This window comes from Aggregatibacter kilianii (assembly GCF_003130255.1).
Classification (GTDB): Bacteria; Pseudomonadota; Gammaproteobacteria; order Enterobacterales; family Pasteurellaceae; genus Aggregatibacter; species Aggregatibacter kilianii.
Genome location: NZ_NRCN01000001.1, coordinates 403,699 through 519,041, shown reverse-complemented (window position 1 = coordinate 519,041; position 115,343 = coordinate 403,699). Strand labels below are relative to the sequence as shown.

The window sequence follows — 115,343 nt, the reverse complement described above, 5'->3', positions numbered from 1 at the left end:
TGGTCGTATTATCGGTGACTATCGCCGTTTAGCGGTTTATGGTATTGACTACTTAATGGCCGATAAGAAAAAACAATTCGATTCACTACAAGCAAGATTAGAACGTGGTGAAGACATCCAAGCCACCATTCAATTACGTGAAGAAATTGCCGAACAGCATCGTGCATTAGGCAAAATGAAAGAAATGGCAGCCTCTTACGGTTACGATATTTCTAACCCGGCGACTAACGCACAGGAAGCCGTTCAATGGACTTACTTTGCTTACTTAGCGGCTGTGAAATCACAAAACGGTGCAGCAATGTCCTTCGGTCGTATTTCTTCCTTCTTAGATATTTATATCGAACGTGATTTGAAAAACGGCAAAATTACCGAACAAGAAGCACAAGAATTAATTGACCACTTAGTCATGAAACTTCGTATGGTGCGTTTCTTACGTACGCCTGAATACGATCAATTATTCTCCGGCGACCCAATGTGGGCAACTGAGACCCTTGGTGGTATGGGCTTAGACGGTCGTACATTAGTGACCAAAAATAGCTTCCGTATTTTACACACCCTTTACACCATGGGCCCATCTCCGGAACCAAACTTAACTATCCTTTGGTCTGAAAAATTACCTGATGCATTCAAACGTTACTGTGCCAAAGTGTCTATTGATACTTCCTCCGTACAGTATGAAAACGATGACTTAATGCGTCCTGATTTCAACAGCGATGACTACGCGATTGCTTGTTGTGTATCCCCAATGGTTGTAGGTAAACAAATGCAATTCTTCGGTGCCCGTGCGAACTTGGCAAAAACCTTGTTATACGCAATCAACGGCGGTATCGATGAGAAAAACGGTATGCAAGTCGGTCCGAAAACCGAGCCAATCAAAGATGAAGTGCTTGATTTCGATACCGTAATGACCCGCATGGACAGCTTCATGGATTGGTTGGCAACACAATATGTAACTGCCTTAAACATCATCCACTTCATGCATGACAAATATGCTTATGAAGCGGCGTTAATGGCATTCCACGATCGTGATGTTTTCCGTACCATGGCTTGTGGTATCGCCGGACTTTCCGTTGCCGCCGACTCTTTGGCTGCAATCAAATACGCGAAAGTGAAACCGATTCGTGGCGACATTAAAGATAAAAACGGTAACGTTGTAGCGTCTAACGTAGCAACAGATTTTGAAATCGAAGGCGAATATCCGCAATTCGGTAACAACGATGCTCGTGTAGATGATATCGCATGCGACTTAGTTGAACGTTTCATGAAGAAAATTCAAACGCACAAAACTTATCGCAATGCGACTCCGACACAGTCTGTACTTACTATCACTTCTAACGTGGTATATGGTAAGAAAACAGGTAATACACCGGACGGTCGTCGCTCTGGCGCGCCATTCGGACCGGGTGCGAACCCAATGCACGGTCGTGACCAAAAAGGTGCGGTAGCGTCTTTAACTTCTGTGGCTAAATTACCATTTGCTTACGCGAAAGACGGTATTTCTTATACCTTCTCCATCGTACCAAATGCGTTAGGTAAAGAATACGAAGCGCAAAAACGTAATCTTGCCGGCTTAATGGATGGTTACTTCCACCACGAAGCGGAAGTGGAAGGCGGTCAGCACTTGAACGTTAACGTGATGAACCGTGAGATGTTGTTAGATGCGATGGAAAATCCGGAAAAATATCCGCAATTAACCATTCGTGTTTCCGGTTATGCCGTGCGTTTCAACTCGTTAACCAAAGAGCAACAACAGGACGTTATCACCCGTACATTTACACAATCAATGTAATTTCGTGATAAAACTGTGTTAATATTTCAGCCGCTTACCGTAAGGTAAGCGGTCTGATTTTTTAGGGACATATCCATTTTACGAACGTTAAAGAAGTCACTCAAAAAACACTTACGAAAACGACCGCACTTTTAACGATACCATGGCAAATTATTGAGGAATACATGTCAGTTGTAGGAAGAATCCACTCTTATGAATCTTGCGGCACCGTTGATGGGCCGGGCATTCGTTTTATTCTGTTTTTGCAAGGCTGTTTAATGCGTTGCAAGTATTGCCATAACCGCGATACTTGGGATCTACACGGCGGCAAAGAAGTCACCGTGGAAGAATTAATGAAAGAAGTGGTGAGTTATCGTCATTTTATGAATGCCTCCGGCGGTGGCGTGACGGCCTCCGGTGGTGAGGCAATTTTACAGGCGGAATTTGTGCGAGATTGGTTCCGTGCCTGTAAAAAAGAAGGCATCAGCACCTGCTTGGATACCAATGGTTTTGTTCGCCATTATGATCATGTCATTGATGAACTCATGGATGTCACCGACTTAGTGTTGTTAGATTTGAAAGAACTTAACGACGAAGTACATCAAATTCTTATCGGTGTACCTAATAAACGCACCCTTGAATTTGCCAAATACCTGCAAAAACGTAACCAACGGGTATGGGTTCGCTATGTGGTAGTGCCGGGTTATACGGATTCCGATAATGACATACATTTATTGGGAAAATTCATTGAAGGCATGACCAATATTGAAAAAGTGGAGTTGTTGCCATATCACCGCTTAGGCGCGCATAAATGGGCAGCTATGGGCGAAAAATACGAATTGGAAGACGTAAAACCACCGACAAAAGAATCCTTAGAGCACATTAAGACTATTCTTGAAAGTTACGGTCATGTTGTTAAATATTAATCGGAATAACTATTGTCTGAGCTAAAAAAACTGATGGCGCGTGTTTCCTAACGCGTGCCTTTTTATTTTTATATCAATGTATTACAAGCACAGTCTAGAAAGTGTGTGTGACCAAGCGAAATCTAATAAGTGCGGTCAAAAAATACTTAAAAAAATGACCGCACTTTTCTCAAAAAATAAACCCTTTTCCCTCGTTTACGCTACCTTAAAAGCGCACTACAATAGTTATTTAACCCCCTCTGTTTTATAAGGAATCCCATGCGCTACATTCTCATCGCATTATTTTTATGGAGCAGTTCTTTCGTTGCCGGTAAATACACCTACACCATGTTGGATCCGGTGTTGATGGTGCAATTACGCTTATTAATTGCCACCGTGATTGTGTTGCCGATGTTTATGCGCGTTTGGAAACGTGTGCCAAAAGAAGTACGTCCGCAAGTGTGGTGGCTCGGGTTTTTGAATTACCCTGCGATTTTTTTGTTGCAATTTATTGGTTTAAGTCACACTTCCGCATCCAGCGCGTCAACCATGCTAGGGTTGGAGCCTTTCTTGGTGGTGCTTATTGGGCATTTTTTCTTTGGCGACAAAGCCCAAACCCATCACTGGATTTTTGGTTTGATCGCATTCCTCGGCGTGGTCATGTTGATTTATGGTGGCGAAGAAACGGGCAATATCAGCCTGTTCGGGTGTAGTTTGGTGTTGCTTGCCGGCGTGGTATTTGCTTCGTGCTTGCGTTGGACGCAAAAAGTTATCATACAATTAACCGCGCAAGTTTATACCACCAGCAGCATTGTGTTTGGCACGATAACCTGTATTCCTTTCACCCTTTGGCTTACCGAAAGCTGGCAAATTCATTGGAATTGGCAAGGTGTTGCAGGTTTGCTTTATATTGGTATCGGTTGCAGTTGGTTGGCGTATTATTTGTGGAACAAGGGGATTAATAGTGTGGATTCCAACCTAGCGGGGATTTTGGTTTCTCTAGAACCGGTATTCGCTATTATTTTGGCGGTATTATTATTGGGCGAAAACATTAGCCCATTGTCTTGGTTGGGAATTTTAGCGGTAATCGCCACCACATTAATTTCGAGTGTTTATCCGCGTTTGATTCGACGCGCAAGCTAACAAAAAAGACAAGAAAAACCGACCGCACTTAATGCTTGAATATCAAAGTGCGGTCGGTTTTTTTGTTATTTTTATTGCACCAACATCAATCCTATGCAACCTTTATCGGCTAACATTAAGTCGGAAGCGCCGAAAGTGAACGGGTAATTGTTGGATGAGGTGTTTTCAAATTTTACTAAAATGGACACTTTGCCGTTGATTAATACGCTGTCCTTCCAACCGATTTCACTTGCTTCTAAGGCCTTGCCATTGACAGATTCAACAATAAATTTGGCACCCCGAATGGCAAAGCCTACAGGTGAGGATGCGCTTAAGGTCCAGCGTTCCACACTGCCTAATTTGGCGGAAACATCCAAACGGCGAGGATCTAAGCGGTTTTTGTTGATGGTGGCGTTGCCGACATCAATATGAAAAGCGCGTTCTTGTTGAACTTTAGCCGATAATAGGCTCGGTGCGTCTGTGTTAAATTTCCACGTTTGTTCTTTTTTCTCAAAAGCACCGGCGAGACCTTCCGGGCGTAATTCCAAAATGGTGTTATCAATTAATTCACCATCAGAACCAAAGAAGTGACTGATTTTATCTAAAATGCCCCGTTTTTTGCCGGTGATTAGGCTGACGTTTTCACCGTCATTTAAGTCCACCAAAATTTCTACACGCTCACTTGGTGCAAGCATGACCACATTACGTTTTTGGCCTTGCGGCAGGAAACCGAGATCTTGTGCGATAAGGGTGAATTCCCGCTCATCATCAAAACGTAATTCATAAGTACGGGAAAGAGAAGCATTGAGTACGCGCAATCGTACTAACCCGCGAGGCACGGTGAGATAAGGTGCTTCTTGGCCATTCACGAACAAGCGTTCACCAATAAAACGGCCTTGATGTTGTTGGAACAGTTGTGCGCCTTCGGTGTTCAACTGCATGTCTTGGAGAATCAAGGGAATGTCGTCTACGCCGTATTTTTGCGGTAGACCGAGTTTAGTACTTTCTTTATCTTCAATCATCCATAATCCGACCAACCCGCGATAGGTTTGATAGGCAGAATTGGCAAGGGTACAAGCGTGATACCAACAGGTGGATGGCGCTTGGGTGATGGGAATGATTGGTGCCCAAGTTTCGTCTTTTTGCAAATTTTTGGCGATGCCACCTATGAGTTCGCCGGAGGCCTGTAACCCTTGAATGTTCATGGCAACAAATTGTGGCAAGTTATTTTTCCAGTTAAGTTTGGCAAAATCATCTTTTTTAATTTTAATGGTCGGGCCTAAATATGCCCCATTAAACCCCCAAACCTCTGTACGTTTTCCGGGCAATAACGGCGCTTGCGTATTTTGTAAATTGAGGAAAATCGGTTTCCCCCGTCGCGTTTCAAACAACGGCGGAATCGTCAACGAGGGGCGTGTTGCTGCTAACAAGGGGGCCGGCACACTGAAAAGTGCGGTAGAAAATAAAGTTGTTTTTAACAGCTGACGACGGGAACAGTTTTTCATTTAAGCCTGCTTATTCTCTGAGCATTGCGTTTGAGCGATTTCTTGATCTAACTCGTTAATGCGTTTTTGCATCAGATCGTGGCAATATTCCGCCAGTTCGCGCACATTGTCACGGGTATAGCCTGATACATCAATCGGTTCCAACATTTCACAAATAACTTTACCGTTATCCCAACGATTTAAATCGATTTTATTGTGTGTTGTGGAGCAAACCACAGGTACAATCGGCACGCCGGCGGCAATAGCAGCATGAAAGGCGCCGGTTTTAAACGGTAACAAACCACGTCCGCGACTACGGGTACCTTCAGGGAACATCCAAATGGACAGATTATCTTCGTTAATGCGACGGGCGAGTTCGGTCATGGTGTTATGCGCTTTAGAACGATTATCGCGATCTAAGAAAATGTTACCGGTTGCCCAATATAAAATGCCGAAAAATGGCACCCAAATCAGGCTTTTTTTGCCTACGCTGACGGTGCGTGGCATAACCATGTAGGAAATGGTGACCATATCGTAGTTATTTTGATGGTTACCGATATAAATACAACGTCCGATTTGATTCACGTTAGCGGGGTAGCGGTGTTCGACTTTTAAACCGAATAATGGATGCAGGCGTCCGAACCAACGGGCAAAAATGCCTACGTTACTTGGGTTACGGAAACGGATGAAAGAGTAGATTGTGCCTAAAACACAAATCAGAATACAGCAAATAATAATAATGAAAATTCTGGCGATTTTTAACATGATAAAGCCCCTTAAAAATTTGCCTAAGTATAGCTAAATTAACGGAATATGTGTATTAATAACTGCTAAATATGCTAATCTAGCTAAAAATTTTTGAATGATATTCTTATGCAAAAAACGTATTTTATTGCGGATTTACATCTCACCGAAAATCGACCGCACTTAACGCAGCTTTTCCGTCAATTTATGTTGGAACAAGCACCGCAAGCGGAAAAACTCTATATTTTGGGCGATTTATTTGATTTTTGGATTGGTGATGATGAGAAATCCGAGCTCATCAGTGAAGTACAAGAACTGATAAAAAATCTGACAGAACAAGGCGTACAATGTTATTTCCAACATGGAAACCGTGATTTCTTAATTGGTCAGGCATTCGCCCAGGCTTGCGGTTTAACAATTTTACCGACATATCAAGTGATTGATTTATACGGCGTGCCGACGTTGTTGTGTCATGGTGATACATTGTGTGTGGATGATGTGAAATATCAACAGTATCGCAAAAAAGTCCATCAAAAATGGCGGCAGTGGTTATTTTTACATTTGCCGTTAAAAGTGCGGTTAAAAATCGCCGAGAAAATTCGGGCGAAAAGTCGGCAGGATAAACAATATAAACCAACAGAAATTATGGATGTCAATGCAGATTTTGTGTTGCAAATCTTTCATAAATTTAATGTTACACAAATGATTCACGGGCATACTCATCGACAAAAACGCCACGAAATTCCACCGCACTTTACCCGCATTGTGTTAGGCGATTGGGGCGAGACATCTTCTATTTTGGAAGTGACTCCGAATGCGATTCAATTTATTAATGATAATTTAAGGAGAGAAAATGGCTGATCCACATATTAAATCCCCTATGGATGTTTGGGATTATATAACGGTAATTCTATATCGCTCGGGTTTCTGTTTGGCGGCACCGATGTTGTTTATATTGCCGTGGTATCCGGAAACGGCGCAAATTGGGCTATTAATTGCGGCGACATTGTGCGCTTCCTGCGTGCATCTATATATGAAAAATTTTCGTTTCATTTTTCAATTTGCCATGTGGCTTGGTCTGCTGTGTCAAATTTTGGGCTTTCCACTGTTGGCGTTGGGCGCGGCATTTTTAGTGTTGGGCGGATTGAGTTATAAGGAATATTTTTGTTTCCGCGTATTTGCGTTGAATCTACAACCGATTTTTTTCGCATTATTGTGGTTTAGTTGGGTTTTTCACGTCATTTGGCTTAGCACGTTACTGTCTTTTATCACAGGTATTCTTATTTTAGTTTTAAGCATCCAAAAATGGCGTATGCCATTCCACTTTGATATTGGCGATAAAACAAAATATCAGGTTTGATGAGAGGCCGATACTTTATTTATTATTTGCGATTAAATGGGATGGGTATAGAATAAATTATTGGCGATTATTGGGGTGTAAGTTATGAATAATGTTCAAAAGAAATATTTTATTGGTTTGACACATTTTTTAGGTAATGTGTTGGGGCCTAAATACGAAGTTGTTTTTCATTCCTTTGAAAAGAATAAAGCCTCAATGGAGGCTATTGCCAATAGTCATGTGAGCGGCCGAACATTATCTTCTCCGCTCAGTTCTTTCGCTTCGAATATGTTGCAGGAAAAAGTGTATTTGGATAAGGATTTTATCTTTAACTATAAGGCGGTGGCCGATTCCGATAAGATGATTCGCGGTTCTACATTTTTTATTAAAAACGGCGATAAACTAGAGGGGATATTGTGTATTAACCACGATACTTCCGAGCTGGTAGAAACAATGTCGAAATTAATCTCACTGGAAAATTTAGGCAGTTTTGTGAATGCGCTAGGTATCGATCCTGCATTAAATAATAGTGAAGAGTCAGAAATCACCAGTAAAGAAAAATTAGAACATTCCATTGAGGAAATTTTATCGGAATATATCGATTTAATGTCACTGGATACTGACAAAAACTTAACCTTAAGACAAAAGGAACATTCAATTAAGGTGTTATTTGACAAAGGTATTTTTAATATAAAGGGTGCTATTCCTATTGTAGCGACATTTTTAAAAATGTCGGTGCCAAGTGTTTATCGGCATTTGAAATTAATTAAAAATAAAGAATAGAAAAATTGACATCCTAAAGTGCGGTTAGAATGTCAATTTTTTTTAACCTACCACAACCGGTAAATAACCCAGCTTAATTAAAAATGGGATGCTGACGATAATAACACCGAGAATAGAGACCAAAAGAAGAATGCCTGAACCACCAGGAACCCGATATGGTAAATTTGGATGTTGTTGTCGTGCTTTCCATACTAATGCCGCCGGTAAAACCACCGCATAGAATGCAAACATTTGCCCTGCGTAACCCAATGCTAGAATGAATCCCTCCGGGTAGAAAAAGGCGAAAAGCAATGGTGGAAGGAAGGTTAGGAAACCCAAAAATAGTCTGTTGGTATTGATGTTGAAGGCGCGTTTTAATAAGTCTTCAATACATTCAAGCAAACCTAGCGCTACGCCTAAGAACGAGGTGATTAAGGCCAGAGCCGAAAACACTTTTACAACCGTGGCAATCATGCTACTACCGGTGATGACCCGTACCGCCTCAACCAATCCATTTAACGTTGGGTCATTATTTAAAATTTCTAGGAAACGGGTTTGGCTGAGTACACCATGGGTGGAGAATTGCCAAAGAAGATAGCCGATCAAGGTGATTGCCGAACCTGCAATAATGGATATTCTTAATGCTTTTACGTTGCCTTCCAAATAGTTGTTTAAGCAAGGAATGGAACCGTGGAAACCAAATGCGGTGAAAAATACCGGGCTGGCGGAAATGAGTAGAGCATTGTCAATTGGCATCGCCATTAAGTTATCTACTTTAATTTCCGGAATCATTAGTCCCAATACGATGAACAACGCGGCAATCATGGTGAAGAATAAAATACGGTTAAAACCATCAACAATTTTTGTTCCGATAACCACAAACATGCCGAAGAAAACAGTAAACACCAAAATAGAACCTTTCATTTTGAGTTCCGGTGTGGTGAAATCCGGTAAGGTTGAGGCAAGTATGCCACCACCTCCGGTAACATAAGCGGCAAGTAAGGCAAATAGGAAAACCATTAACACGGTTGTCGCCACAATACGCCCCGCTTTGCCGAAGTACTGGGCTGCGAGGGTTCCGATTCCAGCATCATATTCTGCCGTTTGATATACCTCGACGAAAAGTAGTGCACTGTAAGTTAGTAATACCCACAGGGCACAAAGTAGAACCACTGTAAACGTGAAACCGATGCCTGCCGAAGTCAGTGGCATGGCAAGCATCCCTGCGCCGATCATCGTGCCTGAAGTGATCAGCGTACTGCCTAATGTTTTGTTCATAAGCTTTCTCCTTTCTTATTCAAGTAGAAAGGCTAATCACTTCCTTATTTGACAATACATCGAACAACAATGTCTCATTAGAATGTTTTCGCATTTTCTTCGTTAAATATTATCCGGAATATAAAAAGCCCTCACTCCGCTGTCGAAGTGAGGGCTTTTATGGTTATTTCTGTTCAAAGCGTGCAGTGAAGAAACGGAGTTGTTTCGGTTCATACACGAAACGAAGACCTTTAATGTCTTGTTTATGGTTGAATAGATGGATAATACCGTCAGCCACTAAGTCCATGTGGGCGTAAGTATAAACACGACGAGGAATCGTGATGCGCACAGTTTCCAATTTCGGACGATGGTTTTCACCGGTTTTTATATCACGACCGGCAGAAATAATACCGCGTTCCATTGTACGTACACCGCATTCAATATAAATTGCGGCAGCCAATGCTTGAGCCGGGAAGTCTTCTTCTTGTTTCAAATGTGGGCAGAAACGACGGGCATCTAAGAACACAGCATGACCACCGATAGGTTCTACAATCGGTACACCGGCGGCTTTTAATTTTTCACCAAGGTAACGGACTTGTTTAACACGGTGTTCAATGTACTCTTCCTGAGTTGCTTCTTTCAAGCCAATAGCCATCGCTTCCATATCACGACCAGCCATACCACCATAAGATGGCATACCTTCAAATACCACGACTAACTCTTTGGCTTTCATGAATAATTCTTCATCATTCATACACAAGAAACCACCGATATTGGTTAAGCAGTCTTTTTTACCACTCATGGTACAGCCATCAGCATAGCTGAACATTTCGTGTACGATAGATTTAATAGAACGATCTTTGTAGCCTTCTTCTTGCTCTTTAATGAAGTAAGCATTTTCTATACAACGGGTGGCATCGTAGAATACTTTAATGCCATGTTTGGCAGTGAGTTCGCGCACGGCTTTCATGTTGGCGATGGAAACAGGTTGACCTCCGGCGAGGTTTACTGTGACAGCCAAGCACACATAAGCAATGTTTTCAGCCCCTTTTTCATTAATAAGATTTTCTAATTTTTTAACATCGATATCACCTTTAAATGGAATATCTAATGACGCATCGTGCGCTTCATCACGGATAATATCATAGAAAATACCGCCATTGGCTTCTTGGTGATAACGGGTGGTGGTGAAATACATATTACCCGGTACATATTGTCCCGGTTTAATCGCAATACGTGAAAGAATGTTTTCTGCACCGCGACCTTGGTGGGTTGGTACAATGTATTTGAATCCGAATAATTCTTGAACGGTTTCTTGTAGATGATAGAAGTTTCGACTACCGGCATAAGCTTCGTCACCCAACATCATACCGGCCCATTGACGGTCACTCATCGCGTTGGTACCACTGTCGGTTAAAAGATCGATATACACGTCTTTTGAGTCAAGTAAGAAGGTATTATAACCCGCTTCTTTCATGGCTTTTTCACGTTCTGCTTTCGGTAAAATGGAAACCGGTTCAACGCTTTTGATTCGGAACGGTTCTGCTGGATAGTATGCCATAATTTGTCTCCTATACTATGATGAGTTTTTAAGGTCCATGTTTTTCATAACTCGTTTCTCAAACATCTATCATCGAGTTGTGGCTATACTAATAGAAATTTTTCTCAATAACTGTGAACATTATCACAAATAATAAAAAATTATTAAAATTTATTTATTTTGTTCTAAATAATAATTTTTTATACGATTGTGTGTGATTTGTGAACAAAATGGCCATTTAATCAAGAGAAAAGTAATGAAAAACGGCAAAAAAATAGACCCGCTCAAATGGCGGGTCTAATGTGATGTGTTGTGAAATATGAACGCGATTTTATTTCACGCGGGAAACGTATTCGCCGGAGCGGGTATCTACGCGAATCACTTCACCGATTTGTACGAATAATGGTACTTTCACCACAGCACCGGTGCTTAAGGTTGCCGGTTTGCCGCCGGTACCAGCAGTATCACCTTTAAGACCCGGGTCGGTGTCAACGATTTCTAATTCAACGAAATTTGGCGGAGTTACTGTGATTGGTGCGCCATTCCATAAGGTAACGATACAATCCGCTTGGTCTAATAACCATTTTTCCGCATCGCCTACGGCTTTAGCGTCAGCAGAGTATTGTTCAAATGTTTCCGGATGCATGAAATACCAGAATGCATCGTCTTTGTATGAATAAGTTAAGTTAAGATCCATAACATCAGCGGCTTCAACAGAAGTACCGGATTTGAAGTTCACATCCAATACTTTGCCGGAAATTAATTTACGAATACGGGTGCGTGTAAATGCTTGGCCTTTCCCCGGTTTAACAAATTCGTTTTCAACGATAACGCAAGGCTCGCCGTCTTGCATAAATTTTAGACCTGGTTTGAAATCACTGGTAGTATATGTAGCCATATTATCCTCAAGAAAAAGATTGTTTTTTTAAAAGTGGCTATTCTACATCAAAACATCCCGATTAGAGAAGAACAAAGTTGGTTAGAACATCTCGCAAACGGAATTTCAGACCCGAAAATTTTATTGCAACACCTCGAACTCCCTTTCGAACCATTCAAACAAGACATTGAAGCGCGAAAATTATTTGCTATGCGTGTGCCGATGCCTTTCGTAGAAAAAATGGAAAAAGGTAACCCGCGCGATCCCTTATTTTTACAAGTCATGTCTTCCGCCGATGAATTTTTGCAGGCTGAAGGGTTCTCAAAAGATCCTTTGGAAGAGCAAGATGACAAAAATGTGGTGCCGAATATATTGCATAAATATCATAACCGTTTGTTATTTATGGTAAAAGTTGGATGTGCGGTGAATTGCCGTTATTGTTTTCGCCGCCATTTTCCTTATGAAGAAAATAAGGGGACGAAGCAAAATTGGCAAACGGCATTGCAATATATCGCTCAACATCCTGAAATTGAAGAAGTAATTTTTTCCGGCGGTGATCCGTTGATGGCAAAAGATCATGAGCTTGACTGGCTGATAAAACACTTGGAAAACATACCGCACTTAAAACGACTACGCATTCATTCCCGTCTGCCGGTGGTCATTCCGCAACGGATTACCGATGCTCTTTGTTCGATATTGGCTGAAACGCGTCTGCAAAAAATCTTAGTGACCCATGTCAATCATGCCAATGAAATTGATGAGGATTTTTCTCATGCCATGGATAAATTAAAGAATTGCGGTGTCGTATTATTAAACCAATCGGTTTTACTGAAAGATGTGAATGACGATGCCTACATTCTGAAAGCATTGAGTGACCGTTTATTTTCAGTGGGAATTTTGCCTTATTATTTGCATTTGCTGGATAAGGTGGAAGGTGCGGCGCATTTTTATCTTGATGATGCGCAAGCCCTAAGTATCTACAAACAACTACAACGTATTACCTCCGGTTATTTGGTGCCGAAATTAGCCCGTGAAATTGGTGGGGAGCCGAATAAAACCCTCTACACAGCATGATTCCGATACCAAAAAAGTAAAAGATGCTTTAAAATAAGCAGGATTTTTTTACTTATAAAATTGTGGCGTAACAAATTCGGTCGATATGTTTTTTCATAATATGAAAAACTCTCGTAAAAATGACCGCACTTTATGACACATTGTGTTATTTAATTAGAGGTATATCGTGGATTCTGAATATAGAAACCCTGAAAAAGAACATAATCCGGCACAAAATGAACTGGATTTAGGCTTTAATCAAATGGAACCTATCACCCCGAAAAAAGTGATTAAACCGGAACCTTCTTTATTTGAGAAAGCCAAAGGGCTGTTTGCCAAGAAAGAACAGAAGAATATAGAAAACCAATTTGCCGCCCGCAAAGAACCTGTATTCGGCAGTTCCGGTGTTGTTGGAGACACCACCATGACAAGCGAAAACCAAACTGAAAATACCAAGACCGAAAATGACTTAGGTGCGACACACAATAAAGCGAACGAAGCTGAGGCATCTGTCGAGGAAAGCCTATCTGAAACGCTCACCGAGGAAACAACGGAATCCGTTGAATCGCCACAGTCCGACAGCCCGGAATTTACAGAAAAACCAAAAGCCGGTTTAAAGAATCCGGAAAATTGGGCAATTTTAAGCATCTTGCCACAAAAACATCGTCGCCTTTTCGTTGCGATTTTTGCAGTAGTTCTCTTGTTGATTTTTATCTTATGGATGAAACCAAGTTCCGACACCGTGCAATCTTATGAGCAACAAAGCAATAACGATGTACCGATTCAATTCCAACAGTTAGATCAATCTCAAAGCGTTGAACCGACAGTGTTGGATAATCCAACACAGCCTGCGCAATCAACAGAAGCCGCGACACAATCGGCTACAGGAAATACGGGCGCGGAAACTCAAAATATAACCAATGCGGCACAACAAGCCGAGCCGCAAACGCCTCCTGCAATGGAACAACCTACCGTAGCAGAAAATAAACCGACTGAAGTTAAATCGACAATCGAAGGAACCGTATCTGTTGAGCCCGCTAAACCGCAGGAAGTTGTTAAACCACAGGAAACTGTGAAAAAACCTGAGCCGGTAAAAGCTGAAAAAGCCAAGGCGGAGAAAGTGTCAAAAACCGAACACAATGCAGCCAAAGCGCAACAAGGTAAAACACAACAAAGTAAGGCGCAACAAGCAGCAAAAACGGAGAAACAGGTGGTGGATATTCTGGAGGGACGTTCTTCTGGTACTAAGCCTGCGCCGGCCGGTAGCAAAACCTTAACCGTGCCACAAGGCGTCACTTTGATGCAAGTATTCCGTGACAATAAATTACCGATTGCCGATGTAAATGCCATGACCAAAGCCAACGGCGTAGGTAATGCGTTAAGTCGCTTTAAGCCGGGAGATAAAGTTCAGGTGTCTCTGAGTTCTCAAGGTCGGGTAAGCGAAATGCGTTTATCCAATGGCAGTCGTTTTGTTCGCCAGCCTGACGGTAGTTATCAATTTAAAAAATAATCAATAAGAGTCATTCAATAAGCGTAGCGCCAAACTACGCTTATTCCATTTAGAAGAGTAATTATTATGTTAAGAGCGAGCTTTATAGTATTAGCACTCATTGGACTAGTCGCTTGTACGAGTAAACCGGTAATAGAGAAAAAACCGGTAAAACCAGTAAAAACACAACCAAAAGTTTTACGAAAAGCGACTCAAAAAAGTTCCGTAAGGCAATACGTTTGCAAAGAAGGCAAGGTTCTCCGTGTTGTTCGCTACGCTACAAAAAACAAAAAAGGTAAGCTAAATTCCATCAGCTTAACTTTTAATAACGTCACCCACAAACTCTCGCCGACGATCGCCGAAAACGGTCGCAACTATTCTAATATCCATTGGGTTTGGTTAGAGCGTAAAGAGTTTTCTACATTAAAATCCAACACCGGCGATGTGTTGGCGGAACAATGTGTTCCTCATTACGCCCTCGGTAAAAAAAGATAATTTTCACTGTACTTTTCATTATCATGGTTAAAAGTGCGGTGATTTTTTTTTCGCTGTTTATAGGCAATAAAAAAGCGTTTGGTTCTCCCCAAACGCTCCCTATAAAAACGCTAAAAATTATAACCGCTCTTTTTCGCCACCGAAGTCGTGTAGCAGATTTTCGGTGAGCTTGCTTAAAATCCCTGTCATTAATACAAAATCCGCATCAAAACGTTGCGCATAATCTTCTTTCAGAATATCGTCATTTTTTTCTCGAATTTGATCGGCAAATTTCAGACGTTTTAAACTGCAATCTTCGTTCAACACAAAACTCAAATGTTCTTCCCATTCCAGTGCCAGTTTAGTGACATATTTGGAATTGACTAAAGAGAGAATTTCATCGCTGTCGAGGGCTTGTTGTTTGCAACGAATCACGCCGTTATTGACATCACGCAATTCGGCTTCTTCTAAAGAAACCAACCATTGCGGAATACTTTCTTTGGCAACCCATTCTTGCATTACTAAACTTGGTTCGTTGGCGAAGGTGAGAGGGACAACTGGCAGTGAGCCTAGTGATTTACGAAGCAATGCCAATGCCTCTTCTGCCCGTTTGGCTGAAGCGGCATCTACATAAATCAGATTATTTTCCGCGTCAATCCAAAGGGCGGTTTGTTGGTATTTGCTGAAGGCGCGCGGCAGTAGTGTGGCAACCACATCATCTTTTAAGGTTTGTTTTTCCACTTTTTTCAGTTTGCGATTTTCCGCTTGTTCCAGTTTTTCTACGCGGACATCCAATTCTCGTTTAATCACATGGGCCGGTAGGATTTTTTCTTCTTTTTGGGCTAGCAGTAAAATCTGTTTGCCAACAGTGAAGTAAAGCAATTCGCTGCCTTTTAACGGTGTTGACCAACCGAATTTACTCATCTCCGATTGATTGCAAGGATGGTATTGATTATTTTCTAGTGCGTCAGATAGGGTTTTCTCCGACCAATCCAAGGACTTCGTGAGACGGTAAATCATGGCGTTTTTAAACCAAAACATAGTAGATCCTTATTCTTCGATTCAGGTAAAATGTGCGCTATTGTAACTTATCTCAAGGTGAAATATGCAACATAAATTCATAACCTTTGTCGGCGGTGGCAACATGGCGCAAGCCATTGTGTTTGGTTTGCTTAAACGTGGTTATCCGGCGGGGAACATCACAGTTTGCGATCCGAGCGAAGAAAAACGGCAGTTATTTGCCGAAAAAGGCGTGCAGGTCGCTACGGATAATGTCGCGGTGGTGGGCTCGGCGGAGGTGGTGTTGTTGGCAGTGAAGCCGCAAGTATTGGCAGAGGTTTGCGCGCCCTTAAGTGCGGTGGATTTTTCCGATAAAGTTGTGATTTCTATTGCCGCAGGGATTTCACTGGCTCGATTGACCGCACTTTTACCGACAGCGACGTCTATTGTACGTGTGATGCCGAATACGCCGGCCTTAGTTGGTGAGGGCATGGCCGGTTTGTTTGCTGCCAAAAACACCTCAGAAAACGACCGCACTTTTGCGCAGGATCTATTGTCCGCTGTGGGCAAAACCCTTTGGGTTGATTCGGAAGAGCAAATGCACGCGGTTACTGCGGCTTCCGGGAGTGGCCCGGCCTATTTTTTCCAATTTTTGGAAGCCATGCAACAAGGCTTGATTGAAATGGGGTTATCCGCTGAAAACGCGCGAGAATTGGTGCAACAGGCAATGTTAGGCTCGGCCAAAATGGTAGTGGAAAATCCGCAGGTGGATTTAGCGACATTGCGCCAAAATGTAACGTCCAAAGGCGGAACGACGGCGGCGGCACTGAATGTGTTTAATCAACGTCAATTTAGTGACATCGTGCAACAGGCAATGCGTGCTTGTGTAGCACGCTCTAAAGAAATGGAAACCTTATTCTAATGTCTGTTCGCCCTTTTACTTGGCTTGCCTTAAGCTTTTTCGGGTATTACTGCGCGTACGGCGTATTCATGCCATTTTTCCCTGTTTGGTTGAAATCTCAACACTACGGCGAGGAGTTGATTGGCATGGTGTTGGCAAGTGCTTATGTGTTCCGTTTTGTAGGCGGTTTGTTTTTCTCCGGTTTGATTAAACGGGCATCGCAATTGATCAACTCGCTACGCTTATTAGCCTTGGCCAGTGCGTTGATTATGGCAGGATTAAGTTTTACCGCTGAGAGTTTTTGGCTGTTATTCGGTGCGATCGGTTTATTTGCCATGGTAAATTCCGCCGGTATGCCGATTACGGATTCTTTGGCGAGCACTTGGCAACGCCAGATTCAGTTGGATTACGGCAAGGCGCGCTTAATCGGCTCCATGGCTTTTGTCGTCGGCGTGACGTTATTCGGTAATGTGATCGGCTTTTTCGGCGAGCAAAATATAGTTTGGATTTTGACCGCACTTTTATTGGTGTATTCAATGATGCAGTGTGTGACGCCCACTATTCCGCCACAAGATGAGCCATCGGAACAGGCAACAGCTGAAGTGCGTTATTGGGATTTATTGAAAAATAACACCACGTTGCGCGTGCTGATCGCTTCTTCATTAATTCAAGGTTCTCATGCCGCGTATTATGTATATAGCGTGTTGTATTGGACAAGCCTTGGCATTCCCGTGTCGCAAACTAGTTTGCTGTGGGGCGTGGCGGTAGTCGCCGAAATTTTATTATTCTTCTTTTCTCGCCGTTTATTACAAAATTGGAAAGTCACCACCATTTTCTATTTAGCGACGTTCGCCTGCATTGTGCGTTGGCTTGGATTGGCTACCGCTAATACGATTTGGTTGATTGCAATTTTACAACTTCTGCATAGCTTAACTTATGCCGTGGCGCACTATGGCATGGTGCGTTACATCACCATACAGCCACAAGCGCATATTTCCAAGTTACAGGCTTTATATAATGGTTTTTCCAACAGTGCTATGGTGGCGATTTTGACCGCACTTTCCGGCGTGATTTATCCGTATTCTCCTGCGTTTACCTTTATTCTTATGGCGATAGTTGTCGCGCCGGCGTTTGTGGTTACGCCGCGTAAAGTGGACGCTTTTTTGCTTAAACAGGGGTAAATATGAATAATTTGGCGCTGATGGATTTATTCATTAATGAATATTGGATAGAAAAAGGGTTATCACCCAACACTGTGCAATCTTATCGTTTAGATTTGACCGCACTTTGTGATTGGCTGGAGGCGCATAAGTTATCCTTGTTGACACTGGATGCGGTAGATTTACAAACTTTTCTTGGTGAGCGTTTGCAACAAGGATACAAAGCCACCAGCACAGCCCGTTTGCTGAGTGCTATGCGGAAATTATTTCAGTATTTGTATAAGGAAAAATATCGCGCTGACGACCCCAGTGCGGTGCTAAGTTCGCCTAAATTACCAAGCCGTTTGCCGAAATATTTAACCGAACAACAGGTAACAGACTTGTTGAATGTGCAAAGTTTGGAACAGCCGATTGAACTACGCGACAAAGCGATGTTGGAGTTGTTGTATGCCACAGGGCTGCGGGTAACGGAGTTGGTGACACTGGGAACCGATAGCATTAATTTGAATCAAGGTGTAGTGCGGGTGATTGGTAAAGGCAACAAAGAACGCATTGTGCCAATGGGCGAAGAAGCTACCCACTGGATTAAACAATATATTTTATTTGCCCGTCCGATTTTATTGGATGGACAAAGTTCTGACGTGCTATTTCCGAGCCGTCGCGGTACGCAAATGACACGGCAGACTTTTTGGCATCGGATTAAACATTATGCGGTGCTGGCGGAAATTGACAGTGATATGTTGTCGCCACACGTTTTGCGTCATGCTTTTGCTACGCATTTGGTAAATCACGGCGCGGATTTGCGTGTGGTTCAAATGCTACTGGGGCATAGCGATTTATCCACTACCCAGATTTATACGCATGTAGCGAAAGAACGCTTGAAACGTTTGCACGAACGCTATCATCCGCGCGGCTAATTTCATGTGAATGAATAGAGTGTTTTTTAATCAATTATGCGCTTTTATAGTGCATTTCCTCGACTGAAAGCCTTTGTCCCGTTATAATTCATCGTCTTATTTTCTATTAATAACGTGTTCGGTGTGAGCATTCGCCGAGTGCATCAATTTGAGGTAACATCATAATGTCATTAAATATTGAAACGACTCAAGGTTTAGAGCGTCGTGTATCCATCACTGTTCCGGCTGAAACTGTTGAACAAGCTGTGCGCGAAGAATTAAAACGTGTAGCAAAAAACGCACGTGTTGACGGTTTCCGTAAAGGTAAAGTCCCTCCGCAAATTATTGAAAAACGCTTCGGCGCTTCCGTTCGTCAAGATATTTTAGGCGATTTATTACAAAAACATTTCTTCCAAGCGGTTATCGAAAACAAAGTTAACCTAGCAGGTCGCCCAAGTTTTACCGTTGAACAATTTGAAGACGGCAAAGAATTAAAATTCAGCGCAACTTTTGAAGTGTATCCTGAAGTTGAATTAAAAGGTTTAGAAAATATCAAAGTTGAAAAACCAGTTGTTGAAATCTCCGAAGCAGATGTTGACAAGATGGTTGAAGTGCTACGCAAACAACAAGCAACTTGGTCTGAAAGTCAAGATGCTGCGAAAGCAGAAGATCGCGTTACCATCGATTTCGTGGGTTCTGTTGACGGCGAAGAATTTGAAGGCGGCAAAGCAGAAGATTTCGTTTTATTCATGGGCCAAGGCCGCATGATTCCGGGCTTTGAAGAGGGTATCGTTGGTCACAAAGCCGGTGACAAATTCACTATTGATGTGACTTTCCCGGAAGAATACCATTCTGAAAAATTGAAAGGTAAAGCGGCTAAATTTGACATCACCTTGAAAAAAGTAGAAGTGATGGTATTACCGGAATTAACCGATGAATTTGTTGCTAAATTTGGTCCTAACACCAAATCTGTAGCGGATTTACGTGCTGAAATTCGTAAAAATATGCAACGTGAATTGAAAAATGCGTTGACTACCCGCGTGAAAACTCAAGTTATCGATGGTTTAGTAGAACAAAACCCAATTGATGTACCAAGCGCAGCGGTTGAACAAGAAATTGAAGTATTGCGTCAACAAGCGGCACAACGTTTTGGCGGCAATGCGCAACAAGCTGCACAATTACCACGTGAATTGTTTGAAGATCAAGCAAAACGTCGCGTATTGGTTGGTTTATTATTAGCACAAGTTATCGCTTCCAATGAATTAAAAGCCGATGAAGAACGTGCCAAAGCCATGATCGAAGATATCGCTTCTGCTTACGAACAACCGGCTGATGTAGTTGAATACTACAGCAAAAATAAAGAATTAATGAATAACATTCGTAACGTCGTATTAGAAGAGCAAGCGGTTGATGCGGTGTTGGCGAAAGCACAAGTTACCGAAAAAGCGGCAACTTTCGATGAGATCATGAATCCACAAGCTTAATAATTTCCCGCCAAGTGCGGTTAATATTTTAAGTGTTTTTTAACTGAATACCTCGATGAAAGTCGGGGTATTTTTTTGCCTTGTGAATTGTTCCATGAGCTTTTTGATAGGCAATAAAAAAGGGTATCTGCAGATACCCTTTTTCATATTAGCAATTTACTTACTTGGTGATTGCATAAAACGGAAGAAATCACTATCCGGTTTAAGAATTAACAAGTTATCAGAATTAGCGAAACTGCTTTCATAGGCTTTAAGACTACGAATAAAGCTATAAAATTCCGGTTCTTTACCAAAGGCATCTGCAAAGATTTTGGCTGCAGTGGCATCACCGTTACCACGCAATTCTTGTGCCGTTTTTTCTGCATTGGCGATAATTAAGGTGACTTTACGATCCACATCGGCTTGGATAAACGCCGCTTTTTCTTTACCTTGTGAACGGTGTTCACGGGCAACTGCATCACGTTCTGCGCGCATACGTTGGTAAATGGAAGAAGACACTTCATCCGGCAAGTTAATTTGCTTAATACGCACATCAATCACTTCAATTCCCAGCTCAGCCGTGCTGTCTTGTCCGGTATTTAAGGCTTTTTTTGCGCCTGCCATTAATTCGCCGCGTGTGCCGGATACAATGTCTTTAATCGTACGTGAACCGATTTCGGAACGTAAACGGTCATTGACTTTACGACGAAGTAAGTTAGAGGCTTGTGCATAGTCGCCACCGCCGGTAGTCGTGAAAAAACGACCGAAATCGTTAATACGCCATTTTACGTACGAATCCACTAATAGGTCTTTTTTCTCCACAGTGACGAAACGATCTGCTTGTCCGTCTAAGGTTTGAAGACGCGCATCAAGCACTTTAATGTTGTCAATAAATGGAATTTTAAAATGTAGCCCCGGGGTATAAATAGCCACTTTGTTGTCAGCGTCACGTTGCACTTTACCGAAACGCAACATAATGCCGCGTGAGCCTTCAGTCACCACTACAATACTGGAGTAGACGATAGCGACAATAACTAAAATCACAGGTAATAACAGTTTACGCATTAGTTAAATCTCCCTTGGCGACTACTTTCATTTTTTGTTTCCGTCTGGCGACTTGGTGTATTTGTTCGGTTGTCAGTACGGGAAACAGGCGTAGGATTGACCGCACTTTGTTGTGCTTCCGAGCCGGTATTATTACTTTCCGTGGAGGAGGATTGTTTCCCTTTGAGTAATTGTTCCAACGGTAATACGGTTAAGTTATTGCCGTTAGATGAATCCAACATCACTTTTGGCGTATTTGCCATGACTTTTTCCATAGATTGAATATACAAACGCTCACGGAATACATCCGGTGCCGCTTTAAATTCAGGTAAGAGCGGTTGGAAACGTTCTATTTCCCCTTTAGCATCTAATACTACGCGATCTTTGTATGCCGTCGCTTCTTCCAAGATACGTTGTGCGTTACCACGCGCAATCGGTTCTTTCTCACGGGCATAGGCTTCTGCTTCGCGAATATAACGTTGTTCGTCTTCTTGCGCTTTAATCGCGTCATCAAAAGCGTCTTTTACTTCTTCCGGCGGACGGGCGGATTGGAAGTTCACATCAATCACTTCCAAGCCCATGTTATACGGTTCAATAATTTGATTTAATGTTTTCCATGTATTTTCACGCACCACAGAACGGCCGGTAGTCAAAATATCGTTCATGGTCATATGACCAATCACATAACGTAATGCACTATCGGTGGCTTGGTTTAAACTGTCATTGGCGTTTACCGCACTGAATAAATATTTTTCCGGATTTTGTACACGATATTGCACGGTCATTTCCACTTTCACCATATTTTCATCTTGAGTGAGCATAGAACCTTGTGTTTTTAGTTCCTGTACGCGTTCCACGTTCACCGGAATGACGCGATCAATAAAGGTTGGTTTCCAGTTCAAACCGGGTTGTTCAATCGAATGGAATTGTCCCAAACGTAACACCACACCGCGCTCGGCTTCTTTGATGGTATAGAAACCGCTGGCGCCCCATAAAATTACACCCGCAGCAATAGCAATAGGCAACAATTTACCTAAGCCGCCCGGGAGTTGGTTTGATGAGGATGAATTATTTCTGGAACCTTTACCACCGAGTTTTTTCAATAAATTATTGAAAACCTCTTCCAAATCCGGTGGAGATTGTTGTTTGTTTTTTTGTGAATTGGAAGAACGATCCCAATTGGACTGACCTTCGTTATTATCGGAAGAATTATTCTCCGATGATTGTCCGTTCTGCTTTGGTTTGCCCCAAGGATCTTGATCTGAACCGTTTAACGACATTGCTTTCTCCGTTTGTGAAAAAATAGTTACAAGTCTAAACAAAATCGAGTGTTAAGTCTAATTATTAATGGGGGTAATTAACGGATTTTAAAGGGGTAAATATTCACATCATAGTGAATTTTATGTAAAAGCGATTGAGGTTTAAGGCGATCATCATGCCAAGTGAAATATTGAATATTTGTCGGTATATTTTGATTCACGAAAAATGCCAAATAAAAAGGCAAATTATCGCTGAAAATAAGCTGTCCGCGCGGGCAATAAGCCGAATGAAGTTGTAAGGTTTCAGGACAATGCATGACTTCTGATAATTTTATGATGCCAACACCTTGAGATTTCAGAATAGCTTCGCGTAAACACCAAATGCGATAAAACGCCGATTGCGCGTCAAGTTGTTGTTGAAACCAACAAATTTCTTCGGGATCGGCAAAGTGCGCTAAAAGTGCTGAATAAGGGCGAGTTTTGTATGGAAATTCGATGTCAATTCCCACCGCACTTTCTTCGCCGTTTTCATTCACGTGTAAGATGACGGCGACCCAATCGCCGGAATGGCTAATATTGAAATCCATGTCTGAAATCGGAAATTGCGGACGTCCACTCTGTGTACGGGAAATTCGCCCTAAAAGTGCGGTCGGTTTTTGCGACGTTTTTAATAGTTGCCACAACAGAAAATATGCCAAGCGACGACATTGCCAACGTTGTTGTACGCGCGGATTGTCGTTATCGGATACGATTAAATTTGCCGGAACAAGTTCCGTAGGTATTTCGTGAAAAGGGAAGGCTGTATGAATATTTCCCCAAGCGATTAGCGTTGTCATAGAGATAAGAAAAGTGCGGTCAAAATCCATTGAATTTTGTCACCGCACTTTTTCGTATTATTTCAATAAATAGGCTTTTAACTGCGCAAAATCGTTTTCCATTTCATCGGATAACAATGGCAGTTTATTGTGTTTATCCAAGGCTTCCGGCAATGGCAGAGTTAAATCCAGAATACGTTCGACGGATTCTTTAAATTTTGCCGGATGTGCAGTGCACAGGAATAAGCCGGTTTCGCCTGCTTGCAAATCCTGTTTTAACACTTCATAGGCCACAGCGCCGTGCGGTTCGCATAAATAACCAAGTTGGTTCATGGCGCGCAAGGTGTCTTCCGTTTGCGCATCGGAAATCGCGGCAGAATGTAACTCGCTTAACGCCCAACCGTTGCGTTTGAACAATTCTTCCACGCGTGGCCAGTTGTTCGGGCGGGAAACGTCCATGGCGTTAGAAAGAGTGGCTACGGTCGCATTTGGAGACCAGTTTCCGCTGTGCAAATAACGCGGCACGGTGTCGTTAGCGTTGGTGGCGGCGATAAAGCGTTTAATCGGCAAACCGAGGGTTTTGGCGATTAACCCTGCAGTGAGGTTGCCGAAGTTGCCGCTTGGCACGGAAACGACTAAGTTTTCACGTTTTTCTTTCGGCAATTGTGCCGCCGCTTCAAAGTAATAGCATACCTGCGCCAATAAACGGCTGATATTGATGGAGTTAGCTGAGTTTAAACCAATGGCTTGACGTAGTTCTGCATCGTCAAAGGCTTGTTTTACTAAGGCTTGGCAGGCATCGAAATCGGCATTGATTGCGATAGTGCGAATATTGCCGCCAAGGGTGCAGAAGAGTTTTTCCTGTAACGGGCTGATTTTACCTTTCGGGTATAAAATCACCACATCGATATTTTCTAAGCCGTAAAAGGCGTGTGCAACCGCTGCGCCGGTGTCACCGGATGTTGCCGTTAAAATAGTGATTTTGCCATCACCACGTACGGTGGCTAAGGCTTGGGCCATGAAGCGTCCGCCGAAGTCTTTAAAGGCGAGTGTTGGGCCATGGAACAATTCCAGTGCATAAATATTATCTTCAACCTGTACAACCGGCGCAGGGAAGGTAAAGGCGTTACGAACCATTTGTTCAAGTTGTGCCTGAGGGATTTCCTCACCGATTAATGCGCCGAGAATTTTTTGGCTGCGCTCAACCAGCGGCAATGCCAATAGCTCATCGATATTGCTTAAGTGCGGTATGTTTTCTGGGAAAAACAAGCCTTGATCTTTGCCTAACCCTTGGCGTACGGCTTGGGCAAAATTAACCTGTTCTTCGGGATGTTTGATATTGTATAAATTCATATTTAATTCCGTTACGGTGAAATTATTGGCAGATTACAGTTGCCACTTTGAAAAATTATTTGATCCGATTGTATGGCATAACCTGTGGTGGATTAGTCACCAATGTGACCATCACATAATCTGTTTTTTTATCTAAGGTTAAACCACAAAAGGCGAATGCCATATTATGAATGCAACTGACATCAGTATTACTTAATACATGAGGATATTGTTCAAAAAAGCCTTCAATATCCTCTTTGCTGGAAGTGACTAGCTTACATTCGCCGGTGGCTTCACAAACTGGCGACCAGCTGACTCCTGCATTTTGTGAGCCATCGGCAATCCACTGCTTGCCTTTAAGTTTTAAACGAAATTGCACATCGGTGTTTTTTTGATGTGCATCCAATAATACATAATCTCCGGCAGCTTGCGGAGCCAATCCATTAGACAGTGCTTCGGCGTTGGCTAATGGAGAAATAAAAATACTACAAAAAAGTGCGGTAAGAATTTTTTTCATTTTTAAGCCTATCAATTTGCGCGGTTAGCCTAGTTCTCTAGCACCGGCATTATCGACCTTGCAGATGTGTACAAAGCCCTCATTGTTTTGTAAATAATGGTTTTCTAAATAAGTTGACAATTTGGTGGCGTGGATTAAATCCGGCGCGATAGCAAAAATTGTCGGGCCGGAACCGGAAATACCGGTGGCTAATGCGCCTAAATCACGGGTTGCTTGTTTTACCTCTGCGTAATTTGGTAGCAACGCCTCCCGATAAGGTTCGGCAATCACGTCTTTCATCATCATTGCTGCCAAATTTTCCTGCTGGGTATGACAAGCGTGTACAAAACCGCCGAGATGGCGACCATGAGCGATAACATCTTGTCGGGTATAACTTTTTGGTAAAATAGCGCGGGCTTCGGCGGTGGATACTTCGATGCCCGGGTATGCTAATACCCAATACCAATGATCAAAAAACGGTAATTTTTGACAAATGTTGCCAAGAGATTGCACCATGAATTGTACACCACCTAAGTAGCAAGGCGCCACATTATCATAGTGAATTGAGCCGGAAATACGACCTTCCAATTCCCCCATCATGCCCAGCAGTTCCATTTTGGAGAACGGTTCGTTGTGGTATTTGTTTAACGCCACTAGCGCCGCCACGATAGAGCAGGCGCTAGAACCCAGACCGGAGCCGATAGGCATATTTTTTTCTAGGGTTAAACGCAAAGGCTTAACTTTTATGTTACGTAATTTGAGCTGTTCACTAAATAACACATAGGCTTGGTAAACGATATTTTTTTGTGGTTCTTTCGGTAATTTACGCACAAAATAACCCGCACTTTCCAACTCAAAGCCGCTGGCGATGGGCTCAACTTGAACCACATCACCTAATAATGAACCGTTAATTGGCGAAATTGCCGCACCTAGCGTGTCAAAACCAACGCTGATATTGGCGCTGGATGCCGGCGCATAAATTCTAAGCATGAGACTCTCCGTTTAGTGCTTTAAGGTTCTTAAAATATCGGCAAAGATACCGGCGGCAGTCACTGCGTTGCCGGCGCCATAGCCGCGTAATAATAACGGAATTGGCTGATAATAACGAGTATAAAATGCAAGCGCATTTTCGCCATTTTTCACTTTATATAATGGTTCGTCTTTATCTACGGCAACAATGGACACTTTGCATTTGCCATTTTCAATTTGTCCCACATAACGTAATACCTTGCCTTCTGCTTTGGCTTGTTCTACTCGCGTAGCAAAATCGTTATCGAGCTGTGGCAACATAGCCATAAATTCATCGGTGGATTTTCCTTCGGCAAAACATTTTGGCAACACGCCTTCCACTTCCACATCTTCCAACTCTAATTCTAAGCCGCTTTCACGGGCGAGAATTAATAGTTTGCGGGCAACGTCCTGACCGGATAAGTCATCGCGCGGATCCGGTTCGGTGAACCCTTTTTCGCGGGCAAGTGCGGTTGCTTGGGAAAGCGTAAAGTCTTCTTCCAATTTACCAAAAATAAACGAGAGAGAGCCGGAGAGAATGCCATCAAAACGTTCCACTTCATCACCGGCTGCGAGAAGATTTTGTAAATTTTCAATTACCGGTAAACCTGCGCCCACATTCGTTTCATATAAGAATTTACGTTGGTTCTTATGTGCCAGATCACGCAGTTTGTGGTAGTAATCTAATGCACGGGTATTGGCTTTTTTATTCGGTGTAACCACATGGAAACCTTCCGCCAAGGCGCGTTCGTATAAACTGGCCAAGGATTCGGCAGATGTGCAATCAACAAAGACCGGATTAACCACATGATGTAACTTGATGAAAGAAAGGAGTACATCAAAATCGGAAGGTTGTGTGGCATTTTCCAAATCTTTTTGCCAATTATCTAAGTTTAAGCCATTTTCGTTTAATAGCATTTTATTGGAATTTGCTAATGCGCAGACGCGAATTTCAATGTCCTTCTTTGCTAAATAGTCCTTTTGATGTTTGATTTGCTCGATTAATTCACCGCCAACACCACCAACGCCGACAAGAAACACTTCCACGATTTTTTTGTTGTTAAATAACGCTTGATGTGTCGCTTTTACTGCTTCAATGGCTTTATTTTGAGCAACCACGGCAGAAATTGAGCGCTCGGAGGAACCCTGTGCAATAGCGTTAATGCTGATATTAGCTTGAGCTAGGGCTGAGAAGAAGCGGGCGGCAATGCCTTTGGCTTGACGCATTCCATCACCAACCACAGAAATGATAGATAAATCTTTAATGGTTTCGATTGGATCTAATTGGTGGGCCTTTAATTCTTGCTCAAATTCTGCCTCTAACGCTTTGAGTGCAATCTCTACAGATTTTACCGGCACGCAGAAGCTAATGCTGTATTCGGAAGAGGATTGAGTGATTAAGATGACTGACACATTGGCGTTGGACATGGCGGAAAAAACACGCGCTGCCATGCCGACCATGCCTTGCATACCCGGGCCGGAGATGTTAAACATCGCGACGTTATCTAAATTTGTGATGCCTTTTACCTGCAAGCCTTCGGATTTGATGTTACCCGCAATAATGGAACCTGGTGCGCTTGGATTCGCGGTATTTTTAATTAAACAAGGAATATTCGGACGAACCAATGGGCCGATAGTGCGAGGGTGAATGACTTTGGCGCCAAAGTAGGAAAGCTCCATGGCTTCGCGATACGACAGGCTTGGTAATAAACGCGCATCCGGTACTAAACGCGGATCGCAAGTATAAACACCGTCTACATCAGTCCAGATTTCACATACGCTGGCGTTCAAGCAGGCTGCTAAGCAAGCAGCAGAGTAGTCTGAACCGTTACGTCCTAATAAAACCAGTTCACCTTTTTCATTACAGGCAGTAAAACCGGCCATTAACACGACCTTATCTTTAGCAATTGCACCTGCATTTACGCGCTTGGTGGATTCATCAATATCTACGGAAGATTCTAAATAGCTGCCTTGGGCTAATAATTGTTTCACAGGATCGACAATGTGTACGCTATATCCATTGGCTTCAAACCAGGCTTTCATCATCGCAATAGATAATTTTTCGCCACGACAGTCGATGGTGGCTTTTACTGAATCTTCCAGTTTGCCGGCTTGGCGAATCTGTTCTAATAATGAAGCGATTTGTTGAAATTCTTGATCAATAATTTGTTTGGTGCCTGCAAGGTCAAAATTATTATTTTGGGCGTGTAATCCGTTGATGATGTTGTAGAAAATATCTAATGCTTCGTTGAAGTGGGTGTCTGTTGGTTGATTTAAACTGGCTTTTTCTGAAAGGGCAACAAGATGATTAGTGATTTTGGCTGGTGCAGATAGCACGCCCGCCGCTTGTTCTTCCAAATGAGCTTGCTCGATAAGCTTCGCCGCCTGTGAAAACCGTTCCGGATTGGCTAAGGAAGTGCCCCCAAATTTTAATACGCGCATGATATTCTCCTGATGATAGTTGTATTTGAAAATTTTTGCATAAAAAAACCCGCTTCTACTGCTAAGAGGCGGGTTCATGAATTCTGTTCTTTAACGTACTAGCCCGCACCATTAATCATAGTAATGGTAATCATGGTGGTTGGCATAATGAAAGTGCGGTTGTTTTTCATGGTGTTTTTACTTGAAAAAAAGAATGTGCTTAGAAATACAGAAATTTGTTTTTCTTGTCAAGCGCCTTCTCAATAAAATTAAAATGGTTAGACATGATGTATAAATAATAAATTTTGCAGAAACAAAAAAATTCATTTTAACTGGTAAAGTATATGCTACAATGACTGTGATTTTATTTTGTGTGAATGAGGTTAATGTAAAATGTACACTTCAAGTTTTGCTAATTTAATTCTCAATACTGACAGTTATAAAGCCTCTCATTGGTTGCAATACCCGCCTAACACCGAATATGTATCTTTTTACGTTGAAGCGCGAAAAAGTGAGTTGGATGTCGTGTTCTTTGGTTTGCAGGCATTTCTTAAAGAGTATTTAAGCAAGCCCATTTCTTTACAAGATATTAATGAAGCGGAAACGTTATTGAAGGCACATGGTTTGCCGTTTAATCGCCAAGGCTGGTTACGGGTTTTAGACAAACATGCCGGTTTTTTACCACTGAGTATTCAGGCGGTTGCAGAGGGCAGTGTGCTGCCGTCGCGCAATGTGGTTTGTCAAATTGTTAATACGGATTCCGAGTTCTTTTGGTTGCCTAGCTATATTGAAACTGCCATTTTGCGTAGCATTTGGTATCCATCTACAGTGGCCGCTTTGTCATATTATTGTAAACAGCTTATCAAAAAAGCATTAGAGAAATCCGCTGATGATCTTTCCGGATTACCTTTCAAATTACATGACTTTGGTGCAAGAGGCGCTTCCAGTTTAGAAACTGTTGCGTTAGGCGGTTTGGCCCATTTAGTGAATTTTCACGGGACGGATAGTTTGAGTGCGATTATTGCCGCTTCCCGTTGGTATGATGCAGAAAGGATGCCGGCTTTTTCCATTCCTGCGGCGGAACATAGTACCATCACCGGTTGGGGCAGAGAAAATGAACGTGCCGCCTATGAAAATATGCTTAATTGCTTTGCCAATAAGTATCCTGCTTTTTCTGTGGTATCCGACAGTTATGATTTATGGCAGGTGGTGAGTGAGATATGGGGCGGGGAACTTAAACAGCAGATTATGAATATGAAAGGCACTTTGGTGGTTCGCCCCGATAGTGGTGATCCTGTTCAGGTTGTTTGTCGGGTATTGGATCTATTGGCTCAAAAATTTGGCACGATAACGAATAGCAAAGGCTACAAATTGTTACCAAATTGCATTCGTTTGATTCAAGGTGATGGCATTAATCGTCATTCATTAGCAAAAATTTTAGATGCCATTTTAGAACGAGGGTTTAGTGCCGATAATATTGCATTTGGTATGGGCGGCGGGTTATTACAACAAGTGGATCGGGATATGATGGGATGGTCAATGAAGGCGAGTGCAATCTGTATTGCGGGTAAATGGCGGGATGTTTATAAAGATCCTATTACTTCCGGTGATAAACGTTCCCAAAAAGGGCGTTTGGCATTAGTTAAGCAAAATGGTGAATATATTACCCTGCGGGAAGACGCATTGGGCGAGCAAGAAAATTTGTTGCGCACCGTTTATTTAAATGGAAAACTATTACACACAGAAACCCTTGAACAAATTAGGCAACGTAGCAATGAATAATATTCCGCAACAGTTACAGCAAATTCATCAACAAATCAAGCAAGCCTGTCACGCCGTTGGACGTGAGCAAAGTGCGGTCAAATTATTGGCCGTTTCTAAAACCAAGCCTGTTGAAGATATTCTTATAGCCCACGCTGCGGGACAGGTGGCATTTGGCGAGAATTATGTGCAGGAAGGCGTTGAAAAAATTCAATATTGTCAACAACATGATGTGTCGTTGGAATGGCATTTTATTGGGCCGTTACAATCTAATAAAACCCGTTTGGTGGCAGAATATTTTGATTGGATGCAAACTCTTGAGCGTGCCAAAATTGCCGACCGCTTAAATGAGCAACGTTCGCCGTATAAAGCGCCATTAAATGTGCTTATTCAAATTAATATTAGCCAAGAAAGCAGTAAATCCGGAATTCAGCCCGGTGATATGTTGACTCTCGCAAAACACATAGAAAACTTACCGCACTTACGTTTGCGTGGTTTGATGGCGATTCCTGAGCCGACGAATGATGTGGCTCAACAGGAACAGACGTTTTGCCAAATGAAAACGTTATTTGAACAGCTGCAACAGGCATTACCGAATGCACAAATTGATACCTTGTCCATGGGGATGACTGATGATATGCAGAGTGCGATTAAATGCGGTTCAACTATGGTGCGTATCGGTACGGCGATTTTCGGCACTCGGGATTATGCCAAATAACCAAGCGGTTTCATATTGAACAAAAAAGCCATTTTCAACGGAAAATGGCTTTTGTTTTTTTAAGAAATTAGCGGGCTAGCACATTTTGTAAGGCTTGATAAATAATTTGGGCCTGTTCGCCGGAAAGTGCGGTCTTATTTTCATCTGAAATGACCACCGCACTTTGTTTGCCAAGGGCAGCTAACTGCATTTGATAAGTGCCGTTTTCTAAGTTTGGCATTTGCATTCCGATACGTTGCCATTCTTCTTGCGACAATGACTTATATTTTAATTCACGAATGCCGCGGCTACCGGTTTCCTCTTTAATTTCAAAGCCCAGTTTCGGCAATGCGTAGGCCAATTTGGACCATGCACTATCGAATGATGCGCCCAACACTAACGCTGTTCTGCCGTTTGAGTCGGTGGCAATAGCAGATTGTATCGGGGTAGATCCTGTGCCACTGAGTTCCTGCTGTTGTTTGGTGTATGCGGTATTTAATTCGCCCACCAATTGATTTAACCGATCGGAAGCGTAACGCTGTTTATCGGTAAAATTTGGAGTGTAAATCGTATCATTCCGTTTCATTTGTAACACGGAAACAGCCAGTGCATTGGCCTGTTGTGCGTTGAACTCTTCAATTTGATAGCGAATTTTGGTGTTTTCCAGATCATCGACACGACCTGTATTTGCCCAGTTCGTTAATAATTTATTGCCTTCAAGGGTATAGTCGATACCTTGTTCTTTTAGCAAACGTTCCACTTGTTTTAAATTATAAACATTTTGTTTATCGGGCGTGTAAGCGATTAATGCGCGTTCACCGTCAAACTGTGTAATAGAATTACTGATAATGGCTAAGGGAATGGATGGCGGACGAATATCTACTGTCTCGCTTTTGTTGATTTTGACTTGTGGTAATTGATATTCGGGACTTTGTGCAGGTAGGTTGACACCGCCACTGGCTAAAGGGGTAAAGGATGGTAATTCGGCATTGGATTTTTGATAAGTATCTCTGGCTTGTTGTTTGCTTTCATTACTAGTAGAACAAGCGCTAAGAACGGCGATCATTGCAGCGGTTAACAACCATTTTTTCATAAATTACCCTTTTGGTTCATAATTAGGATTTTGTTTAAAAATTGTGTGTTTTCGACACAACATAGCGTGAAAAGTTCAGGGTCTATAAACATAGACCCTGATGACTTCGGCATTAAATTAAGTTTGCCGATTTTAATGCGTCTAATACTTTCGGTTGAGCTTGTTCACTTAATGTGGTGAGCGGAAGACGTAAAACCGGCTCCGGAATTAAACCTAATTTGTAACATGCCCATTTCACCGGAATCGGGTTGGATTCTACAAAGAGGTTTTTGTGTAACGGCATTAAGCGTTGATTGATTTGTTCTGCTTCATCGAATTTACCGGCGCGGGCTAGATGGCAGATTTTCGCCATATCCGCTGCCGCTACGTTATTGGTCACGGAAATGACCCCTTCTGCACCTAATTTCATCGCTTCTAAACCGGTGGCATCGTCACCGCTTAGAATAATGAAATCTTCGCCGGCGAGTTGTTTGATTTTTTGTACGCGACTGACATCGCCGGTAGCTTCTTTAATTCCGACGATATTGCTGATTTTTGCCAAGCGACCGATAGTCTCCGGCAATAAATCGCTACCTGTACGTCCCGGCACGTTATACAGAATTTGCGGAATGTCCGTACATTCGGCAATGGCTTTAAAGTGTTGGTACATACCTTCTTGGGTTGGCTTATTGTAGTAAGGCACGACAGATAAACAACCGGCAATGCCGCTGTTGTTTAATAATTTGGTCATTGTAATGGCTTCGCTGGTGGCATTTGCTCCGGTGCCTGCAATAACCGGAATGCGACCTGCGGCAAATTCAACGGTTTTTAAAATAGTTTTTACGTTTTCATCAATGCTTAGGGTAGCTGATTCACCGGTCGTTCCAACAGAAACGATAGCATCGGTGCCACTCTTAATGTGAAATTCTACTAATTTTTTTAAGGTTTCAAAATCCACTTCACCATGGCTGTCCATTGGTGTAACGAGTGCAACGATACTTCCTTGAAATAAAGAATGATTTGACATAAAAAGCCTCCATTTTATTGTTATTTTCCTTTTTGCCCGCAATGAAAAAGCGATTGAAAAGGCTGTGTTTGCTTGCTAATGGTTATTTAAGATCGCTAAAATGGATTTAATTTGCAAGCATTTTTTTCTATTTTCAGAGGATTCTAAATGAAAACATTAAAAGTTGGTGAAAACGCACCGCACTTTACGTTACCAAATCAAAATAATGAAATGGTTTCTTTGACGCAATTTCAAGGAAAGAAAGTCTTAGTGTACTTTTACCCGAAAGCGCTCACGCCGGGTTGTACTACACAAGCCTGTGGTTTACGGGATAGTAAAGCAGAATTGGAAAAACTAGGCGTGGTGATTTTAGGAATCAGTCCCGATAGCCCGAAAAAATTGGCACAATTTATTGAGAAAAAAGAATTAAATTTCACGTTGTTATCAGATGAAGATCATTTGGTAGCAGAACAATTTGGTGTATGGGGTGAAAAGAAATTTATGGGGCGTACTTTTGATGGTATTCATCGCATTAGTTTTTTGATTGATGAACAAGGCAAAATCGCTCAAGTATTTGATAAATTTAAAACGACAGATCATCATCAAGTGGTGTTGGATTATTTAAAAAATAATTAAAAAAATGACCGCACTTTAATTTTTGAAGATCAAAGTGCGGTCATTTCTTGCGATATTTTTACCGGTGTTTTCTTACCAATAGTAGTTGAGTTTTACACCCAATTGATTTTGTTTTTCACCATGTTTACCATGATTAAATCCGGCATAGGCTGACACTTTCCAATCTTGAATGCCAACACCTAAGCTGACATCATTGTAGAAATAGGTTCCTACTTTTTGTTGGAATTCTTGTCCATTAATATTTTGTCCGTAAGATTTGCCTAAGGTTGTTACATAGTAAGAGGAGAAGGTAGGCGTGACTTCTAATCCTTCTACGTCAAAGGTACTGCTTATTTTTACACCGGCGTGATAGGCTACTAAACTTAAGCTAGGGCTTCTCACCGTAATGCCATTGACTTCACCACCGGTCGCACTTACGCGATGATAACGAAGACCCCAAATTGGTGTGACTTTAAAATTATCAAATTCAAAGTCATAAGCGAAATTCATACCTACACTGATGATCTTACGTTTAAATTTGCTGTCTGCAATTTTACTGCTTGACCAACCATAACTAATATCAATTGCTTTGCTATACTCATCAAAGTTTTGTTTAGCATAGGCTGTTAACATGGTGAGATGGCCGGAACCATTTAATGAACCATATTTATTGCTGTTTTTCGCATGAGTCAAGGTGCCGCCCAAAATAACACCGTTATCTAACTCGGCCTCATCATTACCCAACGTAATTTGGCTACTTTTGCTTCTATAATTACGGTAGTCTCCATTATGTGCATGCACGTCATTGTTGGCGTATTCAACCCACACACCACCTAACGGACGATAGAAATTAGTTCTATCTAAACGTCTATCCATACGGCCTGCAAGATCTAAGTTTAATGCGGTAATGATGGACATGTCGGAAACCATAGCATTTGCTGTCGCCATCTCTTTTTGTCTGTTGGCTAATGCTTGAGTTTGTTGAGCCTCATTATATTGTGATGTTTCTTCCGGAGATAATTGTACGGTTAATGCCTCTCCGATCTTTAGTAATTCCGATGGCAGTTGCGCTTCCAAGGCAACGTCTTCAATAATACCGGCTTCCGTTTGTGTGTTTTCCGGCGAGTCATTAGTAGAAACCGTCGATTCTTCTACCACGAGGGTAGGCTGTTTGTTACCGACCAACTCATTGACAGTTTGTCCTTCACTTTCAGGTTGAACGGAGGCACTTTGTACTTCTTTCACCGTCTCTGTTATTTCAGGATGTTGCTCAGCGCTAAGTATTTCACCATCACTGCCCATTTCTGGAATGGCGTCTTGTGCTTTTGCAATCTGATTTACTTCTTCTGCTTGTTTACGCTCTTCTTCGGCTTTTTGACGAGCGATTTCTTGTTCGCGAGCGATACGTTCTGCTTCGACACGTTGTTGTTCAATACGGGCCGTTTCTTCCGCTTGCTTGCGCTCTTCTTCGGCTTTTTGACGGGCGATTTCTTGTTCGCGAGCGATACGTTCCGCTTCGACACGTTGTTGTTCAATTCGTGCTGCTTCTTCCGCTTGTTTGCGTTCTTCTTCGGCTTTTTGACGGGCGATTTCTTGTTCGCGAGCGACACGCTCTGCTTCTATGCGTTGTTGTTCAATACGGGCAGTTTCTTCTGCTTGCTTGCGCTCTTCTTCAGCTTTTTGACGGGCAATCTCTTGTTCGCGAGCGACACGCTCTGCTTCGACACGTTGTTGTTCAATACGGGCCGTTTCTTCCGCTTGCTTGCGCTCTTCTTCGGCTTTTTGACGGGCGATTTCTTGTTCGCGAGCGACACGCTCCGCTTCGACACGTTGTTGTTCAATTCGTGCTGCTTCTTCCGCTTGTTTGCGTTCTTCTTCGGCTTTTTGTTTAGCCAGTTTTTCTTCACGGGCAACACGTTCAGCTTCCTGGTGTTCGCGTTCAATGCGAGCGGCTTCTTCTTTTCTACGTTGATCCTCAAGCGCGCGTTGACGATCTTCTTCCTCTGCTTTTTGACGGGCGATTTCCTGTTCTCGTGCTAGACGTTCACGCTCACGGCGAGCCATTTCTTCTGACTTTTTGCGGGCTTCTTCTGCTTTTTGGCGGGCAATCTCTTGTTCACGAGCAACGCGTTCCGCTTCTAATCGCTGTTGTTCAATACGGGCTTGTTCTTCTTTCTGACGCTGTTCTTCGATGGCTTGTTGGCGCAGTTTATTGTTAGTGTCTTGTTGGACTAAATCTTGTTCACGGATAATTAGCTCCCGTTTAATACGGGCAACCTCTGCTTTTTTATGCTGTTCGTCAATTGCTTTTTGTAATGCAGCTGCTTCAATTTTTTGACGTGCAACTTCTTGCTCGCGGGCTATCATTTCATTCTTAACTCGGGCTAGCTCCGCTTGTTTGTATTGTTCTTCCGCAGCGCGTTGACGGGCGATTTCTTCTGCTTTTTTATGGGCAAGTTGTTGTTCTAGCACCACGCGCTCATGTTCAATCCGCGCGGCTTCTTGTTTTTTGCGTTGCTCTGCAAGAGCTTGCTGACGGGCTTCTTCTACTTGTTGACGGGCAATTTCTTGTTGTTGTGCTACGTGTTTCGCTTCTTGGTATTCACGTGCGATAAGAGAGGCTTCTTCTTGTGCTTTTTTTTGTTCTTCGGCTAAGCGACGTTGCTGTTCTTGTTTTACTTGGGCGATAGCAATCGCTTCAGCCTGTTTGCGTTGTTCTTCAGATTTTTGGAAGGCGATTTTCTGTTCATAGGCAATTCCTTCAATTTCTGAACGTTTACCTTTGACACTATTTGTCTTTGTAGCGGACTTTTTATTTTGCTGTTGGAGATTTGTCGCCGGTTTCCCTTTATTCTTATTCAGATTCCGGGATTGTTGTTGAGCGGTGTTGTTCTGAATATTCGATGCAAACACGGGCTGATTGAAAGCCATTGCGATTGCAGAAGCTACGAGCGTGTAGCTAAAAGGTTTGAGTAGGTTTTTCATAAAGGTCTTAGGTTATAAAGTTGTTATTAAAATAATTTTTTTCTAAGCATTATATACAAAAATGCGGCAAATTTTGCAGAAATATCTGAAAAATTCACCGCACTTTTTTTTATGCGAAATAATTAATGTGTGCTTGTACTGGTTGTTGTTCTATTGGCACGTTTACGATCCGTTTCTGTTAATAATTTTTTACGGATACGAATAGATTGTGGGGTAATTTCTACCAATTCATCATCATCAATAAATTCAATTGCCTGTTCAAGGCTGAATTTAATTGGCGTAGTTAATGCAATAGCGTCATCCTTACCGGAAGCTCGCATATTGGTGAGTTTTTTCCCTTGTAAGCAGTTCACGGTTAAGTCGTTAGAACGACTATGAATACCGATGATTTGACCTTCGTACACTTCGGCACCGTGATCGATCATCAGTTTACCGCGCTCTTGTAAGCCCCATAAAGCGTAAGCCAAGGCTTTTCCGGTGGCGTTGGAAATCAATACACCATTTTTACGCTGACCAATTTCACCCGGTTTCACATCATCGTAATGACTGAAACTGGAGTAGAGCAATCCGGTACCGGAAGTCATGGTCATGAATTCGTTACGGAAACCGATTAAGCCACGGCTTGGGATCACATATTCCAAACGTGTACGACCTTTGCCATCCGGCACCATGTCTTTCACTTCGCCTTTGCGGATGCCTAAGGCTTCCATCACCGCGCCTTGGTGTTGTTCTTCAATGTCGATGGTGACTTGTTCAAACGGTTCTTGTTTGTGTCCGTCAACTTGTTTGAAGATCACTTTCGGGCGGGATACGGCTAATTCGTAGCCTTCGCGACGCATATTTTCGATTAATACGGATAAATGCAATTCGCCACGGCCGGAAACACGGAATTCATCCGGGTTTGGGGTTTCTTCCACACGTAATGCCACGTTATGTACCAGTTCTTTGTTTAAGCGTTCCAAAATCTGACGGGATGTCACATATTTACCTTCTTTACCGCAGAACGGTGAGGTGTTAACGCAGAAGAACATCGTTACGGTTGGTTCATCAACGCTTAATGCCGGCAAGGCTTCTACGTTGTTGATGTCGCAAATCGTGTCGGAAATATTGAGTTCGCCAAGACCGGTAATCGCCACGATGTCGCCTGCACTGGCGATGTCTTCTTCGTAGCGTTGTAACCCTAGGTGTCCCAATACCTGACCGATTTTACCGTTGCGGGCTTTACCGAAGCTGTCAATGATTGTCACGCTTTGGTTTGGTTTTACCGTACCACGTTTAATACGACCGACACCAATAACACCCACATAGCTGTTGTAGTCTAATTGGGAAATTTGCATTTGGAACGGTGCGTTAAGTTCTACTTTTGGTGGTTCTACGTGTTCGACGATGGCTTCAAATAAAGGGGTCATGTCGGTAGCTAAAGCATTGTGATCTAAGCCGGCAACGCCGTTTAAGGCAGAAGCGTAAATAATCGGGAAGTCTAATTGTTCATCAGTGGCACCAAGGTTTACGAATAAATCGAACACTTGATCCACGACCCAATCAGGGCGTGCGCCGGGGCGGTCAACTTTGTTGATGACCACGATTGGTTTTAAACCGTGGGCAAACGCTTTTTGGGTCACGAAGCGGGTTTGTGGCATTGGGCCGTCAAACGCATCCACCACTAATAATACACAGTCCACCATGGATAGTACGCGTTCTACTTCGCCGCCGAAGTCTGCGTGTCCCGGGGTGTCTACAATATTAATACGGTAGCCGTTCCAATTGATGGCGGTATTTTTTGCCAAAATGGTAATGCCGCGTTCTTTTTCGATATCGTTAGAGTCCATAACTCGTTCATCCGCATCACCGCGGGTGGCATCGAAGGTACCGGATTGTTGTAATAATTTATCGACTAATGTGGTTTTGCCGTGGTCAACGTGGGCAATGATTGCGATATTACGCAGTTTGTTAATGTCTATTTGATCTGTCATTGAGAATTCTTAAGCCTAAGCTAATGATAAAAATATTTGATTTTTTGACCGCACTTTTGTTGCCAAAAATGCGAAGGGCGCAGATTATACAACTTTTTATTGGGGGCGGCTATGAATAAATGGAGAAAATTCGAACAATAAAAAGTCATGCTTTATGAGGGGATTAAAAATTTGTTGTATTAAATAAACCAAATTTAAGAAATAAAATGATTTTTTGAGAATTGTATTTTAAATTAATTAAAATATTGATTTTTATTTAATTATTTATTTATCTTTTTTGTTTTTATTTAAATTTTATTGAATTTCCATAGATGGTATGCTATTTTATACGCGCTTTTTTTCATTATTAACTCACGTCTATTTAGAGGATTTACTTATATGTCCAATGCGATTGCGAATGTATTTAAGCTCATTGAAGAAAATGACATCAAGTTTGTGTTACTCCGCTTTACCGATATTCAGGGTAAAGAACATGGTGTTTCCTTGCCGGTAAATCTAATTGATGAAGATTTGTTTGAAGATGGCAAAATGTTTGATGGTTCATCTGTTGAGGGCTGGAAGGCGATTAATAAGGCGGATATGTTATTAATGCCGATTGCCGAAACTGCCGTAGTAGATCCTTTTGCACAAATCCCAACCCTTTCTTTGCGTTGTAGCATTTTTGAACCGACCACCATGCAAAGCTATGATCGCGACCCGCGTTCTATCGCACTTCGTGCAGAAAATTATATGCGTTCTACCGGCGTAGCGGATCAAGCCTTCTTCGGACCGGAACCGGAATTTTTCCTCTTTGATGACGTGCGTTTTGATGTGTCAATGAACGGCAATTCTTACCAAGTGGATGACATTGAAGCGGCGTGGAACACCAACAAACGTTATGAGAACGGTAACAATGCGTATCGTCCGCTGAAAAAAGCGGGCTATTGTGCGGTGGCGCCAAATGATACGGCACATGATATTCGTTCTGAAATGTGTTTGTTAATGGAAGAAATGGGCTTGGTGATTGAAGCGCATCATCACGAAGTGGCAACTGCCGGTCAAAATGAAATTGCGACCAAGTTCAACACTTTAACGTTGAAAGCTGACGAAACTCAAATTTATAAATACATCGTACATAATGTGGCGTATGAGCACGGCAAAACGGCCTGTTTCATGCCGAAACCGATTACCGGTGATAACGGTTCGGGCATGCACTGTAATATGTCCTTGAGCAAAGACGGCAAAAATATTTTCCAAGGGGATAAATATGCGGGCCTTTCCGAAACTGCACTTTATTACATCGGCGGTATCATCAAACATGCGAAAGCCTTAAACGCATTCACTAACCCAAGCACCAACTCTTACAAACGTTTGGTGCCGGGCTTTGAAGCACCGGTGTTATTGGCGTATTCCGCAAGCAACCGTTCAGCGTCGATTCGTATTCCTGCCGTGACCAGTCCGAAAGCCATTCGTGTGGAAGCTCGCTTCCCGGATCCGTTGGCTAACCCGTATTTAGCTTTTGCTGCGCTGTTAATGGCGGGCTTGGATGGCGTGGTAAATAAAATCCATCCGGGCGATGCGATGGACAAAAACCTGTACGATTTACCGCCGGAAGAACTGAAAGATATTCCATCTGTCGCGAGTTCTTTAGAAGAAGCGTTAAATGCATTGGAAAACGATTTTGAATTCTTGACCCAAGGCAATGTATTTACTAAAGAGTTTGTACAAGCGTTTATCGGTATTAAGCGCAAAGAAGTGACTCGTTTAAATATGACACCGCATCCGGTGGAATTTGAAATGTATTACTAATTGAATAAAAAAAGAAAAGGCGGTTTGATACCGCCTTTATTTTTTGCTTAAAAAGTGCGGTCAAAAATTCATTTGTTTTTTTGACCGCACTTTTACGTGGTTAATTCAACTGTTGCTTCGCTAAATTTTTTCGCATTTTGGTGTTTAAGGTTTCCACAAATACGGAGAAGCCCATTGCGAAGTAAATATAGGCTTTCGGCACATGGATACCAAAACTTTCGATGATTAATGCCACACCGATTAAAATTAAGAAGGCAAGCGCTAACACTTTAAAAGTTGGGTAACTTTCGACAAAATCGCCAATCGGTTTGGCGGCAAACATCATCATACCAACCGCAATAACGATTGCGGTAACCATTACCGGGACTTGGTTTACCATGCCCACGGCGGTGATGACGGAATCAAGGGAAAACACAATATCCAACAGGGCAATTTGAATCAATACGGCAAAGAAACTGACGTTTTTCTTACTGCTGTGTTCTTGGTGTTCTTCATGATTGGCTTGAATGGCTTCGCGTAGTTCACCGGTGCTTTTAATGACAAGGAATACCCCTCCGAAAAATAAGATCAAATCGCGCCCTGAGACACCTTTGCCAAAGAGTGAGAATAACGGTTCGGTAAGATGCATCATCCAAGATAGGGTAAGAAGGAGTAAAATGCGAGTTCCCATCGCAAGGGATAAACCGATAATTCGCCCTGGTTGGCGTTGTTTTTCCGGTAAACGGGCAACTAAAATGCTGATTAAAATAATGTTATCAATGCCCAGCACGATTTCCAGTGCAGTTAGGGTTAAAAGTGCAACCAATGATTCCGGGTTGCTCAGCCATTCCAACATATGTTTTCCTCAAGAGAATAATAGGGGCGCAATCATATAGCTTTGTGAGGAAAATGAAAAGTGCTAAATCGTTTGTTGAATAAATTGCTGTAAAATTTCATGGGTGAATGCTTTGCGCAAGTAAAACCCAAGGGGGAGAGTATCGATAATTTCCCCATTTTTGCCAATGCCTTTGGTTAAGGCTTTGCTATTGGCGCCTTTGGGGCGAAGTTGTAACACATCACCTAAACGGGCGGTGATCTGATCTAACTTGCCTAACACGATGTAATCCATCAATTCTTCCCAATCTTGCCGTAAACGTGCTTCTTGTTGTGGGCTGGGTTGCCACAGGATTGGCGCACCGATGTGGCGTTCTGCTAAAGGAATTTGGCGTTCTCCTTCAATCGGGAGCCATAGCACCTTGGATAATTTATGTCTCACATGTGAGTTTTGCCAATTTACGCCACTATTTTGAATCAACGGCGCAAGGCTAACGAACGTGGTTTCCAACGGAAAACCTTGTGCGTTAATCGGAATCGTTTTTAGCTCTATGCCTAAATGTGCAAAATCCTGCTCGGCTTTGCTACCGGCAGACGCGCCAAGAGCCATTTCAATGAGAATCCCTACCCAGCCTTTATCCCGTTTTAAATTTGGTGGTACGGGGATTTGTAATTGTTGCGCTAATTCGCCAAAGGTCATACCGGCAATGGATTGGGCTCGGGCTAATAATTGTTGTTCGGTTTGGATCATTTAAGTGCGGTATTTTTTCAGTAATTTTTGTTTAACGTATTCTACACCTTTATCGACAAAAGGAATTCCTTCTAAGTTGAGTAAATAACGCTTGGCCGGCAGACCACCGCCAAACCCCGTAATAGCACAACTTTTGCCCAATACGCGATGACAAGGAATAATGATACTAATCGGATTGCTTCCCACTGCACCACCTACGGCACGCACTGCTTTCGGGTTGTTAATTAACTCTGCCAAGCTACTATAACTGGCCGTTTGTCCGTAAGCAATTTGACGTAAGGCCTGCCAAATACGTTGTTGAAAATCAGTGCCTTTAGGCGCTAATGGGATAGTAGAAAAGGTTTCTTTTTCACCGTTAAAATAACGATCTAAGGCTTGTTTTATTTGGATGAATAACGGTAACGCATTATTTTCAATCCATTTCGGATTTAGTACGGTTTGTTCTAATTCCAAGTCTAAATTGGTGAGCATATCATTCTCCGCCAGCATTAATAACTTACCAATGGGGGATTGATAGTATGAGTAAAAAATATCAGCCATTATGCCGCCTCATTTTGTTACAAAAAAAGCGCGTTTGATTTTACCCGACGCGCTTATGATGTTCAATTTTCGTTTAAATTAGAAACGATAATTTAGGTTTAAACCGTAGAGGTTAGCACTTGCTTTTGATTGATAATCTGCTTCAACGACAACTAAACCTCTGGTTAGACTTTGATTTTCTTTGAAGTTAAGTTTTTTGCCATGTAAATGCGCAAAGCCGAAATCCACTGAAAGATTAGGTGTGAATTTATAGGTTGCGCCAAGGCTATACCAAGTGCGGTCAGTATCCGGAATAGATGCGGAATGATGTTCGCCTGCGGCACTTTCATCGTAAGCAATACCTGCACGTAGCGCTAATTGTTCAGTTAAATCATAAGTGGCACCTAACGCAATGCGTGAGTTATTACGGTAGCCTTCATCCTTATGGAAAGCAAGTTGGCCATCGTTATAAGTGGCGTGAAGGTCTTTTAAACGACTCCATTCCGTATATTTATAGCTATAGTGCATAGCCAATTTATCGGTGAGTTGGTGGAAACCTGAAACTTCCCAATAACTTGGTAAATGCAATGTCAAACCACCTTCGCCTACATATGCGGCAGTACCACGAGGAACATAACTTAATGCTGTATTGTCTTTAAAATCAATATCAACTTTCGAATGATAAGCTACACCAATACGGTTTTTATCATTAAACTCATAAAGCAAACCTGCATTCCAACCGAATGCCCAAGCGTTACCTTGTAAGTGTGTTAACGAGGTATTTTTCTCAATTTGAGCGCCTAAACCACCTAAACGTTGCATTAATCCTGTTGCAGGAATATTTGCAGCAGCGACTCGAGCGGCAATTTGTTGTTGCAATGCCGGGGTTGTTCTCACATTGTCAATAGCGGTATCTAAAATGCCGGCCGTACGTTCTACTTTTGCTTTAGCATAAATGGCATTTAAACCCAAACCTGCGCTCCAGCCTTCAGAGATTCGGTAAGAACCGCTTAGGTTTAGGTTGATAGAGGTTAAATTAGTGTTCCCACCGAATAAACCTGCATCATAGTTGTCCTCATATTTGCTTTTTAAACCAAAGTTGACATTCATACCGGTACCAATAGCAAATTTGTCGTTAATTGGCGCAACAAAATACATATTTGGAATAAAGGAACCGGGAACAACATTTCTCTGTTTAGCGGAGCCTTGAGCGACTTCTACGCCTAAAACTTTGGCTTTAACTTGGCCATCCATATGAATTTTTGAGTCTATATAAACGCCACCGGCAGAGAATTCATTTTGTTTAAATAGGCTCATTAACGCCGGGTTGGTTGCGACAACAGCCGCATTATCGGCTATAGCAGCTTCACCGGCATAGGCGCGGCCTAAGCCTGAAGTGGACACTTCTGCCAATTGGAATGCCGCAGCGGATGCTCCGGTAGCCGCACCAAGGAGAAGGGTAGAGAGGAACATATTTGTAAATTTGTTGGTTTTCATTTTGTTACCTTTTGTTACTTTTAATTGGTTGCTGTTTCTTAGGAAAGCGCGTCATTCTAAAAAAACAGACCATTAAGGAGCAACGCTCTTTTGGTGTTTAATAAAGTGCTCTGACCAGTAAAGTAAGAAAAGTGCGGTCGAATTTTGTATTAAATTTTAATAATGTTAAAATAGTTGAATGTTTCAACTGATTTTATAAAGGAGAGAGTATGAGCACCTTAAAATGCCAAGCGGAAGAAGCCAAAGTGTGTTGTTGTGTAGATGTGGGTACCGTGATTGATGGTTCCGATTGTACTGTTGATTTCGAACAGGTTTACGCTACAGAAGAATTAGCCAAAGAGGCGTTAAGCTACTTAACGGAGAAAGCCAAAGCGGCAGAAAGTGATCCTTGCCACATCATTAGTGACATAAGTGCAATGGAAAATGGCTACAAATTAAAAGCACAATTTGAGTTTAGCTGCCAGGCTGAATCCATGATTTTCCAACTTTCTACGCGTTAATTGATTGATTTAACGTAAAAAAAGGCTTAAGTTGAAAAACTTAAGCCTTTTTATGTGTGTTAAGAAGTTGGTAGTTTATCTAACTCAATTCGACGATCCGCTGAGTCAATAGTAGATTGTCTGTGGGCTACTATGATTCGTGTAATATTTAATTGAGAAATTGAGGCATTAATTGCTCTTTCATTTTCTTCGTCTAAATGGCTAGTTGCTTCATCCATAAATAAAATTTGTGGTTTTTTATATAGTGCACGGGCAATAAATAACCTTTGGCGTTGACCTCCGGAAAGGTTATTTCCTAGTTCTCCCAAAAGGGTTTCATAATTCATTGGCATTTCCATAATTTCGTTGTGAATACTAGCTAATTTTGCACATTCAATCGCAAAATCTCGGTCATATTGATCTTCAAAGCTAACAATATTTTCAATTATTGAACCTGAAAAAAATGTATCCTCTTGTAAAACCATAGCAATTCTTGAACGATAATTTGGTAATCCCATTTGATTAATATTTATACCATCAAAGTAGATTTCACCCGATGTAGGCTTTAATAAGCCTGACATTAGTTTAAGTAAAGTTGTTTTCCCAAATCCTGACGGAGCTGTAATAGCCACACTTTCACCAGCAGAAATTATTAAATTGATATTTATTAAATTGATTATAAGAAAATATGACATTTTTAAGCTCTATTGTTGCAGCATTTTGAGGATTTTTTTCCAAAGTCTGACTATAAGTATCTTCTTCTGCTTCACTTAAGGCTATGTCTTCAATTCGTTCTCTATGTAGAGCTAAGATTCTTATATTGAAGAAAATATTAATTAAGTTTGCCATACGAGAGGAAAATGCCCCCCGGTAAGAATTAAAAGCAACATACATACCTAATGTCATTGTATTTTCTATTACTAGGGTTGCACCAACCCATAAAATGAGTATTTGCTCTAAAGTCGCAATAAAAGTATGAATGCCGGAAAATAGCATATTTAATTTTGTGATTTTAATTGATGTATTGAATACATCAGCATTTAAAGACATCCATTGCTCTTGTCTTTTCTTCGTTAATGAAAGAGATTTTAATGTAATAATCCCATAAAGTGTTTCCATAAAGTGAGAATGGGCTTTAGCATTCCTAATAATTTGCTCTTCCGAAATTTCTCTATATGTCCAATACGTTACTATTCGTAGCATAAAATAAATGAAAATGTTAAAACTAGTACGAATAGCCATCCGCCATAAAGAATCATCATAATAGTTAAGCTGATTATCATAATTGAATCAATTATGCTTGAGATTATGCTTCCAGTTAGAGTTTGTTGAATAGTGTTTAGAGATGAGAATCTAGAATGAATATCTCCTACCTGCCTCTTCTCAAAGAAGTCTAATGGTAATTTTAATAGATGAGAAAAGAAACTTGCAGTCCATTGAAAATTAATCAAATAATCCATTTTCAAAGAAACCCATGCTCTTAACATGCTAACGGAAGAACGGAAAAATGTGAATAAAAAAAGTCCTAAGCAAATTACCAATAGTAATGATTTATCTTTTGCTACCATTACATGATCCATCACAAGTTGTGTGCCTACCAGCATTAATAATCCAACTAACTCAATTAGTATAGAGAATGAAAATATCTTAATTAATTCTCCTTTAACTCCCAAAATATATTTTAGGGTTTCATATAAGCTAATTTGGGTTTCTGACTTTCTTTCTTTAAACTTAACTTCAGACCATACCTCTAAAGCAACACCTGTAAATGAATTAGATAATTGTTTTATCGAAACTTTCCTTTTACCCATCGCTAGGTCATGGATAATTGAATAATTCTTAGTAATTTTAGTTAGAACAATAAAATGATTAAAATTCCAATGTAAGATACAAGGAAGCTTTAATTGACAAATTTCCTCTAACTCTAATGAGAGTGGTTGGGTAATTAACCCAAGGTCATGAGAAATATTTAATAATGTTTGTAGCGTAGTACCTCTGGAAGAAACACCGTATTTAGACCGTAAATCAAATAAGTTAGACTCACCGCCGTAATAAGCAAGAATCATTGATAGACATGCTAAACCACATTCCCCAGTTTCTGTTTGTAATGTAACAGGAATTTTTTTAAATAAGTTAAAGTTAAGTGGCTTACTTAATTTCATCAAGGCTCCGTATTTTTAGTAAGTTGATACGCGGGAAATAACATCCATTCATATAATTTGCGTTTTTCTAGAAAAAATGTCGCTTCTGCTTTCATGCCACTTACTAGGTGTAGCGTTCTATTATTGTGATTAATAGATTGTTCTTCAATTTCTACAATAGCTTTATATAGTGGAATTATTTGGTCAGTAAATTGAGGAAAATTCTTATAAAAACTCAGTTCTTGTTGTGAAACCGGTAGAGTTGAAATTGCCTGGATTTTTCCTTTGAACTGACCGAATTTTTCAAAGGGAAAGGCTTCATAACGAATATTAACTTAATCATCCTGCTTTATAAAAGATATTGCGCTATTAGGGAACCAGAAAACAATTTGATATTTTCCTTTATTTTCTGGAAGGATTTGAGCAAGAACATCATTTTCTTTAACTGTTTGCCCTTCTGTTACACTGATGGATTCAATTTTTCCATCAATAGGAGAGTTTACAATTAATTCAGAAGATAGTTTATAATCCATTAGACGAATTTTCAGATCGCTTTGTTGAATTTCATAGCGTAAAATTTGGTTATCAAAATCAATACGCTTGCTTTCTATTTCATTTTCTAAATTTAGAATAGTCGATTCAACCTGAATAAGTTCAGCTTAAACGTCACTATATTGGGACTTTTGCTGTAAATAACGAGATTTTTGCAACGTCAATTCCTCTATACTTGAATATCCCTTTTTTAAAAGTTTTTCATAACGTGAAGAAAGGTCTAAGTGTTCCTTTATATTTCTATTGATCTCAGTTAAATAGGATTCTTTTTCCATATATATTTTTTGATGATTTTCTTTTTGTTTTATTAAGCTCTGAATTGTATCCAGTTTATTTTTATTCAAGCTAGAAATAACTTTGTCTAAATGCTGAATTTGGTTTGCCAGGGATCGGATAGGGTTTTGGCTGACATCACCACTTTGTGTTGTTTTATTAAGCGTAATTTTAAATAAAGGCTCCCCTTTTTTTATATTTTGGTTAAGTTTTATATAGCTATCAGATATGTGTCCCGATTTATTTGAAAAAATAATAGTAGGATGAGATTGCGTAATAACTTCACCAATAATGTTTTCTCGGCGAGTATAACTTCCTAGGAAAATATAAAGGATAAAGAAAGCAATAATGATGAATGAGATTGAAAAAACTATCCAAGTGGGGATAGAAGAGAAGAGTACCGCTGTACTCTTCCATTTTCGACTTTCTAGGACTTCTTGCCTAAACATAGGAAATTTTTCTGCTTAAGATTATTATTTATTTAAATTTTTTTATTAAGTAAATCAGTAGTTTTTCGATAAAAAAATCAAGTAAGAAAAAAACTAAGCAGATTACTATGATCCTAATCAATAAGTTGTCTATTGGGAAAGTGAGATAGAAAACAATAGGTATGGAAACGATCCTAAAAATATTTACAACCATTTTACTCATCTTAATACCCAAGTTTATTGTTTATGATATTACCTGTAGGGCTATTATAATCAGGGTGTTCGGCAGCACTTGGATTATCATAGATAATTCCTGCAACTTCTGCTGCTGCCATACCTGTAGCCCCGCCAACAATTCTTAAACCCCATGGACCAAGACCTGCCATACTAGCTAACCCTCCTCCAACAATAGATCCTGCGGTGAGTGCTCCTCTTTGAAGTCTTGCTTTTTCTGTTATTTCTCTTTCATATTCCTCAGGAGCGCAAATGGGGCAATACTTGCTACTGCCATAATAATCTCCTCCAGAAACATAATTTAAACAGCAATCTCTTAGCTCTTTCATAAACTACACCTCATTAAAGTTAGACGATTTAAATATCCTAAATTAGGATTTAAGCGTTTTTATCAAAAAAATTATTTGATAATTATTATCATAAACTTTGTGTGATTAATAAGAGTGTGTATGAATAAACATATCTCATCCTACCAGTATATAAAATGGATATAAAAAACACCCTAAAATCATTTTAGGGTGTTAGTTCATTTTTATTGTATTGTTTAACCTTCTTCGCTTTCTTCGGTAAAACGCTCAATGCGCGCACCTAAGCTGCGTAGTTTTTCTTCAATACGTTCATAGCCTCGGTCGATGTGGTAAATACGATCGACGATAGTTTCACCGGTAGCAATGCAACCTGCGAGAACCAAGCTGATGGAGGCACGTAAATCGGTTGCCATCACTTCTGCGCCGGACAAGTGTTCAACGCCATGGCAGACTGCCGTGTTACCTTCGATTTCAGCTTTACCACCCATACGAACCAGTTCAGGAATGTGCATAAAACGATTTTCAAAGATGGTCTCAGTGATGATGCTGGTGCCGTTTGCCACCATGTTTAATAAGGTGAATTGCGCTTGCATGTCTGTTGGAAAACCCGGGTAAGGTGCGGTGCGAATATTTACGGCTTTCGGGCGGTTTCCAAGCATATCCAACGTAATAGTGTCTTCAGCTACGTCCACTTGAGCACCGGCTTCGCGTAACTTATCAATAACGGCATCTAAGGTTCCCTGCTTGGTGTTTTTGCAGAGAATGTGCCCTCCGGAGATTGCTGCAGCGACAAGGAATGTGCCGGTTTCAATGCGGTCAGGAACAATGCTATGTTGACAGCCGGTTAAGCGTTCTACACCCTCAATAGTAATTGCATCAGAACCCGCACCGCTGATTTTAGCACCCATTTTATTTAAGAATTCTGCAGTGTCGGCAATTTCAGGTTCGCGCGCAGCGTTTTCAATTACCGTTGTGCCTTTTGCCAGAGTTGCAGCAATCATAATAGAGAGTGTGGCACCTACGCTGACTTTTTCCATCACAATACGGGTACCGATTAAGCGACCGTTTACGTGGGCTTTTACATAACCGTCTTCAAGGACAACTTGAGTTCCGAGGCGTTCTAAACCGCTAATATGTAAATCCACCGGGCGAGCACCGATAGAACAACCTCCCGGCAGGGAAACTTGTCCTTGGTTAAAACGGGCAACTAATGGCGCGAGGGCCCAAATGGAGGCGCGCATAGTTTTAACTAATTCGTAAGGTGCGACAAAGTGATCGATTTTAGACGCATCTAAATGTACGACACCTTGTTCGTTACGTTCAACCACAACACCTAATTTACGTAAGATTTTTATTGTGGTTTCAATATCTTTAAGATCGGGGACGTTGGTTAATGTCACGGGTTCTGTGGCTAAAATTGCGGCGAAAAGAATCGGTAATGCGGCATTTTTAGCACCGGAAATCTCTACTGTACCTTTTAAACAAGATTGTCCGTAAACACGAAATTTTTGCATGGTAATTTCCTATTGGGAATTAGGCAGAATGATTAAGTAAGCGTTCACGTTTCCATTTTTCAACGGTGTAAGTACGGATGGAAAGCGCATGGATTTCATTGCTGGAAATATGACTTAATAATGGTGCATAAATCATTTGTTGCTGTTTAACCTTAGATAAACCGGCAAATTGATCGCTTACTGCAATCACGCCGTAATGGGCGTTTTCACCTTGGACGTAAACTTCATCAAGGTTGAGGGCTTCTTTTAAAATTCGTTCGATTTCTTGAGTTTCCATTAAGTATTTCCATTTTGCGGGATAAATTGTGCGATCCAGTCGGATAATCCGAAAAGATCAGCTAATGTTAGTAATTGTGATGGTGGGTTTTGTAAAGTTTGTATCTGCTCTTTTGCTAACAGAGTTTGATTATGCTCTAAAAAGTCACAGAGTAATGCAAAACCGGCGGAATCGATACGGGTTATTTGAGTTAAGTCCCAAAGAATAGTTTGCCCTGTCGATTGTCCTTCCAATAAAAAAGAAGCACGTTGTTGCCAAAGCGGCAACAACGTGTTACGAGATAACTCTCCTGATAATTGGAGCGTCATTTTACCATCATTTACCTGTGATTCCCAATGTAAACTTTGTGTCTCTTGCATGGATTATTTGCTCAAGGTAATTGGAGTATCGGCAGATTTTTGTAGCTGCGCAGTCAATGCATCGAGCCCTTGTTTGCGAATAATCGGACTCCATTCTTGCTGTTTAGTATTGACCATGCTGGCACCACCGGCAGTCATATCATACACTTGCCATTGACCGGTTTTACTGTTTTTATACCAATAGAAGTCAACATTTAAAGGCGGTTGATTATTTGGCTGAGCAACTTTTACGTTCACGATGGCAAGAGTGGGAGATTCTTCTTTCATTTTCCCGATTTGGATACTTTGATCGCTATACATGGTTAACACTTGTGCGTAAACCTGTTCGATATATTTATCCAATACCGCAAAGTAACGATCCCGTTCTTCTTGTGTCACAGTTTTGTAATTTTGTCCTAAGATTTTAGAACCGGCGTATTTCACGTGAACATACGGCATTAAATCTTGGCGTACAATCGTTTTTAGATAGTTTGGATTTTGTTTAATTTTGCTTTGGCTAGCTTTAATATTGCTAAATAATTTATCGGAAACCTGCTTGGTTAAATCGTATGGCGTATTTTCTGCCATTACTTGTTGCACGGCAAAAAGTGCGGTGAAAATTACCAATGTTTTTGCTAACCAGCGTTTTACATTCAGTTTTAACATACATCCTTCTCCTGTAGGTTGTTTGAATTAATTACTTGTGGCGGCGCCGTTTTCTTCGCCTTCCGTTTTCTTATCTTTATCGCCATATAAGAATTGACCGACCAGATCTTCCAGCACCATCGCAGATTTTGTATCGACAATTTTGTCGCCATCTTTCAACTTTGCAATATCGCCATCATCAAAGCCGATGCTTAATGCAATGTACTGTTCACCCAATAATCCTGATGTTTTAATTGATAATGAACTGGTTTCAGGAATCTTGTTGTATTCTTGGTTAATCGCAATAGTCACTTTTGGTAAATAGGTTTCCGGATCCAATTCAATATTGGATACACGTCCAACGACTACGCCACCCACTTTAAGTGGAGCACGCACTTTTAGTCCGCCGATATTATCGAAAGTTGCATAGACTTGGTAAGATTTTGTATCACTAAAGCCTTGTACATTGGCTACTTTTAGGCCTAAAAAGATGAGGGAAGCAATGCCTAATAGCAAAAATAAACCTACCCAAAATTCATATTTGATTGTTTGTCGCATAATATTTCCTTACAAACAGAGTTAATTTGCGCCGAACATGATAGTTGTCAGCACAAAGTCTAAACCTAATACCACTAATGATGCGTGAACTACCGTTCTGGTCGTGGCTTTGCTAATGCCTTCAGAGGTTGGAATGCAATCATAACCGTTAAATAATGCAATCCACACAACGGCGATGGCAAAAAATAAACTTTTAATTGAGCCGTTTAAAATGTCATGGCTCCAAGTTACCGAATTTTGCATTACGGACCAAAAGCTACCGGCATCGACACCTTTCCAATCCACACCGACTAAAGAGCCACCCCAAATTCCAATCGCGATAAAAATAATGGAAAGGATTGGCATGGCGATAATGCCTGCCCAAAAACGCGGTGCAATTACCCGACGCAACGGATCTACCGCCATCATTTCCAAGCTGGATAATTGTTCGGTGGCTTTCATTAAACCAATTTCGGCAGTGAGTGCGGAACCGGCTCGACCGGCAAATAAAAGTGCGGTCACAACCGGGCCTAATTCTCGAAGCAGAGATAAAGCGACTAATTGCCCTAAGCTGGTTTCTGCAGCGAAATCGACTAATACCACATAGCCTTGCAAACCAAGTACCATGCCGATAAATAAACCGGAGAGCATGATGATCAATAACGATTGCACACCGAGAACGTGTAATTGTTTAATAAAAAGCGGGAAATGCTTGCGTACTTGCGGTTTGCCAACCAACGCACCGAATAATAATAAACCTGCGCGGCCTAATGCTCGACCGAAATTAATGGCATTGCGTCCGAGGGCTGAAATGAAATTGACTAACATTTAAACAACTCCTCAAGATAATTTTGTGCCGGATAATGGAAATGTACCGGGCCGTCCGCTTGTCCCTGTAAAAACTGGGTGACTTGTGGATCTTGGCTTGCTAACAGTTGCTCCGAAGTACCTTCGGCGATAACGTGCTTGTCTGCAATAATATAAGCATAATCGGCGATACTTAACACTTCCTGTACATCATGCGAAACCACAATAGAAGTGAGATTTAATGCTTCGTTTAAGCGTTTGATTAGGCTAAGAATGACTCCCATACTAATAGGGTCTTGGCCGGCGAAAGGTTCATCGAACATCATTAAATCGGGATCCAAGGCAATAGCGCGGGCAAGTGCGGCACGTCTTGCCATCCCACCGGAAAGTTCGGAGGGCATTAATTCTGCTGCGCCGCGTAAACCAACGGCTTCTAGCTTCATTAACACGATTTTACGGATCAATGACGGCGGTAAATTAGTGTGTTCGCGAATGGCGAATGCCACGTTGTCGAAGGTGGATATGTCAGTAAATAATGCGCCGGACTGGAACAACATTCCCATGCGTTTGCGTACTTCATAAAGTTCACGATTCGATAGTTTGCAAATGTCTTGCCCATCGAACAGAATTTCCCCCTCAGTCGGCATAAGTTGTCCACCGATGAGTTTTAAGAGCGTGGTTTTACCAATACCTGATGGCCCCATGATGGCGGTAATTTTGCCTTTGGGGACGCGCAGGTTGAGATCGTTATAAATAACTCGATTACCACGCTTAAATGTCAGGTGTTTAACTTCAATTAAAGATTCGTTCATAAAATCTAATCTAGGCAAAGAGTTAGGTGCCTTTTCAGTCAATAAAAATAAGTTGCGATATTCTATTAATTTCCAATGAATGTCAAATAGAATGTTCGCCTTGGACTGCTTTTCAGCGCAAATGTTCCCACAATAAATACTTGGAAAACTCACCGCACTTTTACGTGTTTTTAGCAAAACTGTGCTATGATTGCGCCCTATTATTAATTGAGGTGACTTAACATAGGCTTATGAATATTCGTTGGAATATTATTTTATCGGTAATTGCGCTTTGTCTATTGGCTTGGTTTTATAGTTTGAATCAGGAAGATGAAGGCTTGAACGCGTTAATTAAACAAGCGGATAGCCCTGAGTATAGCGGGCAAAACATGAATACCACCGTGTATTCTCCTACCGGTAAAAAACAATATTTGGCCACATCCGATAAAGTGGAGCATTATACTTCCGATGGGCATACTGACTTCCAAAAGCCAAAAGTTCGGTTGTTAGATCTTGAAATTCAAAACTCCGGTTCAACAGATAAAGAAAGCTGGGAATTAAGTGCCGATAAAGCGAAATTGACTAAAGATAATATGTTGTATTTAGAAGGTAATGTGGTAGCGCAAAGTCTCTCCCCGTTATCCAGGCTACAACGTATTGAAACCGAAAGTGCGGTGGTGAATTTAACAACACAGGATATTCGTTCGGATAAAATGGTAAAGCTAAATGGGCAAAATTTTCGTTCGACAGGTTTAAAATTAACGGGCAATTTGCAACAGCAAGTGGCTAATTTAAAAGAACAGGTGAAAACACATTATGAAATCAGTAAGCAGTAAAATTCTTCTTGCTTCCGCATTAACCTTTATGTCCTTATCTGCATTGGCGTTAAAAGACGATACCAATCAACCGATTAATATCGTATCCGATAATCAATCTTTGGATATGAGCAACCGCGTGGTAACGTTTACCGATAACGTTGTAATTACACAAGGTTCCATCGTGGTAAAAGCCAATAAAGTTATCATTACCCGACCGGAAGAGAATTCTAAGAAGAAGGATACCGTTGAGGCTTTTGGTAATCCGGTGACTTTCCATCAAGTGATGGATAACGGCAAACCGGTGGATGGCAAAGCCAATAAGGTATTTTACGATTTAGGGACGGAATTTTTAACCTTGACCGGCAACGCGGAATTAAAGCAATTAGATAGCAAAATCAACGGTAATGTCATTACTTATGATGTGAAGAAACAGCAGTTGAAGGCAACCAGTTCTTCCGGTTCCCGTGTAAAAACCGTATTAATTCCAAATCAACTAAATGATGCCAAAGGCAAGAAATAGGATGAGAAATGGCGATTCTGTATGCTGAAAATTTAGCGAAAAGCTATAAAAAGCGCCAAGTGGTTTCTGATGTGAGTTTAACTGTGAAGTCCGGTGAAATTGTTGGTTTACTTGGGCCGAATGGTGCGGGAAAAACCACAACTTTCTATATGGTCGTTGGCTTAGTGAATCATGATCAAGGCAAGATTCGAATTGACGATGAGGACATCAGTTTGTTGCCGATGCACAATCGGGCACAAAAAGGTGTAGGCTATTTGCCACAAGAGGCATCTATTTTTCGTCGCTTAAGTGTGTATGAAAATTTAATGGCGGTATTAGAAATACGCAAAGATTTGACCGCACTTCAACGTCGCGAGCGTGCGGATGAGTTAATTAATGAATTCAATATTGGTCATATCCGGGATAGCTTGGGACAGTCGTTGTCCGGTGGTGAGCGTCGTCGCGTAGAAATTGCCCGTGCGTTGGCGGCGAATCCAAAATTTATTTTATTAGACGAACCTTTCGCAGGGGTTGATCCTATTTCGGTGATTGATATTAAGAAAATCATCAAAGATTTGCGCGATCGTGGTTTGGGCGTGCTGATCACCGATCACAATGTGCGTGAAACACTGGATGTGTGTGAACGCGCTTATATTGTTAGTTCCGGTAAAATGATTGCCACCGGGACACCAACCGAAATTATGAATAATAAATTGGTAAAAGACGTGTATTTAGGTGCGGATTTCCAACTGTAGCTTATGAAATTTACAGAATTATTAACGCCTCAGACCATTCGTCAGGGAATGATTTCTTCCAGCAAAAAACGTGTGTTTGAATCTATCGCGCGCATTGTAGACGAACAGTTGCAAATGGAACATGGGGAAAAATGCTGTTTTGATTGTTTGGTTAATCGCGAAAAATTAGGCAATTCCGGTTTAGGCGGGGGGGTAGCGATGCCCAAAGGGCGTTTGCCACAAGGTACAAAAGCTGTTGGCGTATTTATTCAATTAGAAAGTGCTATTGATTACGATGCTGCCGATAAACGGGACGTTGATTTGATTTTTGCAGTGTTAGTACCGGAAAATATGTGTGATCATTACGTGCATTGTCTTCCGAAATTAACTGAACATTTAACGGATAAATTGTTGTGTAAGCAGTTGCGCGCCGCCAAAAGCGAGGATGAAATTTGGCAAATTTTTCTGCATCATGATCAATGTGAGGGTGAACGGGTAGAACCGACAGAGCTAGAAATACCGACATCAATACAGGATGCCTCGGAAGAATAAGTAGAGTTTGAATTAATTGGGGAAACATTATGGAAATTATTATCATCAGTGGACGTTCCGGCGGAGGTAAATCCGTGGCATTAAGAGCGTTAGAAGATATGGGCTATTATTGTGTGGATAATTTGCCATTGGATTTATTGCCGAAACTGATTGAAATTCTGTCTGTTAACCAATCTGCTGTGGCGATTAGTTTGGATATTCGCAATTTACCCACTTCTCCGCAAATGTTGGAAAGTACCATTAGCGATATCCAACAGCAGCACAATGTCAAAATTATTTTCTTGGATGCCGATAACAGCACCTTAGTGCGTCGTTACAGCGATTCCCGTCGTTTACATCCGCTTTCCACCAAAGATCTTTCTCTTGAAGCCGCTATTGAAGAAGAAAGCAAGCATCTTGAACCCTTGATTCAACAAGCTAATTTGATTATTGATACAGGCTCTTTATCCACCCATGAATTAGCGGAACGTTTGCGCGAATTTTTACGCGGACATTCTGATACAGAGCTTAAAATTGTGGTGGAGTCTTTTGGTTTTAAATATGGTATTCCGCTTGATGCGGATTATGTGTTTGATGTGCGTTTTTTGCCGAACCCGCATTGGAATCACGCCTTACGTCCTATGACAGGCTTAGATGAACCGGTCGTAGAATTTTTAAATAAACATAATGAAGTCCATCAATTTATTTATTTAACCCGTTCTTATATTGAAACGTGGTTGCCTTTGTTGGAACAAAACAACCGGAGTTATTTAACAATTGCCATTGGCTGTACCGGTGGAAAGCATCGTTCAGTTTATATTGCCGAGCAGTTGGGGAAATATTTCCAAGATAAAGGTAAAAATGTCAAAGTCTTACACCGCTATTTAGAAAAACATAAAGGATAATCCTTTACTTTCTCTCTAATTGACTGATTTGGCTGATGATTTCTCCATCGGCTAATCGGGTTCTGATTTGCTCACCGACATTCACTTCTTTGATCGAACGAATCGTCAAATTTTGTTGGTTTTGTGTAATAGAGTAGCCACGTGCTAAAACTTTTAACGGGCTTAAACTATCCAACTTACCACACAGATGTGCTAACTGCTTTTGTTGAAGACTTAGGTTTAAATTCATTTGGGAATTTAACCGCACTTTTAGCTGAGAGAGTTGTTGTTCGTGTTGTTGTATACGTAATGGTAGCGGGTTTTTATATAGCCGCATAGAAAGTGCGGTCAGATTTTCTGATGTTTTTTGCCAATGATGACGTAAGCTTTGTTGCAATCGATGGCTTAACTGCGTTATTAGCTGTTGCTGAATGCGGAGTTGTGCCTGAGGATGTTGATTTTGCAAGCGCAAAGACAGATGCCGTAGTCTCTGTTGTTTCTCCACAAATAGACGATCTAAGGCAATTTCAATACGTTGTCGGCGATATTGAAGCTGTTGCAGTAATTCCGTTTGATTCCGACTAACCAATTCTGCCGCGGCAGAGGGGGTTGGAGCACGTAAATCGGCAACAAAATCTGCAATGGTGACATCGGTTTCATGTCCTACGGCGCTAATCACCGGAAGATTAGAATGAAAAATAGCACGAGCCACAATTTCTTCATTGAAACACCATAAATCTTCCAATGAACCCCCGCCACGGCCAATGATCAGTACATCCACTTCTTGGCGCCGATTGGCCAATTCGATCATCTGAGCGATTTCGACCGCCGCATCTTTGCCTTGTACGGCAGTTGGATAAATAACAATCTGAAGACTCGGATCACGACGTTGCAAAATATGTAAAATATCCTGCAATGCCGCACCGGTTTTTGACGTAATAATACCTACTGCTTTACTAAAGTGCGGTAGGTTTTTTTTGAGATGTTGTGCAAATAACCCTTCTGCCGCCAGCTTTAATTTTAATGCTTCAAATTGCTGCATTAATAAACCTTCACCGGCCAAGTGCATGCTTTCAATAATCAGTTGATAATCACCGCGAGGCTCATACAACGTTACATTAGCATGTACCAACACTTGCATTCCGTTGGCCGGACGAAATCCCACGCGCATATTTTTCATGCGAAACATGGCACAACGCACTTGGGCGTTTTCGTCTTTCAGACTTAAATACCAGTGGCCGGAAACCGGTTGGCTAAAGTTGGAAATTTCACCGGTCAGCCAAACAGGCCCCAGTTGATTTTCCAACATTAATCGCACGGATTGATTGAGTTGGCTGACAGAATAAATATTACCAGTCGACTTCATTCACCTTCTCGTGTAACAACACCAAAGCATCATCCAGCCAGTTGCAAATGCTATCGATTAAAATATCCAAGGCTGCTTGTTTATCTTTGGCATTTTCAATTAAACGGGTTAAAAACGCATAATCAACCGCTTCGCCATCGGCTAATTGTTTTAAGATTTCCGCTTCGGTATCAGTGAGTTCATCCATCCATTCGCCGTTAGCATAAACGCGCAATGGGCTTTCGGTGTAAAGCAGTTTGCAGTTATTATCTTGCACCAATGTTGCTCCGCTTTCGAAAGCGTCAAGAACATCACTAGGATCTGCCATTTCCGGCATTTCCCAAAGGTCGTAACGTCTGCGACTGACTGTGGTTGCAACGGCTTGTTGGAATAACTGATCAAATTGTTCAGACTCAGACAGCTGCTGTAAGAACTGCTGTTTTAGCTGTTGAACCATTTGCGGATCCAGTTTACCGGTTTTCTGTACGTTTGGATTTAAGCGGAACGGAATTGCTAATTCGTTAGTTTCTAAATTTGGATGACGCAAATTTTCGCTAAGATTTTCAATTAAATCTGTCGTATTTGGATAACGTAAACCAAAGGAGAACGTTAAACTGTCACCTTGTGCAACGCCATAGTGCGATAAGCGGGATGGTACATAAAGCACATCACCAGGCGCCAATACTTCATCAAAAATCAACTCACCCATGTCATCAAAAATACGAATTGGTTGATTTGGCTTGAATTCGGTTGACGGATCACACCATTTACCCAACTGCCAACGACGATGACCATATGCTTGTACCAAAAATACGTCATATTCATCATAATGTTTTCCGACAGAGCCGCCATCCGGCGCCATGGAAACCATGATGTCATCACGTTGCCATTGTGGGATGAAACCAAATTTGTTCCATAAACTGCCCAATGACGGTGACCACTGTTCCAAATTTTGGATCAGAATAGACCATCTATCAGGTAAATTTTCAAAGTCATCTAAGTCAAATGGGCTAGTAAACAATTCCCAGTTGTCTTCAGAATGCTGTTTGATTAAGCGCGCGGTAACATCTTCCGACTGTGCTAAATTCATAATTTCCGATGCATCAAGCTCATCGATAATTTCGGGTAGGCCGTTACGAATGAGTAATGGTTTTTTTTGCCAGTAATCACGTAAAAAGATTTCCGGCGTTATTTCTGGAGGTAAACAGTAAGTATTCATGATTATTAATAGATGTGGGTTAGGTTATTTCTTCTTTGCCTGTTCTTCGGCACGTTTCCGACGAATTTCTTTCGGATCGGCGAGTAACGGACGATAAATTTCAATACGATCGCCGTCTTTTAATTGGTCGGTGAGTTTTACAGGACGACTGAAAATACCGATTTTGTTATTGCGTAAATCAATATCGGTAAATTGCTGTAATATGCCTGATTGCAAAATAGCGGTTTGTACCATCGTGCCTTCATCTACACTAAAAGATTTTAGATAATGATGATCAGGAAATGCATAAGCAATTTGAATTTTAATCTTATCAACCATAAATTTGTTTTGCTCTCTGTTTAAAGGCATCAATCATTTTATTGGTTAAATGAGTAAAGATCTGACCGAACGCAAATGCAACCAATGGATTAGAAAATTCAAATTCTAAATAGAGCTGAATTTGACAGCTTGTTTCATCTAATTCAACAAACCGCCATTCGCCTTGTAAAAATTTGAATGGGCCATCGACCAATTGCATCTTAATAGATTGATTCTCCACCATTGTATTACAGGTAGTGAACTTTTGTCGAATACCCGCCTTACTTATTTCTAATTCTCCGGTTAATTGCACCGCACTTTTTGTTAAAGTTCTACTGCCAACACAACCGGGAAGAAATTCGGGATAGCGTTCATAATTGTTCACAAGCTGGTACATTTGGGCTGCACTGTAAGCAACCAGTGCTGATTGGTTAACGATAGTCATGTCAAGGTAAATTTCTTTGTCGAAAAACGTGGTGTATTATAAAGGAAATTGTGTAAAAACATTAAGGAATAAATATGAATTGGGTGTGGTTTGCGATCGGCTCCGCATTTTTTGCAGGGTTAACCGCCATTTTGGGAAAATTAGGTGTGGAAGGATTGAATAGTAATTTGGCCACATTTATTCGTACTGTGGTGATTTTATTTGTTGTGATGGCCATTATTTCAATGCGAAATGAGTGGCAGTTACCGCAACATATTGCGGCTAAGCCGGTGATTTTTCTAATTCTATCAGGCATAGCAACAGGTCTTTCTTGGCTGTGTTATTATCGTGCGTTGCAACTTGCCCCTGCGTCTTGGGTGGCGCCGATTGATAAACTCAGTGTGGTTATTGCCATTATTTTAGGAGTAACCGTATTAGGTGAGCCTATCAGCGCAAAATTGTTGATTGGTGCAGGCTTGATTTTATCCGGCGTGTTGGTGTTGGCGTTTTAAAAAATACCCGAAAAAAACGACCGCACTTTTCATTTATTTTCGTTATTCTCAAGCAAAAAAATAGCTCCTAAAAAGGAGCTATTTTTATCGTTGAAACTCAGGATTAGCCTTTGTAGTTGTAAACGTGAGCAACTAAGTCTAATACTTTGTGAGAGTAACCGGTTTCGTTATCGTACCAAGATACAAGTTTCACGAATGTATCGGTTAATGCGATACCAGCAGCTGCGTCAAACACAGAAGTGAGTGAACAACCGTTGAAGTCGGTAGAAACTACTGCATCTTCAGTGTAGCCTAAAACGCCTTTCATTTCGTTTTCAGAAGCGCGTTTTAATTCTGCACAGATTTCCGCGTAAGTTGCAGGTTTTTCAAGGTTAACGGTTAAGTCAACAACAGACACGTTTGGAGTTGGAACACGGAACGCCATACCGGTTAATTTGCCGTTTAATGCAGGAATAACTTTACCTACAGCTTTGGCTGCACCGGTAGAAGATGGGATGATGTTTTGTGCCGCACCACGACCACCGCGCCAGTCTTTTGCAGATGGACCGTCAACAGTTTTTTGTGTTGCTGTGGTTGCGTGAACAGTTGTCATTAAACCGTCTTTGATACCGAATTTGTCGTTGATAACTTTTGCTAATGGCGCTAAACAGTTAGTTGTACAAGACGCGTTAGAAACGATGTCTTGGCCTTTATAAGCATCAAAGTTTACACCACGTACGAACATTGGTGTGCTGTCTTTGGATGGACCGGTTAAAACAACTTTTTTTGCACCGGCAGTGATGTGTTTACGAGCTGTTTCGTCAGTTAAGAATAAGCCGGTTGCTTCAACTGCAACATCAACACCGATTGCACCCCAGTTAAGGTTTGCAGGATCACGTTCAGCAGTTACACGGATAGCTTTGCCGTTTACTACTAGGTTTCCGTCTTTCACTTCAACTGTGCCATCGAAACGACCGTGAGTTGAGTCGTATTTTAACATGTAAGCCATGTATTCAACGTCGATTAAGTCGTTGATACCGACTACTTCGATGTCATCACGATGTTGTGCTGCACGGAATACGATACGGCCGATACGACCAAAACCATTGATACCAATTTTAATTGCCATAAGATTTCACCTTATATTTTTAAGTTAAACGAAAAGGTTAAATAGAAGTGGACGTTTGATTTCCTTCTACCAATTTTGAGGGGGATTATAACATGCTTTCTTGAATTTGAGAATGTATCTCTTTTGGGGATGAGTAAAAAACACGATAGTTCACCGAATCAAAAAATTCTGTAAAAGATGACCGCACTTTTGCTGATTTTTTATTGGCTTAGGGGCATAATAGCGAAAATCATTAACGAGAGAATCATTATGTTACAAGGCAATTTATACATCATTTCCGCACCAAGTGGGGCTGGCAAATCTTCATTAATTAGCGCATTACTAAAAAGAGCCAACAGCCATAAAATGATGGTTTCCGTATCTCATACGACCAGACCGCCTCGCCCTGGTGAACAAGAAGGTGTACATTATTATTTTGTGTCCCATAGCGAATTTGAAGACCTCATCGCACAACATGCGTTTTTGGAATATGCCAAAGTGTTTGGTGGCAATTATTACGGCACTTCTTTGTTTGCTATTGAGGAAAATTTAGCCAAAGGTATTGATGTGTTTTTAGATATTGACTGGCAAGGTGCACAACAAATTCGTAAAAAGGTAGCGGGCGTAAAAAGCATTTTTATTCTGCCGCCGTCATTAAGTGAGTTGGAAAAGCGCTTAATCGGACGCGGGCAAGACTCCGCAGAAGTGATTGCCAACCGCATGGAAAAAGCCATGAGTGAAATTTCCCATTATGATGAGTACGATTATGTGGTTGTGAACGATGATTTCGAACAGGCACTCTTTGATTTGCAAGCAATTTTGCGTGCCGAACGTTTAACACTAAGTCATCAACAACAAGAAAATAAAGGCTTAATTGAACAATTACTGGCAAATTAAAGGTAGTTTTAGTATCATACTGCCCTTTTAGATTCATTAGATTTAGCAAACTGGAGTAATTTATGGCTCGTGTAACCGTGCAAGATGCAGTGGAAAAAATTGGTAACCGTTTTGATTTAATTTTAACTGCGGCTCGTCGTGCAAGACAATTGCAGTTACATACCCGCGAACCGTTGGTGCCGGAAGATAACGATAAGCCAACAGTTATCGCTTTGCGTGAAATTGAGAAAGGTTTAATTAACAATGAAATTTTGGATGCGCAAGAACGCCAAGAACATTTGGCGCATGAGCGTGTTGAAGTGAGCGCCGTTTCTTTGTTGTCCGACTAAAGTGCGGTTAATATTTACAACTTTTTTAGTCGGTTGGGTGTGTTTTGTATCTATTCGAAGGCTTAAATCATATTATTCAGGAATACTTACCGCCTGAACAAGTTGAATTAGTTAAACGTGCATTTGTGGTTGCCCGTGATGCACACGAAGGACAGTCTCGCTCTAGTGGCGAACCTTATATCACCCACCCTGTCGCGGTAGCGTCCATTATTGCCGAGATGCGTTTGGATCACGAGGCAGTAATGGCGGCTTTATTACATGATGTAATCGAAGACACGCCTTATACAGAAGAACAATTGAAAGACGAATTCGGCGCCAGTGTGGCGGAAATCGTTGAAGGTGTTTCTAAATTAGATAAGCTCAAATTTCGTACCCGTCAAGAAGCTGAGGTCGCCAATTTCCGTAAGATGATCTTGGCAATGACCAAGGATATCCGCGTCGTTCTTATCAAACTTGCTGACCGTACCCATAATATGCGTACACTTAGCGCATTGCGTCCTGATAAACGTCGTCGAATTGCCAAAGAAACGTTAGAAATTTATGCCCCTTTGGCTCATCGTTTGGGTATCGAGCATATCAAAAATGAACTGGAAGATCTTGGCTTTGAAGCCATGCATCCGCAACGCTATGCCGTTCTGCAAAAGGTTGTGCAAATCGCCCGCGGCAATCGTAAAGATATGATTGAACGTATTTCTGCAGAAATTAAAGGGCGATTAGAAGATGTGGGCATTCAAGCGCGCGTGTTTGGGCGTGAGAAGCATCTCTATGCCATTTATCAAAAAATGCGCTTAAAAGATCAACAGTTTCATTCCATTATGGACATTTATGCGTTCCGCACTGTTGTGAATAATGTGGATACTTGCTATCGCGTTTTAGGACAAATGCACAGCCTTTATAAACCACGTCCGGGGCGAGTTAAGGATTATATTGCGGTGCCGAAAGCCAATGGCTATCAATCCTTACATACCTCTATGATCGGTCCGCATGGTGTGCCTGTTGAAGTGCAAATTCGTACGGAAGAAATGGATCAAATGGCGGAAATGGGCGTAGCAGCACATTGGGCGTATAAACAAGGCGGCAAAAATGACAGTACGCCGGCGCAAATTCGCGCTCAACGTTGGCTACAAAGTTTGGTAGAACTGCAACAAAGTGCGGGTAATTCTTTCGAATTTATCGAAAGCGTGAAATCCGAATTTTTCCCGAAAGAAATTTACGTGTTTACGCCAAAAGGTCGTATTGTGGAATTACCGAAAGGGGCTACTCCGGTAGATTTTGCGTATGCAGTACATACCGACGTGGGTAAAAATTGTGTGGCGGCTAATGTCGATCGCAAACCATACCCGTTATCCCAAGCTTTAGAATCCGGACAGACAATTGATATTTTAACCTCACCCAATGCGCGTCCGAATGTGGCTTGGTTAAATTTTGTAGTTACCGCAAAAGCCCGTTCCAGCATCCGCCATGCATTAAAAGATTTACGCCGTGATGAAGCTATCGAATCGGGTAGACGCCAATTAGCGCACGCCTTAAGCCCGGTAAAACTGGAAGATCTTAATTTAGAATATACACAAAACGTACTGGCGGATCTCAAATTAGCTAGCCTTAATGATTTATTTATGGAAATCGGTTTGGGCAATCAAATGAGTACGGTAATTGCACATCGTTTGTTGGGAGAATCTATCGAAATCGACACTGATGGTAATCCGGATAATAATGCAACTCCATTAGAAATTAAAGGTAATGGCGGTTTATTAACCACCTTTGCGCAATGTTGTCATCCTGTGCCGGGCGATCCGATTATTGCATATGCCAGCCCAGGAAAAGGCTTAGTCATTCACCACGAATCTTGTTCTAACTTAAAAAACCGCAAAGATGATCCTAAACATTACATGTCTGTGGATTGGGAAAAAAGCGATACGCAAATTGAATTTGAGACCGAATTGCGTATTGAAATGATTAACCAACAAGGTACTTTGCCACATTTGATGTCCACCATTTCTTCCATGGACAGCAATATTCAAAGCATTTGGACGGAAGAACAGGAAGGCCGTTTATATCAAATTATCGTGTTATTAACGGTAAAAGATATTAAACACTTGGCAAATATCATCCGTAAAATCAAACAGATGCCTGAATTGATTCATATTGAACGTAACATCAATCAATAATGCACGCCCAATTATTAGATGCCATTCCACTCACTGCCATCTCCGGTGTTGGGGCTGCAATTGCAGAAAAACTAGGCAAATTGGGTATTTTAAATCTGCAAGATCTTCTATTTCATCTTCCTCTGCGTTATGAAGATCGTACCCGCATCACCCCCATCATTGATCTCCGACCTGAACAATATGCCACTATAGAAGGTGTAGTGCAAAGCACGGAAGTGCAGTTTGGACGCCGTCCAATGTTAATGACATACCTTTCTGACGGCTCAGCAAAACTCGCGTTACGTTTTTTTAATTTTAACGCCGGGATGAAAAACAGCTTACAACCGGGGGTAAGGGTAAAAGCCTTTGGTGAGGTACGTCGTGGGCGTTTTATGGCAGAAATGCACCATCCTGAATATCAAATTATTCATGACAATAAACCTTTGGTTTTGTCGGAAACGCTAACGCCGATTTATCCTACAACCGAAGGTTTAAAGCAAACTTCTTTGCGTAAACTTATCGCTCAGGCTCTACAGGTATTGGAAAAAACACCATTAGCGGAATTATTGCCAACGGAGTTTAATCCGCACCCTTTTGATCTCAAATCAGCAATTCAGTTTTTACACAATCCGCCACCGGATGTTTCGTTGGAGACGTTAGAAGAGGGTAAGCACCCTGCCCAACAGCGCCTCATTTTTGAGGAATTGCTGGCGTATAATTTAGCTATGCAAAAAGTGCGGTCAGGAATTCAGGAGAATTTTGCAGAACCATTACGTGCGCAATCGGATTTAAAACAACGCTTTTTAGCAAAATTACCTTTCACTCCGACCCATGCACAATTGCGTGTAACCCAAGAGATTGAAGAGGATTTGCAACGAAATTATCCTATGATGCGCTTGGTGCAGGGCGATGTAGGATCCGGTAAAACATTGGTCGCCGCGTTAGCTGCGTTGACGGCAATTGATAATGGTAAACAAGTGGCGTTAATGGCACCAACAGAAATTTTAGCCGAACAGCATGCCACAAATTTCCGCCGTTGGTTTGAGCCGCTTGGAATTGATGTCGGTTGGCTGGCCGGCAAAGTCAAAGGCAAACAACGCACTGTTGAATTAGAACGGATTAAAAACGGCGGTGTACAAATGGTGGTGGGGACGCACGCCCTATTCCAAGATGAAGTTGCATTTCATAATCTGAGTTTGGTCATTGTTGATGAACAACATCGTTTTGGCGTACACCAACGTTTAATGTTGCGTGAAAAAGGCAACCAAGCAGGTGTTTATCCTCATCAGCTTATTATGACCGCCACGCCGATTCCACGCACATTGGCCATGACTGTATATGCCGATTTGGATACCTCAATTATTGACGAACTGCCGCCCGGACGCACGCCAATAACAACAATTGCCATCTCTGAAGATCGCCGTGCCGACATTATTGCGCGGGTTAATCGGGCTTGCACCGAAGAAAAGCGGCAGGCTTATTGGGTCTGTACCTTGATTGATGAGTCAGAGGTATTGGAAGCGCAAGCTGCTGAAGCCGTTGCTGAAGATCTTCGTAAAATTCTACCGCACTTACGTATCGGTCTGGTACATGGGCGAATGAAACCTGCTGAAAAACAAGAAATTATGCAAGAGTTTAAGGATGCTAATTTGGATTTACTGGTCGCGACGACAGTGATTGAAGTGGGCGTGGATGTGCCAAATGCCAGTTTAATGATTATTGAAAATGCCGAACGCCTAGGGTTATCGCAACTTCACCAATTACGCGGTCGGGTTGGGCGTGGCACCACAGCTTCTTTTTGTGTATTAATGTATAAACCGCCATTAGGCAAAATTTCGCAGAAACGCCTGCAGGTAATGCGGGACACGCAAGATGGCTTTGTCATTTCGGAAAAAGATTTAGAAATTCGAGGACCGGGCGAAGTGCTTGGCACTAAACAAACAGGCATTACCGAATTTAAAGTAGCAAATTTAATGCGAGATCGTAAAATGTTACCGACCGTGCAGTTTTATGCCAAACAACTCGTACAAAAATATCCACAGCAGGCAGAATTGCTCATTCGTCGCTGGCTGAATAATCGAGAGATTTATAGCAATGCCTGATTCGATTTTTGCTCGTTTAACTTGGCAACCCGAAGATGCGCCAAAGGTTCAGAACATTCCCCTTTCCATTCAGCATTGGTTATTTGAAAAAGGCTCGCTAACTGCCAAGTTGAAGCAACATTGCCATCAATTTGAGGTGAAAGTGCGGTCGGAAAAATGGATAGAAAAAACATTTGAAAATGAGACCGCACTTTTGTCCGAGGGAGTTTACTGGTGTCGTGAAGTGGTATTGCATGGTGACGGAAAACCTTGGGTGGCCGCTCGCACGTTAATTTCTAAAGATTTGCTCACACATTATCAATCTTTGTTCACATTAGGCGATAAACCGATTGGTGAATGGTTGTTTTCATTATCAGCGCAAAGGGTTGGGATTCAATGGGCGAAAGATCCTGAAAGCGGATTATATGCGCGTCGGTCCTTATTTTTAGTTCAAGAAATGCCATTGCTTATTAGTGAGCTTTTCCTTGAGAACAGCTTGATAAGCGAATAAAATTACGCAAATTTTTACATAAAATGACTCATGAATATTCAATCAAAACCCACCATTCTTTTTTTTGATTCCGGCGTTGGGGGCTTTAGCGTATATCAGGAAGTTAAACAGCTTTTACCTGATTATCATTATTTATATTGTTTTGATAATGCGTATTTCCCTTATTCTGAAAAGCCTGAGGAAGGCATTGTTGAGCGTACGTTAAAAATTTGCCAACGTATCGACAACATGTATCCTTTAGATCTTATTGTTATCGCCTGTAATACGGCAAGTACGGTGGTTTTGCCAGTATTGCGTAAACATTTTTCCATTCCTATTGTTGGTACGGTACCTGCGATTAAACCTGCGGCAGAACAAACGCAAACTAAGCATATCGGATTGCTTGCCACTAAGGGAACGGTAAAACGTCAATATTTATCTGATTTAATTGATAAATATGCCTCTTTTTGTCAGGTTGAGAAAATTGGCAGTACAAAATTAGTGGAATTGGCCGAACACAAGTTGCATGGTTATCCTATTGATTTAAATGAGATAAAAGTAGAATTAAGCGAATGGGGAAATATACCTGATTTGGACGCTGTCGTACTGGGCTGTACGCATTTCCCGCTTATCAAATCTGAAATTCAGCAATGTTTACCGCAAGTTAAGTATTTTATTGATTCCGGCGTAGCGATTGCAAAGCGGGTGAAATCCTTACTAAAAGAAGTAAAAGTGCGGTCAAAAAATCAAATGAATTCTCAAGTGTTTTGCACCAAGCCGCTTGTGAAAAAAGATAGCTTATTACAACGTATTCATTCATTGGGTTTTGAAAAATTAAGTTTACTGGATATTGATAGCGAAATTTTGTGCGAATTTGATAAAAAATAATCAATTGAAAAATATTTTGCAAAAAATTGCAAAAAGGGGTTGCAAGGTTGTGATAAAAACCTATAATACGCCCCCACAACGACGCGCCGTTGTAAAGCACTAAACAGCGCGTCGTTTTTTGTTCTTTAACAATCAATCAGACAAACTGTGTGGGCACTTGAAGATTCGTTTTTAAAAGAATTTTAAAATTGAACTGAATAGTGCTACGAAACAATCGTTTATTTATAGATAGATTAATTAGCTAGCAGTATTGAGCGATTAAACTTTTTGAATTGAAGAGTTTGATCATGGCTCAGATTGAACGCTGGCGGCAGGCTTAACACATGCAAGTCGAACGGTAGCAGGTAAGTACTTGTACTTATGCTGACGAGTGGCGGACGGGTGAGTAATGCTTGGGGATCTGGCTTATGGAGGGGGATAACGACGGGAAACTGTCGCTAATACCGCGTAGAATCGAGAGATGAAAGTGTGGGACCTTCGGGCCACATGCCATAGGATGAACCCAAGTGGGATTAGGTAGTTGGTAGGGTAATGGCCTACCAAGCCGACGATCCCTAGCTGGTCTGAGAGGATGACCAGCCACACCGGGACTGAGACACGGCCCGGACTCCTACGGGAGGCAGCAGTGGGGAATATTGCGCAATGGGGGCAACCCTGACGCAGCCATGCCGCGTGAATGAAGAAGGCCTTCGGGTTGTAAAGTTCTTTCGGTGACGAGGAAGGCGTGATGTTTAATAGGCATCACGATTGACGTTAATCACAGAAGAAGCACCGGCTAACTCCGTGCCAGCAGCCGCGGTAATACGGAGGGTGCGAGCGTTAATCGGAATAACTGGGCGTAAAGGGCACGCAGGCGGACTTTTAAGTGAGGTGTGAAATCCCCGGGCTTAACCTGGGAATTGCATTTCAGACTGGGGGTCTAGAGTACTTTAGGGAGGGGTAGAATTCCACGTGTAGCGGTGAAATGCGTAGAGATGTGGAGGAATACCGAAGGCGAAGGCAGCCCCTTGGGAATGTACTGACGCTCATGTGCGAAAGCGTGGGGAGCAAACAGGATTAGATACCCTGGTAGTCCACGCTGTAAACGCTGTCGATTTGGGGATTGGGCTTTGAGCTTGGTGCCCGTAGCTAACGTGATAAATCGACCGCCTGGGGAGTACGGCCGCAAGGTTAAAACTCAAATGAATTGACGGGGGCCCGCACAAGCGGTGGAGCATGTGGTTTAATTCGATGCAACGCGAAGAACCTTACCTACTCTTGACATCCATGGAATCTTGTAGAGATATGAGAGTGCCTTCGGGAACCATGAGACAGGTGCTGCATGGCTGTCGTCAGCTCGTGTTGTGAAATGTTGGGTTAAGTCCCGCAACGAGCGCAACCCTTATCCTTTGTTGCCAGCGATTAGGTCGGGAACTCAAAGGAGACTGCCGGTGATAAACCGGAGGAAGGTGGGGATGACGTCAAGTCATCATGGCCCTTACGAGTAGGGCTACACACGTGCTACAATGGCGTATACAGAGGGCGACGAAGCCGCGAGGTGGAGTGAATCTCACAAAGTACGTCTAAGTCCGGATTGGAGTCTGCAACTCGACTCCATGAAGTCGGAATCGCTAGTAATCGCGAATCAGAATGTCGCGGTGAATACGTTCCCGGGCCTTGTACACACCGCCCGTCACACCATGGGAGTGGGTTGTACCAGAAGTAGATAGCTTAACCTTCGGGAGGGCGTTTACCACGGTATGATTCATGACTGGGGTGAAGTCGTAACAAGGTAACCGTAGGGGAACCTGCGGTTGGAACACCTCCTTACCGAAAGACGAACTTAAGTGTCCACACAGTTTGGCTGATGATTGTAGACAGAGTCAGAACACTATAGAAGACAAAAAATCCTGTTGGGTCTGTAGCTCAGGTGGTTAGAGCGCACCCCTGATAAGGGTGAGGTCGGTGGTTCAAGTCCACTCAGACCCACCACTTAGACTGGTGAGTTTGGTAGATTAATTTCATTGTGAGTTAACTTTCAATATATCAAAAGCACTATGTATGAGTGAAAACCAAAGGATATGATTGGGGATATAGCTCAGCTGGGAGAGCGCCTGCCTTGCACGCAGGAGGTCAGCGGTTCGATCCCGCTTATCTCCACCAATATCGTCATAGTTAAGTTTATTGCATACACGTTATTAAGAAATGCCATTCTTATCTTCTTTTTTACTTAAAGTAGATAAGTTATTTGTGGTCCAAATAAGTAGATGTAAGGGTATCAAGTCAATAAATTTAACTATGATGATAAAGAAAGAAACTTCTTTATAAAACCTGTTCTTTAACAAACCGGAAACAAGCTGAAAACGAGACTTTCAAGAAAGTCTGAGTGAGAGTAATTGATAAAAGGCGATTGCTCTTAATAAATTAACTGTTACTGCTTAGCGACGTTAAGTGTTTTCGATTCAATGTTGTGATTTTAAGTGGATTTTAGATTTAAATTAACTTTTAAGTTTATGAAATTGAATTAATTATAAGAATACTTGAGGTTGTATGGTTAAGTGACAAAGCGTACAAGGTGGATGCCTTGGCAATCAGAGGCGACGAAGGACGTGCTAATCTGCGAAAAGCTTGGATGAGTCGATAAGAGGCGTTTAATCCAAGATGTCCGAATGGGGAAACCCAGTGGGTGAAGAACCCACTATCATTATCTGAATCCATAGGATAATGAGGCGAACCGGGAGAACTGAAACATCTAAGTACCCCGAGGAAAAGAAATCAACCGAGATTTCGTTAGTAGCGGCGAGCGAACGCGAAGGAGCCTGTTAGTGATAATGACAGAGACAGAGGAATGTGCTGGGAAGCACAGCGACACAGGGTGATAGCCCCGTACTCGAAGTCCAGGTTATGGTACTAAGCTAACGACAAGTAAGGCGGGACACGTGATATCCTGTTTGAAGATGGGGGGACCATCCTCCAAGGCTAAATACTCCTGATTGACCGATAGTGAACCAGTACTGTGAAGGAAAGGCGAAAAGAACCCCGGTGAGGGGAGTGAAATAGAACCTGAAACCTTGTACGTACAAGCAGTGGGAGCCCGCAAGGGTGACTGCGTACCTTTTGTATAATGGGTCAGCGACTTATATTTTGTAGCGAGGTTAACCGAATAGGGGAGCCGAAGGGAAACCGAGTCTTAACTGGGCGATTAGTTGCAAGGTATAGACCCGAAACCCGGTGATCTAGCCATGGGCAGGTTGAAGGTTGGGTAACACTAACTGGAGGACCGAACCGACTAATGTTGAAAAATTAGCGGATGACTTGTGGCTGGGGGTGAAAGGCCAATCAAACCGGGAGATAGCTGGTTCTCCCCGAAATCTATTTAGGTAGAGCCTTGAGCGGACACCTTCGGGGGTAGAGCACTGTTTCGGCTAGGGGTCCATCCCGGATTACCAACCCGATGCAAACTGCGAATACCGAAGAGTGATACTCAGGAGACACACGGCGGGTGCTAACGTCCGTCGTGGAGAGGGAAACAACCCAGACCGCCAGCTAAGGTCCCAAAGTCTATATTAAGTGGGAAACGAAGTGGGAAGGCTTAGACAGCTAGGATGTTGGCTTAGAAGCAGCCATCATTTAAAGAAAGCGTAATAGCTCACTAGTCGAGTCGGCCTGCGCGGAAGATGTAACGGGGCTCAAATATAGCACCGAAGCTGCGGCATCAGTAGCAATACTGTTGGGTAGGGGAGCGTTGTGTAAGCGGAAGAAGGTGAATCGAGAGGTTTGCTGGACGTATCACAAGTGCGAATGCTGACATAAGTAACGATAAAACGGGTGAAAAACCCGTTCGCCGGAAGACCAAGGGTTCCTGTCCAACGTTAATCGGGGCAGGGTGAGTCGGCCCCTAAGGCGAGGCTGAAAAGCGTAGTCGATGGGAAACGGGTTAATATTCCCGTACTTGGATAAACTGCGATGTGGGGACGGAGAAGGTTAGGTTATCGACCTGTTGGATATGGTCGTTTAAGTTGGTAGGTGGGGAGTTTAGGCAAATCCGGACTTCCTTAACACTGAGAGATGATGACGAGGCTCTACGGAGCTGAAGTAACCGATACCACACTTCCAGGAAAAGCCACTAAGCTTCAGGTTTATCTAAACCGTACTGAAAACCGACACAGGTGGTCAGGTAGAGAATACTCAGGCGCTTGAGAGAACTCGGGTGAAGGAACTAGGCAAAATAGCACCGTAACTTCGGGAGAAGGTGCGCCGGCGTAGATTGTAAGGGCTTGCCCCTGAAGGTTGAACCGGTCGAAGATACCAGCTGGCTGCAACTGTTTATTAAAAACACAGCACTCTGCAAACACGAAAGTGGACGTATAGGGTGTGATGCCTGCCCGGTGCTGGAAGGTTAATTGATGGTGTTATCGCAAGAGAAGCACTTGATCGAAGCCCCAGTAAACGGCGGCCGTAACTATAACGGTCCTAAGGTAGCGAAATTCCTTGTCGGGTAAGTTCCGACCTGCACGAATGGCATAATGATGGCCAGGCTGTCTCCACCCGAGACTCAGTGAAATTGAAATCGCCGTGAAGATGCGGTGTACCCGCGGCTAGACGGAAAGACCCCGTGAACCTTTACTATAGCTTGACACTGAACATTGAATTTTGATGTGTAGGATAGGTGGGAGACTTTGAAGCAGTCACGCCAGTGATTGTGGAGTCGTCCTTGAAATACCACCCTTTAACGTTTGATGTTCTAACGAAGATTACGAAACGTGGTCTCGGACAGTGTCTGGTGGGTAGTTTGACTGGGGCGGTCTCCTCCCAAAGAGTAACGGAGGAGCACGAAGGTTTGCTAATGACGGTCGGACATCGTCAGGTTAGTGCAATGGTATAAGCAAGCTTAACTGCGAGACAGACAAGTCGAGCAGGTACGAAAGTAGGTCATAGTGATCCGGTGGTTCTGCATGGAAGGGCCATCGCTCAACGGATAAAAGGTACTCCGGGGATAACAGGCTGATACCGCCCAAGAGTTCATATCGACGGCGGTGTTTGGCACCTCGATGTCGGCTCATCACATCCTGGGGCTGAAGTAGGTCCCAAGGGTATGGCTGTTCGCCATTTAAAGTGGTACGCGAGCTGGGTTTAGAACGTCGTGAGACAGTTCGGTCCCTATCTGCCGTGGGCGTTGGAGAATTGGTTGGGGCTGCTCCTAGTACGAGAGGACCGGAGTGGACGCACCGCTGGTGTTCCGGTTGTGTCGCCAGACGCATTGCCGGGTAGCTAAGTGCGGAAGAGATAAGTGCTGAAAGCATCTAAGCACGAAACTTGCCAAGAGATGAGTTCTCCCAGATTATAAATCTGTAAGGGTTGTTTAAGACTAAGACGTAGATAGGCATGGTGTGTAAGTGGTGCGAGCCATTGAGCTAACATGTACTAATTGCCCGAGAGGCTTAGCCATACAACGCTCAAGTGTTTTTGGGGAGACCTGAGGCATGAGAGCGGAATTGGGTGGGTAGCAGTTAAGAGAGAATAAAGAGAGACTGTAGGTGATTCACCGGGAATAGAGGTGATGATACTAAGAGAAAGTTGAGAGTCAGCTTGTTTTGGTTTGAAGGATAGAGAATACGAGAAGACGGAAGTAAAGTCATCGACCGAATTTTGGCGGCGATAATGCGGTGGGCCCACCTGAATCCATACCGAACTCAGAAGTGAAACGCCGTAATGCCGATGGTAGTGTGGGATATTCCCATGTGAGAGTAGGTCACCGCCAAGCTGAATATAGACCCCTGATGTGCATGCATCGGGGGTTTTTGTTTTTGGGCAAAGCGGACAAACAGGATTAAGTTAAAGGTTGAAGAAGGACTAAAGGCCAAAAGAGAGAGAAAAGGGAAAAGTAAGAGAATGACAAGTTATCACTTAAAGAGATAACGGAGAGATAACCGGGAAATTTAGCGAACAAGAAAACCGCACTTTGGAAGTGATTGAAAGTGCGGTTGGTTTTAGAAATGCTTTACTACAAATTTGTTATCTAACTAGTAGAAGGAGGATTACCTCTTCATTTTGCGTAACCCATTACTTTCTAGTAGGTCATTTAATTTTATTAACTTTTTATTTTTCTCTTCTTCAGAGAGTAAACTTACATGTTTGTTTTTTAATGCCGCAATAAAGGTCCACAATAATTCAATATTCGCAGGAATGCCGAGTTTCTTTAGTCTAATAAAACTATGATATGCACCTAATTTCCGATATTCAGTTACGGTATGAATATTGACCTTGGCTAGAAGCCTTTCATGTTTTATTGAAAAGTTTGCTAATTCTTTAATGCGCTCTTTCTTAGATAACTCATCAGAAAGTTTTTTGGCTTTTGCCTGCTTTATAGCGAGAGTGAGAACCTCTTTAAATTTTTCCTTGTTTCTCCGGATAGAATTTGGTAGCTGATAATAATTATACAGTGCTAGCTTCTTCATACTATCTTGGTTGATTGCATAAGCTACGGCTCCCAATTTTTCTAGATAGGATACTAAACTCCCCTCTGCTTTTACGTAAATGCTCCCATTTTGATGTAAAGCGAACATAATATCCTGATGGAAAATTCCATGGCCATTAAATAAGTTTTTAACTTTAACATCACCAATGAGTTCAGAAAACTCAAGTTGTAGTTGTAATATGATATCGCTCATAAGTTTCCTTTTAGGTTAGGTTAGTTATAATCGGGAAGTAGTTATATCATTAAAAAATTTATATAACAAAATTTTAGTTAATTATATGTTAAAAATGTGATCTAGATCGAGATATTCATAAATAAATCATGAAAAAGTTAATGTTTTTTATGATGTTTTGAGATTTTGAGGTGTTTTATCCGAAAAATCCATTCTAAGGATTGTTGTAGAATTGTTTTTGTCTATATTATGATCAAATAACAACTTTATTTACTATAATTGAACAGTTAACTATTAGTTTTTTAAGTAATAATATATAAACTTCTTTGAATAGTAATTTAAATTGTAATAATTTTCTTGGGTTTATATTTAGTAAGAGTATTTCGCAATAAAGCAAAAGTTTGTTAAGTTTTGGAAAAAAAACGTATCTATATCCTATTTGCTGTTTTATCTTCTCTTATCAATAAAATACATGATAACCTAAATATAAATAAAATATAGAGTTAAAAAATTGCTAGTATTAAATTGGGCTAACAAGATTTATCTTTTCCCTATACAAATCTTTTTCTACTTGTTAGACTTAACGCAGTAATTACCTATATCCTAAGGAGAAATTATGTATTTTTTAGATGACTTACCTGTTGCTGCTATTATCTTTGTGATTTTAGCCGGTTTTGTTCTTTACTCTACACTGAAGACCGTGCCTCAAGGGTATAACTGGACTATTGAGCGTTTTGGTCGTTACACCCGCACGTTAATGCCCGGGTTGAATTTTGTAGTTCCGTTTGTTGATCGTGTTGGTCGTAAAATTAACATGATGGAGCAGGTTCTTGATATCCCTTCACAAGAAGTCATTTCAAAAGATAATGCTAATGTGTCTATTGATGCGGTGTGTTTCGTACAAGTGATTGATGCGCGAAATGCCGCTTATGAAGTGAACCATTTAGAACAAGCGATTATCAATTTAACCATGACTAATATTCGTACAGTTTTAGGTTCCATGGAATTAGATGAGATGCTATCCCAACGTGATTCTATCAATAGCCGTTTGTTATCTATTGTAGATGAAGCAACGAATCCTTGGGGAATTAAAGTAACCCGTATTGAGATTCGTGATGTGCGTCCTCCGCATGAGTTGATTGCTGCAATGAATGCGCAAATGAAAGCTGAACGTAATAAGCGTGCCGATATTTTGGAGGCGGAAGGGGTCCGTCAGGCGGAAATTTTGCGGGCGGAAGGTGAGAAACAATCCCGTATCTTAAAAGCGGAAGGTGAACGACAAGAGGCATTTTTACAGGCAGAAGCGCGTGAACGTGCAGCTGAGGCTGAGGCGAAAGCAACTCAAATGGTATCTGATGCGATTGCCAATGGTGACACGAAAGCCATTAATTATTTTATCGCACAGAAATACACGGAAGCCCTAAAAGAAATTGGTGGTGCAGATAACAGCAAAGTGGTGTTAATGCCGTTAGAAGCGGGTAATTTAATGGGATCTATTGCCGGTATTGCAGAGCTACTCAAAGGCGATAAAAAACCTAATTAATTAAAGGTGTAGAGGTAAATATGGAATGGTTTGTTAATTGGGGCGTTTGGCACTGGCTTGTTTTAGGGTTTATTTTGCTCATTGCCGAAATTGCAATGCCGGGAGTGTTCTTGCTATGGTGGGGGCTTGCGGCAATTGTTGTTGCGGGAATAATGAAACTCTTTCCGGATTTACCTCTTTCTTCTTTAGCCGTGATTTACGCCATTATTGCTATGATTTTGAGCGTAATTTGGTGGCGTTATCAGCATGGTAAAGATCAAGCCGACCAATCCAACCGTGCATTAAACCAGCGGAATCATGCAATGATTGGTTCGCGTGGGAAAGTATTAGAAATTGCTGAAAACGGCATTGGGCGAGGCGCTTTCGGTGATACCACTTGGCGTATTAAGGGGCACGGCTTATCGGTGAATGACATTATTGAAGTTACTGGTGTTGACGGCATTACGTTGAACGTTATCAAAATTAAGGAATAATATGAAACATTTGATTATTTCTGCTCATCCGAATCCACAGAGTTTTAACCGGGCTTTAGTTGAGGAAGTCATAAAAGCCACCCGACAAGCTGGGGGGGAAACGGTCGTTCGTGATCTTTATACATTAGATTTCAACCCGGTATTATCTTGGCGCGAACTAAATGCCTCGATGGAAGGTATTGTTCCCGCTGAAATTAAGTTTGAACAAAAACTTATTACGGAAGCCGATTTAATTACGTTTATTTATCCGCTTTGGTGGATGGGATTTCCGGCAATATTAAAAGGTTATTTAGACCGTGTTTTAAGTTATGGTTTTGCCTACCAAAATGAAAATAATATTTCCGTAGGCTTACTTGAACATAAAAAAATACAACAATTTATTACCATGGGAAATAGTATTGAAAAATACCAACAACTTGGTTTTGATAAAGCTTTAAAATCTTGTTTGGTTGACGGGTTGTTTAATTTTTGTGGAATAACAGATATTCAACATGATATTTTTGGAAATATTCATTTATTAGATGAAACAGATCGTCAAACTATTTTAATATCCGTCTTTGAAAAAACATTTAAAAATCTGACCGCACTTTTATCTTTTGAGAGTGGAAATTAATGCAAGAGAAAATTCAATTAAATTATTTTTCTTTGATTAGCCGATTATTTGGTAATTTATTTTATCGTCAACCCACCGATAATATACTTTCCGGTATATTTATTTGGTTGCAACAAAATAAATTGTCTGAAGTATGGCCATTAAATGAAGATATAGAAAGTAAACAAGCTTTGGTTGCATTACAAATGCCGATTGATTTAGATATCTTGGCTCAAGAATATCAAAAGTTATTTGGTGAGAAAGGCATGGTGGCAACTCAAATTTCTGCCTATGATATTTCAGTAGATGCGTTTGATGATTTTCGTCAAGTTCGAAATTTACCGTCAAGCGATAATATTGATCATTTCGCTATGTTGTTACTAACGGCGTCATGGTTGGAAGATAATTCGGATTCGTTGTCTGCACAGCAGGAACTGTTTGAACACTTTTTATTGCCTTGCGCAGCCAAGTTCTTAAGCAAAGTGGAACAATCGGCCAGGTTGCCGTTTTATCGTTCTCTGGCTTATCTTACTCGAGAGATTTTGTCTGCTATGGCTGATGAGTTGGATGCTGTAGAGTTATAACGAATTGAGTTCAAAAATAAAAGGTGAGTTTTAAGCTCACCTTTTTTATACCTATATATTGTACAGATCCGTTTTTTCATCAGGCTGTGTTTTGAAACGGCGGTGTAACCACATATATTGTTCAACCCCTTTCATAATTTCCTTTTCAATTACTTGATTCATTCGGGTAGCAATCTCGGTTTCATCGTGCAAATCGGAAAAATCTACCGGTGGCGAGATGGTAACCGTATAGCCTGAATTATCTGCGTTTCTGAGTGGCGCAAAGGGAATAACTTTGCTGTTTGGTGAGGATTTTAATAAATAATAACTTCCTGTTGTGGTTGCTGCATGAGGCACGGCAAAAAACGGTACGAATACAGCGTTTTTTCTGCCGTAATCATGATCGGGTGCGTACCAAATAATATCGCCATGACGAATAGCTTTAATCATGCCGCGTAAATCTTTGCGATCTAGCATATCTTTGTTGGAACGCAATCTGCCTTGAGTTTGAATCCAATCAAATAATGGGTTGTCGTTCGGTCGATAAACGCCAATGCCCGGTTGATGTATTCCAACGATGCGCGCGCCTAATTCTAACGTTAAAAAGTGCACTCCAACGAAAATAATGCCATCTTTCAGATTGTCTTTTAAATATTCCAATCCTTCGATTTTTGACCATTTCTTTATTCGTCGATCCGACCAAAACCATGCTATACCGGTTTCAATGATCGCCATACCGGTAGCTCGCAAATTAGCCTGTAAAATCGTTTCAATTTTTTGTGTGGAGTAATCGGGAAAGCACAATGTTAAGTTGCGTCTGGCAATTTTGGCCCGTCGTTTTCCTATGCCCGTTTTCGCAAATAACCATCCCAGCCCATTACCGATTTTGAGTAATACGGAATAGGGTAAAAGCAAAATTAAGCGAAAAATGCCGAGAGCGAACCAAAAGCCCCAATATTTCGGGTGGAGAAATTCAGTTTTAAAAGTAGGGAGAATAGATTTTGACATAAGGCGTTAAGATAAGTCGTTAATAGGGTACTTCAATTGACTTTAGTTTAACGGAATTTTTAGGAAATAGCATTTCCACTGTGGTAATATTAGCGAAATTTTTTGTTCCTTATTTAAGAGAAAAATCAAATGGCTCAATATTCTGCACAATTTAATCATGCAAAAGTTTTGGTTCTTGGCGACGTCATGTTGGATCGTTATTGGTTTGGGGCGACGAATCGTATTTCGCCGGAAGCGCCGGTGCCCGTAGTGCGCGTGCAACAAAATGAAGAGCGAGCTGGCGGTGCGGCAAACGTGGCAATGAATATTGCTTCCTTAAATGTACCTGTAACATTATTGGGTTTAACCGGTCGGGATGAGGCTGGGGCAGCGTTAACGAGCTTGTTACAGAGGCAAAAAATCGATTGTGATTTTGTTCAATTAACTACTCATCCGACTATTACGAAATTGCGTATTTTGTCTCGCCATCAACAATTGTTACGTCTTGATTTTGAAGAAGATTTTCAAAATGTGATCAGTGAATCCTTGTTGGGAAAATTAGAAAGTGCGGTCAAAAATTACGGTGCTTTGATTCTTTCCGATTATGGCAAAGGTACTTTAAATGAAGTGCAAAAAATGATTCAAATTGCCCGCAATGCCAATGTTCCCGTGTTAATCGATCCGAAAGGTACAGATTTTGAGCGCTATCGTGGCGCAACATTATTAACGCCGAATATGTCTGAATTTGAAGCGGTTGTCGGCAAATGCTATTCTGAGCAAGATGTCATTGATAAAGGTTTAAAATTAATTTCAGAGATAAATTTAACCGCACTTTTAGTAACTCGTTCGGAAAAAGGTATGACGTTATTACGTCCGAATCAGCCGGTTTATCACTTGCCAACAGAAGCGAAAGAAGTGTTTGATGTGACTGGTGCAGGCGACACGGTAATCAGCGTGCTTGCAACCGCCTTGGCAGATGGTCGTAGTTTTGAAGAAGCCTGTTATCTCTCAAATGTGGCCGCCGGCATTGTGGTGGGCAAATTGGGTACATCCACGGTTTCTAGCGTCGAATTAGAAAATGCGATTCATGGTCGAACCACCACCGGTTTCGGCATAATGACAGAAAGTGAACTTAAGGACGCGGTTAAATTAGCGAAAGATCGTGGAGAGAAAATCGTGATGACTAATGGGTGCTTTGATATTTTGCATCCTGGTCATGTGTCTTACTTGGAAAATGCACGCAAGTTGGGTGATCGTTTAATTGTTGCGGTGAATACGGACAATTCGGTAAAACGCTTAAAAGGTGAGGAACGGCCGATTAATCATTTAGACTCAAGAATGGCTGTGCTTGCCGGGCTTTCTTCTGTGGATTGGCTGGTTGCGTTTGATGAAGACACGCCGCAACGCTTAATTGGTGAAGTATTGCCTGATTTGTTGGTGAAAGGCGGCGACTATAAACCGGAAGATATTGCCGGTAGTAAAGAAGTTTGGGCAAATGGCGGCGATGTGAAAGTGCTTAACTTTGAAAACGGTTTTTCTACATCAAATGTGATTAAGAAAATTAAACACTTGGAAAAATAATGACCATATAGAAAGTAAAAAGAAAGCGTGGAAAGTGAAATTTCCACGCTTTTTTGTTTGGTATTTATTCCATTATTTTGCTAAGCATTGTGCATAGCTATCTGCTGTAAATTGGAGGAATGCAGCATAAGAATTAGCTCCAAGTTTAACGGCATCTCCCATCGGATCAAGGCGGCCGACATTCACTTTAGTGCCTTTACTTAAGCTCTCAATCACTTTTGGCGTAAATTGTGGCTCGGCAAATAAGCAGGTCACTTTATGTTCGGCAATTTCTTCTTTAATTTTCGCTAAGGTTTTTGCACCCGGAGCAACCAGCGGATTAATCGTGAAATAACCGGTTTGTTTTAATCCGTAGGCGTTGTTGAAATAGCCATAGGCATCATGGAATACATAGAAACCTTTGTCTTTCACACCTTCCAATTGTGTTTTGATTTTGGCGCTTTGTTCATCCAAAGTGCGGTTAAATTCCGCAACGTTTTTTTCAATCAGATCTTTTTTCTCCGGATATTGTTTGAGTAATTTCGCGGCAATACGTTGTGCTACCGCTTTGCTAATGTCCGGAGAATACCAAACATGCCAATTCACACCCAAATCTTCATGTTCGTGATCATGATGGTGCTCGTGCCCTTCGTGTCCATGTTCATGTTTGTGTTCGTGTTTATGATCGTGCCCCTCATGCGCGTGCTCATGCCCCTTATGCTCATGTCCTTTGTGTGCATGATCATGACCTTCATGTACATCGCCTTCGCCATGATGATGGTGATGATGTTCACCTTTTAATAAAAACGGTTCAATGGCGGCAATATCTTTGATTGTCAGTACTTTTTTATAATCAAGATCATCAATAGATTTATCTAAGAAAGCATCGACATCTTCACCGATCCATATCAGCATTTCAGCAGATTTTAGTTTTTGTACATCGGAAGGTTTTAAACTGTAATCGTGTGGTGAGGCGCCGGCAGGCACTAACACCTCGGTGTCGGTAATGCCATTGGCAATGGATGAAGCAATAAAACCTAAAGGTTTAACGGAAGTGACGATAGTGGCGGAAGCCGCGGCAGAAAAAGAAAGAATGGCAGCAGCAATCGCAGTAGTTTTCAAGTGTTGAGCTAACATAGTCTTGTATTTCCTTCTATTATTGGAATATGAATGAGATAAAACTAAGGTAGGTTACTCTTTTTTCATTTGAATTTCTATCTTTTTTTATTTTGAAAAATAAGTGGATTGCTATTTTTGTAATAACTTTTCTAGTACCCGAGACACCGCAAAAAAACCAAAGGTAGCGGTAATCATTGTCGCCGCACCGAATCCATTGGCACAGTTCATGGTGGCGGAAGTGGTGCAATTATCGCCCACTTGCGGAAAAATAATGGGTTGTGTGGAAAATACGCTATCGACAGCAAATTTTCGTTTTGGATTTTGTGTAAAATGAAAATCCTTGCGTAAAACCGACCGCACTTTTGCCAGCAAAGGATCTTGAATAGTGCGGCTTAAATCGGCTATTTGAATCTGGCTAGGATCTGTTTGTCCGCCGGCACCGCCGACCGTGATAATTTTGATTTTATTCCGTTTACAGTAGGCTATTAGTGCAGCCTTGGTTTTTACGCTATCAATGGCATCTATTACATAATCATAGTCTGGATGGATATATTTGGCCAAATTTTCGCCAGAAATAAAGTCATCAATTATTTGCACGTCACACTCAGGGTTAATAAGTTTAACCCGTTGTTGCATGACTTCGGTTTTGAGTTGACCGATATTACCGGTTAGCGCATGAATTTGGCGGTTAATATTGGTGACACAAATGTCATCCATGTCGATCATGGTGATTTTGCCTACGCCTGAACGGGCAAGGGCTTCCACCGCCCATGACCCCACACCGCCAATACCAATGACACAAATATGCGCTTGGCGCAAACGGGCTAAGGCATCTGCACCATATAAGCGCCCAATGCCGCCGAAACGCTGTTCGTAGTTGTCAATGCGTGCCATTAACGTAACACCCAAACGCGACCATAATGTTTAGATAACCCTGCAATGTGGCCGGCTTGATCACCGATACCACGATATAAATCGAAGTGATGTCCGTTCACGGCGCCCCCCACATCTAATGCTACCATCAAATGTAGCTGATGTTGTTTTGTCCAATTGCCCTCATTATCAATTTGTGGCACTTCTACCAATAATACGCTGCCCATCGGAATGACACTGCGATCCGATGCTACGGAAGCCATTGGCACCAACGGTACGCCGGCGGCGCCTTTCACTTTGCCGTAAGGATCATTTTTAAAGAAAACATAAGATGGGTTACGTTCTAATAGGCCTTGGGCGCGGGATGGATTCGCTTTGACCCATTCTCGAATAGCCTGAATAGACATTTTCTCTTTTGGAATTTCACCGTCTTCTACCAACAAACGGCCTACCGATTGATATTTATAACCGTTTTGGCCGGCATAGGCGAAATAGTTTAAATTGCCTTCACCAAAATCCACATAACCGCTCCCTTGCACGCCCAATAAGAAGTTATCAATCATGGAGTCGCTGTAAGCCAGTTCCAAGCCTTTACCTTTCAATGCGCCTGCGTAAATTTCTGCACGAGAGAAACGTTTTTGGGCCGGTAAGGCATAAATAGGTTGGTTATATTGACCTTGTGGTGTGCGGCGGGCATGAATGACCGGTGAATAGTAACCAGTCATTAACACGTTTTGATAGCCGTCAAAACCTTTCATTACTTGCGGATTAATGCCGAAATTGGCAAGCTCGCCTACATTCGCTCCGGCTAATACCCACGCTGTAATTTTTTCATAAGTGGGCGCAAAATTGCTACTGAGTTTACTGGAGTAAGTGTTCACATTAGAAAGTTGTGTTAAAAAATCACCTTGATTTATGACCGCACTTTGGTTCTCGACGCGAGTTACCGGGGTAAAAATAGCCTGTTGATAATTGCGTCCGTTATACACCGCACCGAATTTTTGCGGATCGGCATCGGTTGCGTTCGGACTGCTACTTGGCGTTACGGTATTTTTATTGGTGTTCGAAGAACAAGCTGTTAAAACCGCCATGGCGGAAAGGGTCAGAAATTTATAAAGGGAGGTTCGATTCAGTAGCATACAACGTCCTAAGAAAGAGTGGATAAAACAAAGAAAGGCGAATTTTACACCAATTTACTGTGGATGAATATGAAATTCATGCTCGTTGGCATCAAGTGCGGTCATAAATAATGGTGTTTTTTGTGTTAAGTATTATGGGTTTTATGTTTAAAAAAACAACGTATCGTTTATTTTTACAACGAATAAACAAAATTTTTACACTTAAACTTGCAATTGATTTTCAAACGGGTATATTAGGCGCCCTCGAACGCGGGGTGGAGCAGCTTGGTAGCTCGTCGGGCTCATAACCCGAAGGTCGTCGGTTCAAATCCGGCCCCCGCAACCAAATTTTAAGAAAGGCATTCGTTATAAACGAATGCCTTTTTTCTTATCTATTAAATGCTTTTCTTTCGCAACGCGTCTAAAATTTTCTGATGAATACCGCCAAAGCTACCGTTGGACATTACCAAAATATGGTCGGTTGGTTTCGCTTCGGTTGCGATCATATTGACCAATGCCGCCAATTCATCACTATGTGCAGCAGGTTGTGTTAGTGCGTCTGCAATGTCTGCTACTTTCCATGGAATAGTTTCCGGCTGGAACAAAAATACCACATCGGCTTTTTCCAATGCCGGAGCGATTTCATCTTTATGTACTCCCATTTTCATCGTGTTAGAACGAGGTTCCAGCACCGCTAAAATGCGGGCATTGGCACTGACTTTGTCGCGAAGTGCGGTCAATGTTGCGCGTATTTCTGTAGGGTGATGGGCAAAATCATCGTAAACGGTAATGTCATGTATGTTGCCTTTGACTTCCAAACGACGTTTGGCATTGATAAATGTTCCCAAGGCCTCGCAGGCTTTTTGAATGCTCACGCCTGCATGATGGGCTGCGGCAATGGCCATTAAACCGTTACGCATATTGTGTTCGCCCACAATATTCCAGTGTACTTCAGCGACTTTTTCACCTTTGTGGAACACCGCAAATTCTGTGCAATCATGGGTAATGCGTTCAGCATACCATTCCTGATCTTTGCCTACATATTGGCATTCTGACCAACAGCCCATGGCGAGGGTTTGTTCCACGCTTTGTTCACCGGCAAAAGACAAAATGCGGCCATTATTTGGAATCGTGCGAATCATATGATGGAATTGGCGCTGAATGGCTTTTAAATCCTCAAAAATATCTGCGTGATCGAAACCAATGTTATTAATAATCAACGTGCGCGGGTTGTAATGTACGAATTTTGAACGTTTATCGAAAAACGCGGTGTCATATTCATCCGCTTCAATGACGAAATAGGGACTTTTTCCTAAACGTGCAGAAATGCCGAAATTCCCTGCGATACCGCCGATTAAGAAACCCGGTTCTAAATCATTTTGTTCTAAAATCCAAGTGAGCATACCGGTAGTGGTGGTTTTACCGTGTGTGCCGGACACTGCCAAGACCCAGCGATCACGCAATAAATGATCATGTAACCATTGTGGGCCGGAGGTGTAAGGAATGTTATTTGCCAGCATATATTCAATGCAAGGATTACCGCGTTTCATAGCATTGCCCACAATGATCATATCAGGTGCAGGTTGCAGTTGGCTCGGCTCAAAGTGCGGTATGATTTCGATGTGATTTTCTGCGAGGAAGGTGCTCATTGGTGGGTAAACATTTGTGTCAGAGCCCGTTACATGATAGCCCATTTGTTTTGCAATCATTGCTATACCGCCCATGAATGTGCCACAAATACCTAAAATATGAATGTGTTTAGTTATCATCTTGAATCCTTTTAATATTGCATTATTTGCCGCTTGATATGAAAAAATGTGTTGTGAATCACAGAAATAGGAATCTTTTCTATCAGCTAGAATCTAAGCTGTTATAATAAAGTATGTTCGGAATTGAGTAAATTCATTAATCAAACAAGGAATAAAACATGAAAACGTTAGGCGAATTTATTGTAGAACGACAAGCTGAATATCCCAATGCTAAAGGTGAGTTGAGCGGCATCTTATCTTCTATTCGATTAGTGGCAAAAGTGATCCATCGTGATATTAATAAAGCGGGGCTGACCAATAATATTATCGGTAACAGCGGAGTGGAGAACGTGCAGGGCGAGGCGCAGATGAAGTTGGATTTATTCGCCCATAACACGATGAAACAAGCACTTATGAGTCGTGAAGAAGTCGCCGGGTTCGCTTCTGAAGAAGAAGAAAATTTCATTGCATTTGATACGGAACGTGGTCGTAATGCCAAATATGTGATTTTAACTGATCCATTAGATGGTTCATCAAATATTGATGTAAACGTTGCAGTGGGAACAATTTTCTCCATTTATCGTCGTGTATCACCTATTGGTACACCGGTAACACTGGAAGACTTCATGCAGCCGGGCAATCGTCAGGTTGCGGCAGGTTATATCGTGTATGGTTCTTCCACTATGTTAGTTTACACTACCGGCCATGGTGTTAACGGTTTCACTTACGATCCTTCTCTTGGTGTGTTCTGTCTTTCTCATGAAAACATCAAAATCCCACAAACAGGCAAAATTTATTCCATTAATGAAGGGCAATATCTCAAATTCCCAATGGGTGTAAAAAAATATTTGAAATACTGTCAAGAGGAAGACAAGGAAACCCAACGCCCATATACATCCCGTTACATCGGATCCTTGGTATCCGATTTCCACCGCAACATGTTAAAAGGTGGTATTTACATTTATCCAAGTGCCACTAACTACCCTGATGGTAAATTACGTTTGTTGTATGAAGGCAATCCGATGGCGTTCTTGGCGGAACAAGCGGGTGGTGTGGCAAGTGACGGCTATAATAGGATCTTAGATATCCAACCAACAGCTTTACACCAAAGGGTGCCTTTATTCATTGGTTCCAAAGAAATGGTTAAAAAAGCCGAGCAGTTAATGCGTGATTTTAAAGATCAATAATGGATATTAAAGTGCGGTTAGAAAAATAGGTATTTTTTTATATTATTCTTGCTCACTTATTCTCTCCATTTGGAGCTTTTAGTGCACTTGTTTGGTCTATGAATAAAAATATCATTTTTCTTCATAAAAATTTAGCGTAATAATTATCAAATGACCAGTTCCTCCTCAGGTTTTAATTTGTGGAGGAATTTTTTTATGAAAAATTTTTATCCGATAACCTGTATTAATTTGTATTTTAATGTTTATTAAATGGTTTTAGTGTTTTGACATATAAGAAAATTATCCGACGGTTTTACTGGGGTTTTACATGTATTTGATGACATGCTGACAGGTACTTTTGTTTTTAGTTCAAGAAAAAAACAAAAATAGGTCTATTTTTATACTAAAATATTATTTATAATTCGTATTGGAGTAATCTATGTTGTATTTAGATGATTCTTTTTATTATTTTAATCCCACTTATTGTAAGGATATTTTTATGAATAAGACTTTTAAAGTTATTTGGAACAGTTCCAAACAAACCTGTTCGGTTGCCTCGGAGTTATCAAGAAGTCATGCTAAATCCAGTTCAACCACAGCGCACTCAACCTTTTCTAAAATCTTTAAACTTAGTGCAGTAGCTACATTGCTTTCTTCTGTTTCACTTTTTGCTAACGCTGAATCGTATCAAATTGTTGCTGGCGAAATTCGAGCTGAAGCTAACAACGCAATGGCTATTGGTAATGGTTCAAAGGTAACGAAAGAAGATGGTGCTAATCGTTATGGGCATGCATCTATTGCGATTGGTAATAATGCACATGCTAATTCTGATAGTAGCACCGTGATTGGTACTTCATCCACCTCTAAAAACTCTTCAGTCACTGTAGGTACAGAGTCTAGTTCTGCTGAGAAAGCGATTGCAGTTGGTGTTAAAACAAATGCTTCAGGTGGGTATTCTGTTGCAATTGGTCATAAAGCGGAAACAACAACAAATAATGCTATTGCTACCGGCTATAATGCAAGAGCAACCGGGGAAGCAGCCATTGCCCACGGTGAGGTGGCTAATGCTTCCGGTGACCATTCCATTTCTATTGGTGGACGTTCTAACGCTACAGGTTCCCAAGCAACAACTTTAGGTTATAAAAGTACTGCAAGTGGTGCGAGCGCTTTAGCCGCCGGAGTTGGAGCAAATGCTTCAGGCGCGTCTAGTACTGCACTAGGTGTTGCTACACAGGCGGAAGGTTTAAGAGCTACTGCAGTGGGGGTTCAGGCTGTGGCTAAAGGTTACGGAACAAGTGCTGTAGGCTATCACTCAAATGCTGAAGGTTCCGATAGCAACGCGTTTGGTAACTCGGCAAATGCTACCGGTGATCGTTCTTTAGCGGCAGGTACAAATTCTCAAGCTAGTGGCACAAATGCAACGGCAGTAGGTGGCGATGCTAATGCGAGTGGCGTGGGCTCATTAGCCACAGGTTCTCATGCAACAGCTTCTGCTGATCGTACCGTTGCTGTTGGTTCAGCTTCACAGGCAAGCGGCGAAAACAGCACAGCTGTAGGTTATAAAGCAATTGCAACTACTAACGGTGGTACCGCTCTTGGTTATACCGCTACCTCTACAGGTGCTGTTGGTACAGCGGTCGGTCTAGGTGCAAAAGCTGAAGGCTATAGTTCTTTAGCTGCCGGTGCGCTATCTACAGCTTCAGGTCGAAATGCTGTTGCAGCAGGTCGCGGCTCTAATGCGAGTGGTGGTTACTCTGTTGCTATGGGTACTGGTGCAACTGCGTCAGAATTAAACTCTGTTGCGCTTGGTAGCGGTTCAACAACGGCAGCTGCTGTAGGTACAAATGAAGCGACTGTAAATGGCGTAACCTATGGTGGTTTTGCTGGCAATAACCCAATCGCAACTGTGAGTGTGGGTTCTGAAGGTAAAGAAAGAACCATTACTAACGTCGCTGCAGGCCGAATTAACAAAACTTCCACAGATGCCATTAATGGCTCACAGCTCTATGCGGCATTAGAAAGAAATACGACAACTATTAATAATAATACGACTTATCATATTAATAGATTAGAAAACAAAATGGATAGAGAAGACAAACGCTTACGTGCGGGGATGCTGGTTTACCACAGGCTTATACGCCAGGTAAAAGCATGGTAGCTGCTGCTGTGGGTGGCTATCGCGACCAAAGTGCGTTAGCGGTAGGCGCTTCCCGCATTACCGACAACGGAAAAGTCATTTTGAAATTAACCGGTAACGTTAATACACGTGGTGATTTCGGTGGCTCTGTTGGTGCAGGCTATCAATGGTAAGATAAATTTACCTATGCAGAAAATAAAAAAACCTCCTCAGCATTGAGGAGGTTTTTTTATTCCTAAGCTTAGAGGGTATAAGCAAAGTTTGCCCATAGTGGCAGGCTTGCACTAATAAATAACAAAATAATTAAAGTGTTATAAGAGAGTTTCCACTGTTTAAAAATATGTACGGTAAGCATGGCGGCAATGACAAAGTGCAGTAAAACATACAGCAATAAGGCAAATTCATTGTAAAAAATGACCGCACTTTGTTGGGCAAAATAGAACAAATTTGCCACTACAAAAATCGCATTCAAAGCAAGGATAACGATGGCCGACAACATTAACAATGCGATAAAACCTTGCAGTCGATTACGGGAAATAACTAATGCTAAATTGGCTAAAATAATGCTTAACAGGATTTGTGCTACAGGGTTAAATTGGATTAAATTTTCCGTGTCAAAGAGAACTATGCCATAACATATTACGCCTAAGGTGCCGATCAAACCGGCTATTTTAAGTAAACTATCACGTAATTCCTCTTCCTGCGGTTGTCTCCACGTGGTGAGAGCCAATGCTAAACCACAAACGCTTACAAAGTCTGTCAGAATATAATGATAATTTGACCAAAAACTCAGTAAAAACCAAACTACCCAAAAGATAGCAAAATACATATTTACCAAACTGAGGCGGGAGCGTTGTCCGTTACAAATTTCGCCTTTAAGAAAGACAATCAGACAAATCAGTTGTGCCGTTAATACACCAAGAGCTAAGTGTGAAATGGCTTTTGATTGTGGTTGTAGCCATAAAGCGAAAATATCAATGACGAGCAATAATAAAACAGGAAATAAAGAGGCAAGTGCGGTTAAAAATTTGGGTTGTTGTTCGGACATAATGTTTCCTAGACATGAACAGAGTCAATTTTGTGGTGCATTATGCAAGAATTCACGGAAGGGGTCAAAAGTGCGGTGGAAAATCCGGCTGTTTTTTATGCGTTAAATATAGTATTTTGATTCTTCTCTTTCTAAAATAACGCCATCAACAAATAGGAGAAAATATGTCCGTGAATTTAATTGAAATGGGAAAACAGGCTAAACAAGCCGCTTTTGTGCTTTCCCAACTTTCCCAATGTGAAAAAAATAACGCCTTGGCATTGATAGCCGATCAATTGGAACAAGAACAAGAATGTATTTTAGCCGCCAATGCGCAAGATATTGCGGCAGCCAAGCAAAATGGCTTGTCAGATGCGATTATCGATCGCTTGCTGTTAACGCCAGCACGTTTACAGGGCATTGCGAATGATGTACGTCATGTGATTTCTTTAGCGGATCCGGTAGGTAAAATTATTGATGGTGGTTTACTGGATAGTGGCGTGAAAATTGAGCGGGTTAGGGTACCGTTAGGGGTGATTGGCACCATTTATGAGGCGCGCCCGAATGTTACTATTGATGTGGCGAGCCTATGCTTAAAAACCGGTAATGCGGTGATTTTGCGCGGTGGAAAAGAAACACAACATTCCAATCAGGTGCTGGTGGAAGTTGTACAAAATGCCTTATCCCAAGCAGGCTTACCAAAAACCGCGGTACAGGCGATTACTGATCCGGATCGTGCGCTAGTGATGGAATTGTTAAAGTTAGATCAATATGTAGACATGATTATTCCTCGCGGTGGCGCAGCACTACATCAATTAGCCAAGGAACACTCCACGATTCCAGTAATTGTGGGTGGGATCGGTGTTTGTCACATGTTTGTTGAAGAAAGTGCTGATTTGGAAAAAGCCCTACCGGTGATTTTAAATGCTAAAACCCAACGCCCAAGTACATGTAATACATTGGAAACCCTTTTAGTGCAACGCAGTATTGCGGATGCATTTTTACCAAAACTGGCGGAGGTATTGAAGGAGAAAAATGTAAAATTGCACGCCGATTCGACCGCACTTTTCCTCTTACAAAAAGCCGGGGCGAATGTTGTGCAGCTACGGGAAGAGTCGCTTAAGCAAGAATGGTTGTCGCTAGATTTAAATGTCGTTATCGTGGATGATTTGACACAAGCGGTGGCACATATTCGCCAATATGGTAGCCAACATTCCGACAGTATTTTGACCTCCTCGCAAAAATTGGCCCAACAATTCATTGCTCAAGTGGATTCTGCAGCAGTTTATGTCAATGCCAGTACGCGTTTTACCGATGGGGGGCAATTCGGCTTGGGGGCGGAAGTTGCTGTGAGTACGCAAAAACTCCATGCCCGCGGCCCTATGGGGTTGGAGGCGCTCACCACCTATAAATGGGTTTGTGTTGGTGATTATTTGATTAGATCTTGATTTTTTCATTAAAATTTATAAATTATCTAAAATTATAAATTAATTGTTTGACAAAACTCCGATAAATGAGTAATTGTATGGTAAAAATACAATTCATACTTATTAATCGGAGTTTATTATGTCCTATCTGTCAGTTGCTAAATTTGGTGGCAGTAGTGTTGCCAACTATCCTGCCATGCAGTCTTGCGCCAAAATCGTTATTGCTGATCCGAACACCCGCGTTGTGGTGCTTTCCGCTTCCGCCGGCGTCACCAATTTATTGGTTGCCTTAGCAAACGGTTGCGAAGAGCCTGAACGTAGTAAATTATTAGGCGAAGTGCGTCAAATTCAAGAAAATATTTTGAATGAATTAAAAGATGACAGCACTGTTCGTCCAAAGATTGAAGCCTTATTAGACAACATTACTTCCCTTGCAGAAGCCGCTAATCTTGCGACGTCACTCGCATTAACCGATGAACTCATTAGCCATGGCGAAATGATGTCTTCACTGATTTTTGTGGAAGTTTTGCGTGAGTTTGAAGTTCAAGCCACTTGGTTGGATGTACGTCAAATCGTAGCCACTAACAGCCATTTTGGCAAAGCCGCACCTAATGATGAACAAACCCGCGCCAATAGTGAGCGGGTGTTAAAGCCGTTAATTGATCGTGGTGAACTGGTGATTACGCAAGGGTTTATCGGCCGTGATGAACAAGGCAAAACGACGACATTAGGTCGTGGTGGTAGTGACTATTCTGCAGCCTTGTTGGCAGAAGTGCTTGATGCGGAAGATGTGCTTATTTGGACGGATGTAGCCGGTATTTATACGACGGATCCACGCATTGTGCCAAATGCACAACGTATTGATACTATGAGTTTCTCTGAAGCCGCGGAAATGGCGACCTTTGGTGCGAAAGTGTTGCATCCTGCAACCTTATTACCGGCGGTGCGTAGCAATATTCCGGTGTATGTCGGTTCTAGTAAAGCCCCGCAAGATGGAGGTACTTGGGTCACCCGCGATCCTCAACCGCGTCCGACTTTCCGCGCTATTGCACTACGCCGTGATCAAACATTATTAACGTTATCCAGTCTCAATATGTTGCACGCTCAAGGTTTCTTGGCCAATATTTTTACTATTTTAGCAAAATACAAAATTTCTGTAGATACCATCACCACCTCAGAAGTGAGTGTGGCGATAACCCTAGATAAAACAGGTTCTGCTTCTTCCGGAGCAACATTATTGTCTAACGAATTGATTAGTGAGTTGAGCGAGTTCTGCATGGTCAAAGTGGATACCGATTTATCCTTGATCGCGTTGATCGGCAATGCGTTACATACAACTTCAGGTACTGCAAAACGTATTTTTGACACCTTAGAGGCCTATAATATCCGTATGATCTGCTACGGCGCCAGCACTAATAACGTTTGTTTATTGGCTGATAGCGACAAAGCTGATGAAATCGTATGCGCTTTGCATAAATCATTGTTCGAATAAAAACGATAAAAAATATGACCGCACTTTGAATTTGTAACATTAAAGTGCGGTTATTTTTTCTTGAATATCATAATGTTGGAAGGGATGAAAATTAGGCCGATTTTCAAAATATTCTGCCAATGAGTATCCGGACTTCTTATGGATTCACCTACAATAAAAATAGCATGCATGGTAAAACTCATTACCCCAAGTCATTTTGAGAATATTCCTAGTTTTGTTAAGTATTAAATGGTGCCCGAGGCCAGACTTGAACTGGCACGCCTCGAAAGGCGAGGGATTTTAAATCCCTTGTGTCTACCGATTCCACCACTCGGGCTTGGAGCGGGAAACGAGGCTCGAACTCGCGACCCCGACCTTGGCAAGGTCGTGCTCTACCAACTGAGCTATTCCCGCATCATCATTTAGCAGTGCTAAACAACGTGGTGCATTTTACTGATTTATTATGGCGAGTCAAACGGAAATTTTAAAAATTTATTTAATTGCTTAAAAAAAATTCAATTCAAGCCGACTCACTTGTGAAACATTTAAAAACACATTGCAAAGCCACCGCACTTATTTGCGTAAGTCTTCTAACAGGCTCTCTTTAGCGGCGGTTAAGTATTGCAACATAGACCAAATTGTCAGAATAGCTGCGATATAAAGTAGGACAATGGCGGCCACTTCCATGTAGATGTTATAACGCCACAATAAGCCACCCAGCGCTAACATTTGTGATGTAGTTTTGACCTTGCCCAACCAAGACACTGCTACTTTACTACGACTGCCTAATTCAGCCATCCATTCACGCAAGGCGGAAATGATAATTTCCCGGGAAATCACCACAATAGCGGGCAACGTAATCCAAAAGGTGTGATTATATTCCACCACTAACACCAACCCCGCCACAACCATCACTTTATCAGCTACCGGGTCTAAAAATGCGCCAAAACTGGTGGTTTGCTTCCATTTGCGGGCAAGATAGCCGTCAAGCCAGTCTGTGACACCGGCAATGAAAAAAATAAACGTGGTTAAAAAAGGAGCCCAATCAAAGGGAAGATAGAAAGCAATAATGAAAAAAGGAATTAAAATAACTCGAAATATCGTCAGAAAAATAGGGATGTTTAATTTCATGATTCGCGTTCTAGCTAAGGGTGAATTGTGGGGTTATTCTAGCTCAGATTTAGTGATTTTTAAATGCCTAATGCGTAAATTTGCATAAAAAGAAACTAGTACCGAGATAAAATTAGCGTTAATATTTTTATCCGAAAAAATGACCGCACTTTTCAGTAAATTTTTCTCAATTTTTAATAGGATATAATTATGCTCCCAAAATCATTAGCCACCACCTTAGTTCATGCCGGAAGAAAAAAACGTTACACCCAAGGCTCTGTCAACCCGGTTGTACAACGGGCATCTTCTCTCGTGTTTGATTGTTTGGAAGACAAAAAGCACGCCACGATTAATCGAGCCAAAGGTGAGCTTTTTTATGGACGTCGCGGAACCTTAACCCATTTCGCCTTACAAGATGCGATGACAGAATTAGAAGGAGGCGCAGGTTGCTATTTATATCCTTGTGGTGCTGCGGCGGTGACGAATAGTATTCTTTCTTTTGTGGAAAATGGCGATCATGTGCTAATGACAGGTGCTGCGTATGAGCCAACGCAGGATTTTTGCAATGTGGTATTAAAAAAATTAGGCGTAAGTACAACATTTTATGATCCGATGCTTGGCGACAAAATTGCCGATTTAGTGCAACCGAATACAAAGGTTTTATTTCTCGAAGCGCCAAGCTCTCTCACCATGGAAGTCGCCGACATTCCGGCAATTGTTTCTGCTGTGCGCAACATTAATCCGGAAATCGTCATTATGATAGATAATACATGGGCTGCCGGCGTATTGTTCAAAGCCTTGGAGCATGGCATTGATATTTCTATTCAGGCAGGCACGAAATATTTAGTTGGTCATTCCGATATTATGATCGGCACAGCAGTAGCCAACGCCCGTTGCTGGGACAAATTGCGTGAACATTCTTATTTAATGGGGCAAATGGTGGATGCCGACAGCGCATATACTACCGCGCGTGGGCTACGTACTCTTAACATTCGTTTGAAACAACACGAAGAAAGTAGCATAAAAGTAGCACAATGGTTGGCGCAACAACCGGATGTTAAGGTGGTGTATCATCCTGCATTGCCAAGTTGTCCCGGCAATACATTTTTTAAACGGGATTTTAGCGGTTCAAGCGGTTTATTTTCCTTCGAATTAAAGCAAAAATTGACGCAACAGCAGCTTGAAGCATTTATGAATCATTTCGAATTATTCACGATGGCCTATTCATGGGGCGGTTTTGAATCCTTAATTTTATATAATCAACCGGAAGAAGTCGCGAAAATTCGCCCGAATATACAACGAAAATTAGAAGGCACCTTAATTCGGGTACATATTGGTTTAGAGAATGTGGATGATTTAATTGAAGATTTAAGTGCAGGGTTTAAGCGTTTAAATCAAAATTAAAGTGTGCATTTATTATACATTTTTCATCATAAAGTGTGATCTATATCAGAAAATAGAGAGAAAAAAACGAAGTTTCAGTTGACACTCCAGTTTTTCTTTGCCAAGATTGCCATGCTTCAAAAGAAGTAGCTTGGGCTATTCATTTTATTGAAGAGTTCAATTTTACCCTAATAACAAATGATTTCTGAAAAGGAATGAAGATTATGAAAAAGACAGTAATCGCATTAGCAATCGCTGCATTAGCAGCAACTGGCACAGCAAGTGCTGCAACAGTTTATAATCAAGATGGTACAAAAGTTGAACTTGGTGGTTCATTACGTATCTTCTTAGGTAAATTAGGCAAAAATGAGCGTGGTAACCTAATTAATGATGGGTCCCGTATCAAAATTAATGCATCTCAAGAGTTAGACAATGGTTTATCTGCATTTGCAGGTTATGAATTGCGTTTTGAAAGAGATGCTCTCAAAAACAAACAAAAAGCTGACAATGACTTTGGCGATCCTACGACCCGTAAATTATTTGTTGGTTTAGGTTTTGAAAATGTCGGTAAATTAAGTTTTGGCCGCCAATCAACTACAGCTGATGACGTTGTAGGCGATAGCTTATACTATGATTCTGGTGCGTTAAACCCATTAATTACTCGTGCAGATAAGTCCATTAGCTTCCGCTCTGCTGAATTTAGCGGTTTTAGCTTCGGCGTAGATTACTTGTTTGGTAATGCTCAGAAACACACTACAAACAATTATAAAAGTGGTTACCAAGTTGGTGCATTCTATAACTATGAAATCGCTGACAACCACAAATTTGATGCCGCTGCAGTTTATACAGTAGATCAATTTGATACACAAGCAAGCTCTGAAACTAATCAGAAGAATCATACTTGGGTCTTAGCAACTCATTATCAATTGCAAGACTTGAAATTAGGCGCTGCTTATGGCCAGGGCGTTCAAAAATATAGATCTGAAGCTAGTGAAAATAGATCAAAATATATTTTCTTAGAAGCTAAATATGACTTAAATGGTCTTACAGGTATTCCTACAACGTTTGGTTTACAATGGGAACGTTTGAGCAAGAAATATGATACTGCAGCGACAGCGCAAGATGACGGTAAAACTATCAAAAACCACTATATTGCGGTTGTTGATTACAAACTTCACAAAAATGTAGTTCCTTATGTACAATATACTCGTGCAACAGCTAAAGATAATCTTGGTGAACGTACCAACGAAAATATCTACGGTGCAGGTTTACGCGTACACTTCTAATTTGAGTTAATTCTCATTGAAAAGACCGACATTATGTCGGTCTTTTTTTTTGTCTAACTTCTTGAGCTTTAACAAAAAAAGTGCGGTAGAAATACTAAGAATTTCTACCGCACTTTGCTTTCAAATATTTTATTAATCTTACTTTGTCAAATCATCAAAGAAACGTTTTACGCCGTCTAAAAAGCTAGAAGATTTTGGACGCTGTTTGCTTTGTCCTTCTAGGCTTTCTTCGAGCTTACGTAATAATTCTTTCTGCTCTTCACTGAGTTTTACCGGTGTTTCTACAATGATGCGACAAATTAAATCACCGGCATAACCGCTACGGGTTGAAGTAACGCCTTTTCCACGCATACGGAATAATTTGCCGGTTTGGGTTTCTTCCGGAATACGCAGTTTTACTCTGCCGTCTAAGGTTGGTACTTCAATTTCACCACCAAGCGCTGCCATAGTGAAACTGATCGGCACTTCGCAATAAAGATTGCTACCGTCACGCTCAAAAATATGGTGCTCTTTAACGTGAATAACTACGTATAAATCGCCTGCCGGTGCGCCATTTTCACCTGCTGCGCCTTCGCCTGATAACCGTAATTGATTTCCTGTATCCACGCCTGCCGGGATTTTTACGGAAAGGTTTTTCGGTTTATTCACTCTGCCATCACCGTGGCAGGTTTTACATGGTTTTTCAATTTTCTTACCGCTGCCATGACAGAAATGACAAGGTTGTTCAGTCACAAAGAAACCTTGTTGGCGACGTAAGCGGCCGGAACCATGACAATGTGGGCAGGTTTCTACTTTAGAGCCTGCTTCAGCACCGGTGCCATGACAAGTTTCACAAGGAGCCAAAGTATGGATTTTGATGTCTTTGGTTGTGCCTTTTACGGCTTCTTCAAGTGTGACTTCAAGGTCGTAACGTAAGTCATCACCACGCACGACGCGTTGGCGTCCGCGTCCGCCGCTACCAAAGATGTCACCGAACATATCTCCAAAAATATCACCAAAATCTGCACCACCAAAACCACCGCCGGCACCAAAGCCTTGTTCGAATGCAGCGTGGCCGTATTGGTCATAATTAGCGCGCTTTTGCTTATCACTTAGAATTTCATAGGCTTCTTGAATTTCCTTGAATTTCTCTTCTTTTTCTTTATCCCCTTTGGTTCTGTCCGGGTGATATTGCATTGCGAGCTTTTTGTAAGCACGTTTAATTTCTTTTTCATCCGCACCACGTTCAACACCAAGAACGTCGTAATAATCTTTTTTTGCCATAATGTCTCAGTTTTCCGTTTAAGATATAAAATTCTACTTTTGTGATTATGTATTGTGTGAACAACATATTTAAAGACAAAAATGATGCCGAAAGGCCGAAATATCAAGAGTCAACACATTAATTTATAAAACGTGACCTGGCTTGTTTTCGTTTGTTTACAGCTAAAATAAAGTCAACAAACCAAAACGAGTCATCTATATTTCCTTTGCGATATTATTTTGTCGTCGTTCAAAGAGGCAGACAAAATTGCCTGCCTTGACGATCGTCATTTTGCAGCCTTGAATGCTTGTTCTAAGTCAGCCAAAATATCTTGAATACTTTCAATGCCACAAGAAAGACGGATTAATCCTGTGGAAATGCCTGTTTTTTCTAACTCTGTCTCGCTTAATTGGCGGTGTGTTGAGGTTGCAGGGTGTAACGCACAAGTGCGAATATCTGCCACGTGTACCTCGCGTGATACCAGTTGTAAGGCATTTAACCATTTTGCCGCGGTTTCTTTACCACCTTTAATTTCAAAAGAGATTACGCCACATAAACCGTTTGGTAAGTACTTTTGTTTGAGTGTGTAATCAGGGGCACCGGCCAAGCCGGGATAATTGACTTTTGTCACTTGTGGATGTTTTTCTAAAAACTCGGCTACAGCTTGCGCATTTTCATAATGACGTTGCATACGCAGTGCGAGGGTTTCCATGCCTACATTGAGTAGGAAACTGTTTTGCGGTGCAGGCGTTGCGCCTAAATCACGCATTAATTGCACACGAGCTTTAACAATATACGCTGCAGGACCAAAAGTTTCCGTATAAACCAAGCCGTGGTAAGTGTGGTCCGGAGTGCTTAATTGTGGATATTTTCCGTTGTTCCAATCAAAATTTCCGCCATCTGTAATGGAGCCGCCAAGCGCAATAGCATGACCATCTAAATATTTGGACGTGCTGTGAATTACCACGTTTGCACCAAATTCGATTGGACGACAAAAATACGGGGTTGCAAAGGTATTGTCAATTAATAACGGTGCTTGCGCAGTTTTCGCTAAGGCGGCAAACTTTTCAATATCCAATACGCGTAATGCCGGGTTTGCAATGGTTTCAGCGAAGATGGCTTTGGTATTTGGACGAATGGCTTTTTTGAGTTCTTCGAGCGGTAAATCTTGATCCACAAAGCTCACTTCAATCCCCATTTTTTTGAAGGTGTGTGCAAATAAATTATAAGTACCACCGTATACATAAGAAGAGGAAATAAAGTGATCGCCGGCTTCTAAAATATTCAGCATTGCATAAAAAACCGCAGATTGTCCTGAAGCCGTACACATTGTCGCCACGCCACCTTCAAGTGCGGTAAGTTTTTCTTCTGCGGCATTCGTGGTTGGATTTGCCAGGCGAGTATAGAAATAGCCAGTCGCTTGCAAATCAAATAATTTACCGATTTCTTCCGCAGAGTCATAAGTGTAAGTCGTGCTTTGTACGATGGGTTGAACGCGAGGCTCACCATTTTTAGGGGTGTATCCGGCATGGAGACATTTTGTTGCAAATTCCATTATGTTTTCCTTGGGTTGCGTTGGTTTTGGGGAAGTAAAGTGCGGTCATTTTTTATAAAATTTTACGCACTTTGAGCTTAGCAATGTGGTACAACAGCGATATAAATTTCTACCAGACCATCAGGGTGGTATTTTTCAACATCCACCGAATAAGCCCGCTTAAGTAAACCTTGTTGTTCTTTTTTCCAGATCAGTTGCCATGTTTGATAAATTTCATCTACTTTGCAACGAAAAACTTCGTAGAAACTCAAATCTTCAATTTCAATCGCCGGGATATCTGTCTCTAATACTGCTTCACTTGCAATCGCAAAATCATAGTCTGCTTGGTGATTCGTAGCATAATTAAAATAAATGCCATAACAATAGTGACCTTGTGGTAGTTTATCGAGATTATTTTGCCAAAGGGTTGGGATTATCTCATTTGCTATGTTGTTATTTAAGCGTTGTTGTACGATTGGGTAGAGTTTTAACGCCATTTGTCCTCCTGGTTTATTTTTCCTGACTTCACTTTTTTAAATAAAGTCAGGAAAAATTGTGGTTGATGAATACACCAAAAGGGCGTATTGCTACGCCCTTCTATTTTAGTGAGAGTGAAATTACTTATTATCTTTCACTTCTTCAAACTCAGCATCAACAACATCATCATTTGGTTTGCTGTTGCTTTGAGCTTGTTGTGGCTCGCCTTGCGGTTGAGCAGTTTGTGCAAGTTTTTGTGCAACTTCGGCAAGGGCTTGAAGTTTGGCTTCAATCACTGCTTTGTCTTCGCCTTTTGCGGCAGTTTCTAAGTCGCTTAATGCGCTTTCGATAGCTGCACGATCTGCGGCTGGCACATTGTCACCGGCTTCACTTAATTGTTTGCGGGTGCTGTGTACAAGGTGATCTGCTTGGTTGCGGGCTTGTACTAATTCTTCAAATTTACGGTCAGACTCTGCGTTCGCTTCGGCATCACGTACCATTTGTTGAATTTCTTCATCACTTAAACCGGAAGACGCTTTAATGGTGATTTGTTGTTCTTTACCGGTGCCTTTGTCTTTCGCAGAAACATGGATGATACCGTCTGCGTCGATGTCGAAGGTCACTTCAATTTGTGGCATACCACGCGGAGCAGGGTTGATGCCTTCAAGGTTGAATTGACCTAAAGATTTATTGGCAGAAGCCTGTTTACGTTCACCTTGTAACACATGAATGGTTACCGCACTTTGGTTATCTTCCGCCGTTGAGAACACTTGCGATTTTTTGGTTGGAATCGTCGTGTTTTTCTCAATTAAGGTGGTCATCACACCGCCCATGGTTTCGATACCCAATGATAATGGGGTAACGTCTAACAACAATACGTCTTTCACATCACCGGCTAACACACCACCTTGTACCGCTGCACCAATTGCAACAGCTTCATCCGGGTTCACGTCTTTACGTGGTGCTTTGCCGAAGAATTCTTCTACTTTTTGTTGTACTAATGGCATACGGGTTTGACCGCCCACGAGAATAACATCATCAATTTGAGACGCTGTTAATCCGGCATCGTTTAATGCAACTTTTACCGGCTCAAGGGATTTCGCCACTAAATCTTCCACTAAGGATTCTAATTTCGCACGAGTCAACTTGATGTTTAAGTGTTTAGGACCGGTTGCATCCGCTGTGATGTAAGGAAGATTTACATCGGTTTGTTGGGCGGAAGAAAGCTCAATTTTTGCTTTTTCACCGGCTTCTTTTAAACGTTGCATTGCAAGCGGATCTTTGCGTAAGTCAATGCCTTGTTCTTTTTGGAATTCATCGACTAAATAGTTGATCACACGGTTATCGAAGTCTTCCCCCCCTAAGTGAGTATCACCGTTGGTTGCCAATACTTCAAAGGTTTTTTCGCCACCCACTTCATCAATTTCGATGATAGATAAGTCGAATGTACCGCCCCCTAAGTCGTAAACCGCGATAGTTTTGTTACCTTGACCTTTATCTAAGCCGTAAGCTAGTGCGGCTGCAGTAGGCTCGTTGATGATACGTTTAACTTCTAGGCCTGCGATACGACCTGCATCTTTGGTTGCTTGACGTTGCGCATCGTTAAAGTAGGCAGGCACGGTAATAACCGCTTCAGTAACCGGTTCGCCCAAGAAATCTTCGGCGGTTTTTTTCATTTTTTTCAACACTTCGGCAGAAATTTGCGGAGGTGCTAATTTGTCGCCTTTCACTTCAACCCATGCGTCGCCATTATCGGCTTTTGTAATAGTAAATGGCATGATGTCGATATCACGTTTTACTTCAGCATCTTCAAAACGACGACCGATTAAACGTTTGATCGCAAATAAGGTGTTTTTCGGGTTGGTGACCGCTTGGCGTTTTGCCGGTTGGCCTACTAAAATTTCGTTATCGTTTGTATAAGCAATGATTGACGGGGTGGTACGATCGCCTTCTGCGTTTTCAATCACGCGTGGTTTATCGCCATCCATCACGGCGACGCAAGAGTTTGTTGTACCTAAGTCAATACCAATAATTTTTCCCATTTGTTTTCTCCTAAGTGAAATTTTAAATTCGGTGTAATGGTTTACGGATTGTAAGATGTGGATTGAATTTCGCATTTCAAGTTTATTTTTAAATTTTTTTCAATGAACCTAAAGTGCGGTCAAATCCTGATTCGTTTCTGTAAAATAAGGTTAAAAAGGTGAACTTCAAGGGAGAAAATTAAAATTTTTTCATTTTTATTTTGTTGATGAATTGATCCCTTTTTAATTTATGCTAGATTACTCGGATTATTTTTAATACCTATCACTTTGTTAAGGACATATCATGAAAAAATCAGCGTTAGCTTTAGGAATCGTTATTGCATTAGGCGCCGCTTGGGGCGGTGGTGCTTGGTACACCGGTAAAGTTGCCGAAACGGAATTTGCCCGTCAAATTAATCTTGCCAATAACGATATTAATAAATCCGCCTATTCTTTAGGCTTGGATATTCGATTTGATAACGTTTCTTTTGAACGTGGTTTGTTCAGTTCAAAAACCAAATATGAAGTTCTTGTGAGTTCACTTAATGATTCAAGTAAAACTTGGGTGTTACCATTTGAAGGCACGCTATATCATGGCCCATTGCCGTTAAATCAGCTTAGTCGTTTTAATTTTGCGCCAAGTATGTTCTCCAGTATCGATCAAATCACCAAAAACGACACAACGGCGCCTTGGTTTGATGCTACTAAAGGCAAAACACCGATTACGGTCACCACCTCTGTTAGCTATACCCAAAGCGGCGATTCCAAACTGGAGTTGGTGCCATTTGAGGCTACCATGAAAGATGGTACATTAGCCATCAACGGTTTTGAACTAAAATTCGGTTTTGTACGTGAGGGGATTAATAAACTTGATTTGGCCCTTTCTAAACTTGTGTACAACGAAGCTACTAAAAAAAGCGGTTTTGAACTTGAGAACGTGAAAATTGACGCTAATTATGGGCGGATTCCGGAGTGGGACTATGTGACCACCGGCAAGCAATTTGTTTCCGGAGGTGCGGTTAAAATTACCGACACGGATACTGAAGGCAAGGTAAACCACTTTGGCATTAAAGATTGGAAAATGGATTTCAATACGGTGCGAAAAGAGAAGTTCCTAGATTCCGCCGCTAAAATAGTTGCTAACGGCTTTACTTATAATCAAGCGGAGTTTGGCGATTTAAACATTGATTCGGCTTTTAATCATGTTGATGGTGAAACCTTCAACCAATTAATGCATATTTTTACCGAAGCAGCTAAACAGAAAAAAGAAGACTTAAGTGATGAGGAAATCGCAGCGGTCAAAAAATTCCTTAATACCCAACCTCAATTTATTTTTACACCAACCTTAACCAATAAAAAAGGTAAACTGGTCGGTAATTTAGATTTTTCCATTGCTAATTCCGATTTTGAGAACTTATTGGCAGAAGGTAAAATCTTCAACTTATTCAATCACTTTATTTTTAAAGTGGATGTTAATAAAGAAGCGTTGGTTGAACAGGTTGCCACCGGATTGCAGTCACCAAGTTTAGATAAAGAACAAGCAACCAAAATGGCAGCTACGGAGATTGAACAAGACATAAAACAAGGCGTTCAACAAGGCATCTTAGTGGATGACGGCAAACAAGTGAAATTGGATCTTGTGTTGGAAAAAGGCGAGTTGAAATTAAACGGTCAAGTGATTCCGGAAGAGCAAGTGGTTTCTATCCTGTTTTTAGCCATGATGTCGATGGGGCAATAATTTAGATTAATCTATTCCCATTAATGGATTAAAAGTGCGGTGAGATTTTTAAATGTTTTGAAAATCGACTGCACTTTTTTATTTGTAAAGTTAATTTTGGAGTAGGGTAAATTTTATGTAAAACCGTGATTTAGCTCACAAATTAACCTATAACCATTTGCTTTATGATGGTTTATTCAGTATCCTTGGCACTAATAAAAATAAGTGCTATATCAATAGCCAAACATATTTTGCTTTCCGAGTAGTGCCTCTTATTGAGGCACTTTTTTTGGCCTATTTTCTTAGAATCGACAATTCGGTTTGTTAACAAATAAAAAAAATCCCGCTCAAATGAACGGGATATTGTTTGGGCGTCAGATTACATTTTCTCAACGGTTTTAATGCCGAGTAAATCCAATCCTTGTTTTAAGGTTCGTTCTGTTAATAAAGCCAATTTCAAACGGCTTAATTTCACCTGTTGATCTTCGTTATTTAAAATCGGGCAATGCTCATAGAAAGAAGAGAACACGCCTGCCAACTCATACAAATAAGCACAAAGCACGTGTGGTGTGCCGTCTTTTGCTACTATTTGAATAGCTTCTTCAAATTGTAATAATTTGATTGCTAAAGCACGTTCTTTTTCATCTGTAATGCTTAATTGGGCTTGTTCCACTTCGCTTAGAGCAATTTGACTACGATTGAAAATCGAACGAATACGGGTGTAGGCATATTGCATATAAGGCGCAGTGTTGCCTTCAAAGCTCAACATATTGTCCCAATCGAACACATAATCCGTGGTGCGGTTTTTGGATAAATCTGCATATTTCACCGAGCCGATACCGACAGCCTCAATGACATCCGCTTTTTCTTGATCAGAAAGTGCGGTGGATTTTTGTGAAATTAATACGCCCGCCCGTTCAATCGCTTCATCTAATAAATCCGCCAGTTTTACGGTGTCTCCACTACGGGTTTTGAATGGCTTGCCGTCTTTACCTAACATCATGCCGAAATTTTTGTGTTCCAACTGGAAGCTGTCCGGCACATAGCCTGCTTTACGGGTGATGAGCCATGCTTGTTGCATGTGTTGGCTTTGACGCGTATCGGAGAACACTAACGCACGGTCGGCTTTTAAGGTTTCATAACGATATTTGGCGGCAGCAATGTCGGTGGTGGTGTAAAGGAAACCACCGTCTTTTTTCTGCACGATAACCCCCATAGGGTCGCCGTCTTTGTTTTTAAACTCGTCCAAATAAACCACTAACGCACCGTCATCTTCAACGGCTAAACCTTGTTTTTTCAGATCTTCGACAATCCCCGGCAACATCGGGTTATAAAGGCTTTCGCCCATGACATCTTTATCCGTTAAGGTGACATTTAGACGATCGTAGTTGTGTTGGTTTTGTTGCATAGTGATATGCACCAATTTTTTCCACATAGTGCGACAGTATTCATCGCCACTTTGTAATTTCACCACGTAATTACGGGCTTTTTCGGCAAATACCGGATCTTCATCGTAATGTTTCTTAGCCGCACGATAAAAGGCTTCTAAATCACTCAATTCCATTTCGCTGGCATGTTCATTTTCCATTTTTTCCAAATAAGCAATCAGCATACCGAATTGGGTTCCCCAGTCACCGACATGGTTGGCGCGGATAACATGGTTGCCTAAAAATTCAAGTGTACGAACTACAGCATCGCCAATGATGGTAGAGCGTAAATGGCCAACGTGCATTTCTTTGGCAACGTTCGGGGAGGAATAATCTGCAACAACGGTTTGTTTATCGTGGTTGTGTATGCCTAATTTTGGATCTTTTACAGCGTTATTGATATTTTCCGCAAGCCAAGCATTTTTCAGGAAAATGTTAATAAATCCCGGACCGGCAATTTCCGTTTTTTCTGCGATATCTTGTAATTCGGCTTTTTCTAAGACTTTTTGCGCAAATTCACGCGGATTTAATCCTAATTTTTTTGCGGCAGGCATTATGCCGTTAGCTTGATAGTCACCAAATTGTACTTTGCCCGATTGACGTACCAACGCTTCACATTGCGAATCTGCACCGGCAGAAAGCATCGCGTGTTTGATTTTTTCGGATAAAATAGATTGAATATTCACGGTTGAACCTTAAATTCTTTTGAGGGATAAAAACAGCTGGATATAATACCGTTGTTTCACGTTTCAGAAAAGCCAAAAAGGGAAATTTATGTCGTTTCATTTGCCCCACGAAATGTTTCAAAATCAGACCGCACTTTTAGCGGATTTTCAGGATTTCGAGCAAAAAATTCAGGCGCTTGCGGAAGCGATTCATTTAGATCTAACCAAATATGAAATCGATCATCTTTCGTTGCGTGTTAATTCAGAGCAGAAGGCTCGTGAATGGTTGGCATTATTGTTAAACTATGGCTCCGTGTTAAGCGATAATTCGGTGAATGGTAGGGTGATTTATTTAATTGCCTTAACTCAACCGTTATACCTTGCCGGACAGGCAATTGACGTAGTTGAGTTGCCGTTCCCGAAGAATAAACATTATCCGCAAGAAACGTGGGAACATATTGAAGTGGTTGTGCCGTTTTTAACCGGAGAAACCGAGGCGGAATGGTTAGCCCGTATAAAAAATTTGTTTTTGCGGAACCAATCCGAAGGTTTGAAAGTCAAAACGAGCGAACCGAAAGCTGATGGTGAAAAACTGGTCAATTTATCGGTGGCCATCAGTTTTTCGGACCAGAATCATAATCATACCTGTATTAAAGTTCACCCATACAGCATCAAACAAATTATTGAGGCGGTGTAGTGTAAATTGGTGGTTTATTCCCCTAGGTTTGGGCTAATATAGTCATGATAATTTCATTTATCGTTTAAGGAGCATTTATGAAAAAAATCGCAGTTGCCGTATTAATGGCATTGGGCATGGTTGGTTGTGCTAACCAAGATATTTATGGCGGTGACGTTTATTCTTCCGAACAAGCCAAAGAAGCACGTTCAATTAGTTATGGCACGATTGTTTCTACCCGTCCGGTGAAAATTCAGGCAGATAACCAAGGCGTGATTGGGACTGTTGGTGGCGGTGCTATCGGTGGTATTGCAGCTTCCGGTATCGGCGGAGGTACAGGCCAAGTGCTTGCCAGTGCTATTGGTGCTGTAGCCGGCGCGGTAATCGGTAGTAAAGTAGAAGAAAAAGCCAGCCAAGTGAGTAGTTTGGAAATGGTTATCCGTAAAGATGACGGCAAAGAAATTGTGGTAGTGCAAAAAGCCGAACCTAATCTTGTGCCAGGTGCACGTGTGCGTATCGTTGGTGGTTCACGTTTGAATGTATCCGCACTTTAATTTTTATCCATAAAAAGGAAAGGCTTTCGAGAATTCGGAAGCCTTTTTCTTTGTGTGAACTTCAACAAAATCCCTATTCTGTGCTAGAATGCCCCGATTTTTTAGTTTAATTTTCTTTTTTCAATTTCTTTTCAAGGTTAAGCAATGAAACCATCTATTATTACCAAATTAGAGAGCTTAAAAGAGCGTTATGAAGAGTTAGAAGCGTTATTGGGCGATGCTTCTGTGATTAGCGATCAAGATAAATTTAGAGCCTATTCCAAAGAATATTCACAACTTGAAGATGTTGTGAAATGTTTTAGTCGTTGGAATCAACTTAATTCTAACCTTGAAGAAGCAAAAATGTTGCTGAATGACCCTGAAATGAAAGAGATGGCACAAATGGAAATTGAAGAATCCGAAGCCGAACTTACAGAGGTTGAACAGCAATTACAGATTTTATTATTACCGAAAGATCCAAATGATGAATATAACTGCTATTTAGAAATCCGTGCAGGAACAGGCGGTGATGAAGCAGGCATTTTTGCCGGTGATCTTTTCCGTATGTATAGCCGTTATGCCGAACTCAAACGTTGGCGCGTGGAAGTGCTCAGTGAAAATGAAAGTGAACAGGGTGGATTTAAAGAAATTATTGCGCTTGTTAGCGGTGATGGCGTATATGGGCAATTAAAATTTGAATCAGGCGGTCATCGTGTTCAACGTGTGCCGAAAACCGAATCACAGGGGCGTATTCATACTTCTGCTTGTACCGTTGCGGTGATGCCTGAGTTACCGGAATCCGAAATGCCGGAAATTAATCCGTCAGATTTGCGTATTGATACTTATCGGGCATCCGGTGCAGGTGGACAGCACATCAATAAAACCGACTCTGCCGTGCGTATTACCCATATTCCTACCGGTATGGTGGTGGAATGTCAGGATGAACGTTCGCAACATAAAAACAAAGCCAAAGCGTTGTCCGTGTTAGCTTCCCGCTTGGTTCAGCAAGAACAGGAAAAATTGGCGCAAGAGCAGGCAGATACCCGCCGCAATTTATTAGGTTCGGGTGACCGTTCCGACAAAATCCGCACTTACAATTACCCGCAAGGCCGCGTAACCGATCATCGCATTAACCTCACAATTTATCGCTTGGATGAAGTCATGAACGGCAAAATTGATGAACTCATTCAGCCGATTATCACCGAGTATCAGGCCGATCAATTGGCCACGCTGTCTGAACAGAATTAACTATTCGAACGAGCTTAACGGCTCGTTCATTTTTATTGACAAAAATGAACTATCAACAATGGCTACAACAAGCCACGCAAACCTTAAATCAGGCAAATTCCTCCGAAAACGGCAGAATTGATGCCTTGGCATTATTACAATCCGTTACACAAAAATCTCGCGCCTTTATTTTAGCCTTTGGCGAAACGGCGTTAGAGAAAAAAACGTTGGAAAAACTGACCGCACTTTTATCCCGTCGTTTGAAAGGCGAACCTATTGCTTATCTTCTTGGTGAAAAAGAATTTTGGTCGTTGCCGTTGGCAGTGTCGGAAAAAACGTTAATCCCGCGCCCGGATACGGAGATTTTGGTGGAAAAGGCGGTGGAGATTGCTATTGAAAAGCTACAAAAGTGCGATCAACATTCACCCTGTTTTCGCATTTTAGATCTTGGTACGGGAACCGGTGCGATCGCGTTGGCGTTGGCATCGGAATTAAAATCCGTGACACAAAAACAACGCATTCAACTTGATATTATCGGCGTGGATTTCTTGCCTGAAATAGTTGAGTTGGCAAGAACAAATGCGGAAAAAAATCAATTAAACGTCCATTTTGTGCAAAGTCATTGGTTTGATAATGTTACGGGAAAATTTGACTTAATCGTGAGCAATCCGCCTTACATTGATAGTAACGATGAACATTTACAGCGAGGCGATGTGCGTTTTGAACCCTTGTCTGCTTTGGTGGCAGAGGAAAGCGGTTATGCAGATTTACGGCATATTATTGAACAGGCGCCGCAATATTTAACGGAAAATGGCTATTTGTTATTGGAGCATGGATGGCAACAAGGCGAAAAAGTGCGGTCGATTTTTCAGATGAATTTATGGCAAAATGTCGACACATGCCGAGATTATGGAAATAATGAGCGTGTTACGCTAGGGCGTTGGGCAAACATTTCAGATAAATAAGGAAAACTTATGCAAAATAAATTAATTCAATTAGGCGATATTCAAATTGCCAATGATAAGCCATTTGTATTGTTTGGCGGTATGAATGTATTGGAAAGCCGTGATATGGCCATGCGAGTGTGCGAAGCATATGTGGAAGTGACGCAAAAATTGGGCGTGCCTTATGTGTTTAAGGCTTCTTTTGATAAGGCGAATCGTTCTTCCATTCATTCTTACCGTGGCCCGGGCATGGAGCAGGGTTTGAAGATTTTTGCCGAGTTAAAACAAACTTTCGGTGTAAAAGTCATTACCGATGTGCATGAAATTTATCAATGCCAACCGGTAGCTGAGGTGGTGGATATTATCCAATTGCCGGCATTTTTGGCTCGCCAAACCGATTTAGTGGAAGCGATGGCGCGTACCGGTGCTGTAATTAATGTGAAAAAACCACAATTTTTAAGCCCGGGACAAATGGGCAATATTGTAGAAAAAATTGCGGAATGCGGTAACGATAAAGTGATTTTATGTGAGCGTGGCAGCAATTTTGGTTACGATAACTTAGTGGTAGATATACTAGGTTTTAGCGTAATGAAAAATGTGTCTAAAGGTTGCCCTGTGATTTTTGATGTCACCCATTCATTGCAATGTCGTGACCCATTTGGTGCGGCTTCCGGTGGCCGTCGTGCGCAAGTGACCGAGTTGGCACGCTCTGGCATTGCCGTGGGGTTGGCCGGTCTCTTTTTAGAAGCTCATCCGGATCCGAATCATGCCAAATGTGATGGCCCATCGGCGTTACCGTTGGATAAATTGGAGGATTTTGTCGGACAAATGAAAGCCATTGATGATTTGGTGAAATCCTTCCCGGAATTGGATACGGCAAATTAATTTGTTCGTGCAACAACAATATATAGTGCATAAATTTTCCTTTATGCACTATATGTACGAAAAAAAGTCTATTTTTCTTCAAATTAAAAGCAATTTTAGCTAGATTTTTACATAAATTTACGATAGTATTTGGCACAATTATGTGACTTAAAAACCTTATTTAAAATAACAATTTAAATTTATGTTCAGAAAATTATTGATTATCGCGCCTTTTTTTGTCTTGACGGCATGTTCAAATAACATTGCTTCCCAACAAGCTCAAGATGAACACCAGCTTAACCAATTAATTGCCGCACAGTTAAAAACTAACAAGCCTCATCAATATTCAGCCATTATGGATAAACGCCTTTCTAAAGTTTATCAGGAGTGGGCCGGCACTCGTTATCGTTTCGGCGGTTTAACGAAAAAAGGAATTGATTGTTCCGGATTTATGCAAACCACATTCTTAGATGCTTTTGGGGTTACATTGCCACGCTCTACTTCCGAACAACGTTATGTTGGCAAGGAAATCAAGAAACACGAATTAAAAGTGGGTGATTTGGTCTTCTTCCGCAAAAACCATCATGTAGGCGTTTATATCGGTGATGACAAATTTATGCATTCCAGCACAAGTCGTGGTGTAATTATTGAATCTTTGAGTGATAATTACTGGGCAAGAACTTACACCCAATCCCGTCGCGTTCTTTAAGATAAGTTTTTTTAGAAAACAAAAAGTGCGGTCAGAAATTTTTATATTTCTAACCGCACTTTTTTGTACAATCAATAGGCTATTTGAGAATATTTATGCGGCGAAACGCATTGTGTTTTTACGATGTAATTGATGAATCACATTTGTTACTGTGCCGATAATTGGCAAATTGCGCCAGTTATCGGTTTTAATATTTTGTGTTTGGGAATCTAAGGATAAGAATACAAATTCGCCATTGGTGTGGGCAATAAACTCATACACATGGAATTCGTTATTGATTTCTAGCACAACTAACTCTTCCACAAATAATTCGTTACTGTCTTCCACAACCAGCATATCACCTTCTTCAATGCCCCAAGCCAACATATTCGGATTAGTGACTCGGATAAAACAGGTTTGTTGCGGGCGTCTGATGCAATACAAATTAAGATCAAGTTTTTTCTTAAAATTGGTTTTTTCCTTTTTCATGTCTTCAAAGAAAGGCATAGGCTGATAAGAAAAAGCTTGATGATGTTGGGGGATAATTTGGTTTTGGTAGCTCATATTGATTTCCTTAAATTAACTGTATTTTTATACAGTAATAATATACTGTTGTTATATCCAGTAAGTCAACAAGTAAAAACAAAAATTTTTTAAGGCTTTCATGATGACGGCATCATGGCGTTGGTTAAATAGAATAAAGTGGATGTTTTTTTAAATGACAGCTAAATAAAACCCCATAATCTTTTATAAAGTTAAAAAAATTCCATAGTTCATATTTTCTTTATCTAAATTTTAAGCTATCTTTACTTCCCCTTAGGTGGATCAATTTTGATTCGAATATCAACAGCAAGTTTATTTGCACAACATGATTAAACCCATTATGAATACTTCTCGTTTAATTTCTTTGTTTTTCCAAGGTAATTTGGTTAAACGCATTGCTATTGGTTTGGTGCTCGGTATTATCGTGGCGCAAGTCAGCCCCATGTTACAAACCGTCTTAGATTTTAACTTGGCGGAAAAAGTCGGTGTGTTGGGCCAAATTTTTGTGCGTTCACTGCGTGCGGTAGCGCCGTTGCTTATTTTTGTTTTGGTAATGGCAGCCATTGCCAATAAAAAAATTGGCACCAAAACCAGCATGAAGCCAATCCTTGTTTTATATCTACTCGGCACTTTTTTAGCCGCCGTTGTTGCGGTTATCGCCTCCTTCTTGTTCCCAATCGAAGTTGCGCTATCCGTTAAGGAAGATATTACTTCCGCGCCAAAAGGTGTAGGTAATGTCTTGTTGGATCTTATTTTTAATATGGTGGACAATCCACTTAATGCGCTATTTAAAGCAAACTTTATCGGCGTATTAACTTGGTCTATCGGTTTAGGTTTAGCGCTTCGCCATGCTTCTGAAAATACAAAAATTGTCATTTCCGATTTTTCCGAAGCCGTATCTAAAATCGTTTATGTGATTATTTCTTTTGCACCAATCGGCGTATTTGGTTTAGTGTCTGAAACCTTAGCGGATAAAGGGTTAGTGGCATTGCGCGGTTATGCCGAATTATTAGCTGTCTTAATCGGTTCTATGGCATTTGTGGCATTTGTGGTTAACCCGCTTTTAGTGTATTGGAAAATCCGCCGTAATCCGTTCCCATTAGTTTGGACTTGCTTGCGTGAAAGTGGCGTAACCGCCTTCTTTACCCGTAGCTCAGCAGCAAATATCCCGGTGAATATTAACTTGGCGAAGCGTCTTGGATTGGATGAAGAAACCTATTCTGTATCTATTCCACTAGGCGCCAGTATCAACATGGCCGGTGCGGCAATTACTATTACCATCCTGACCTTGGCTGCAGTACATACATTGGGTATTGAGGTTTCCTTTGGTAGAGCTATCTTATTAAGCGTAGTGGCAAGCCTGTGTGCCTGTGGTGCATCCGGTGTGGCCGGTGGCTCCTTATTGCTAATTCCATTGGCTTGTAGCCTGTTCAACATTTCCGATGATGTGGCGGCACAAATGATCGGGGTCGGCTTTATTATCGGTATTTTGCAAGACTCCACAGAGACTGCACTTAACTCTTCAACCGACGTATTATTTACCGCAGCGGCTTGTATGGCTGATGAGCAAAAACAAGTGAACAGCTAAAAATTAGCTATTAATAGAGCAAAGGATAGATTTTAATGTCTATCCTTTTTTGTTTTATGTAAGTTAATGAAAATTCCGTTTCTTCCCCGGGGGAGATCGAGTAGAATTCTGCCACAAATTCATTATTGTAAAGGTATCACAATGAAATATTTTAATTTATTTACCTCACTGGTATTGTCTTCTTTTCTTGTGCTAAGTTCGGCAAATGCAGCTGAGCCTAAAGCTAAACCGACACAGCCTGTACAACAATCGACAAAAACGAAAAACACCCAAGAGGCTGCCTTGTCCCAATTTAAAAAGAGTGTTGATATTCATTTTGAGGAGCGTGATATAGTGGTGGATGAAGACAATCAGGCTTATGTTTTAGTGAAATATTCCGTTGAAAATAAAAGTAATAAATCCATTAAATCCTTGTATTGGATTGCGGCCTATTTATACGATCAACAAATGATTTATTCACAAGATGTGCCGCTAAATTTTGCGCAACCTATGGCGCCTAAAGCAAAGATTACTGTGAATTTACGTATTCCGTTTAATCAAATTCCGGAGCAATATCGCACGTTATTTACGCATTTGCAGGAGCCAATTCAGGTGTATTCTGTGGCTCGTAATGTGACTTTTGCGGATGGACAACAAATTAATGTAGCTAATTAAATACTGTTTTTTTATACAGATTTTTGTGTTAAAGTGCGGTTAAAAAAATACATGAAATTTTGACCGCACTTTTTTATGTCTGATACCTTAAATACTAAACCCAGAAAAATTATTCACATCGACATGGATTGTTTTTATGCATCCATTGAAATTCGTGAAAACCCCGCGTTGGCCGATAAACCTGTTGCGGTCGGTGGGCGTGCCGAACAGCGGGGCGTCTTAACCACCTGTAGCTACATTGCGCGTAAATTTGGATTACATAGTGCGATGTCAACCGCGCAAGCCTTAAAACTGTGCCCTAATTTAGTGTTGTTGCCGGTTAATATGCCGTTGTATCGTGCGGTTTCCCAACAAATTCATGAAATATTTCAACGTTATACTTCTATTATTGAGCCGCTTTCGCTTGATGAGGCTTATTTAGACGTGACCGATTGTGATAAATGCGCAGGTTCCGCCACATGGATTGCGCAAGAAATTCGTCAGGCGATTTTCAATGAACTTCATCTTACCGCTTCTGCCGGCATCGCGCCGTTAAAATTCCTCGCCAAAATCGCGTCTGATCAAAATAAACCTAACGGACAATTTGTGATTGAGCCAAAAGAGGTGAGCGATTTTGTCGCTAATTTGCCCTTAAAGAAAATTCCCGGTGTTGGCAAAGTGACGTCGGAAAAATTACTACAAATGGGATTGGTGTGCTGTGCCGATGTACAGAAAACGGAGCGTCACCTGTTGCTAAATTTATTCGGCAAAATGGGGCAACGCATTTGGCAGTATAGTCATGGTATTGATGAGCGGGAAATTCAGCCGCACCGTGAGCGCAAGTCTGTGGGAGTGGAAACCACGTTATTAAGTAATATTCATCAGTTGGAAGAAGGCGTTGAAGTGTTGACAACCCTGTATCCGCAACTGGTTAAGCGCGTGCAACGTGCTTGCCCGGAAATGCCTTTGGCGCAATTAAGAAAAATTGGTGTGAAACTCAAATTTGAAGATTTTCAAGTGACGACATTGGAGAAAAGTGCGGTCGAATTTTCAAGTGAAAATTTTCAACAGTTGCTTGGTCAAATTTGGGCGCGTCGGCAGGGAAGAAGCATTCGATTAATCGGTTTGCACGTCACGCTACCGGAAGAAAAAGCCTCGGAACAAATGAGCCTCTGGTAATTTACGTTACAGAATAATTTTGCTTTCCGCCTTAAAGAAATTCATCACAAACTGACTTTTGTAACCTTTCACGTGGGCGCCACCGATTAACACTTGATGAATAAAACGGTGGTAGCTTGTCATATCTTCCGTATGTACCAACAGCAAATAATCATAATCGCCGGAGATTTCATAACAGGCGATCACATCCTTTTCTCCGCGCATTTTGCGTTCAAATTCATCTTGATAATGAGATTGTTGATTATCTAACTCCACTAACACAAATACACTAATGGATTTGCCCACGGCAGAAGGGGAGACAATGGCAACTTGTTTGGTGATGACGTGATGTTGTTTAAGTAACTGAATACGACGTTGGCAGGTGGCGATGGTACTGTTGACCCGATCAGCGAGTTCTTTTAACGGAATTGTCGCGTCGGTTTGTAATTCATTGAGAATTGCCCGATCGAGTTTATCTAAGTGGTACATAATTTCACCGTTTGAGAAGTTTTACCAAATATGATGTGAATTTTGGGAAATTATCTCATTATTCGCGATTAATTGAAATTGGTTATTTGGCGCTTTTAGTATAATTCTCATAG

Annotated in this window: 104 protein-coding genes, 5 tRNA genes, 3 rRNA genes and 2 pseudogenes (1 of these 114 running past the window's edge); 59 read left to right on the top strand and 55 right to left on the bottom strand. The window is 41.5% G+C overall.

Going from position 1 to position 115,343, the window contains the following annotated elements:
* From pflB to DK428_RS02250, 3 genes are all read left to right on the top strand, one after another.
* Positions 1-1,789 carry the 3' portion of a formate C-acetyltransferase gene (gene pflB / locus DK428_RS02260; RefSeq protein ID WP_109064196.1) on the top strand. 524 nt of this gene lie to the left of the window's left edge, so the window shows 1,789 of its 2,313 coding nt (coding positions 525-2,313); the start codon falls outside the window, past its left edge; the stop codon is at positions 1,787-1,789.
* A 164-nt stretch (positions 1,790-1,953) separates the two neighbouring features.
* Positions 1,954-2,694 carry a pyruvate formate lyase 1-activating protein gene (gene pflA, locus DK428_RS02255; protein ID WP_012771195.1) on the top strand — a complete coding sequence of 247 codons (741 nt, stop codon included), beginning with the start codon at positions 1,954-1,956 and terminating at the stop codon, positions 2,692-2,694.
* 258 nt (positions 2,695-2,952) lie between these two features.
* On the top strand, positions 2,953-3,816 hold the full coding sequence (locus DK428_RS02250) for a DMT family transporter (protein ID WP_109064195.1): 864 nt from the start codon (positions 2,953-2,955) through the stop codon (positions 3,814-3,816).
* 71 nt (positions 3,817-3,887) lie between these two features.
* On the opposite strand, the gene DK428_RS02245 is transcribed toward DK428_RS02250, so the two are convergent.
* Positions 3,888-5,300, bottom strand: a complete 1,413-nt coding sequence (locus DK428_RS02245; RefSeq protein WP_109064194.1) for a multicopper oxidase domain-containing protein — start codon at positions 5,298-5,300, stop codon at positions 3,888-3,890.
* Positions 5,301-6,044, bottom strand: coding sequence for a 1-acylglycerol-3-phosphate O-acyltransferase (locus DK428_RS02240; protein ID WP_109064193.1), 744 nt, complete (start codon positions 6,042-6,044; stop codon positions 5,301-5,303).
* 108 nt (positions 6,045-6,152) lie between these two features.
* On the opposite strand from DK428_RS02240, the gene lpxH reads away from it, so the two are divergent.
* The 3 genes from lpxH (at position 6,153) to DK428_RS02225 (ending at position 8,145) form a co-directional block, all read left to right on the top strand.
* The gene (gene lpxH / locus DK428_RS02235) at positions 6,153-6,884 is read left to right on the top strand and encodes a UDP-2,3-diacylglucosamine diphosphatase (protein WP_109064192.1); all 732 of its coding nucleotides are present in this window, start codon (positions 6,153-6,155) and stop codon (positions 6,882-6,884) included.
* Complete coding sequence (locus DK428_RS02230; RefSeq protein WP_109064191.1) at positions 6,877-7,383, top strand: DUF2301 domain-containing membrane protein; 507 nt, start codon at positions 6,877-6,879, stop codon at positions 7,381-7,383. The genes lpxH and DK428_RS02230 overlap by 8 nt, the downstream gene beginning before the upstream one ends.
* Before the next feature lie 84 nt (positions 7,384-7,467).
* Positions 7,468-8,145, top strand: a complete 678-nt coding sequence (locus DK428_RS02225; protein WP_109064190.1) for a helix-turn-helix transcriptional regulator — start codon at positions 7,468-7,470, stop codon at positions 8,143-8,145.
* 42 nt (positions 8,146-8,187) lie between these two features.
* Here the strand turns inward: DK428_RS02225 and DK428_RS02220 are convergent, their stop codons facing one another.
* The 3 genes from DK428_RS02220 to efp all read right to left on the bottom strand — a co-directional run bounded on the left by DK428_RS02220 (position 8,188) and on the right by efp (position 11,819).
* Positions 8,188-9,402, bottom strand: coding sequence for an aromatic amino acid transporter (locus DK428_RS02220; protein ID WP_109064189.1), 1,215 nt, complete (start codon positions 9,400-9,402; stop codon positions 8,188-8,190).
* A gap of 163 nt (positions 9,403-9,565) precedes the next feature.
* Complete coding sequence (locus DK428_RS02215) at positions 9,566-10,942, bottom strand: tyrosine phenol-lyase (protein ID WP_109064188.1); 1,377 nt, start codon at positions 10,940-10,942, stop codon at positions 9,566-9,568.
* A 310-nt stretch (positions 10,943-11,252) separates the two neighbouring features.
* Entirely contained in the window at positions 11,253-11,819 is a 567-nt protein-coding gene (efp, locus tag DK428_RS02210) for an elongation factor P (RefSeq protein ID WP_005544066.1), read from the bottom strand.
* Positions 11,820-11,852: 33 nt separating this feature from the next.
* Here efp and epmB point away from each other — a divergent pair, with 33 nt between their 5' ends.
* From epmB to DK428_RS02195, 3 genes are all read left to right on the top strand, one after another.
* Complete coding sequence (epmB, locus tag DK428_RS02205) at positions 11,853-12,872, top strand: EF-P beta-lysylation protein EpmB (protein WP_109064187.1); 1,020 nt, start codon at positions 11,853-11,855, stop codon at positions 12,870-12,872.
* Positions 12,873-13,038: 166 nt separating this feature from the next.
* On the top strand, positions 13,039-14,361 hold the full coding sequence (gene oapA / locus DK428_RS02200; protein ID WP_109064186.1) for an opacity-associated protein OapA: 1,323 nt from the start codon (positions 13,039-13,041) through the stop codon (positions 14,359-14,361).
* A gap of 66 nt (positions 14,362-14,427) precedes the next feature.
* The gene (locus tag DK428_RS02195) at positions 14,428-14,835 is read left to right on the top strand and encodes an MliC family protein (protein ID WP_109064185.1); all 408 of its coding nucleotides are present in this window, start codon (positions 14,428-14,430) and stop codon (positions 14,833-14,835) included.
* A 117-nt stretch (positions 14,836-14,952) separates the two neighbouring features.
* Here the strand turns inward: DK428_RS02195 and rdgC are convergent, their stop codons facing one another.
* Entirely contained in the window at positions 14,953-15,855 is a 903-nt protein-coding gene (rdgC, locus tag DK428_RS02190; protein WP_109064184.1) for a recombination-associated protein RdgC, read from the bottom strand.
* 64 nt (positions 15,856-15,919) lie between these two features.
* Between rdgC and proC the strand changes: the two genes are divergently transcribed.
* The 4 genes from proC to tig all read left to right on the top strand — a co-directional run bounded on the left by proC (position 15,920) and on the right by tig (position 20,254).
* A complete protein-coding gene (gene proC / locus DK428_RS02185) occupies positions 15,920-16,735 on the top strand; it encodes a pyrroline-5-carboxylate reductase (RefSeq protein WP_109064183.1) in 816 nt (271 codons plus the stop codon).
* A complete protein-coding gene (locus tag DK428_RS02180; RefSeq protein WP_109064182.1) occupies positions 16,735-17,895 on the top strand; it encodes a 3-phenylpropionate MFS transporter in 1,161 nt (386 codons plus the stop codon). Before proC ends, DK428_RS02180 begins: the two co-directional genes overlap by 1 nt.
* 2 nt (positions 17,896-17,897) lie before the next feature.
* Positions 17,898-18,791 carry a site-specific tyrosine recombinase XerD gene (gene xerD / locus DK428_RS02175; RefSeq protein ID WP_109064181.1) on the top strand — a complete coding sequence of 298 codons (894 nt, stop codon included), beginning with the start codon at positions 17,898-17,900 and terminating at the stop codon, positions 18,789-18,791.
* 164 nt (positions 18,792-18,955) lie between these two features.
* Positions 18,956-20,254 carry a trigger factor gene (tig, locus tag DK428_RS02170; protein ID WP_109064180.1) on the top strand — a complete coding sequence of 433 codons (1,299 nt, stop codon included), beginning with the start codon at positions 18,956-18,958 and terminating at the stop codon, positions 20,252-20,254.
* A 156-nt stretch (positions 20,255-20,410) separates the two neighbouring features.
* Here the strand turns inward: tig and hflC are convergent, their stop codons facing one another.
* The 7 genes from hflC to thrA form a co-directional block, all read right to left on the bottom strand.
* Positions 20,411-21,298 (bottom strand): protease modulator HflC, encoded by an 888-nt coding sequence (gene hflC, locus DK428_RS02165; protein ID WP_005701507.1) that lies wholly within the window; start codon positions 21,296-21,298, stop codon positions 20,411-20,413.
* Positions 21,298-22,557, bottom strand: a complete 1,260-nt coding sequence (hflK, locus tag DK428_RS02160; protein ID WP_109064179.1) for an FtsH protease activity modulator HflK — start codon at positions 22,555-22,557, stop codon at positions 21,298-21,300. Before hflK ends, hflC begins: the two co-directional genes overlap by 1 nt.
* A 77-nt stretch (positions 22,558-22,634) precedes the next feature.
* Positions 22,635-23,372: a 4'-phosphopantetheinyl transferase family protein gene (locus DK428_RS02155; RefSeq protein ID WP_109064322.1), complete on the bottom strand. Its 738-nt coding sequence runs from the start codon at positions 23,370-23,372 to the stop codon at positions 22,635-22,637.
* Between the two features lie 57 nt (positions 23,373-23,429).
* On the bottom strand, positions 23,430-24,704 hold the full coding sequence (gene thrC, locus DK428_RS02150) for a threonine synthase (RefSeq protein WP_109064178.1): 1,275 nt from the start codon (positions 24,702-24,704) through the stop codon (positions 23,430-23,432).
* A gap of 55 nt (positions 24,705-24,759) precedes the next feature.
* A complete protein-coding gene (locus DK428_RS02145; protein WP_109064177.1) occupies positions 24,760-25,200 on the bottom strand; it encodes a hypothetical protein in 441 nt (146 codons plus the stop codon).
* A gap of 24 nt (positions 25,201-25,224) precedes the next feature.
* Positions 25,225-26,169: a homoserine kinase gene (thrB, locus tag DK428_RS02140; protein ID WP_109064176.1), complete on the bottom strand. Its 945-nt coding sequence runs from the start codon at positions 26,167-26,169 to the stop codon at positions 25,225-25,227.
* 12 nt (positions 26,170-26,181) lie between these two features.
* Positions 26,182-28,629, bottom strand: a complete 2,448-nt coding sequence (gene thrA / locus DK428_RS02135; RefSeq protein ID WP_109064175.1) for a bifunctional aspartate kinase/homoserine dehydrogenase I — start codon at positions 28,627-28,629, stop codon at positions 26,182-26,184.
* A gap of 372 nt (positions 28,630-29,001) precedes the next feature.
* On the opposite strand from thrA, the gene DK428_RS02130 reads away from it, so the two are divergent.
* Together DK428_RS02130 and DK428_RS02125 are read left to right on the top strand one after the other, a co-directional pair.
* Complete coding sequence (locus DK428_RS02130; protein ID WP_109064174.1) at positions 29,002-30,390, top strand: nicotinate phosphoribosyltransferase; 1,389 nt, start codon at positions 29,002-29,004, stop codon at positions 30,388-30,390.
* Positions 30,383-31,087 carry a YggS family pyridoxal phosphate-dependent enzyme gene (locus tag DK428_RS02125; protein WP_109064173.1) on the top strand — a complete coding sequence of 235 codons (705 nt, stop codon included), beginning with the start codon at positions 30,383-30,385 and terminating at the stop codon, positions 31,085-31,087. The genes DK428_RS02130 and DK428_RS02125 overlap by 8 nt, the downstream gene beginning before the upstream one ends.
* Positions 31,088-31,154: 67 nt before the next feature.
* On the opposite strand, the gene bamC is transcribed toward DK428_RS02125, so the two are convergent.
* Together bamC and dapA are read right to left on the bottom strand one after the other, a co-directional pair.
* Positions 31,155-32,159, bottom strand: coding sequence for an outer membrane protein assembly factor BamC (gene bamC, locus DK428_RS02120; protein WP_109064172.1), 1,005 nt, complete (start codon positions 32,157-32,159; stop codon positions 31,155-31,157).
* Between the two features lie 112 nt (positions 32,160-32,271).
* Complete coding sequence (gene dapA, locus DK428_RS02115; RefSeq protein WP_109064171.1) at positions 32,272-33,165, bottom strand: 4-hydroxy-tetrahydrodipicolinate synthase; 894 nt, start codon at positions 33,163-33,165, stop codon at positions 32,272-32,274.
* A gap of 147 nt (positions 33,166-33,312) precedes the next feature.
* Here dapA and bcp point away from each other — a divergent pair, with 147 nt between their 5' ends.
* Complete coding sequence (gene bcp / locus DK428_RS02110) at positions 33,313-33,780, top strand: thioredoxin-dependent thiol peroxidase (RefSeq protein WP_109064170.1); 468 nt, start codon at positions 33,313-33,315, stop codon at positions 33,778-33,780.
* Between the two features lie 72 nt (positions 33,781-33,852).
* Here the strand turns inward: bcp and DK428_RS02105 are convergent, their stop codons facing one another.
* The gene (locus tag DK428_RS02105) at positions 33,853-36,744 is read right to left on the bottom strand and encodes an autotransporter outer membrane beta-barrel domain-containing protein (RefSeq protein ID WP_109092118.1); all 2,892 of its coding nucleotides are present in this window, start codon (positions 36,742-36,744) and stop codon (positions 33,853-33,855) included.
* 122 nt (positions 36,745-36,866) lie between these two features.
* Positions 36,867-38,717, bottom strand: coding sequence for a translational GTPase TypA (gene typA, locus DK428_RS02100; RefSeq protein ID WP_109090003.1), 1,851 nt, complete (start codon positions 38,715-38,717; stop codon positions 36,867-36,869).
* A 378-nt stretch (positions 38,718-39,095) separates the two neighbouring features.
* Between typA and glnA the strand changes: the two genes are divergently transcribed.
* Positions 39,096-40,505 (top strand): type I glutamate--ammonia ligase, encoded by a 1,410-nt coding sequence (gene glnA / locus DK428_RS02095; protein ID WP_109064167.1) that lies wholly within the window; start codon positions 39,096-39,098, stop codon positions 40,503-40,505.
* Positions 40,506-40,605: 100 nt separating this feature from the next.
* Here glnA and DK428_RS02090 read toward each other — a convergent pair whose 3' ends face one another.
* The 4 genes from DK428_RS02090 to DK428_RS02075 form a co-directional block, all read right to left on the bottom strand.
* Positions 40,606-41,340, bottom strand: coding sequence for a TerC family protein (locus DK428_RS02090; protein ID WP_109064166.1), 735 nt, complete (start codon positions 41,338-41,340; stop codon positions 40,606-40,608).
* A gap of 63 nt (positions 41,341-41,403) precedes the next feature.
* Positions 41,404-42,069 (bottom strand): DNA mismatch repair endonuclease MutH, encoded by a 666-nt coding sequence (gene mutH, locus DK428_RS02085; protein WP_109064165.1) that lies wholly within the window; start codon positions 42,067-42,069, stop codon positions 41,404-41,406.
* Entirely contained in the window at positions 42,070-42,609 is a 540-nt protein-coding gene (locus tag DK428_RS02080; protein ID WP_109064164.1) for a methylated-DNA--[protein]-cysteine S-methyltransferase, read from the bottom strand. It abuts the gene before it with no gap.
* A gap of 78 nt (positions 42,610-42,687) precedes the next feature.
* Entirely contained in the window at positions 42,688-44,085 is a 1,398-nt protein-coding gene (locus DK428_RS02075) for an outer membrane protein transport protein (RefSeq protein WP_109064163.1), read from the bottom strand.
* A gap of 209 nt (positions 44,086-44,294) precedes the next feature.
* On the opposite strand from DK428_RS02075, the gene DK428_RS02070 reads away from it, so the two are divergent.
* Positions 44,295-44,585, top strand: coding sequence for a YfcZ/YiiS family protein (locus tag DK428_RS02070; protein WP_109064162.1), 291 nt, complete (start codon positions 44,295-44,297; stop codon positions 44,583-44,585).
* A 59-nt stretch (positions 44,586-44,644) separates the two neighbouring features.
* Here the strand turns inward: DK428_RS02070 and DK428_RS11765 are convergent, their stop codons facing one another.
* The 12 genes and pseudogenes from DK428_RS11765 to mlaF form a co-directional block, all read right to left on the bottom strand.
* The gene (locus DK428_RS11765) at positions 44,645-45,196 is read right to left on the bottom strand and encodes an ATP-binding cassette domain-containing protein (RefSeq protein WP_239493775.1); all 552 of its coding nucleotides are present in this window, start codon (positions 45,194-45,196) and stop codon (positions 44,645-44,647) included.
* Between the two features lie 4 nt (positions 45,197-45,200).
* Positions 45,201-46,726 (bottom strand): annotated as a pseudogene (locus DK428_RS11760) (peptidase domain-containing ABC transporter).
* A 314-nt stretch (positions 46,727-47,040) separates the two neighbouring features.
* Entirely contained in the window at positions 47,041-47,238 is a 198-nt protein-coding gene (locus DK428_RS11755; protein ID WP_239493774.1) for a biotin/lipoyl-containing protein, read from the bottom strand.
* Positions 47,239-47,364: 126 nt separating this feature from the next.
* Positions 47,365-47,979, bottom strand: a complete 615-nt coding sequence (locus tag DK428_RS11750; RefSeq protein WP_239493773.1) for an HlyD family secretion protein — start codon at positions 47,977-47,979, stop codon at positions 47,365-47,367.
* A gap of 203 nt (positions 47,980-48,182) precedes the next feature.
* The gene (locus tag DK428_RS02050; protein ID WP_109064160.1) at positions 48,183-48,521 is read right to left on the bottom strand and encodes a hypothetical protein; all 339 of its coding nucleotides are present in this window, start codon (positions 48,519-48,521) and stop codon (positions 48,183-48,185) included.
* A gap of 215 nt (positions 48,522-48,736) precedes the next feature.
* Complete coding sequence (murA, locus tag DK428_RS02045) at positions 48,737-50,014, bottom strand: UDP-N-acetylglucosamine 1-carboxyvinyltransferase (RefSeq protein ID WP_109064159.1); 1,278 nt, start codon at positions 50,012-50,014, stop codon at positions 48,737-48,739.
* A gap of 19 nt (positions 50,015-50,033) precedes the next feature.
* Positions 50,034-50,291, bottom strand: a complete 258-nt coding sequence (locus tag DK428_RS02040) for a BolA family protein (RefSeq protein ID WP_109064158.1) — start codon at positions 50,289-50,291, stop codon at positions 50,034-50,036.
* Entirely contained in the window at positions 50,291-50,650 is a 360-nt protein-coding gene (locus tag DK428_RS02035; RefSeq protein WP_109064157.1) for an STAS domain-containing protein, read from the bottom strand. The genes DK428_RS02040 and DK428_RS02035 overlap by 1 nt, the downstream gene beginning before the upstream one ends.
* A 3-nt stretch (positions 50,651-50,653) precedes the next feature.
* A complete protein-coding gene (gene mlaC, locus DK428_RS02030; RefSeq protein WP_109064156.1) occupies positions 50,654-51,295 on the bottom strand; it encodes a phospholipid-binding protein MlaC in 642 nt (213 codons plus the stop codon).
* Between the two features lie 27 nt (positions 51,296-51,322).
* A complete protein-coding gene (gene mlaD / locus DK428_RS02025) occupies positions 51,323-51,832 on the bottom strand; it encodes an outer membrane lipid asymmetry maintenance protein MlaD (protein ID WP_109064155.1) in 510 nt (169 codons plus the stop codon).
* A 21-nt stretch (positions 51,833-51,853) separates the two neighbouring features.
* Complete coding sequence (mlaE, locus tag DK428_RS02020; protein ID WP_109064154.1) at positions 51,854-52,639, bottom strand: lipid asymmetry maintenance ABC transporter permease subunit MlaE; 786 nt, start codon at positions 52,637-52,639, stop codon at positions 51,854-51,856.
* Positions 52,633-53,430: a phospholipid ABC transporter ATP-binding protein MlaF gene (gene mlaF / locus DK428_RS02015; protein ID WP_109064153.1), complete on the bottom strand. Its 798-nt coding sequence runs from the start codon at positions 53,428-53,430 to the stop codon at positions 52,633-52,635. The genes mlaE and mlaF overlap by 7 nt, the downstream gene beginning before the upstream one ends.
* A gap of 230 nt (positions 53,431-53,660) precedes the next feature.
* Between mlaF and lptC the strand changes: the two genes are divergently transcribed.
* The 5 genes from lptC to rapZ are packed head-to-tail and all read left to right on the top strand — an operon-like array spanning position 53,661 to position 56,896.
* On the top strand, positions 53,661-54,245 hold the full coding sequence (gene lptC, locus DK428_RS02010) for an LPS export ABC transporter periplasmic protein LptC (RefSeq protein WP_109064152.1): 585 nt from the start codon (positions 53,661-53,663) through the stop codon (positions 54,243-54,245).
* Positions 54,226-54,747, top strand: a complete 522-nt coding sequence (gene lptA / locus DK428_RS02005) for a lipopolysaccharide transport periplasmic protein LptA (protein WP_109064151.1) — start codon at positions 54,226-54,228, stop codon at positions 54,745-54,747. The genes lptC and lptA overlap by 20 nt, the downstream gene beginning before the upstream one ends.
* 8 nt (positions 54,748-54,755) lie before the next feature.
* Positions 54,756-55,481, top strand: a complete 726-nt coding sequence (gene lptB / locus DK428_RS02000; RefSeq protein WP_109064150.1) for an LPS export ABC transporter ATP-binding protein — start codon at positions 54,756-54,758, stop codon at positions 55,479-55,481.
* 3 nt (positions 55,482-55,484) lie between these two features.
* The gene (gene ptsN, locus DK428_RS01995) at positions 55,485-56,012 is read left to right on the top strand and encodes a PTS IIA-like nitrogen regulatory protein PtsN (RefSeq protein WP_109064149.1); all 528 of its coding nucleotides are present in this window, start codon (positions 55,485-55,487) and stop codon (positions 56,010-56,012) included.
* A 29-nt stretch (positions 56,013-56,041) separates the two neighbouring features.
* Complete coding sequence (gene rapZ / locus DK428_RS01990; protein WP_109064148.1) at positions 56,042-56,896, top strand: RNase adapter RapZ; 855 nt, start codon at positions 56,042-56,044, stop codon at positions 56,894-56,896.
* Positions 56,897-56,900: 4 nt separating this feature from the next.
* On the opposite strand, the gene xseA is transcribed toward rapZ, so the two are convergent.
* The 4 genes from xseA to DK428_RS01970 are packed head-to-tail and all read right to left on the bottom strand — an operon-like array spanning position 56,901 to position 60,181.
* Entirely contained in the window at positions 56,901-58,241 is a 1,341-nt protein-coding gene (xseA, locus tag DK428_RS01985; protein WP_109064147.1) for an exodeoxyribonuclease VII large subunit, read from the bottom strand.
* A complete protein-coding gene (locus DK428_RS01980; RefSeq protein WP_109064146.1) occupies positions 58,225-59,439 on the bottom strand; it encodes a ribosomal protein uL16 3-hydroxylase in 1,215 nt (404 codons plus the stop codon). Before DK428_RS01980 ends, xseA begins: the two co-directional genes overlap by 17 nt.
* 24 nt (positions 59,440-59,463) lie before the next feature.
* Complete coding sequence (locus tag DK428_RS01975; RefSeq protein ID WP_005701215.1) at positions 59,464-59,757, bottom strand: RnfH family protein; 294 nt, start codon at positions 59,755-59,757, stop codon at positions 59,464-59,466.
* Positions 59,750-60,181, bottom strand: a complete 432-nt coding sequence (locus DK428_RS01970; protein WP_050694119.1) for a type II toxin-antitoxin system RatA family toxin — start codon at positions 60,179-60,181, stop codon at positions 59,750-59,752. Before DK428_RS01970 ends, DK428_RS01975 begins: the two co-directional genes overlap by 8 nt.
* Before the next feature lie 74 nt (positions 60,182-60,255).
* Here DK428_RS01970 and DK428_RS01965 point away from each other — a divergent pair, with 74 nt between their 5' ends.
* Positions 60,256-60,672, top strand: a complete 417-nt coding sequence (locus DK428_RS01965; RefSeq protein WP_109064145.1) for an EamA family transporter — start codon at positions 60,256-60,258, stop codon at positions 60,670-60,672.
* 103 nt (positions 60,673-60,775) lie between these two features.
* Here DK428_RS01965 and gap read toward each other — a convergent pair whose 3' ends face one another.
* On the bottom strand, positions 60,776-61,780 hold the full coding sequence (gene gap / locus DK428_RS01960) for a type I glyceraldehyde-3-phosphate dehydrogenase (protein ID WP_050694117.1): 1,005 nt from the start codon (positions 61,778-61,780) through the stop codon (positions 60,776-60,778).
* Between the two features lie 249 nt (positions 61,781-62,029).
* Here gap and gmk point away from each other — a divergent pair, with 249 nt between their 5' ends.
* The 11 genes from gmk (at position 62,030) to rrf (ending at position 74,334) form a co-directional block, all read left to right on the top strand.
* Positions 62,030-62,656: a guanylate kinase gene (gmk, locus tag DK428_RS01955; protein ID WP_109059835.1), complete on the top strand. Its 627-nt coding sequence runs from the start codon at positions 62,030-62,032 to the stop codon at positions 62,654-62,656.
* Between the two features lie 62 nt (positions 62,657-62,718).
* Positions 62,719-62,985 (top strand): DNA-directed RNA polymerase subunit omega, encoded by a 267-nt coding sequence (rpoZ, locus tag DK428_RS01950; protein WP_109064144.1) that lies wholly within the window; start codon positions 62,719-62,721, stop codon positions 62,983-62,985.
* Between the two features lie 44 nt (positions 62,986-63,029).
* Positions 63,030-65,153 (top strand): bifunctional GTP diphosphokinase/guanosine-3',5'-bis pyrophosphate 3'-pyrophosphohydrolase, encoded by a 2,124-nt coding sequence (gene spoT / locus DK428_RS01945; protein WP_109064143.1) that lies wholly within the window; start codon positions 63,030-63,032, stop codon positions 65,151-65,153.
* Positions 65,153-67,234, top strand: coding sequence for an ATP-dependent DNA helicase RecG (gene recG / locus DK428_RS01940; protein ID WP_109064142.1), 2,082 nt, complete (start codon positions 65,153-65,155; stop codon positions 67,232-67,234). The genes spoT and recG overlap by 1 nt, the downstream gene beginning before the upstream one ends.
* Entirely contained in the window at positions 67,227-67,724 is a 498-nt protein-coding gene (locus DK428_RS01935; protein WP_109064141.1) for a chorismate--pyruvate lyase family protein, read from the top strand. Before recG ends, DK428_RS01935 begins: the two co-directional genes overlap by 8 nt.
* 30 nt (positions 67,725-67,754) lie before the next feature.
* Positions 67,755-68,591, top strand: coding sequence for a glutamate racemase (gene murI, locus DK428_RS01930; RefSeq protein ID WP_109064140.1), 837 nt, complete (start codon positions 67,755-67,757; stop codon positions 68,589-68,591).
* 269 nt (positions 68,592-68,860) lie between these two features.
* Positions 68,861-70,400: ribosomal RNA gene (locus DK428_RS01925) — 16S ribosomal RNA — on the top strand.
* A gap of 85 nt (positions 70,401-70,485) precedes the next feature.
* Positions 70,486-70,562 (top strand) — tRNA-Ile (locus tag DK428_RS01920).
* A 95-nt stretch (positions 70,563-70,657) separates the two neighbouring features.
* Positions 70,658-70,733, top strand: a tRNA-Ala gene (locus tag DK428_RS01915).
* Between the two features lie 389 nt (positions 70,734-71,122).
* A 23S ribosomal RNA gene (locus tag DK428_RS01910) occupies positions 71,123-74,019 on the top strand.
* A 199-nt stretch (positions 74,020-74,218) separates the two neighbouring features.
* Positions 74,219-74,334: ribosomal RNA gene (gene rrf, locus DK428_RS01905) — 5S ribosomal RNA — on the top strand.
* Together the 16S, 23S and 5S rRNA genes with 2 tRNA genes alongside form the textbook arrangement of a ribosomal RNA operon.
* A 274-nt stretch (positions 74,335-74,608) precedes the next feature.
* On the opposite strand, the gene DK428_RS01900 is transcribed toward rrf, so the two are convergent.
* On the bottom strand, positions 74,609-75,241 hold the full coding sequence (locus DK428_RS01900; protein ID WP_109064328.1) for a TfoX/Sxy family DNA transformation protein: 633 nt from the start codon (positions 75,239-75,241) through the stop codon (positions 74,609-74,611).
* Positions 75,242-75,836: 595 nt separating this feature from the next.
* Between DK428_RS01900 and DK428_RS01895 the strand changes: the two genes are divergently transcribed.
* From DK428_RS01895 to DK428_RS01880, 4 genes are read left to right on the top strand one after another with little or no spacing between them, the layout of a single operon-like run.
* Positions 75,837-76,763 carry an SPFH domain-containing protein gene (locus DK428_RS01895; RefSeq protein ID WP_109064329.1) on the top strand — a complete coding sequence of 309 codons (927 nt, stop codon included), beginning with the start codon at positions 75,837-75,839 and terminating at the stop codon, positions 76,761-76,763.
* Between the two features lie 20 nt (positions 76,764-76,783).
* Positions 76,784-77,236, top strand: coding sequence for an NfeD family protein (locus DK428_RS01890; protein WP_109064330.1), 453 nt, complete (start codon positions 76,784-76,786; stop codon positions 77,234-77,236).
* Between the two features lies 1 nt (position 77,237).
* Complete coding sequence (locus DK428_RS01885; protein WP_109064331.1) at positions 77,238-77,849, top strand: NAD(P)H-dependent oxidoreductase; 612 nt, start codon at positions 77,238-77,240, stop codon at positions 77,847-77,849.
* The gene (locus tag DK428_RS01880) at positions 77,849-78,412 is read left to right on the top strand and encodes a TorD/DmsD family molecular chaperone (protein WP_109064332.1); all 564 of its coding nucleotides are present in this window, start codon (positions 77,849-77,851) and stop codon (positions 78,410-78,412) included. Before DK428_RS01885 ends, DK428_RS01880 begins: the two co-directional genes overlap by 1 nt.
* Positions 78,413-78,463: 51 nt before the next feature.
* Here DK428_RS01880 and DK428_RS01875 read toward each other — a convergent pair whose 3' ends face one another.
* Positions 78,464-79,399, bottom strand: a complete 936-nt coding sequence (locus DK428_RS01875; RefSeq protein ID WP_109064333.1) for a Kdo(2)-lipid IV(A) acyltransferase — start codon at positions 79,397-79,399, stop codon at positions 78,464-78,466.
* Positions 79,400-79,528: 129 nt separating this feature from the next.
* Between DK428_RS01875 and hldE the strand changes: the two genes are divergently transcribed.
* Entirely contained in the window at positions 79,529-80,959 is a 1,431-nt protein-coding gene (gene hldE, locus DK428_RS01870) for a bifunctional D-glycero-beta-D-manno-heptose-7-phosphate kinase/D-glycero-beta-D-manno-heptose 1-phosphate adenylyltransferase HldE (protein WP_109064334.1), read from the top strand.
* 72 nt (positions 80,960-81,031) lie between these two features.
* Here the strand turns inward: hldE and znuA are convergent, their stop codons facing one another.
* The 3 genes from znuA to mltA all read right to left on the bottom strand — a co-directional run bounded on the left by znuA (position 81,032) and on the right by mltA (position 84,069).
* Positions 81,032-82,075: a zinc ABC transporter substrate-binding protein ZnuA gene (gene znuA / locus DK428_RS01865; RefSeq protein WP_109064335.1), complete on the bottom strand. Its 1,044-nt coding sequence runs from the start codon at positions 82,073-82,075 to the stop codon at positions 81,032-81,034.
* Between the two features lie 111 nt (positions 82,076-82,186).
* Positions 82,187-82,951, bottom strand: coding sequence for a tRNA cyclic N6-threonylcarbamoyladenosine(37) synthase TcdA (gene tcdA, locus DK428_RS01860; RefSeq protein ID WP_162616590.1), 765 nt, complete (start codon positions 82,949-82,951; stop codon positions 82,187-82,189).
* On the bottom strand, positions 82,951-84,069 hold the full coding sequence (gene mltA / locus DK428_RS01855; RefSeq protein WP_109064337.1) for a murein transglycosylase A: 1,119 nt from the start codon (positions 84,067-84,069) through the stop codon (positions 82,951-82,953). The genes tcdA and mltA overlap by 1 nt, the downstream gene beginning before the upstream one ends.
* Positions 84,070-84,317: 248 nt before the next feature.
* On the opposite strand from mltA, the gene DK428_RS01850 reads away from it, so the two are divergent.
* Positions 84,318-84,394: transfer RNA gene (locus DK428_RS01850), tRNA-Met, on the top strand.
* Positions 84,395-84,443: 49 nt separating this feature from the next.
* On the opposite strand, the gene mpl is transcribed toward DK428_RS01850, so the two are convergent.
* Positions 84,444-85,817 carry a UDP-N-acetylmuramate:L-alanyl-gamma-D-glutamyl-meso-diaminopimelate ligase gene (gene mpl / locus DK428_RS01845; protein WP_109090097.1) on the bottom strand — a complete coding sequence of 458 codons (1,374 nt, stop codon included), beginning with the start codon at positions 85,815-85,817 and terminating at the stop codon, positions 84,444-84,446.
* A 158-nt stretch (positions 85,818-85,975) separates the two neighbouring features.
* On the opposite strand from mpl, the gene fbp reads away from it, so the two are divergent.
* The 4 genes and pseudogenes from fbp to DK428_RS11740 all read left to right on the top strand — a co-directional run bounded on the left by fbp (position 85,976) and on the right by DK428_RS11740 (position 89,272).
* Positions 85,976-86,983, top strand: a complete 1,008-nt coding sequence (fbp, locus tag DK428_RS01840; RefSeq protein WP_109064339.1) for a class 1 fructose-bisphosphatase — start codon at positions 85,976-85,978, stop codon at positions 86,981-86,983.
* Positions 86,984-87,401: 418 nt separating this feature from the next.
* Positions 87,402-87,557, top strand: a pseudogene (locus DK428_RS11875) (ESPR domain-containing protein); the annotation flags it as partial.
* A 135-nt stretch (positions 87,558-87,692) separates the two neighbouring features.
* A complete protein-coding gene (locus DK428_RS11745) occupies positions 87,693-89,120 on the top strand; it encodes a hypothetical protein (RefSeq protein WP_244173075.1) in 1,428 nt (475 codons plus the stop codon).
* Positions 89,114-89,272 carry a YadA C-terminal domain-containing protein gene (locus tag DK428_RS11740; protein WP_232010652.1) on the top strand — a complete coding sequence of 53 codons (159 nt, stop codon included), beginning with the start codon at positions 89,114-89,116 and terminating at the stop codon, positions 89,270-89,272. Before DK428_RS11745 ends, DK428_RS11740 begins: the two co-directional genes overlap by 7 nt.
* A 68-nt stretch (positions 89,273-89,340) precedes the next feature.
* On the opposite strand, the gene DK428_RS01805 is transcribed toward DK428_RS11740, so the two are convergent.
* Positions 89,341-90,147: a hypothetical protein gene (locus tag DK428_RS01805; protein WP_109064340.1), complete on the bottom strand. Its 807-nt coding sequence runs from the start codon at positions 90,145-90,147 to the stop codon at positions 89,341-89,343.
* A gap of 164 nt (positions 90,148-90,311) precedes the next feature.
* Between DK428_RS01805 and proA the strand changes: the two genes are divergently transcribed.
* Both proA and lysC read left to right on the top strand, forming a co-directional pair.
* Positions 90,312-91,574 carry a glutamate-5-semialdehyde dehydrogenase gene (proA, locus tag DK428_RS01800; RefSeq protein WP_109064341.1) on the top strand — a complete coding sequence of 421 codons (1,263 nt, stop codon included), beginning with the start codon at positions 90,312-90,314 and terminating at the stop codon, positions 91,572-91,574.
* A gap of 118 nt (positions 91,575-91,692) precedes the next feature.
* Positions 91,693-93,045, top strand: a complete 1,353-nt coding sequence (lysC, locus tag DK428_RS01795; RefSeq protein WP_109090098.1) for a lysine-sensitive aspartokinase 3 — start codon at positions 91,693-91,695, stop codon at positions 93,043-93,045.
* 229 nt (positions 93,046-93,274) lie between these two features.
* Here lysC and DK428_RS01790 read toward each other — a convergent pair.
* From DK428_RS01790 to pgsA, 3 genes are all read right to left on the bottom strand, one after another.
* Positions 93,275-93,361, bottom strand: a tRNA-Leu gene (locus DK428_RS01790).
* 1 nt (position 93,362) lies between these two features.
* Positions 93,363-93,438, bottom strand: a tRNA-Gly gene (locus tag DK428_RS01785).
* 159 nt (positions 93,439-93,597) lie between these two features.
* Positions 93,598-94,155, bottom strand: coding sequence for a CDP-diacylglycerol--glycerol-3-phosphate 3-phosphatidyltransferase (gene pgsA, locus DK428_RS01780; protein ID WP_109063783.1), 558 nt, complete (start codon positions 94,153-94,155; stop codon positions 93,598-93,600).
* A 189-nt stretch (positions 94,156-94,344) separates the two neighbouring features.
* Here pgsA and metC point away from each other — a divergent pair, with 189 nt between their 5' ends.
* Together metC and DK428_RS01770 are read left to right on the top strand one after the other, a co-directional pair.
* Complete coding sequence (gene metC, locus DK428_RS01775) at positions 94,345-95,538, top strand: cystathionine beta-lyase (RefSeq protein WP_109063782.1); 1,194 nt, start codon at positions 94,345-94,347, stop codon at positions 95,536-95,538.
* Positions 95,539-95,741: 203 nt separating this feature from the next.
* Positions 95,742-96,803 carry a porin gene (locus DK428_RS01770; RefSeq protein WP_109063781.1) on the top strand — a complete coding sequence of 354 codons (1,062 nt, stop codon included), beginning with the start codon at positions 95,742-95,744 and terminating at the stop codon, positions 96,801-96,803.
* A 138-nt stretch (positions 96,804-96,941) separates the two neighbouring features.
* On the opposite strand, the gene dnaJ is transcribed toward DK428_RS01770, so the two are convergent.
* The 4 genes from dnaJ to dnaK all read right to left on the bottom strand — a co-directional run bounded on the left by dnaJ (position 96,942) and on the right by dnaK (position 102,174).
* A complete protein-coding gene (gene dnaJ, locus DK428_RS01765) occupies positions 96,942-98,066 on the bottom strand; it encodes a molecular chaperone DnaJ (protein WP_109063780.1) in 1,125 nt (374 codons plus the stop codon).
* A gap of 266 nt (positions 98,067-98,332) precedes the next feature.
* On the bottom strand, positions 98,333-99,601 hold the full coding sequence (locus tag DK428_RS01760; RefSeq protein WP_109063779.1) for an O-acetylhomoserine aminocarboxypropyltransferase/cysteine synthase family protein: 1,269 nt from the start codon (positions 99,599-99,601) through the stop codon (positions 98,333-98,335).
* 77 nt (positions 99,602-99,678) lie between these two features.
* Positions 99,679-100,077, bottom strand: coding sequence for a GyrI-like domain-containing protein (locus DK428_RS01755; RefSeq protein ID WP_109063778.1), 399 nt, complete (start codon positions 100,075-100,077; stop codon positions 99,679-99,681).
* Positions 100,078-100,197: 120 nt separating this feature from the next.
* Positions 100,198-102,174 carry a molecular chaperone DnaK gene (gene dnaK / locus DK428_RS01750; protein WP_109063777.1) on the bottom strand — a complete coding sequence of 659 codons (1,977 nt, stop codon included), beginning with the start codon at positions 102,172-102,174 and terminating at the stop codon, positions 100,198-100,200.
* Between the two features lie 208 nt (positions 102,175-102,382).
* Between dnaK and DK428_RS01745 the strand changes: the two genes are divergently transcribed.
* A complete protein-coding gene (locus tag DK428_RS01745; protein ID WP_109063776.1) occupies positions 102,383-103,816 on the top strand; it encodes a YdgA family protein in 1,434 nt (477 codons plus the stop codon).
* A 358-nt stretch (positions 103,817-104,174) separates the two neighbouring features.
* Here DK428_RS01745 and argS read toward each other — a convergent pair whose 3' ends face one another.
* Complete coding sequence (gene argS, locus DK428_RS01740; RefSeq protein ID WP_109063775.1) at positions 104,175-105,908, bottom strand: arginine--tRNA ligase; 1,734 nt, start codon at positions 105,906-105,908, stop codon at positions 104,175-104,177.
* A gap of 88 nt (positions 105,909-105,996) precedes the next feature.
* Between argS and DK428_RS01735 the strand changes: the two genes are divergently transcribed.
* From DK428_RS01735 to DK428_RS01710, 6 genes are all read left to right on the top strand, one after another.
* A complete protein-coding gene (locus DK428_RS01735) occupies positions 105,997-106,584 on the top strand; it encodes a VOC family protein (protein ID WP_109063774.1) in 588 nt (195 codons plus the stop codon).
* 77 nt (positions 106,585-106,661) lie between these two features.
* Positions 106,662-107,117, top strand: coding sequence for an outer membrane lipoprotein (locus tag DK428_RS01730; protein WP_050693829.1), 456 nt, complete (start codon positions 106,662-106,664; stop codon positions 107,115-107,117).
* A 144-nt stretch (positions 107,118-107,261) separates the two neighbouring features.
* Complete coding sequence (gene prfA, locus DK428_RS01725; protein WP_109063773.1) at positions 107,262-108,344, top strand: peptide chain release factor 1; 1,083 nt, start codon at positions 107,262-107,264, stop codon at positions 108,342-108,344.
* A 44-nt stretch (positions 108,345-108,388) separates the two neighbouring features.
* Positions 108,389-109,288 (top strand): peptide chain release factor N(5)-glutamine methyltransferase, encoded by a 900-nt coding sequence (prmC, locus tag DK428_RS01720; RefSeq protein WP_109063772.1) that lies wholly within the window; start codon positions 108,389-108,391, stop codon positions 109,286-109,288.
* A gap of 9 nt (positions 109,289-109,297) precedes the next feature.
* Positions 109,298-110,152 (top strand): 3-deoxy-8-phosphooctulonate synthase, encoded by an 855-nt coding sequence (gene kdsA / locus DK428_RS01715; protein ID WP_109063771.1) that lies wholly within the window; start codon positions 109,298-109,300, stop codon positions 110,150-110,152.
* Positions 110,153-110,333: 181 nt separating this feature from the next.
* Entirely contained in the window at positions 110,334-110,840 is a 507-nt protein-coding gene (locus DK428_RS01710; RefSeq protein WP_109063770.1) for an NlpC/P60 family protein, read from the top strand.
* A 93-nt stretch (positions 110,841-110,933) separates the two neighbouring features.
* On the opposite strand, the gene DK428_RS01705 is transcribed toward DK428_RS01710, so the two are convergent.
* Entirely contained in the window at positions 110,934-111,383 is a 450-nt protein-coding gene (locus DK428_RS01705) for a LexA family protein (protein WP_109063769.1), read from the bottom strand.
* A 319-nt stretch (positions 111,384-111,702) separates the two neighbouring features.
* Here DK428_RS01705 and sstT point away from each other — a divergent pair, with 319 nt between their 5' ends.
* From sstT to dinB, 3 genes are all read left to right on the top strand, one after another.
* Positions 111,703-112,950, top strand: a complete 1,248-nt coding sequence (gene sstT, locus DK428_RS01700) for a serine/threonine transporter SstT (protein ID WP_109063923.1) — start codon at positions 111,703-111,705, stop codon at positions 112,948-112,950.
* A 141-nt stretch (positions 112,951-113,091) separates the two neighbouring features.
* Positions 113,092-113,604 carry a hypothetical protein gene (locus tag DK428_RS01695; protein ID WP_109063768.1) on the top strand — a complete coding sequence of 171 codons (513 nt, stop codon included), beginning with the start codon at positions 113,092-113,094 and terminating at the stop codon, positions 113,602-113,604.
* Positions 113,605-113,679: 75 nt separating this feature from the next.
* Positions 113,680-114,762 carry a DNA polymerase IV gene (gene dinB, locus DK428_RS01690; protein WP_109063767.1) on the top strand — a complete coding sequence of 361 codons (1,083 nt, stop codon included), beginning with the start codon at positions 113,680-113,682 and terminating at the stop codon, positions 114,760-114,762.
* Positions 114,763-114,768: 6 nt separating this feature from the next.
* Here the strand turns inward: dinB and DK428_RS01685 are convergent, their stop codons facing one another.
* The gene (locus DK428_RS01685) at positions 114,769-115,230 is read right to left on the bottom strand and encodes an Lrp/AsnC family transcriptional regulator (RefSeq protein ID WP_109063766.1); all 462 of its coding nucleotides are present in this window, start codon (positions 115,228-115,230) and stop codon (positions 114,769-114,771) included.
* Positions 115,231-115,343: the final 113 nt, after the last annotated feature.

Coding starts and splice junctions, on each gene's coding strand:
- pflA (WP_012771195.1), top strand. CDS start 1,954: ATGTCAGTTGTAGGAAGAATCCACTCTTATGAATCTTGCGGCACCGTT.
- DK428_RS02250 (WP_109064195.1), top strand. CDS start 2,953: ATGCGCTACATTCTCATCGCATTATTTTTATGGAGCAGTTCTTTCGTT.
- DK428_RS02245 (WP_109064194.1), bottom strand. CDS start 5,300: ATGAAAAACTGTTCCCGTCGTCAGCTGTTAAAAACAACTTTATTTTCT.
- DK428_RS02240 (WP_109064193.1), bottom strand. CDS start 6,044: ATGTTAAAAATCGCCAGAATTTTCATTATTATTATTTGCTGTATTCTG.
- lpxH (WP_109064192.1), top strand. CDS start 6,153: ATGCAAAAAACGTATTTTATTGCGGATTTACATCTCACCGAAAATCGA.
- DK428_RS02230 (WP_109064191.1), top strand. CDS start 6,877: ATGGCTGATCCACATATTAAATCCCCTATGGATGTTTGGGATTATATA.
- DK428_RS02225 (WP_109064190.1), top strand. CDS start 7,468: ATGAATAATGTTCAAAAGAAATATTTTATTGGTTTGACACATTTTTTA.
- DK428_RS02220 (WP_109064189.1), bottom strand. CDS start 9,402: ATGAACAAAACATTAGGCAGTACGCTGATCACTTCAGGCACGATGATC.
- DK428_RS02215 (WP_109064188.1), bottom strand. CDS start 10,942: ATGGCATACTATCCAGCAGAACCGTTCCGAATCAAAAGCGTTGAACCG.
- efp (WP_005544066.1), bottom strand. CDS start 11,819: ATGGCTACATATACTACCAGTGATTTCAAACCAGGTCTAAAATTTATG.
- DK428_RS02195 (WP_109064185.1), top strand. CDS start 14,428: ATGTTAAGAGCGAGCTTTATAGTATTAGCACTCATTGGACTAGTCGCT.
- rdgC (WP_109064184.1), bottom strand. CDS start 15,855: ATGTTTTGGTTTAAAAACGCCATGATTTACCGTCTCACGAAGTCCTTG.
- proC (WP_109064183.1), top strand. CDS start 15,920: ATGCAACATAAATTCATAACCTTTGTCGGCGGTGGCAACATGGCGCAA.
- DK428_RS02180 (WP_109064182.1), top strand. CDS start 16,735: ATGTCTGTTCGCCCTTTTACTTGGCTTGCCTTAAGCTTTTTCGGGTAT.
- xerD (WP_109064181.1), top strand. CDS start 17,898: ATGAATAATTTGGCGCTGATGGATTTATTCATTAATGAATATTGGATA.
- tig (WP_109064180.1), top strand. CDS start 18,956: ATGTCATTAAATATTGAAACGACTCAAGGTTTAGAGCGTCGTGTATCC.
- hflC (WP_005701507.1), bottom strand. CDS start 21,298: ATGCGTAAACTGTTATTACCTGTGATTTTAGTTATTGTCGCTATCGTC.
- hflK (WP_109064179.1), bottom strand. CDS start 22,557: ATGTCGTTAAACGGTTCAGATCAAGATCCTTGGGGCAAACCAAAGCAG.
- DK428_RS02155 (WP_109064322.1), bottom strand. CDS start 23,372: ATGACAACGCTAATCGCTTGGGGAAATATTCATACAGCCTTCCCTTTT.
- thrC (WP_109064178.1), bottom strand. CDS start 24,704: ATGAATTTATACAATATCAAACATCCCGAAGAACAGGTTAATTTTGCC.
- DK428_RS02145 (WP_109064177.1), bottom strand. CDS start 25,200: ATGAAAAAAATTCTTACCGCACTTTTTTGTAGTATTTTTATTTCTCCA.
- thrB (WP_109064176.1), bottom strand. CDS start 26,169: ATGCTTAGAATTTATGCGCCGGCATCCAGCGCCAATATCAGCGTTGGT.
- thrA (WP_109064175.1), bottom strand. CDS start 28,629: ATGCGCGTATTAAAATTTGGGGGCACTTCCTTAGCCAATCCGGAACGG.
- DK428_RS02130 (WP_109064174.1), top strand. CDS start 29,002: ATGTACACTTCAAGTTTTGCTAATTTAATTCTCAATACTGACAGTTAT.
- DK428_RS02125 (WP_109064173.1), top strand. CDS start 30,383: ATGAATAATATTCCGCAACAGTTACAGCAAATTCATCAACAAATCAAG.
- bamC (WP_109064172.1), bottom strand. CDS start 32,159: ATGAAAAAATGGTTGTTAACCGCTGCAATGATCGCCGTTCTTAGCGCT.
- dapA (WP_109064171.1), bottom strand. CDS start 33,165: ATGTCAAATCATTCTTTATTTCAAGGAAGTATCGTTGCACTCGTTACA.
- bcp (WP_109064170.1), top strand. CDS start 33,313: ATGAAAACATTAAAAGTTGGTGAAAACGCACCGCACTTTACGTTACCA.
- DK428_RS02105 (WP_109092118.1), bottom strand. CDS start 36,744: ATGAAAAACCTACTCAAACCTTTTAGCTACACGCTCGTAGCTTCTGCA.
- typA (WP_109090003.1), bottom strand. CDS start 38,717: ATGACAGATCAAATAGACATTAACAAACTGCGTAATATCGCAATCATT.
- glnA (WP_109064167.1), top strand. CDS start 39,096: ATGTCCAATGCGATTGCGAATGTATTTAAGCTCATTGAAGAAAATGAC.
- DK428_RS02090 (WP_109064166.1), bottom strand. CDS start 41,340: ATGTTGGAATGGCTGAGCAACCCGGAATCATTGGTTGCACTTTTAACC.
- mutH (WP_109064165.1), bottom strand. CDS start 42,069: ATGATCCAAACCGAACAACAATTATTAGCCCGAGCCCAATCCATTGCC.
- DK428_RS02080 (WP_109064164.1), bottom strand. CDS start 42,609: ATGGCTGATATTTTTTACTCATACTATCAATCCCCCATTGGTAAGTTA.
- DK428_RS02075 (WP_109064163.1), bottom strand. CDS start 44,085: ATGAAAACCAACAAATTTACAAATATGTTCCTCTCTACCCTTCTCCTT.
- DK428_RS02070 (WP_109064162.1), top strand. CDS start 44,295: ATGAGCACCTTAAAATGCCAAGCGGAAGAAGCCAAAGTGTGTTGTTGT.
- DK428_RS11755 (WP_239493774.1), bottom strand. CDS start 47,238: ATGGATTATAAACTATCTTCTGAATTAATTGTAAACTCTCCTATTGAT.
- DK428_RS11750 (WP_239493773.1), bottom strand. CDS start 47,979: ATGTTTAGGCAAGAAGTCCTAGAAAGTCGAAAATGGAAGAGTACAGCG.
- DK428_RS02050 (WP_109064160.1), bottom strand. CDS start 48,521: ATGAAAGAGCTAAGAGATTGCTGTTTAAATTATGTTTCTGGAGGAGAT.
- murA (WP_109064159.1), bottom strand. CDS start 50,014: ATGCAAAAATTTCGTGTTTACGGACAATCTTGTTTAAAAGGTACAGTA.
- DK428_RS02040 (WP_109064158.1), bottom strand. CDS start 50,291: ATGGAAACTCAAGAAATCGAACGAATTTTAAAAGAAGCCCTCAACCTT.
- DK428_RS02035 (WP_109064157.1), bottom strand. CDS start 50,650: ATGCAAGAGACACAAAGTTTACATTGGGAATCACAGGTAAATGATGGT.
- mlaC (WP_109064156.1), bottom strand. CDS start 51,295: ATGTTAAAACTGAATGTAAAACGCTGGTTAGCAAAAACATTGGTAATT.
- mlaD (WP_109064155.1), bottom strand. CDS start 51,832: ATGCGACAAACAATCAAATATGAATTTTGGGTAGGTTTATTTTTGCTA.
- mlaE (WP_109064154.1), bottom strand. CDS start 52,639: ATGTTAGTCAATTTCATTTCAGCCCTCGGACGCAATGCCATTAATTTC.
- mlaF (WP_109064153.1), bottom strand. CDS start 53,430: ATGAACGAATCTTTAATTGAAGTTAAACACCTGACATTTAAGCGTGGT.
- lptC (WP_109064152.1), top strand. CDS start 53,661: ATGAATATTCGTTGGAATATTATTTTATCGGTAATTGCGCTTTGTCTA.
- lptA (WP_109064151.1), top strand. CDS start 54,226: ATGAAATCAGTAAGCAGTAAAATTCTTCTTGCTTCCGCATTAACCTTT.
- lptB (WP_109064150.1), top strand. CDS start 54,756: ATGGCGATTCTGTATGCTGAAAATTTAGCGAAAAGCTATAAAAAGCGC.
- ptsN (WP_109064149.1), top strand. CDS start 55,485: ATGAAATTTACAGAATTATTAACGCCTCAGACCATTCGTCAGGGAATG.
- rapZ (WP_109064148.1), top strand. CDS start 56,042: ATGGAAATTATTATCATCAGTGGACGTTCCGGCGGAGGTAAATCCGTG.
- xseA (WP_109064147.1), bottom strand. CDS start 58,241: ATGAAGTCGACTGGTAATATTTATTCTGTCAGCCAACTCAATCAATCC.
- DK428_RS01980 (WP_109064146.1), bottom strand. CDS start 59,439: ATGAATACTTACTGTTTACCTCCAGAAATAACGCCGGAAATCTTTTTA.
- DK428_RS01975 (WP_005701215.1), bottom strand. CDS start 59,757: ATGGTTGATAAGATTAAAATTCAAATTGCTTATGCATTTCCTGATCAT.
- DK428_RS01970 (WP_050694119.1), bottom strand. CDS start 60,181: ATGACTATCGTTAACCAATCAGCACTGGTTGCTTACAGTGCAGCCCAA.
- DK428_RS01965 (WP_109064145.1), top strand. CDS start 60,256: ATGAATTGGGTGTGGTTTGCGATCGGCTCCGCATTTTTTGCAGGGTTA.
- gap (WP_050694117.1), bottom strand. CDS start 61,780: ATGGCAATTAAAATTGGTATCAATGGTTTTGGTCGTATCGGCCGTATC.
- gmk (WP_109059835.1), top strand. CDS start 62,030: ATGTTACAAGGCAATTTATACATCATTTCCGCACCAAGTGGGGCTGGC.
- rpoZ (WP_109064144.1), top strand. CDS start 62,719: ATGGCTCGTGTAACCGTGCAAGATGCAGTGGAAAAAATTGGTAACCGT.
- recG (WP_109064142.1), top strand. CDS start 65,153: ATGCACGCCCAATTATTAGATGCCATTCCACTCACTGCCATCTCCGGT.
- DK428_RS01935 (WP_109064141.1), top strand. CDS start 67,227: ATGCCTGATTCGATTTTTGCTCGTTTAACTTGGCAACCCGAAGATGCG.
- murI (WP_109064140.1), top strand. CDS start 67,755: ATGAATATTCAATCAAAACCCACCATTCTTTTTTTTGATTCCGGCGTT.
- DK428_RS01900 (WP_109064328.1), bottom strand. CDS start 75,241: ATGAGCGATATCATATTACAACTACAACTTGAGTTTTCTGAACTCATT.
- DK428_RS01895 (WP_109064329.1), top strand. CDS start 75,837: ATGTATTTTTTAGATGACTTACCTGTTGCTGCTATTATCTTTGTGATT.
- DK428_RS01890 (WP_109064330.1), top strand. CDS start 76,784: ATGGAATGGTTTGTTAATTGGGGCGTTTGGCACTGGCTTGTTTTAGGG.
- DK428_RS01885 (WP_109064331.1), top strand. CDS start 77,238: ATGAAACATTTGATTATTTCTGCTCATCCGAATCCACAGAGTTTTAAC.
- DK428_RS01880 (WP_109064332.1), top strand. CDS start 77,849: ATGCAAGAGAAAATTCAATTAAATTATTTTTCTTTGATTAGCCGATTA.
- DK428_RS01875 (WP_109064333.1), bottom strand. CDS start 79,399: ATGTCAAAATCTATTCTCCCTACTTTTAAAACTGAATTTCTCCACCCG.
- hldE (WP_109064334.1), top strand. CDS start 79,529: ATGGCTCAATATTCTGCACAATTTAATCATGCAAAAGTTTTGGTTCTT.
- znuA (WP_109064335.1), bottom strand. CDS start 82,075: ATGTTAGCTCAACACTTGAAAACTACTGCGATTGCTGCTGCCATTCTT.
- tcdA (WP_162616590.1), bottom strand. CDS start 82,951: ATGGCACGCATTGACAACTACGAACAGCGTTTCGGCGGCATTGGGCGC.
- mltA (WP_109064337.1), bottom strand. CDS start 84,069: ATGCTACTGAATCGAACCTCCCTTTATAAATTTCTGACCCTTTCCGCC.
- mpl (WP_109090097.1), bottom strand. CDS start 85,817: ATGATAACTAAACACATTCATATTTTAGGTATTTGTGGCACATTCATG.
- fbp (WP_109064339.1), top strand. CDS start 85,976: ATGAAAACGTTAGGCGAATTTATTGTAGAACGACAAGCTGAATATCCC.
- DK428_RS11745 (WP_244173075.1), top strand. CDS start 87,693: ATGGCTATTGGTAATGGTTCAAAGGTAACGAAAGAAGATGGTGCTAAT.
- DK428_RS11740 (WP_232010652.1), top strand. CDS start 89,114: ATGGTAGCTGCTGCTGTGGGTGGCTATCGCGACCAAAGTGCGTTAGCG.
- DK428_RS01805 (WP_109064340.1), bottom strand. CDS start 90,147: ATGTCCGAACAACAACCCAAATTTTTAACCGCACTTGCCTCTTTATTT.
- proA (WP_109064341.1), top strand. CDS start 90,312: ATGTCCGTGAATTTAATTGAAATGGGAAAACAGGCTAAACAAGCCGCT.
- lysC (WP_109090098.1), top strand. CDS start 91,693: ATGTCCTATCTGTCAGTTGCTAAATTTGGTGGCAGTAGTGTTGCCAAC.
- pgsA (WP_109063783.1), bottom strand. CDS start 94,155: ATGAAATTAAACATCCCTATTTTTCTGACGATATTTCGAGTTATTTTA.
- metC (WP_109063782.1), top strand. CDS start 94,345: ATGCTCCCAAAATCATTAGCCACCACCTTAGTTCATGCCGGAAGAAAA.
- DK428_RS01770 (WP_109063781.1), top strand. CDS start 95,742: ATGAAAAAGACAGTAATCGCATTAGCAATCGCTGCATTAGCAGCAACT.
- dnaJ (WP_109063780.1), bottom strand. CDS start 98,066: ATGGCAAAAAAAGATTATTACGACGTTCTTGGTGTTGAACGTGGTGCG.
- DK428_RS01760 (WP_109063779.1), bottom strand. CDS start 99,601: ATGGAATTTGCAACAAAATGTCTCCATGCCGGATACACCCCTAAAAAT.
- DK428_RS01755 (WP_109063778.1), bottom strand. CDS start 100,077: ATGGCGTTAAAACTCTACCCAATCGTACAACAACGCTTAAATAACAAC.
- dnaK (WP_109063777.1), bottom strand. CDS start 102,174: ATGCGAAATTCAATCCACATCTTACAATCCGTAAACCATTACACCGAA.
- DK428_RS01745 (WP_109063776.1), top strand. CDS start 102,383: ATGAAAAAATCAGCGTTAGCTTTAGGAATCGTTATTGCATTAGGCGCC.
- DK428_RS01735 (WP_109063774.1), top strand. CDS start 105,997: ATGTCGTTTCATTTGCCCCACGAAATGTTTCAAAATCAGACCGCACTT.
- DK428_RS01730 (WP_050693829.1), top strand. CDS start 106,662: ATGAAAAAAATCGCAGTTGCCGTATTAATGGCATTGGGCATGGTTGGT.
- prfA (WP_109063773.1), top strand. CDS start 107,262: ATGAAACCATCTATTATTACCAAATTAGAGAGCTTAAAAGAGCGTTAT.
- prmC (WP_109063772.1), top strand. CDS start 108,389: ATGAACTATCAACAATGGCTACAACAAGCCACGCAAACCTTAAATCAG.
- kdsA (WP_109063771.1), top strand. CDS start 109,298: ATGCAAAATAAATTAATTCAATTAGGCGATATTCAAATTGCCAATGAT.
- DK428_RS01710 (WP_109063770.1), top strand. CDS start 110,334: ATGTTCAGAAAATTATTGATTATCGCGCCTTTTTTTGTCTTGACGGCA.
- DK428_RS01705 (WP_109063769.1), bottom strand. CDS start 111,383: ATGAGCTACCAAAACCAAATTATCCCCCAACATCATCAAGCTTTTTCT.
- sstT (WP_109063923.1), top strand. CDS start 111,703: ATGAATACTTCTCGTTTAATTTCTTTGTTTTTCCAAGGTAATTTGGTT.
- DK428_RS01695 (WP_109063768.1), top strand. CDS start 113,092: ATGAAATATTTTAATTTATTTACCTCACTGGTATTGTCTTCTTTTCTT.
- dinB (WP_109063767.1), top strand. CDS start 113,680: ATGTCTGATACCTTAAATACTAAACCCAGAAAAATTATTCACATCGAC.
- DK428_RS01685 (WP_109063766.1), bottom strand. CDS start 115,230: ATGTACCACTTAGATAAACTCGATCGGGCAATTCTCAATGAATTACAA.